The organism is Solibacillus sp. FSL H8-0523, from assembly GCF_038051985.1.
Taxonomy (GTDB): Bacteria; Bacillota; Bacilli; order Bacillales_A; family Planococcaceae; genus Solibacillus.
The window spans coordinates 1,268,775-1,384,117 of the sequence record NZ_CP150291.1; the positions used below are offsets into that span (position 1 = coordinate 1,268,775).

Consider the following 115,343-nt stretch of genomic DNA (forward strand, 5'->3'; position numbering starts at 1 on the left):
ATATGGATATGGTGTTTTTCTTCCGTGATCCATTAACAGCGCAGCCGCACGAGCCAGATGTAATGGCGTTAGTCCGTTTATGTGACTTGTATCATATCCCACTGGCGACAAATATGGGTACAGCAGAAATCATTTTAAAAGGGTTGCAAGAGGGCTTTGTCGACTGGCGCATCTTAGAAGAACGTAGACAATAACGAATAAGTCGATTATGCCTTGGTATAATTGAATTCAGCTTATTTTTGAAAGGATGGAGAGACGAATGAAAAAATTAAAAATTGGGATTACATGTTACCCAACAGTTGGAGGCTCTGGCGTTATCGCAACAGAGCTTGGAAAAATGTTAGCCGAGCGAGGGCATGAAATTCATTTCATTACATCGAGCGTGCCATTTCGACTAAATAAAATTTATCCAAACGTCTTTTTCCACGAAGTAGAAGTGAATAATTATTCGGTATTTCAATATCCGCCTTATGATATTGCACTAGCAAGCAAAATGGCGGACGTTATTAAAGAAGAGCAATTAGATATTTTACATGTGCATTATGCCATTCCACACGCAGTATGTGCCGTTTTAGCACGTGATATGAGTGGACAAGACGTCGGTATTGTTACAACGTTACACGGGACAGATATTTCCGTATTAGGGGAAGATTCGACGCTATCACAGGCCATTAAATACGGGATTGACCGCTCTGATGCAGTAACGGCTGTTTCAGAAGCACTGAAGCAACAAACGTATGACCTAATCGATACAAAGGCTCCGATTGATACACTGTATAACTTCGTCGATGAGAATGTCTTTAAGCCGGTAGATCCAGGTGATTTAAAGCAGCAATTTGGAATAAAGGACGAAGAAAAAGTAATCATCCACATCTCGAACTTCCGTAAAATTAAAAATTTACCGGATATCGTTGAATCGTTTATGAAAATTCGTGAAAAAATGCCGGCTAAACTATTACTAGTCGGAGATGGACCTGAAAAGCATCGTGTAATGGAGCAAGTAAAGGCTTCTCCGTATAAAAAAGATGTGTTGTTTTTAGGTAAGCAGGAAAACATTACAGAGCTATTCGCGATTAGTGATTTAAAGCTACTGTTATCGGAAAAAGAATCATTTGGGCTTGTCTTACTCGAAGCGATGGCTTGTGCGGTGCCGGGTATTGGGACAAATATTGGTGGTATTCCTGAAGTGATTGAACATGGAAAAAACGGATATATCGTCGAGCTTGGTGATACGCAGGCCGTAGCAGATTATGCGGTACAGTTATTACAAGATGAAGAAAAACTAGCTTCGTTTAGTGAAGCTGCATTATATGCGGTATCGGAGCATTTCCATGAACACAAAATTATTAAGCAATATGAAGATATATATGAAAGAGTGGTAGCAAAGAAAAATGATTCCAAAGCATTGGCAGGGCGCGATTGACGTAATAAAAAGCATTGAAAACGCCGGTTTTGAAGCATTTATCGTTGGTGGCGCGGTCCGTGATTACTATTTAAACAAAAAAAATCATGATGTCGACATTGCCACAAGTGCACTCCCAGAAGAAATTCAGGCGATTTTTCCGCAGACGATTGACGTCGGTATTGAACATGGTACCGTACTCGTCATGCACAAAGGTGAGCCGATTGAAGTGACGACATATCGTACGGAATCGACGTATTCAGACCACCGAAGACCAGATGCCGTTCATTTCGTCCGCAATTTAGCAGAAGATTTAAAGCGTCGTGATTTTACAATGAATGCGATGGCGTTAAGTCAAACGGGTGAATATATTGACCTGTATGAAGGACGCAAGCATATTGATGAACAGTTGATTTGCGCGGTTGGCATTGCAGCGGAACGCTTTGGCGAGGATGCGCTCAGAATGCTGCGTGCTGTTCGTTTTGCAGCCCAGCTGAATTTTACAATTGAGGCTGAGACCTTTGCAGCAATCGGGCAGCAAGCCACTTCGATTGAGCTTATTGCAATGGAACGCATTCAAGTAGAGCTTTCAAAAATATTTACAGCAAGCCACGTAGCACAAGGGATTCATTATCTAGAAACCTCGGGGCTTGCTGCGTATTTACCAGGACAGTTTGATGCAACGGCTTGGCATAATTTTAATTCAGATAACCGCCAAGTAGGATGGGCGTATTTTTGTTTAGTAAATGAGGATGCGACCTTATTAACAAACTATCGTTGCTCGAATAAGGATAAGCAGTTTACAAAGCTGGTATTAGAGGCATATGACTGTCTGATCCGTGGTGTGAAGCGAATCGATTTACTGCGCTTTGACCTGGACGTTCTTCAAACAGCGTATCAGTTTATGAAGCTGCGCAAACAAGAAGTAACAATTACTTGGCAAGAGGTACAGCAGCGAAAACAAGCTTTACCGATTCAATCGGCAAAGGAGCTTGCGATTACTGGACAAGATGTCATGATGTGGTCAGCAAAAAAACGCGGTCCATGGATAAAAGAAACGCTTGAAGCCGCGGTATCTGCCGTTGTAAATGGTGAAGTAACAAATGATAAACAACAATTAAAGGACTGGTTTCATGCAACGATCGATGAAGGATGAGATTTTACATCGTTTTTTAAATGCACAGGGTGAACCAATTTCGGGTCAGCAGTTAGCTGATGATTTCCAAGTGTCGCGCACTGCAATTTGGAAGCATTTGCAAAGCTTACAGCAGGAGGGCTATACATTTGAAACGCTTAAAAAGCGTGGCTATAAACTCCTTGCTGTACCAGACCGCGTAGATTTTGGTCAGTTAAAGCAGCTATTAACAACGAAGCGCTATGGCCAGCAGGTGCATTACTTTGAACGTGTGGAATCCACGCAGCTTGTGGCACATGACTTAGTACGTCAAGGTGTACCAGATGGCACGCTTGTCATTGCTGAGCATCAAACCGCAGGGCGTGGCCGTATGCAGCGTGAATGGGAATCGTCTGAGGGCAAAGGGATTTGGATGACGCTTATTATTCGTCCTGAAATTGCGCCACATCAAGCACCACAATTTACACTTGTAACGGCTGTTGCTGTTGTCAATGCAATGAAAGTAAGTTTTCAAAACTTCACACCACAAATTAAGTGGCCGAATGATATTTTAGTAAATGGGAAAAAAACGACGGGCATTTTAACGGAAATGATTGCCGAAGAAAATCGTATTCAAGCTTTACTGATTGGTATTGGCATTAATGTCAATCAAGAGCAAGCCGATTTCCCAGATGCTCTGCAAACGATTGCAACTTCCGTGGCAATTGAAGAAGGCCAGCAAGTCGACCGTGTGCAATTAGTGGCAAAGGTGCTCGATTTTTTAGAGCATTACGGCGACCATTATGTCAAACACGGTTTCCCGCTTATTAAAAAGCTATGGGAAGAATCTTCCTGCACGATTGGCAGTCAAGTACGCGCGACAACGCTACGTGAAGTCGTAGAAGGTGAAGCGATTGCGATTACGGATTCAGGTGTCCTTGAAATTCGCCAGGCTAATGGGGAGATAAAAGGCGTTTATTCAGCGGATATCGAGATTTTATAGCCTTTTGATACTCCCCGCGGAAAGCATCCGCCGTAGCGTAGCAGAACCGTCAACTTATGATGATTAACATTAAAATAATATTCTGTACGTTTTCTTCTAAAATTGTTATAGTAGCTCTAGGACAGTATCTACTTGCTTAGAACTGTACCTAGTAAGAAATGATTACACTACTATAAAAAAATCTGCCTTGATCTAACTAGACAGGGACGGAAGAAAACAAGCGTTAATAAGCAAGGCTAATAGGCGACTAGGAACCTTGATAAAGCACTATTTTGATTTTTCGAAAAGTGTTTTTTGACGCACAAAAACCTAATTGTAATTTTACAATGGGGCTCTTCTGTCTAATTTTAGACAGGAGAGCTCTTTTTTGTTTTCTTCCTCAAATAAGGAGGACAGAATGAAAACGACAGCTCAGTTTTTAACAATGAAAGAGCAGCAAGAAAAAATCGTTATGGTCACGGCGTATGATTACCCTGGCGCGAAATTTAGTGAAGAGGCCGGGGTCGATATGATCTTAGTTGGGGATTCACTTGGCATGGTCGTACTTGGCTATGACTCAACAATGCGCGTGACGGTCGATGATATGATTCACCATAGTAAAGCGGTTCGTCGCGGTGCCCCAGATACGTTCATCGTAGTCGATATGCCGTTTGGGTCGTATCACGGGGATGTCAATGACACATTAAAAACAGCGGTACGCATGATGCAAGAAACGAATGCCAATGCGGTAAAAGTCGAAGGCGCTGGCGATATCGTACCGGTCATTAAAAAGTTAACCGATGCTGGTATTCCTGTTGTAGCGCATCTTGGTTTACTGCCACAATCCGCAGGTGTTTTAGGTGGCTATAAGGTGCAAGGAAAAACGGCGGAGCAAGCAGCAAAATTAATTGAAGATGCACGCGCGGTAGAACAGGCGGGTGCATGTGCGGTTGTACTCGAGTGTATTCCACATCAATTAACAGCGGTTGTTTCAGAAAAGCTAGTGATCCCAACAATCGGTATTGGTGCGGGCGTTGAAGCAGATGGTCAAGTGCTTGTCTTCCATGATTTACTGCAATACGGCAAACATCATATCCCAAAATTTGTGCACGGCTTTGCACAAGTTGGCAATGAAATCGAGCGTGGGTTAAAAGGCTATACAGCTTCAGTAAAAGCAGAAACATTCCCAACACTTGCGCATAGCTTTACGATGAAAGAGGAGCAATTAAACGAGCTGTATGGAGGCATAAAATAATGAATGTACTCACAACAATTGCACAGCTTCGCCAAGTTGTGTTAGATACTAAAAATCAACATCAAACAATCGGCTTAGTGCCAACAATGGGCTATTTACACGAGGGGCATTTAACATTAGCACAACATGCCAAACGTGAAAATGATGTCGCCATCATGAGTATTTTCGTCAATCCAACACAGTTTGGACCAAACGAAGATTTCGAATCGTATCCACGCGACTTAGCACGTGATACGAAGCTAGCGGCATCAGTGGGTGTTGACTATATTTTTGCGCCAGCAGTTGAAGAGATGTATCCACAAGACGGTGGGATTCGCATTCGCGCCGGACGCCAAGCAGAGCTACTATGCGGGGCAAGTCGTCCCGGTCATTTCGACGGAGTACTGCAAGTCGTTGCCAAATTATTTAATTTAGTTCAGCCAGATCGTGCCTACTTTGGACAAAAGGACGCGCAGCAAGTCGCGATTATTCAAACGATGGTACGCGATTACAATTTCCCGATTGAGCTACGCGTAGTTCCAGTCGTGCGTGAAGAGGACGGATTAGCAAAATCAAGCCGCAATGTGTATTTAAATGAAACAGAGCGCACACAAGCACCGGCCATTCAGCAAGCATTACAACTAGCAAAATGCGAGCTTCAAGAAACACAAGATGTAAAAAAAGCGCTCGCACTTGCAACAAAACTAATTGAAGACAATACGGATGGAAATATTGATTATTTGTCGATTTTATCGTATCCAGATCTTAACGAAGTAACAGTAGATACAGAACAAATTGTTTTAGCCGCAGCTGTTTATCTAGGTAAAACAAGATTAATTGATAACGTGATTTTTTCATTAAAAGGAGAAATGGCACATGTTTAGAATGATGATGAATAGTAAAATTCACCGCGCACAAGTCACACAAGCAGACTTAAATTATGTCGGTTCGATTACGATTGACCAAGATATTTTAGATGCGGTGGGTATGCTAGCAAATGAAAAGGTGCATATCGTGAATAATAATAATGGTGCCCGCTTTGAAACATATATTATCGCAGGCGAGCGCGGATCGGGTGTTATTTGTGTGAATGGTGCAGCAGCTCGTTTAGTGCAAAAAGGCGACATTGTCATCATTATCTCCTATGTGTACGTTGATCATAAAGAAGCTGCGAATCATAAGCCAACTGTAGCAATTATGGGCGAACACAATACAATTAAAGAAATGATCAGCTACGAACCAGAAGCAACGGTGATGTAGATTAATAAAAAGGCGTTACGTGGATAAATTTCTGCGTAGCGTCTTTTATGTTACAAAATATTATTAGTTACATAATTTTGTAATCTTTATATTATATCCCTGTAATATACTTGAAATATTGTTTTAGTAAGATGAGTGTAGGTTGCAAATACCGAATATTTTAAGTTGAAGTAGGAGGAACAAGCTAGAATGTTTAAAAACAAACTATTTTTAAGCTTAGTACTAGTGTTAATGGGCTCTATCTTCTATGTAAATGTAACAAATGCAGCTACTCATACAGTTAAGACTGATGAAGAATTAGATGAAATCGCCGATCGCTATGATACAACAGTAGATATACTTTTAAAATTAAATGGTTTAACAGAAATGGAAGAAGCCGTTACCGGTTTTGTTTTACAGTTACCTGACCAAATTCAAAACAAACCTGCTGTTAAAGAGGAAAAGATAGAAATGTTAGAGGATTATGAAGTTGTCAAAACAATGACTGTTGAAGCAAGTGCCTTTACCGCGAATTGCAAAGGGTGCTCGGGTAAAACAGCTTACGGTATTGATTTACGTAAAAATCCGAACATCAAATTAATTGCTGTAGATCCAAAAATAATTCCGCTTGGCACGAAAGTTTGGGTGAAGGGCTACGGAATTGCTATTGCTGGTGATACAGGCGGGTCGATTAAAGGTGGCAAAATTGATTTATTTATGAAAACAAAAAAGCAAGCGTATAGCTGGGGTCGTAAAAAAGTAGAAATAAAAATTTTAAAATAAGTAAAACGCAACAGTCACTGTAAAATGTGATTGTTGTGTTTTTTTGTGAAAAAAAATACAATCCAACAATTTGGCTCATCGGTAGCGGTAGTCAATCAAGAAGTAGGTAATTTAGATGCCATGTCAGATACGTTACAAAAACAAGTAAAACATTTTTATCCGTTTAAGAGTCGTTCTGAAGTATTTTTCAGAACGACTCTTTTCTTGTGCGCCCGGCATGCGCATGAACTATAGGGTGCAAGTCCCGAACCCCGAAGACAGAAGTAGAGGTTAGCCAAAAGCAAGGGTGTCCGTGGCGACGCGGAATCTGAAGGAAGCTGGCGGCAAAACACCGGTCCGAGGAACACGAATCTCATAGAAGGCTAGGTATGATTGGATGAATCTGCAAGACAAGATAAAGTCCCTTCTGTCGAAGGTCATATCAAGTAAATGAGGCGGATAGATGGTGTGAAAGTGCATGCGCTTACCCGGGGAGGTCTGACAGTAATGTGAAGTACCCTTCATAACCTACTTGGTGACAAGTAGCTGAACTGTCAGAAGTCAGCAGAGGTCATAGTACAAGTAAGTCTAGAATTACTTGGAAGGACTGAACAATTAGGAGAGAATAGCCCTTGGCTTTCCAATTAGGATGAACGAACACAGAAAACAGTAGAAACCTCACGCTTAGAAAGTAGTGGTGAATTCCACGAGGGTATTTGCGGAGGGTGTAGTCCAGTTGGGTAAAAGAAGAACAGCTATTCACGGAAAGGAACGAAATGGTGATGTTGAATCAAATTTTGGAGCGACAAAACATGATACAAGCATTAAAGCGAGTAGAAGCGAATAAAGGAAGCCACGGAGTAGACATGATGCCCGTACAAACCGTACGACAGCACATCCTCGAAAATTGGCATACGATTAAATCGCAGATTTTAGATGGTACCTATGAACCGCAGCCAGTCCGTCGTGTCGAAATCCCGAAACCAGATGGCGGTGTGCGCTTATTAGGAATACCAACCGTGACAGACCGTTTGATTCAACAAGCCATCTCGCAGATTTTATCAAAAGAATATGACCCAACATTTTCAGACCACAGTTATGGCTTTCGTCCAAATCGAAGCGCTCATGATGCGGTCAGAAAAGCGAAAGGCTATTTAAAAGAGGGCTATCGATGGGTGATTGATATGGATTTGGAGAAATTCTTTGATAAGGTCAACCATGACCGTCTAATGGCAACATTAGCAAAACGAATTTCAGATAAACCATTATTAATACTGATTCGTAAATACCTCCAAGCGGGTGTCATGATAAATGGAGTAGTTTCAAGTACAGAAGAAGGGACACCTCAAGGTGGTCCTTTAAGTCCTTTACTTTCTAATATCGTCTTAGACGAACTCGATAAAGAATTAGAGAAACGTGGACATAAATTCGTTCGATACGCAGATGACTGTAATATTTATGTGAAAACAGAGCGTGCAGGAATACGGGTAATGGCAAGTGTACAGCGATTTATCGAAGGAAAACTTCGCCTGAAAGTAAATGAAAAGAAATCAGCGGTAGACCGTCCGTGGAACCGTAAATTCCTAGGCTTCAGTTTTACACATCATAAAGAACCGAAAGTTCGCATTGCGAAATCAAGCCTCATACGAATGAAGAAGAAAATACGAGAAATTACCTCAAGAAAGATGCCTTATTCCATCGAATACAGAATCGAAAAGTTGAATCAATATCTGATAGGTTGGTGTGGCTACTTCGCTCTAGCGGATACGTACTCCATATTTAAAGCATTAGATGGCTGGATTAAACGAAGATTACGTATGTGTTTGTGGAAGAATTGGAAGAACCCCCGAACAAGAGTCAGAAATCTCATTCGTCTAAAAGTACCTTACGGGAAAGCATACGAGTGGGGAAATACCCGAAAAGGGTACTGGCGCATTTCAAATAGCCCCATATTACACAGAACCCTCGGCAATTCCTATTGGGAAAGCCAAGGGCTGAAAAGTCTGCAAGTTCGTTACGAAACTTTGCGTTATTCATCTTAATTGAACCGCCGTATACGGATCCGTACGTACGGTGGTGTGAGAGGTCGGGAGTTAATCACTCCCTCCTACTCGATTTTATGGACTCCTCGTAATAGTTTACTAATAGGGGGTGTTGGGGAATTCTAATTCTGTTAGGATCTTTTTGTATAAATTCAGCTTATTTGTAAAGATTGATACGTAAAAAGGTCAAGTTCAGTTGCATTCCAAATTTTGTGATGTTAATGTGAAAAACGAGGTGAAAAAATGGAAAATTTTGATTTAGCAGTAATTGGTGCTGGCCCGGGTGGCTATGTTGCGGCGATTCATGCAGCAAAAAGTGGCTTAAAAGTAGCACTGATAGAACGCGATAAAGTAGGTGGTGCATGCTATAACGTGGGCTGTATCCCATCAAAAATTATGTTAGAGCATAGTAAGCTCGTACAGGAAATTCGCCGCGGGACGGACTGGGGCGTAACGGTACCAACGATCAATATTGATTTCCCCAAATTAATGCAACGCAAAGATAACGTCGTACAAGAGCTAATAACAAATATTGAAACATTTATTGAAAACGCACAAATTACGATGTTCCGTGGTGACGCAACGGTAACGGCTGAGCGAAAAGTGATCATTGAAAATGAGGCTTTTACAGCAACGAATGTTATTTTAGCAACAGGTAGCCGTCCGTTTGTTCCCCCGTTTAAAGGGATTGAATCAGCAAATTATCATACAACGGATACTTTCTTTGGCATTCAAGAGCTTCCAAAACAGCTGACAATTATCGGCGGCGGGGTTATCGCAATTGAAATGGCCTTTGCCTTAGCGCCAATGGGTACGCAGGTAACGGTATTAAACCATAGCAAGGATATTTTGCAAACAGAAGAGCCGGATGCACGTCCAATTATTAAAGATAAGATGAAGGCACTGGGCATTGAATTAATCACAGAATTTACATTCGAAGAAATTCATGCACAGTATATTCAAACGTCAATTGGTAATTTTCCTTATGAAAACTTATTATTCGCCACAGGACGTCGCCCGAATACACAAATTGCCGAAGCGCTTGAAATGGACATGGATGGTCGCTTAATTAAAGTGAACAATCACTACGAAACAAGCATTCCGGGTATTTTTGCGATTGGTGATTTAGTCGGTGGCTTCCAATTAGCTCACTCAGCAAGTGCAGAGGGTGTGCATGCGGTGGATTACATTTTAGGAAAGCATCCAAAGGTCATTAATCAGCAGGAAATTCCACGCTGTGTGTATACGCATCCGGAAATTGCAACGTTCGGTATGCTTGAGCATGAAGCACCGGCCGATTCGATTGTGACGAAAATGTATTTACCGACAAATCCAAAGGCGTTGCTTGAAGGCAATACGCAAGGCTTTATGAAGTTTGTCGCAAGTCCTGAAGGCGATATTTATGGTGCCTGTGTGGTTGGTGACGGCGCAACAGAAATGATTAATTCCATGCTTGCAGCTAAAGTACTAGGCGGCTCGGTAAAAGATTTAGCGCGAATGATTTTCCCGCATCCAACAGTCAGTGAGCATGTTGGCGATGCGGCACGTTCTGTATTTGGTAAAGCCATTCACGCATAAGGGTTAGAAAATGTGTTCAAGTTAATAGAGCACATTTTTTTGTGCAAAAAGTTGAGGGGATTGCATATTTCTTTAAAACCGATTATTTGTTGCTATACTGTAAGTTACAAATAGCTACATGAGGTGACTTATGGAACAAGAAATGTTGGAATTTGTTGAAAAAGAAGTGGAGCAAACACTCTTTACTTGTATCGATTTTAATATAGAAGAAGATTATATTGGGATGGGGCAAGCGTTTGCGAAAATCTTAGCATTGTTGCAAAAGCAAAATTTAATCAGTTCCACATTGAAGGTGAGCGCGGATCCAATCGATTGCTTACCAGAAACACGTATTTTACTTGAAAGCTTACAAGAGGCACAGCGTCGACATAGCTCACGCCGAAAGCTATTAACACATCGTAAAGTTCTAAATGTATGGCTGCGTAAAAATGCGCATTTTCAGCGTGAAGTTTTACCAGGTTTCTTTTAATGAAAGAAAAGAATTTTCAGATAATGAAAGAAAATCATTGCAAGTTACGACTTAGTTCGTTAAAATAAGTATATTCATATACAAACGCAAGGCATGGTGGAGTCAGTCAATTTCTGGCACCGCCATGCCTTTTTGTATGGTTTACAAAAGGGGGGTTTTGCGTGTTTATTTTCCAAATTGTTATTGTATTAATAGCAACAAAACTAGCGGGACATTTGTCTGTTCGACTAGGGCAACCGTCCGTACTTGGGAAAATTTTAATCGGGATTATTATTGGTCCTGCGATGCTTGGTTGGGTTACGGATAGCGACGTCATGCAAGCATTCAGTCAAATCGGTGTAATCTTACTGATGTTTTTAGCGGGGTTAGAAACGGATTTAGAAGAGTTAAATGCGAATATGAAAGGGGCCATCTTTGTTGCCATCGGTGGTGTTATTTTACCGATTGCGATGAGTTATCCACTTGCACTAGCATTCGGTTTATCTCAAGGGCAAGCCATTTTCGTCGGGTTAACGCTTGCTGCGACATCGGTTAGTATTTCGGTGCAAACGTTAAATGAAATTGGATGGTTAAAAAGTAAAGAGGGCTCTGTTTTACTAGGGGCTGCTGTATTAGATGACATTATCGTCGTTGTAATGCTGGCTATTGCGATGAGCTTCCTAATTGGCGATGATGTATCGATTCCGGCATTAATCGGGGGGAAAGTATTCTTCTTCGTCTTACTATTTGTAGTAGCGAAATATGTCATTCCGCCATTCTTAAAAATGTTTAGCCGTTTAAAAGTAACAGAGGCACTGCTTAGTGGTGCGCTAGTGGCATGTTTTGCGATGGCTTATGTCGGTGAACATTATTTCGGGATTGCAACAATTATCGGGGCGTTCTTTATGGGGATTGCGATTGGACGTACAGAGTTTAAAGAAACGGTTGAACATAAAGTTGAGCCACTTGCGAGTAGCTTATTCGTACCGTTCTTCTTTGTAAGTATTGGATTATCAGTTACGTTTGATGGCATTACGGAAAATATTTGGTTCTTAGTCATCTTCTCAATCGTTGCGATTTTCTCTAAACTAATTGGTTCTGGTTTAGGTGCAAAGCTTGCTGGCTTCAACTGGCGATCATCAGCCGGTATCGGTTCAGGGATGGTATCTCGTGGTGAGGTAGCATTAATTTTAGCGGCGATGGGTCTTTCAAGTGGATTACTTCCAGCAGAAGACTACACACCAATGGTTATCGTAATTATTGTTACAACATTAGTGACACCGCCAATGTTAAAAGGTATTTTCGGTGAACGTGATCATTATCACTCTTAAAAAATAGTACTTGAAATTAGGCGGGGAATCAGGTATTCTAATAAATAGGTGCCAAAAACCTCAGTGAAGATTTAGTCTTCACAAACAAAAGACTCCATCCAACAGCACGGATTCGCTGGGAGACTTTTGAATGTGCAGGGAGATGAGCCCCTGCACACCCTTACATAATAATCATTAACCTAGTGCTTGCATTCATGCGGTACTAGGTTTTTTTTCGTTTACATGACCTTTTCTACGTAGTTATGATAAAATGCCGTTATATTACTTGAACTGTGAGTTGAAAAATTATGAATGAAAGTCAAAAATATGCCATTGTCGATATCGAGACGACCGGGCATTCACCGGCAAATGGCGATCGCATGATTCAAATCGCGATTGTCATCATGCAAGATTGGCAAGTCGTGAAAACCTATACGAAATTTATTCATCCAGGAAAAAAGATTCCTTTATTTATTCAAGATTTAACGAATATTACTGATGACGATGTAAAAGACGCCCTGCCATTTGAAGCGTATGCAGATTATATTTATGAGCTGTTGCAAGATACGGTATTTGTCGCGCATAATACCGATTTTGACTTGGCATTTTTACAAGCAGAATTTACACGTGCGGGATTATCGAAATGGCACGGCAAAAAAATGGACACGGTGGAACTCGCGAAAATTTTATTCCCCATGTCATTGAGCTATAAGCTAGGTGATTTAGCGAGTGATTTAAAGATTCCACTTGAAAGTGCGCACCGTGCGGATGATGATGCACTTGCGACGGCCTATTTACTGAAAAGTTGCTGGGAAGAGCTTTTAACATTACCGCTTGTCACACTGGAGCAATTGCATAAACGTTCATTTCGCTTGCGTTCGAATTTAGCCCAACTCTTTTTTGATGCACTTGTGTTGAAGCGCTCAAAAATATCAATTGACATCGACCATGTATTTTTCAATAAATTAGCGATTCGCAAAATGGCGCCAACTCCTAAAAATGGTGATGAGATAGTGCCGTACCCACAAACAACGGACGATAAGCTGTTATTATTACAAAAGGCAATCCCGAATTTTGAGGTACGTCCACAGCAATTTAAGATGATGGACAGCATTTATGAAAAGCTAAATGCCAAAGAGGAACATGTCATTGAAGCGTCAACAGGCATCGGTAAAACGCTTGGTTATTTAGTGCCGGCGATTTTCTATGCGAAACAAACCAATCAAAAAATTGGGATTAGTACGTATACGTCACACTTACTGGACCAGCTGCTACAAAATGAAATTCCGGTTTTAGAGCAAATGCTCGGCCAACGGATTAAAGTTGCGTTACTTAAAGGGATGAATCACTATGTCGATTTGGAAAAGTTTGAAAAACAGCTAAAATCACTCGACGAATCCTATGATGAAACCTTTACAATACTACAAACGCTGATTTGGGTTGCGAAAACGGAAACAGGTGATTTAAACGAGCTTAATGTGTCCGGTGGGGGTCAATTATTACTTGATAAAATTCGTAAAACCGCGCTACCAAAAACGACAATGCCCTTGTATGATTTTTATTCACGTGCTATTCAAAATAGCAGACAGGCGGACATTGTTGTGACAAATCATGCGATGCTACTAAGTGATTTAGTGCGCCATGAGCAAATTTTCAACTCGTTTGGTGGTTTTATCATTGATGAAGCACATCAATTTATTCAAGCGGCTATTAATCAGGACGAAAAAATCTTCTCTTATACGAACTGGAAGTATTTATTTGGCCAAATTGGCAATTATGAAGACGAGGGACTCTACTATAAATTATGTAAAGTGGCTTATAAAAAGCATATAACAAACCAGCAAACGCTGAAGCAAGTAGAAAAGCGATTTAAACAGATGGTGCAAGGTTTTGATGAAGCAATCGCACTCCTTTATAACGATGTGAAAAAGCATCCGAAAAATGCGATGAAGCAGCAGAAAATGTCATTGTTTTTAACGGAATTAGCATTGCCACAAGAGGCTTTTGAAAAAGTCGCGTCACTGGTTCAGCAGTGGCTCGATGCAGCGAAATCACTCCATGCGCAGTTTTTACATGACGTCAATGAACTAGCGCCGGAACATCACTATTTACTAGAGCAATGGCAGTACTGGATGGACGAATTTACAATTAAATTATCAGAGTGGGATGATGTGTTCTTGCGTCATGAGGATCATTATTCGTGCTGGCTAGAGCTAGATAAACGGAGCTTACCAGGCAGTATTCAACTGTTTAAAAAGCCTGTTGATGTGACCGAAATGATTGGGAAATTATTCGCGCCAATTCGTGAAAAAAATGCGGTTATTTGGACATCGGGAACGTTAACGGTTCCAAATAATGAACGCTTTATTACGAACCAATTAGGGATAGACGCGTCTATAGCTATTGAAAAATTACAAGCGGATCCAAGCTATTATGCTGGAGCACAAGTATATATTGTCGAGGATATGCCAGATATTCAAACGGTTTCACAGTCGGATTATATTGAAGAGGTGGCAAATGCGATTACCCATGCCGTTCGTATGACTGAGGGACGCTCTTTTGTGTTGTTTACATCACAAGAAATGCTGCGTCAAACGGTGGATTTAATTAATGAAAGTGAATTGTTAAGCGAGTATATGCTGTTTGCACAAGGTGTGACAGGCGGTAGCCGTATGCGCCTATTAAAGTCCTTCCAGAAGTTTAACCATTCTGTGTTATTTGGGACGAATAGTTTCTGGGAAGGTGTGGATGTACCTGGCGACGGGCTAGCAACGGTTATTGTTGTGCGCTTACCGTTTTCCGCACCAGAAGAGCCATCGTTTAAGGCACGTTCGGAGCATTTACAAAAACAAGGCATGAACGCATTTGCGGAACTTGCCTTACCTGAAGCGGTACTGAGATTTAAACAAGGCTTTGGTCGCTTAATTCGCTCGAGCCAAGATCGGGGAGCATTTATTGTGCTCGATCGCCGGATTGAAACAAAATCGTATGGTGAGCAGTTTATCGAGTCATTACCGCCAATATCAATACAAAAACTGCCACTTCACAGTATGGTACAACAGCTTGGAAATTGGTATAATGAAAGATGATGAGGAAGGAAAGCAGGGCGACAATTATGAAACAAAACCATCTACAATGTACAGAACGTTTTTCTGTACGACAAAATCAATTGAAATGTAAGGTGCAGTCATGAAAAACTGGATTATCTTTTCGGTTGTCTTTATTTTATCTTTGTCACTTGTGATTACCGTGTTAGTAGTGTGGAAAGCAAATGCACCGTTTTCTGACATCGAGCAAAAAGCGGAGGCATTTGCTCTTGATACGAAGGCACTTGCTGTCGTTGAGGATTCTTACGTATATAACGGCAATAAGCCGTATGTAACGGTCTTTGGCGTAGATGAATACGGTAAAGAAAAAGCAATTTTTGTCCCGATGAGTTTAGATGAGAATTCAATGCAGGAAGTATTTTTAGCAGAGGGCATTACAAAAGAAGATGCATTAGAGCGCTTCCGTAATGAAACTGCTGTAAAAGAAATTCTTCATACAAAATTAGGCTTTGAGCAAGCCGGTGCCGTATGGGAAATTACGTACATTTCGACATCGGGTAGCTTGAATTATGTCTACTTAATGCATGAGGACGGACAATGGTGGAAACGCATATTGAATTTGTAGAGGAGAAATGACCATGAAACAATTGTTAGCAAACCGTGTAAAAACATTAACACCATCAACAACTTTAGCGATTACAGCTAAAGCGAAAGAGCTGAAAGAGCAAGGGATTGATGTGATCGGTCTTGGAGCTGGCGAACCAGACTTCAACACACCAGAAAACATTTTAAATGCCGCTAAAAAGTCAATGGATGCAGGTCTTACAAAGTATACGCCAGCAGGTGGTTTACCGGTATTAAAGAAAGCAATCATTGATAAGTTGGCGCGCGACAACAACCTTACATATCAAGCAAATGAAATTTTAGTTGGTGTTGGTGCAAAGCATGTACTGTATACATTGTTCCAAGTGATTTTAGATGAGGGCGATGAAGTAATCATCCCAATTCCATACTGGGTGTCTTACCCAGAGCAAGTGAAGTTAGCGGGCGGTGTACCAGTTCATGTAGAAGGTACAGCAGAGCAAGGCTACAAAATTACAGCTGCTCAGTTACGTGATGCGGTTACAGAGAAAACGAAAGCGGTTATTATTAACTCGCCTTCAAATCCATCTGGTATGATTTACTCAAAAGAAGAGTTAGCTGAATTAGCAGCAGTAGCAGAAGAAAAAGATATTTTAATCGTTTCAGATGAAATTTATGAAAAGCTTGTTTACAATGGAGTAGAACATTATTCAATTGCACAGCTTTCAGAAGAAGTTAAAGCGCGTACAATCGTTGTCAACGGTGTTGCAAAATCGCATTCAATGACAGGCTGGCGTATTGGTTACGCTGCTGGCGACAAAACAATCATCAATGCAATGACGGACTTAGCGTCTCACTCTACATCAAATGCAACAACGACAGCTCAACATGCAACAGTAGAAGCTTATAATGGCTCTCAAGAGGCAGTTGAAATGATGCGTCAAGCGTTTGAATCTCGTTTAGAGGCAATTTTCCCGAAATTAGCAGCGATTCCTGGTTTCAAAGTATTAAAGCCACAAGGGGCATTCTACTTATTACCGGACGTTTCAGAAGCGGCAGCAAAAACAGGTTACGCATCTGTAGATGATTTTGCAAGTGCATTATTAACAGAAGCAAACGTAGCAGTAATCCCAGGCTCAGGCTTTGGTGCACCTACCACAATGCGTTTATCGTATGCAACATCATTAGAATTATTAGAAGAAGCAGTAAATCGTATCGAAAACTTTGTGAAATCAAAGTGGCAAGATTAATTTAGCTGCGGCTTAAGTTTTGGAGGATCTTATGAAAAAAATTATGATTAAAGATATGCCTCAGCATATCGGTGAAACAGTCAAAATCGGTGCTTGGTTAGCAAACAAACGTGCTAGCGGTAAAATGGCATTCTTACAATTACGTGATGGCTCAGGCTTCGCGCAAGGCGTTGTTGTAAAAGAAGAAGTAGGCGAAGAACTATTTGCAGTAGCTAAAGGGATGACGCAAGAAACGTCAATGTACATTATTGGTGAAGTAAAAGTAGATGAGCGTAATTCATTCGGTGCCGAGTTAAACGTAACAGGTATCGAAGTAATTCACGCGGCAACAGACTTCCCAATCACACCAAAAGAACACGGTACAGAGTTCTTAATGGACAACCGTCATCTTTGGTTACGTTCTCGTAAACAACACGCAGTTATGAAAGTGCGTAACGAAATTATTCGTGCAACTTACGAATTCTTTAACGAAAACGGCTTCACAAAAATGGATCCACCAATTTTAACGGGTTCAGCGCCAGAAGGTACTTCAGAGCTATTCGCAACTAAATACTTTGATGAAGATGCTTACCTATCTCAATCAGGTCAGCTATACATGGAAGCTGCTGCAATGGCACAAGGCCGTGTATTCTCATTCGGTCCTACATTCCGTGCAGAAAAATCAAAAACACGTCGTCACTTAATCGAGTTTTGGATGATCGAGCCAGAAATGGCATTCGTAGAGTTTGAAGAAAACTTAGAAGTGCAAGAGCAATACGTGTCGCATTTAGTGCAATCTGTATTGAAAAACTGTAAATTAGATTTAGAGCGTTTAGGACGCGATACGTCTAAATTAGAGCAAATTCAAGCACCATTCCCACGTATTTCTTACGATGATGCGATCAAGTTCTTACACGAACAAGGTTTTGATGATATTCAGTGGGGCGATGACTTCGGTGCACCACACGAAACAGCAATTGCTAATCACTACGACAAGCCTGTATTCATTACATGCTACCCAGTAGGCATCAAGCCATTCTACATGCAACCACACCCAGAGCGTGATGATGTTGTATTATGTGCGGACTTAATCGCACCAGAAGGCTACGGCGAAATTATCGGTGGTTCTGAGCGTATTCATGATTATGATTTATTAAAATCACGTTTAGAAGAACACGGTCTTTCAATGGACGCTTATGCTTGGTACTTAGAATTACGTAAACAAGGTTCAGTACCTCACTCAGGCTTCGGTCTTGGTTTAGAACGTACAGTGGCTTGGATTTCAGGGACGGAACATATCCGTGAAACGATTCCATTCCCACGTTTATTAAACCGTCTGTATCCATAAGACGAACAGCGTATTCGCGCTCGTCAAAACATTGCTAAAATAAATGAAATAATACACGAAGCGTCCGGCCAATCCCCGGGCGCTTTGTCGTTACGATAGACTAGGGGGATTCAGTGTATGAACAATCAATTTAATCGAATCCGCGTTTGGACAGAGCAAAAACAAATTACCGTACCACAGCTATTTTTTAAGCATTACACGGAAATGAATATTCAAGATGATGAAGCATTAATCGTGCTCCATTTAATTGCGTTCGCGCAAGAAGGTGTGGATTTCCCAACGCCGAATGATTTAGTCGCACGGACAAATTTTCAATTGGTGGCAATTAGTCAAAACTTGCAGCGTTTAATGCAAAAAGGCTATGTTGAAATTTCGCAAAGTACAGATGATTCAGGCCGTATTGTTGAGAAATATTCACTTTCTCCGTTGTGGGAACGTCTACTTGATTTGCTGCAATCAAAGGAAATGCAAAGCCAAGTGAAAACGCAAAAAATCGATGAGGCGAGAATTTTCCAATTGTTTGAGCAGGAATTAGGACGCCTCCTTTCGCCAATTGAAATTGAAACGATTGGCATGTGGATGGACATTGATCATCACTCACCGGAAGTGATTAAAGCGGCACTAAAAGAGGCGGTTCTTGCGAGTAAGGTAAGTCTGCGTTATGTGGACCGTATTTTAATTGAGTGGAAAAAGAAAAATATTAAAACATTGGCACAAATTGAGCAGCATAGTGAGCAGTATCGTAAGCACACGATGCAGCCACCTGTGCAACGTCAGCAACACAATCCGCCACAACAAGCACCACAAACAAAAAAAGCGCCATTCTACAACTGGTTAGAAGAACGCGAATAAGAGGGGAGAAGCGCGCATGTTAACAAAAGCGAAATGGCTTGAATTTTTAGATACAATGGACGACATGTATCCAGATGCACACTGTGAGTTAGTACACGACAATCCGTTTGAATTAACGATTGCGACACTTCTTTCAGCACAGTGTACGGATGTACTGGTAAACAAAGTAACGAAGGATTTATTCCAAAAATATAAAACACCGCACGATTATTTAGCTGTGCCACTAGAAGAGCTACAAAATGATATTCGTTCCATTGGGTTATACCGCAACAAGGCGAAGAACATTCAGCTGTTATGTATGCGTGTGTTAACGGAGTATGATGGCCAGATTCCAGCATCACGTGAGGAACTCGTTACATTACCTGGTGTTGGACGAAAGACGGCGAACGTAGTGCTATCGGTCGCATTTGATGTACCTGCGATGGCCGTGGATACACATGTAGAACGCGTAACAAAGCGTTTAGGGCTATGTCGCTGGAAAGATAATGTGCTTGAAGTGGAAGAAACAATCATGAAGAAAACGCCGATTGAGCGCTGGAGTCGTGCGCATCATCAAATTATTTTCTTTGGGCGTTATCATTGTAAAGCGCAAAACCCAGGCTGCGGGAAATGTCCGTTACTTTCTGATTGCCGAGAAGGTCAAAAGCGTTTGAAAAAAGGTTTGGTGAACGTATGATTTTAGTGAAAAAAGAGATGATTTCAAAAGAACGTGTGGATGCGTGGTTTCTTGAGTGGGAACGTTTACGTGAGGAAATCCACGCTGCACACGAGCTTCGCGACGGTTCTGCGTTAGCGGTTATGTTAGAAGGGATTACGCATTTTGAACAACTGTTAATCGACAGCGCGGAAACCGAACAAGCATTTTCTACCGCGGCAGAGTATGAGTTGATGCCAATTAACGGTATGGAGCGTTTAGGGTTTATTAAAATGCGTCCCGCGCAATATGCGTGCTATCGTCAGTTAGATGAGCTATATAAGGAAACGAAGAAGCGTTGTGCGCGACTACGTTTGAAATAACAAAAGGCTAAGCAGGAGAATTGATCTCGCTGCTTAGCCTTTTTTATGTTATTTATTCCCGATCATCATCGATAGAGTCATCCTCTGTCGGTGGTGGAGTAGGTTGTGTAGGTTCTGTTGGTGTTGGATTCGGCTCTGGCTCTGGTTCTGGTTCAACGGTGTTGCCATTACCATTTCCGTTATTCGAACCTCCATTGCCATTGTTCCCGTTGTTCCCGTTGTCACTCGGATTTTCTGGTTGACCTGGAGTTGATGGGTTTTCCGAATTATCATTCGGATCTACCGGCTCAATCGGTTCTACTTCGATTGGATCCCCTTCAACAAATAATGTCGCGGATACAGGATCACTACGTAAATCTCCAGAAATCGCGGTTACTGTAAAGGTATATGTTTTCCCTTTTTCGATGCCCGGAATTTGAAGCACTGTTGAACTTGTAATTGTAACAACGCTTGATGCGCCGCCCTCAACGCCCATTGACACTTCGTATGTGACAGGGTCAGTAGTTTCTCCCTCAGCGTTTGCTAACGAAGGGTGTGACCAAGTTAAGTCTGCAAGTTGCGACACTTCATTGAATGTAGCGGAAAGGCCTGTTGGTGCAGCTAGTGTTTGTGGAACGTGCGCCTCTGAATATTGAGAAGGCTGCGTTCCTCTTACGAATAGCTCGGTGCTACGTAAATTTGATGGCGTGTAGCTGCTTGCTAATTGTAATGGGTTCGATCCGATTACAATCTCTGCTGATACAACCGAATTTGGTTGTTTAAATGATGACGCTGGGTTGTGCTGGTTTAAATCTGTCATAATTGATTTGAATAAATATTGTGGCATCCAACGCTCATCCCATGTTGTAATGGCATCTTGACGCTTCGTGTAACCGCCCCAAATTGCAATCGAGTAGTTCGTTGAATAGCCGGCAAACCAACTATCCGGTACGGAACCGCTCTTAAGGTTATATTTACTAAATTCGTCTGATGAATAGTTGGTTGTTCCCGTTTTCCCTGCGATATCCACACCTGCTACAGCAGCACGTGGGGCAGAGGCGTTACGTTTGTTACTTACGACATCACGTAAAATGTCTGTCACCATATATGCTGTGTAATCGCTCATCGCAAGTGTTGGTTCAGATTTATAAGATTTTGATGTTTTACCATCACGGAACACGATTTTTGTAATCGAGTGTGCATCATGATACGTCCCGTTATTACCAAATGCCGCATAAGATGCCGCCATTTGAACTGGAGACATTGTGACATGACCTCCACCGATTGCATCTGATTCTACTAAATTATCCGTTTCAATGCCTAGGTTAGCGATAAATTTCTTTGCACGATCTACGCCGACTTCTTTAAATGTTTTTACAGCTGGGATGTTACGAGATGCATACAGTGCTTCACGCGCTGTCATTGCCCCTAAGTACTTGCTATCCCAGTTTGTAATCACTTGTTTTGAGCCTGTATAGTTCATTGGCTCATCGACTAATGTTTCACCTGTCGACCAATTTAAATATTCAATGGCTGGACCGTAGTCGATTAACGGTTTGATAGTTGAACCAGGTGAACGTGTTTGTAAATCATACGCATGGTTGTAATTAAATTCACCAGTATAGTTACGTCCGCCACCGATTGCGCGAATTTCACCCGTTTGTGTATCAAGTACTGCAACCCCTGCCTGAATGTTTTCTGTTGGGAAGTTGCTGTCGTTGTTCATCATATTTTCAACGATTGTTTGTGCTTGTGGGTCAAGTGTTGTGTAAACTTTAATACCTTCTGCCAGTAAATCTCCGTCACCGTTTTCTTCAAGCTCTGATAAGGCAACATCTAAAAATGCAGGGTATTTTGTTTCAAGATTCGCAACACGTTGCTCTTCTGGAATTAACCCAGCTACAATGTCTTCGGCTTTTGCTTCTTTTGCTTTTGCCTCGGTAATTTTCCCATGCTGAACCATTAATGAAAGCACGATATTACGACGCTTTTCTGCGCGATCTGGCTTTTTGTATGGGTTAAAGTTATTTGGACTTTGTGGCATCCCTGCTAATTGAGCAGACTCTGCTAAAGTTAATTCGCTTAACTCTTTACCGTAAAATTCTTTTGCCGCTGTTCCGAAGCCGTATACACGACCGGACATTAATACTTTATTAAAGTACATTTCAAAAATTTCTTCTTTAGAATAGTTACGTTCTAATTGAATCGCTAACCATGCTTCTTGTGCTTTACGCTCTAGTTTCTTTTCATTCGTAAAGAACGAGTTTTTCACAACTTGCTGTGTAATTGTACTCGCTCCTTGTGCACCATAACCGTCACGCAGGTTGGCAATGACCGCGCCACCTAAACGCCAAACATCTAGACCAAAGTGCTCGAAGAAACGAACGTCTTCTGTAGCAGTAATCGCATCAATCATTTGCTGTGGAATGTCTTCATATTTCACATATTGGCGGGTTTGCGCTCCGATTGTTGCGAATAACTCCCCGTTCACATCATAAAACTCTGAAGATACTGGATCTTTTAATAGCTCTTCGTCTAATTCGGGCGCATTACTCACGTAGTAGCCAAATAGTGCCGCGCCACTTGCTAAGCCCAATACCCCTAAAAGAACAATGGTTAAGAGGCTACGTTTCACCCATTTACCAGTAGTTGTTTTATTTTTTGTTTTCTTTGCTTTTTGTTGTTGTTGACGTTCACGTTTAATTTCCTCACGTGTTCTTCTTTTTTCTGTCACGTTATTTCTCCTCACTTTCACACACATTGATGTCTGTGATTATTGCATCCACTGCTTTTAAATAATCGAGGCGAGGCAAGTAGCCTTCCTTAAGTTCGATAGCCTCGTTTTCAAAAATAGTGAACGGAATCGATTTTCTACCACCGCTGTCCATCGCGTCATAGAATCGTGCCACAAGGTTATATGATACGACAAAATTCCGGCGAAGCGTACTAAAACGCACAATGAAAAATGCTATTCCACGCTGGTGGAGAACTGATTTCATGTGTTCCATTTGGTGTGGATGGATGTTTTTTAATGGAAAGGATGTTTTTTTATCGGTTTCCTTCGCTTCAAAATCAATGTAATAGCCATTATACACACCATTGTAATCCGTCGTAGAAGGTGTTCGGAAATAGGCCTCACGAATGACCGCTGCACTTCTTGCCGGATAATCTACTTTGACGATTTGAATGGGAACAGGTTTCTTGTGTATATTTGCCAATTTTTGCTGTAAATAAAACATGTTTGTTTCATTTAAATCATCTTCCAAGCTTTTTCCACGGTTACTGTACGAAACATCCGCTTTTTTCGTCCCTTTAGGTGGCGGTGTTTTTGCCTGCATTGGCGCTTCTTTTTTCTCACCAACGTATAGCTTGCCATTTGGATAACGAATGACCATGGAATCACCTTCTTTCTTCTGAAAAAATCATACATACCTAGTTTACCATAAAGAAACTAGTACAAAATAATTTTAATAAAAGGAAACGAAATCACACAACTTATAGCGAATTATCACTAGTTTTGTCGGTTAGAAAGGAATTAGACACGCACTCTCGAATGTTATCGGAAAAAGGAGGGAAGCGATGAAAAAAATTGCAGCAATCATTCAGCAAATTGAATTAGCCCAAAATTTGCTTACACTTCAATGTGAGAAACAGTGTCTACAACTTTCACAACACTATTTGTTAAGCGTCCTGGCTGTTTATCAAAAAGTTAGCGTAGCAGAAATCAGTGGTCAAGTAAAGAATACACGTTCGCATATGAGTAGTACAAATGATTAGAATTTGTTACACTAAACGAAAAATGAGCTTTTACGTTGAGGTGTAGACAATGCAATTAATAGATGAAACGAAACAACTAGTACAAGAATGTGAAAATTGTTTAACACGTTTTCAAAAAATGCGTGATGAGGACCGCGAGCCAGACTTTTTTAATGAAGTAAAACCGCACGCAGATGTCGTTCATGCGCAATTAAAAAGTTGGCAGCAACATGCGAGTAAATGGATTACAACAACAGGACCAAAAAATTTATATGTACAACAAATTGACCATGCAGCTGATGCAATGGAGCAATTTGTTGTGCAGTCTTTTTATAAAGGAACGAGCAAAAAACGTTTCATTCAATCGATTCAGTCTACGATTTATACACTTAGTTTAGTCGTACGAAAAATAGAGGAAGGTGAAGCGGATGCTCAGTAAAAAACGCACAGTGAGCGAGTTGTTAAATGAATGGCGCTTTGATGAAGAGCTACAACAAAACATCGTCAGTACGCATACAGTTGATGCGTTACCGGCTCATTATGCGGATTTTCCGGATGCTCTTCATCCTTCCATCAAAAAAGCGCTTGAAGCACGTGGTATCAAGCAGCTTTATACGCATCAGCGCCAGGCATTTGATTTTGCACAGCAAGGCAAGCATTTTACTGCAATTACGCCAACTGCATCGGGCAAGTCGTATTGCTATCACTTACCGGTGCTGCAGCAAATTTTACAGGACAAATCGAGTCGTGCGATTTATTTGTTTCCGACAAAAGCGCTCGCACAAGATCAAAAGTCTGATTTAAATGAACTAATCGAGTTAATGGACGAGGATATTTTAAGCTATACATATGACGGGGACACTGCACCTGGCATTCGACAAAAGATTCGTAAGGCGGGTCATATCGTCATGACCAACCCTGATATGTTGCATTCAGGCATTTTGCCGCATCATACGAAATGGGTATCACTGTTTGAAAACTTGAAGTATATCGTCATTGATGAGCTTCATACGTATAAAGGTGTATTTGGCTCGCATGTGGCACATGTCATTCGCAGGCTACAACGGATTTGTGCATTTTATGGTAGTAACCCGATTTTTATTTGTACAAGTGCAACGATTAAAAATCCAAAGGAACTGGCGGAAAGCTTAACAAATACGCAGCATGAACTGATCGCGAAATCCGGTGCACCGGTTGGAAAGAAAACATTTGTCTTTTATAATCCGCCAATTGTTCACCCTACATTTGGTGTGCGACGTAGTGCAGTACTAGAAGTGCGTGATATTTCGAAGCGCTTATTTGAAGCCGGCATTCAAACAATTATTTTCGCGAAATCCCGTGTGCGAGTAGAAATGCTTGTGACGTATTTAAAATCGCTCACAACGAAAAAAATTGGCGATGAATCGATTCAAGGATACCGGGGCGGCTATTTACCGAGTGAGCGTCGTGAAATTGAAAAAGGTTTACGTGATGGCGCGATTCAAATGGTCATTAGTACTAATGCTTTGGAGCTTGGAGTCGATATTGGGCAATTACAAGCATGTGTGATGACGGGATATCCGGGGAATATTGCCAGTGCATGGCAGCAAGCAGGGCGTGCGGGGCGTCGTCAAGACGAGGCACTTATTGTCTACGTCGCACAGTCGACAGCACTAGATCAATACGTGGTGCAGCATCCAAGCTTTATGCTCGGGAGCTCACCAGAAGAAGCGCGTATAAATCCAGAAAATATACTTATTTTAATGCAGCATTTAAAATGCGCGGCGTTTGAATTACCATTTTCAATGGAGGAAGCATACGGTGAATATGAGGTACAAGAGCTACTTACCTATTTAGAAGAAGAGGGTGTACTAGTGAAAACCTCGACGAAATGGCACTGGATGAGTGACCGTTTCCCAGCACATGAAATTTCCTTGCGCTCTGCGGCACAGGAAAACGTCGTTATTATTGACCTGACGACACCAGCGAATACAAAGGTCATTGGTGAAATGGATACGTACAGTGCAATGACGTTACTGCATGAAGAAGCGATATACATTCACCAGGGCACACAGTTCCAAGTCGAAAAGCTCGATTGGGAGGAAAAAAAGGCTTACGTACGTGAAGTTGATGTCGATTACTTTACGGATGCTAATTTGGCAGTAGAATTAAAGGTATTAAGTGAGGACAAGTCGGAACAATTTAGCGGCGCAACCGTCAGCTACGGTGATGTCGGTTTGCTTGCGATTCCGACTATTTTCAAAAAAATCCGTTTCAATACGCATGATAATATTGGTTCAGGTCCGATTTCGATTCCGCCGATGGAAATGCATACAAATGCCACATGGATGAGCTTTGACCTGCCGGATAACTGGACAGAAGAACAGCTAACGGATGCGTTAACGGGCGCGGCCTATGCGATTAGTAGCTTTGTGCCACTGTTTATTCATTGTGACCGTTCAGATATATCGGTTGTGCCGCAAGTAAAGGCCATTCACAATGAAAAGCCAACGCTCTTTATTTATGATAGCTACCCGGGTGGGATTGGTTTAAGTGAGCGTGTTTATGATGTGCTACTACCACTGCTTGAGCAAACAAAGCAACATGTCTATCTATGTCCGTGTGAGCACGGCTGCCCATCATGTATCGGTGCACAGGACACATTAGGTGAAAGTAAAAAACAAGTCATCAAAGTATTAACAACATTAATCAATGAAATGATGTGAGCGCATGTCATATGAAAATAAAATTTTACAAATGAAAAAAATGCTTGGTAAAAAAACAGAAACGAAGCAGGAAAAGCCCAAGTTCATCAAACCTGATCCACCAAGCTACACGAAGGCCTGGCAACAGCAAGGCTTGGAATTAATCGAAAATGATTTTGGTGTGCTATTTAAACGTGAAGTACATTATCCGTTCATGTATCAGCATGGCGATTACCGCCTTGGGGAACTGTTTCATGCGTTGAAACGTTGGAAATCACAGGGAGAGGATCATCCGTTTGCGATTTCAGAGGACGAAACGATTGTTTTCTTTGATACTGAAACAACAGGTCTAAAGGGCGCTGGCACGCATATCTTTTTATTAGGCTTTTTAGAGGCGAATGATGAGGGCTTCACACTAACGCAGTATGTTCTAGCAGACCCGTCAAATGAAGCAGCGATGTTATTTGAATCCAACATGTGGAAGCGCAATGTGACAATCGTGTCGTATAATGGCAAAAGCTTTGACTGGCCGCAGCTTCATGTGCGCTGGACACTGAATCAGCAACATCTCCCGAAATTAAAAGAGCAGCGCCAAGTCGATTTATTGCATAGCTCAAAGCGTTTATGGAAGGACGATCTGTCACGGATGAAGCTCACACAGGTCGAGCAGGATAAGTTAGGCTTTTACCGACAAGGCGATATTCCAGGTCATTTAGCGCCGATAATTTATTTTGATGCGGTGAGAAGTGGGAACGCCGAGACGTTGATGAAGGTCCTTGTGCATAATGAGTGGGATTTACTATCACTGATTACGCTCTACATTCATTCGACCAATTTACTGCATGATTCGATTACAACCGAATCTGCGACAACGTACACCAATATTGGAAAATGGTTTGGGGATTTAAAGCAGCGTCAAACGAGTTCGGATATTTTAAAAGCCGTTACATCGCATTTTGATTCGGAGGAAACCGGCTTTGCCCATTTTTATTTAGCTTATGAGTTAAAGCGCGAAGGAGAGTATGAGCTGGCGATTGAAGCGTTTCAATCGGCATTGCCAACAATTCCTGATAAAAAGCAACTCCAGGCCTATGAACAGCTAGCGATGCTATATGAGCACCAACTCAAGGATTATGCCCAGGCGTATGTGTATTCACAAAAAGGAAGTGAGCTAATCGAGCACCTAACCTTTGCAAAGCCACAACAATTAGAAAATCAAATCGGCAACTGGCAAAAGCGATTAACGCGACTAGCAAAAAAACAAAACGATTAACAACTCACCTGCATAAATTTTGCGAAGTCGACATATGTAAATAGGTACGGAATGTCTGACCTATGCTATAATACAACCAAGAAAGTTGCATAACGGAAGGACGATGAACGATGGATATTAAATTAACAGCTGACTATATATTAGAAAAAGAATTTAAAAAAAGTATGAAGGGCTATAACGTGGATGAAGTGGATCAATTTTTAGATATTATTCGTGAAGATTATGATGCATTCGCTACGAAACTTGCTGCGCTTGAAGAAGAGAATGCGCGCTTAAAGCAGGAAATGACAAACACAAGCCGTAAAAGTTCGACACCACCACCGCCAACAGGTGCGAACAATACAAACTTTGATATTTTAAAACGTCTATCAAATTTAGAGAAACATGTATTTGGAAGTAAACTATACGAATAGTTAAACTATTCTTAGTGATATTGTTTTTTTGTAACATGTGCAGTATACTTACGTCATACATCAATTATCGAGTAATCGCTGCGCTCATTCGAGTGTAGAGGAAAGTCCATGCTCACACGGTGCTGAGATGCCCGTAGTGTTCGTGCTTACTGAAAAAATAAGGTAAGGCAAGGTGCAAGCCTTGACGGCGGAAGGAACTCCTAAGTCTTTTTGATATGGACGAAACTTCCTGAAAGTGCCACAGTGACGGAGCTTATTAGGAAACTAATGAGGTGGAACGAGGTAAACCCCATGAGTGAGAAACCCAAATTATGGTAGGGGCACTCTCCTGAAGGAATTGAACAGATGGAGGGACGCAAATTCGTTTGCGTAGATAGATGATTACTACCTAGTCGTACGAGGCGCAAGCTGTTTGAGTACTTAGGAACAAAACATGGCTTATTGATTATTGATGCTTTTTTTAACAGTAAAAAGGCTCTCCATTATTTTTTGTGGAGAGCCTTTCTTAGTAGGTAAAATACTTTATAATGTATATAAATAAGAAATTGAAAAGTTTATGAATAGAATATAAGGGGATATTTACGTGAACGGAATAATGTCAAATTTACCAAACGTACAAGGGCTAACCTTATCGCAATATCCAAACGATTTAATTGAAAAAGTTTTTGCCAATATTGCGGAAGGTATCATGATTACCGATTGCCAAAAAAAAATCGTGACGGTGAATGCAGCATTTGAATTTGTAACGGGCTATACAATAGAGGAAGTACGAGGGCAAAATCCCTCGGTTTTACAATCCGGTGTACATGAACGTGATTTTTACATAAAGATGTGGGATCAAATTGATGCAGAAGGCTTTTGGCAAGGAGAAATCTGGAACCGCCGTAAAACGGGAGAAGTGTATCCAGAATGGCTGACAATCTTAGCGATTAAATGCGCTAAAGGCATCGTGACCAACTATTGTGCGATTTTTACGGATTTATCTGAGCGTAAAGTAGTTGAAGATGAACTAGAAAAGCGTGCCTTGCATGATTCATTAACAGATGTATGTAACCGCTTTGCCTTTATCGAACGCATGAAAACCTTGTTAGACGTTTCCGAAAACAAAACGCAACCGATTCAACATGCCGTCTTTTTCATGGATTTAGATCGTTTTAAGCAACTTAATGATACGTTAGGTCATTCAATTGGAGATTTACTTCTAGTTGAAGTGTCAAAGCGTGTGAAAAGCTTATTAAAAAATAAAGATATTTTAGCTCGTTTTGGTGGCGATGAATTTGTCATTACGTTAACAAATATTCTGCATCCACGTGAAGCAGCTCAATTTGCCGAGAAGGTCATTCATGCATTTGAACAGCCGATTCAAATTAATAACCAGGATATTTATGTGTCCACGAGTATGGGCATCAGTATTTATCCAGAGGATGGTACAACAACAGAAGAACTGTTAAACCGTGCTGACCGCGCGATGTCCTTTTCAAAGGAAAATGGCCGAAATTGCTTCTCGTTTTACTTTGAAGAGTTAAAAACCGATTCAAATCGTGTATTAGCTCTTGATAGTGAGTTGAGAAAAGCAATCGAAAATCGTGAATTTACATTAGCATACCAGCCGAAAATTTGTGTAGAGACAGAAGATATTGTAGGTGTAGAAGCACTAGTTCGCTGGAAGAGTGACAAGCTAGGTTTTGTATCACCGGCTGAATTTATTGACCATGCAGAGGAATCGGGTTTAATTATTCCGCTGAGCGAAATAATTTTTGATTTGGCTTGTGAAGGGTATCATAAGCTTGAGGCTGCGGGTTATCCAAAAGTACCAATTGCCATTAATGTATCGAGCATTCACTTCCAACAACAAAGCTTTTTAGATTCGATCCAAACGATTTTAGAACGCAACAATACATCGGCACAAAACTTTGAAATTGAAGTAACAGAGCGCACGGTCATGAACAGTGCACAAGAAACAATTAGTAAGCTCGTCAAGCTAAAACAGCTGGGCTTTAAATTATCGATTGATGACTTCGGGACAGGCTACTCGTCACTAAGCTATTTAGTACGTTTCCCACTCGATGTCTTAAAAATCGACCGTAGCTTTATTCAACATATTTGCTCGTTAGATGATAAGCAAGCCATTGTCGATGCGATCATTCAAATGGCGCATCGCTTACAAATGAAAGTAGTCGCGGAAGGTGTAGAAACAGGTCCGCAAGCAGCATTACTCAAGTCAATGGGCTGCGATTTTATTCAAGGCTATTACTACAGCAAGCCATTGCCAATGGACGAATTAATCGACTTCATTCAATTTTGGGAAGTCGAGCATCAAGGAAGGGTTTAATTTATGACAAAATTTCAATTAGTTGCGACAGCTGCAATGGGTCTAGAGGCCATCGTAGCAGAAGAAGTACGCGATTTAGGTTACGAAACACGTGTCGATAACGGCAAAGTGTATTTTGAAGGAGACGAGCTTGCAATTGCTCGTGCCAATCTGTGGTTACGTGTAGCAGACCGTGTGAAAATCGTTGTTGCACAATTCCCAGCAAGAACATTCGATCAATTATTTGAGGGTGTAAAAGCACTTGAATGGGAAAAATATTTGCCAGTAGACGCAAACTTCCCAGTATCGGGTAAATCTGTAAAATCAACATTATTCAGTGTGCCTGACTGTCAGGCCATCACAAAAAAAGCCATTGTCGAGCGTTTAAAGTTCGCACATAAACGTTTAGGCTTTTTAGATGAATCAGGTCCGTTATTTAAAATTGAAATTTCAATTTTAAAAGATGTGGCGACATTAACAATCGATACATCTGGCGCAGGGCTACATAAACGTGGCTATCGTACAGTTCAAGGTGAAGCACCACTTAAAGAAACATTAGCGGCAGCGCTTGTAAAGGTTTCAAAATGGTCACCAAACCGTCCATTCGTTGACCCGTTCTGTGGTTCAGGGACAATTGCGCTTGAAGCAGCGATGATCGGTCAAAACATCGCACCAGGCTATAACCGAGAGTTCGTGTCAGAATCATGGCCTTGGATGAAAGAAGCCGTTTGGGAGAAAGCACGTGACGAAGCGGATGAAAAAGCAGATTATGACCAAGAGCTAACAATCATTGGTACAGATATCGACCACCGCATGGTTTCTATTGCACAAGATAACGCAGTAGAAGCGGGCTTTGGTGATTTAATTACATTCAAACAAATGCAATCAATCGATTTCACGACGCAATTAACAGATGGCGTAATCGTAACAAACCCGCCATACGGAGAGCGTATCGGTGAGGTTGAAGAAATTGAAAAAATGCTACGTCAATTTGGCGATGTGATGAAAAAATATCCAACATGGTCAGTGTACATGCTGTCATCAATGGAGGATTTTGAAGTCCATTACGGTAAAAAAGCGACGAAAAAACGCAAATTATTTAACGGTTTCATCCGTACTGACTTATACCAATACTGGGGTCAAAAATCAAGACGTGAGCAATAACCAAAAGTAAACGAAGGCATCAGAAACATCATTTACATGTTTCTGATGCTTTTTTGTGCTTAAAAGAAAAATTATTATTACTAAAGACATGGTTTCTGAGATAAAAATTATAGAAAATAGTCATTTTTGTGTATATTATTTGAATTTTCAGACTGTAAATTTGTGCTCTTTTATGCAAGTTTTCGATAGTGGTAGAGTTAATATTCTTATTGTTTGAAAATGGGGAATTTTCAATTCTGGAAAACTATAGACTTTTAATTTGTGCTCCATTATTCTTACGTTTATGTAACAAATTTGATATAGAGGGGTACAATTGATGAATAAACAGCATAAAAAGTTTAAATCGATTAAGTGGGGATGGATACTGTTTATCTCATTAGGCGTTTTACTGGCAGTCATTACAACTGTCGCAATGAATTATTTTCAAATAAATAAGGTGCTTTCAAACGATAATGAGAAAAATGCAAAAGTAGAAGCCAACCATGCGATTAGTCAAATTGCATTAGGGTTAGAAAAATATGATACCGCCTTATATCAATTTGGTAATACGGTAGCCGTTAATGTAGAAAATGACATTCCAATGCATCATTTAGAAGCATTGATGGACAGCTTACGTAAAGACAATGAAGAATATGTAGCCGTTTATTTTATGGATTTTAAAACGGGTGCACTCAATATGTCACCAAGAGCTGATTTTGAATTTGACGTATTCAGTTCAAATACATACAAAACCATTATGGACAAGAAGGAATTGTCATGGATGGATGTTTATTTAGATCAAAGTACACAAAAATTAATGACATCTGTTATTGCGCCCGTAACGGTAAACAATGAAATTATTGGTGCAGTAGGAATCGACTTAGATTTCTCAACTATTGGAACGATTCGTACGCAAATCGAACAAGGGTCAGATACGGATTTAATGATTTTAGATAAGCAGGGGATGATTGTTTCCTCGTTTATTGACAAGAAAGATGGTCAAAATATGAACCCGGCTATGTCAGGAAAAGTAGATGGGGTAACAGATATTGATTCGTCAATCTTTACGGATTCTTTAGAGTGGGTAACAACAGCTGTTAATGAAACAGAGTATGCCATTGATGCGTTAGGCATTAACGGTAATCACTATTCAGGTCAGTTAATGACGATGGAACTGAATGGCTGGAACGTAATCGCCTTAAAAGATGATTCCATTTTCCAGGCAAAAATGAATTCATTTAATAAATCGATTATACTCGCATTAATTATAGGCATGACCATTGGCGTTATTGTAGCGGTTATTTTAGCTGGTCAAATTATAAAAATTGTTAAAAATATACGTCATGTAATTGATGAAACCGCGCAAGGGAATTTACATGTTCAGTTCGAAAATAGCCGGAATAATGAATTAGGTCAACTTGAACAAAGCTACAACGACATGCTCGGCCAAATGCGTATGCTGCTTACACAAGTGAACGACAATTCTTCAAATTTAAAGCAAGTGTCACGAAATGTCGCACAGATTGCTAATGAAAATAAAGAATCCTTACAAGAAGTTTCAAAGGCCATTGAAGAGATTGCAACAAATGCAAACTATCAATCAGAAAAAATGAACGATGGGGCACAGGTGTTGGCTGAACTGGCACAAGAAATGGAGCACGTACAGCAGCAAACAGCTGAAATGGACGAAGAATCTCATGAAGCAAATGAACAAATCCAAGCAGGCTTTGCCAAAGTAGCAGAACTACAAAACTCTTATAAAAACTTAGAACATTCATTTTCACGCGTAACGGACATGACGGTTGCGTTAAATGAAAAATCTAAAACCATTTCAGAAGTAACAAACGTCATTGCACAAATTACAGACCAAACGAACTTACTAGCGCTAAATGCATCGATTGAGGCAGCGCGAGCAGGTGAGCATGGGAAAGGCTTTGCAGTAGTTGCAGATGAGGTACGTAACCTAGCGGAAAGTTCGAAAAAGGCAACGACAAATATTCAAACGATTTTAGCGAGTGTCCTCCATGATACAAGCTCACTCGTACAGGTTATTGATGAAACCAATGCGATGAGCGATACGCAAAAGCAAGCAGTCGTAAAAGTATATGAAGTCATTGACGAACTGTCACAATCCATCGGCGAAATGTCTACGGTCATTCAACAAACATCTGGTAAAATGCAGGAAATGAATGCAACGAAAACACATGTTGTTGAAATTATGAATGAAGTGGCCAACCTTTCAAGTGATGTGACTGCTTCGACGGAAGAAATGGCGAGTGCCATTTCCGAGCAAGCTGCCTCTACAGTAGAACTTGCAAATTATACCAATAAACTAAATGAGCAATCCGAACATCTACAACATTCGGTTGATCGATTTAACCTATAAAAGATGCGCCATTTGTCTGTAACGAGGCAAATGGCGTTTTTTGTATTTATTTCAATTACTGTGAGTAGGATTTTTTTTCGTTTCATAGTATAATAATCAGTACGAGTTTTTTAAAAAATAGTTGAAATTGATTTTATGCGGAAGGGATGAGTGAGCGTTCCTTCCGCTTCATATTGAGGGGGAACGTTGATTTGAGAAAATCATTACCGTTTGAATTGTCACGAGATAAAACATTCTTTGAATCATTAGGAGATTGGCTTGGAGACGTATTATACGATGAGCTACCGGAGCGCGGATTCGAATGTCGTGACGAGCAAATTTTCATGGCTTACCAGATCGAGCAAGCTTTAAAGGAAAAAAACGTATTATTCGCTGAAGCAGGTGTAGGGACAGGGAAAACGATTGCTTACCTATTACCAGCCATCTCGTATGCACGCTATACAGGAAAACCGGCATTAATCGCTTGTGCAGACGAAACATTAATCGACCAGCTTGTAAAGGATGGCGGCGATATTCATAAATTACGTGATGTGCTTGGCTTAGATATCGACGTACGTTTAGCAAAATCACGCGACCAATACTTATGTTTAAAACGCTTTGAAGAAGCGGAAAAAACAGAAACGGAAGACTGGATTGACGATATCGCCTTTTCGATTCCGGATGGCGTATACGCACAGGGCAGTATGATTGCTGTACAACCTTACGGAGATCGTTCGAATTATCCGTTAGTGAGCGACGAAGATTGGCAAAAAGTGAACTACAATTCGATTATGCAATGTGCCGTGTGTGATTTACGTAACCGTTGTGGCCAAACATTGCACCGTGGACATTACCGTAAATCGACAGACCTTATTATTTGTTCACAGGATTTCTTAATGGAGCATTTAGCGACAAAGGAATCACGTGAACGTGAAGGGCAATTGCCGTTACTTCCTGAAGTATCGATGGTTGTTTTAGATGAAGGGCACTTATTAGAATATGCCGCACAAAAAGCCTTAACATATAAAGTCCAAGCATATACAATTGTTGAGCTACTAGAGCGTTTAATGGTAGATGGTGTGCGTGCGCGTACATTATACGGCATGGAGTACTTACAGGACCATCACGAGCTGTTTTTCGATCAACTACGTGAAGATGTTGTGCAATCTGAAGAGGACCGTAAACGCATCGTAAAGTCACCAAAATTGATTGATCTTGGCAAACGTGTCATTTCTTATGTGGACCAGCTGTTAGAAGAGTTTGTCTTTGAGTCAGAGTTATACATGATTCCAGAATACGAACTGAATATGGCCGAGGAATTTTTAGAGCATTACGCAGCAGCCCTACGTATTTTCGTAGAGCAAGGGGATGCAGTAGATTGGTTAGAGGATACTGATGGTGAAGAAACGCTCGTGATTATGCCGCGTCTAATTACCGATGTGTTAGCTGAAACGTTATTCTCGAAAAAAATGCCAATCGTGTTCTCATCTGCTACATTATCAGTGAAAAAGGACTTCAGCTATATCGCTTCAAGCTTAGGCATTGAGAAGTATCAAAGCTTTGGCGTACCGTCACCGTTTGATTATGAGGAAGTAATGAAAATTTACTTACATGAATTAGAACAGGACGAAAAAGTAGCAAAAGTAGAAGAGTTATTAAAAGAACATAAAAAAACGCTAATTTTATTCAAGTCAAAACAAGCGATGAATAATTTCCAATCAAAGCTTAGCTTAATGACTCGTTTAAATGTTGCGTTTGAAGGGGATCGCGAGCTTTCTGCGATTGTCCGTGATTTCCAAAATGGTGAAATCGAAACGCTGTGTTCGTATCACTTATGGGAAGGCTTAGACTTACCAGAAGAAGCATTAACACGCGTGATCATTTATGATCTACCATTCCCACCACATGATCCGCTATTTGATGCGAAGCGTTCATTTGCGACGAATCCATTTGAAGAAGTAGAATTACCATTCATGCTACTGCGCTTGCAGCAAGGGATGGGTCGTTTAATTCGTACATCGAAGGACCACGGCGATATTCATATTTTATTAAATGAGCAAGAAGCGCAGTCTAAAGATAAATTTATCGATATTTTAGCGGTAGACCCGCAATAACAACAAGCCCGTTCGATTAGTCGAGCGGGTTTTTCTCATGGAGAAAATAGGTTAATCATAGTAACAAGTGGTTGCTTTTTCTAATAAAGTTTCACTTAATTGATTGGTGGGCTACGGCATGACAGCATTATGGCCACGTGGTACGTGTCCATACTACTGTCTTTAATGCCGTTTGCGATGCCCACCAATCCATCATTTCACACTCGTCATAAAGTTAAGAGCGCAAAATTAAGCCGCTTGCGCTTACGCGAGGCGGCAGATAGCGAAAAAGTTATTGTTTCTTTATTGATTATGCTTACAGTAATGCTCTGCTGATTGAAAGCTCATTTATTTAAAGTTCTCGATTATAAGTAGAAAGGTTTCAATTTAAGTGCTTTATGAAGTTTACTTTATACCAAAGGGCGAGAAGAAGCGAAGGGACGTTATCAATATATTTGCTTCAACGAAAAGAGTTGTACGGAGTGGAGGGGCGGACTTCTAGGGGATTAAGCGTGCGCGGAAAATCCACTTTTGATGCCGCCGTAAGAGGCATCAAAAGTTAGTTGGAGCCACGCCCCCAGAAAAGCCTGCCCCGGAACGCAGTACAACGGACGCAAGCTTAAAATTAGCACAATTCAACGCATTATCCCCGTAGAATAGCGGAACGGATTTGAACTTATGCGGATTATCCGAAATTAATATAATGTTAGTAAAAGGAAGAATTGGTTCGTCTATATACATAAGGGGGTGAGAAAGCGATGCCGATTGCGCGGATGTATGAGGAATATAGTGAGGCGATGTATCAATTTATTTACTTTTTAGTCGGGGATGAAGAACTGGCAAAGGGTTTAACGCAGGAAACGTTTGTGGAGGCATGGAAGAACCACGCGAGTTTTCGCCGGGATGCCAGTGAAAAGACGTGGCTCACCAAAATTGCACGTAACCTCGTGTATGACCATTTCAAACGGAAAAAGGTGTTAAAGTTCATTCCGTTTTTACAGGAGCATGAGCAAATTGAAGTGACTTATGTGCCAGAAAAGTGGTTACAGGCAAAAGATGAACACTACAGGTTATATGAAGCGCTTGGTAAGCTGCCTCATCATTACCGAGAAGCGATTGTCCTGAGAAAAATCGAGGGCTTTTCTATTAAAGAAAGTGCCGAGATTTTAGGTTGGAATGAAGCAAAAGTACGCAATTCATTAGAGCGCGGAGTAAAAAAACTGAGTGAGCTGTTAGGAGGGGACGCAGATGCTTGATTCAAAGTTAAAGGAACTCGTACGACCGACGCTTGATGAGGAAACAAAAACACGCCATCTTGCCACGCTGCAATCCCAGCAAACGTATACGCATAAAAAACAAACATGGGGCTATGTGACAACACTTGTTACATTTGCCATACTCACGCTATTTTTTATTCAAACGTTGCAAGTCCCTCCGTCTAGTGAACAGCAGCAAACAGATGTCCTCACGGTAGCGCCATTAAAAAAGGCGACGTATTTATATTCAACGAATGCCGAACGAAATTACCAATTCCCTTCGCTCTTTATTTCAGGCGAAATGACAACAACGGATCCAGAAAAGCTATTAGAACTGCAACAACTACTAAATGGCTTAAAAAAAATTCCGAGTACCGCACAGCTTTCAAGTGATGAGGGCGCCGCACATTATCTGCTTGAGCAAGCAAATGGGGAGAAGCTTTATTTAAAAAAAGTGTACCGCGCGGAAGGTTCGGTGCTCATTGATGTGACAACAAAAGAGCAAATTGAGTTTACAAAAGAGAACGCCGATGCACTTGAACAAATTTGGATGTACGTTCAAATAGATAATCTCGGCGTACCCAAGTGGAAATACGTCGCACTCATTGTTCTTTTTATAATGCTCTTTATCTTCAAACCAAAGCGTCGTTTAGAAAAAGAAAAGTACCATACTGTATTAATTGTAGTGAGTATCTTCACGTTTTTAGTCTTCTTCTATTTCTTTACAAAATTTTGGCATTGGTATGGTGTCGTAAATTTGCCAATTCTGCTATTGTTGTGGTTTTTCTTTTCAACAATTGATTTTGCAATAAGAAACGGATTGAGGAAAACAGAACAGACGTGGAAAGAACATTTTATCGGATTGCTACTGGGGATGTTGTTCTTGATCCTACTATTTATCTAATTAGAAAAACACACTTCGCGCCAAATAGCGAGAAGTGATGTCGCATCTTGGAGTTCCTTTTAATTCCTATATACTAAAAAATCGCCCGCATATGTATGCGAGCGATTTTTTAAGCTTCATCATCATCAATTGTGAAAAGAATTGTAATGTCACCAACACCATCGATTGTAGCGGGGAACTTAAATGCTTGTTGGAAGCCGTATAGCTTGGTATTGCCAACCATAACTGTTGGCGGTGTAATATCTAGTTCTAAATTTTCCTGACCTGCAAACGTACATAAATTTCCTGCAATCATATTCCCAAATTCGCCTGTAAACGATTCAAGCATAGGTCCTTCTAATGGCATACCGAACATGCCAGAGCCAATCGCGCCAAAAATTTCAGGTGAACCATCAATAATGATGCGCCCCTTTAAATCGCCAACTAAACCGATTAATACGCCCATTTCTTTTTGTTCATATGGTTCTGTCGCAATATTAGGCGACTTTACGTCAATATTCATAGGTAAAATAGTTTTAAGTGAATGGATTGTCCCATTTAAAATGGTTTGAATATGCTTTGAAGTGCTCAAAAATAATACACCCTCTCCCGGACTTTTACAACATTTTACCATGATACTTTAGTAGATGTATAGAAAAAAAAGCATAGCTAAATGGGATTGACGAGATTGTTGTAACTGTTTATAATGAAATTGATAATTATTATCAGTAGATAAGGAAGGTGTGACGAATGCTTTATACATTTATTGGAGCTACGATTGTAGCGTATTTAGCGATTGGCAACTATGTGTTAAAAAACGTAGCAAAATAAAGCCGTAACATCCTTTATTTTAAATAGAGAAGAAACGTATATGTGAAGTGTGTTGTCAAAATTAGACAATACACTTTTTTTAGTGTAGCTATTTTTGTTGAAATCCTTCAAAATGAAGAGGACAATATAAATAAGTGAGGTCGTAGAAGATGACGACGATAAGAAAAAGAAATAATATTACGGTTTTAGGGCAAGGGCAGCAAGTATTAGTTTTTGGACATGGCTTTGGCTGTGATCAAACATTATGGTTGCCACTGATTCAACATTTTGAACAAGAGTACAAAATTATTCTTTTTGATTACGTCGGTGCAGGGAAGTCGGATTTATCATGCTATGACGAACTAAAGTACAATACACTTGAAGGCTATGCAAAAGATATACTCGATGTCATTGAGGAAATGCAAGTAGAAAATGTGATCTTTATTGGGCATTCCATCAGTTCAATGATTAGTCTCCATGCGGCAATTAAAAAACCGCATTATTTTTCAAAACTCATTATGATTGGGCCATCTCCGTGCTATGTGAATGACGGTGCCTATAAAGGTGGCTTTGAAAAAGAGGAAATTGATGAGTTATTAACGACGATGGAAATGAACTTTGCGGGTTGGGCGAGCTATATGGCGCCAATGGCAATGGATGAACCAAGTAATTCGCAAAATACAAGGAATTTAGAGCATAACTTTGTCTCGACGAATCCACGCATCGCGCGTCAATTTGCGGAAGTTACATTTTTCAGCGATACACGAGCGTATTTAAACCAGCTACATATCCCGACACTGATCTTACAATGTGCAAATGACAGCATTGTCCCAGTTGAAGTCGGAACTTATTTACATGAGCAGATTAAACCAAGTGAATTGGTCGTTTTAAAAACACGTGGCCATTATCCACATGTTAGTGATACCAAATTAGCCGCTGATATTATTCAGCAATATTTAAAGCAAGTGTAGAGGTGATTTTATGGAACATCGTCTAGCTAACATCCCATGTGGTTATATCGCTCTAAATGACCAGTTTCGGATTGTCGAAGTAAATGAGACGTTTTTGCAATGGACGAGTTATGCGAAACAGGTGTTAATGAATCAGCATATTGAGAAGCTGTTTACCTCGAGTAATAAACTCATTTTTCATTCCTATTTTTATCCGAATATGTTGCTTTATAAGCATGTGGATGAGCTTTTTATTCATGTGCGAGGCGAAGACGGAAAAACGATTCCGTGCCTAGTTAATGCAATCGAACAGGAAATTGAAGGCGAAACGTATATTGATATGGTCTTAATGCCGATGAAAAAACGTATTGATTATGAAAAAGAAGTACGTAAAACAAAGCAATTACTAGAGCAAGCCTATTCGCAAAAAACAGTCGCCTACGAGCATTTACAGTATATTTATGAAAAGATTGAATTAAAGCAAGCGCAGTTAGTCGAAATAAACAAGCAATTAGTGGAAATTTCCAATACCGATAATTTAACGGGGATTGCCAATCGCCGCTACTTCCAAGAGCAATTAACGCAACTCGTATCGAATTTCCATGAGCAGGGGCAAGCTTTTTCGTTGCTTGTGATAGATATTGATTATTTTAAGCAGGTGAATGATACGCACGGACATCCAGTTGGAGACTTAGTGCTTGCGCAATTAGGGCTTATTTTAAAAATGACGGCACGCGAACAAGATACAGTAGCGCGCTTTGGTGGCGAGGAGTTTGTTTTACTTTTAGGGGAAACTGCGGAAGTAGATGCACTAGAAATCGCACAGCAATTAAATAAAGTGGTCGAAGAAACGATTTGGCCAACAATTGGTCGTTTAACAGTAAGTATCGGCTGTACGACGTTTAAGGCGGAAGATACGGAAGGCTCGGTATTTGAGCATGCAGATGAGGCATTGTATGCATCGAAGCGCAATGGCCGTAATTGCACAACGCAGTATGAAGCAATGAGAAAAGTACAATAACCGTTCACCAACGCCATTTCAATGACAGGAATGGTGTTTTTCTATGGCTATCAATTATCCAAAAATAGTATTAAATGAAGGGAAATTGAATGAAATCCAAGGAATAATTAGAAAAAACATGTAAAACAATAATTTTTACAAAACTGTGCCGATTTTCTTATTAAATCATGGTACTATAGGTTTGTGACAAAATGAAGGCAAAACGAGATTAAAGGGGAAACACTCATGACAACGTTCGATGATAAAATTAAAAGCTTGCTGCAACAGTCAGCGTTACAATACATAATTTATAAAGAAAATGAAGATTCAGAGCGTATTGAAAAGCTCAATCTATTTGCGCGCAAATTATTACAAAAAGAGTTCGTAATTGGCTTTGCTGGGCACTTCTCTGCTGGTAAATCAAGTATGATCAACGCCTTATCTGGCGAAAGTATTTTAGCGACAAGTCCGATTCCGACAAGTGCCAACATCGTAAAGGTGCATAAGTCAGACGAAGACTTCGCGATTCTGTATTTACACAACGAAAAGCCGGTTAAATTCGAGGCGGGCTATGATATTAAGCAAGTAAAAGAGCTAAGTAAAAATGGTGAACTTGTTTCACAAATCGAAATCGGCCATAGCACCTCAACACTACCAGAAGGTGTAACGGTAATGGATACACCAGGTGTTGACTCAACCGATGATGCACACGCGATGAGTACAGAATCTGCACTGCATATTGCCGACATGGTGTTCTACACAATGGACTACAACCACGTACAATCAGAGCTGAACTTCCAATTTACAAAGCAGCTAATGAAATACAATCCAAACGTGTATTTAATCGTCAACCAAATTGATAAGCACCGTGATACAGAGCTGTCATTTGAAGACTTTAAAGCATCGGTGCACAATTCATTTGCGGCATGGGGCGTTTACCCGAAGGATATTTTCTTCACGTCTTTACGCGAAAAAGAGTTGCCAAACAATGATTTTGAGAAAGTAAAAAAAATCGTCATGGACTCAATGAATGACTCACAGGAGCAATTAATTTTAACAGCGGAAAACACGCTAACAAAATTACAGCACGAGCATGAAACATATTTAGAAGAAGAAAAGCAAGATCGCTTCACGACCTATGCAGACATTGTATCAGAAGACGACTGGCTGCACCGTGACGATATTTTAGAGCAATTCGATAAATTAACGCGTCAAACGGAGCTCTTCTCGTTTGATGTCTTTGACAAGCAATTTGATGAAAATCGCAAAGAACTCCTTGCAAACGCAGCGATTATGCCAGCGGACGTACGTGAAAAGCTACGTGAATACTTAGAAAGTCAGCAAGAGGATTTTAAAGTAGGTGGCTTATTTACAGCGAAAAAGAAAACGGCTGAAGCAAAAGTACAGCGCAAGGAAGATGCATATGCGGCATTTAACCATGTTGTGCAATCGCAAATTACAGGGCACATGAAGGCGTTAATGAAAAATGCACTTAAAGACGTAGGCGCATTAAATGATACACGTGCAGCAGCAATTGACGCGAAGGAGTTTAATTTCCCGTTCTCAGTTATTGAAGATCAAGTACAAAAAAGCACGGTTATTACAGGCGATGCCGTTCTAAACTTTGCAAACCGTGTATCAGAAGCGGTAAAACGTTACTTTATTCAAATGACGGATGCTTGGAAAGTAGAGCAAAAATCGACACTAGAGCAAGTGGCGGCAGAAGCAGCAGCGCCGGTGAAATTAAAAATCAATGCGATGTCTGAAAAAGTACAAGCATTAAAGCATATTATCCAAATCGAAAACTTCCAAGCGTTTAGTGCAACACTAATGAAACAAGTATCAAACGAAATTCGCGCGGAATCAAAAATTCATTTAGAGAAATGGACACGTGCACATGAGCAAGCGTTAAAGGATATCCGTCCATTTGACGAATCGATGTTACAGCAAAAAGATGTTGCGCAGGTGGAAGAGCAAGCGCAGCAACTTGAAAAAGTCGGCTCAGGCTTAAACATTGATACGGTAACAGCGCGTGCATTAAAGACGGCGCATATTTTATCTGATGTACAAGGCTTTAAAGAGGTCGCAAGCTTCTTAACAAAAAAAGTAGAGCGCTTGCAAAAACGTGACTTCACCATCGCTTTATTCGGTGCGTTCTCTGCCGGTAAATCGAGTTTCTCAAATGCACTGATGGGTGACAAAGTATTACCTGTATCACCAAACCCAACAACGGCTGCAATTAACAAAATTCGTCCGGTTACACCAGAGCATCCACATGAAACAGCGGATGTACATTTAAAAACAGAAGCACAATTATTAGAAGATATTCAAGGTTCGTATGCGGCAATCGGTTTAACAGTAAGCACATTACAAGAAGCATTTGACCGTGCAGCGGAAGGCTTAGCCGTTCAATTGTCAGATGAGCGCTTAAACGTGCATAAATCATTTATTCGCGCGTATTCAGAAGGCTTTGAAACATTTATTCCAAAGCTTGGTACGACTTTACGTGTAGGTCGTCATGATTTCGAGAAGTATGTAGCACAGGAAAACCGTTCATGTTTCGTGGATAATATTGATTTTTACTATGATTCACCGCTAACTCGTATGGGTGTAACGCTAGTAGACACACCAGGGGCGGACTCAATCAATGCGCGTCACACAGGAGTTGCGTTTGATTATATCCGTAATGCTGATGCGATTTTGTTCATTACGTATTACAACCACGCATTCGCGAAAGCCGACCGTGAATTCTTAATTCAATTAGGTCGTGTTAAGGATGCATTCGAGTTAGATAAAATGTTCTTCATCGTGAATGCGATTGATTTAGCTTCTACAATGGATGAAGAGGAAGAAGTAAAGGGCTATGTACGTACGGAGTTACAACGCTTCGGTATTCGTTTCCCACGACTTTACGGCGTCTCAAGTTTACTGGCATTAAAAGAAAAGCAAGAGCAAAAAGAGCATGAATCAGGCATGCCACCGTTTGAAGATGCATTCCATCATTTCTTAAACGATGAATTAATGGGCATCGCGGTACAAGCGCTACAAGAGGAAATCGAGAAAACTGAGGACCGTCTGCATGATTTAATTACACAAACAGAAGACAACTTAAAGCGTAAAGACGAGCGTTTAGGCGAGCTAGCACAACTAGAGCAACACGTGCGCGGTAAATACCAAACAACACAAACATCAATGGTAGAAAGTGAATCGAAGCAAGAGCTAGATGAGCTACTGTACTATGTATTACAACGTGTGTATTACCGTTACCCAGATTTCTTCCGTGAAAGCTACAACCCGTCGACATTTGCCCAAATGCCGGTACAACAAGCGTTAGAAACAGCGTTAAAAGAAGTATTACAAGCGTTAAGCTTTGACTTTACACAGGAGCTACGTGTAACGAACTTCCGTTTAGCGCAGTTCGTGGATAAAAAAATGAAAGAGCGCTACAAAGACGAGGCACGTGATTTAAAAGAATTAAATCCAAGCTTTGCTTTCATGGCGTATGAAACTAGCGAACCAGAAATTTTAGATTTCACGGGTCCATTCAATGATCCAGCACCATATGTTGGTGTGAAATCAAACTTCAAAAACGTGAAAGCGTTCTTTGAGAAAAATGAAAAAGAGCTTCTGCGTGATGCGTTAGAGCAATTAACGAAACCAAATGCACAAACCTATTTAGATACAGAGAAAGCAAAATTAATCGAATGGGCGAATCGTTTCATTTCAATAGAAGCAGAGGGTCTTCGTCAGCATATGCTCGAGCAAGCAGTCGAACAAATTGAAACAGAGCGCTTATTATTACAAGAAGAAAGCCGTTTAGCCGTTTGGAAGGATATTTACGCACAATTAAAAGCGTAGGAGGAGAAATCATGGCAACAACAATTTTTGTAACAGCCGATAAAATAGAACGTAACGGGCGTATGATTGACGCCCGCTACGATATGACCAATCCGGAATTAGGGAAGCAACTATATAAGGAAGGTCATATTGAAGGATCAATTTTTTGGGATTTAAATCAGGATATGTCAGACATGACGCGTGATGAAGGCCGTCATCCGCTGCCAAGTAAAGAACAGCTTCAACAGCTTTTTGAAACACATGGCTTACATATCAACGATGCAATTTATGTCTATGACCAAGGTGCATCGCCATTTGCGACACGTGCATGGTGGCTCTTACATTATGCCGGCTTCAAGCATGCTTATGTAGTGAACGGTGGTTTTGAAGCAATGAAAGAAGCGGGCTTTACGGTAACAGAAAAAGTACCAACATACGCGCCAACACAGCTTACGCTTCAATGGAGTGATGATATTTTAGTGAAACGCTCAGACATTGTACGTTTAGTAGAAGGAAAATCAACGGCAACATTACTAGATGCGCGTGCGAACAACCGTTACCGCGGTGAAGTGGAGCCGCTTGATACTGTAGCAGGTCATATTCCAACTGCGAAAAACTATGATTGGGAGCTGCTTCGTGAAGGGACAAATCTAGTCATTACGTCTTCATTACTAGAAAAAGTGAACAAGGATGAAGAAATCGTTGTGTACTGTGGTTCAGGCGTGACAGCTACACCGATTTACTCAATTTTAAAACAAGCAGGCTACCAAAACGTCAAAGTTTACATGGCTGGCTATAGTGACTGGGTGAAGCATTACCCGGTTGAGCAAGGTGAAAACGTATAAGTCCACGAAAGCACAATCTTCTTAACCGGGGATTGTGCTTTTTTTTTGAAGAATCTAGTTCAACACTATAAATTGAGAATCACAAAGATTAACCAATAGAATGAGTCCTTTTTAATCGAATCCGTTCTGCTACGCTACGGGGGACGCTTTCCTGGGGGCGTGGCTCCAACTAAATGTACTGTGCCTCTTACAGCGGCACAGTACATTGGATTTTCCGCGCACGCTATATCCCCTAGGAGTCGCCCCCTTCGCTTCGCGGCACTCTACTTTGGTATAAAGTAAACTTCTTTAATAAAGTGATGAAGCGAATAAATTGAAAAGTTATCTTTTAAAATTCATCTTATTTTTAATGAAAAGGAATCTATAAAAAAATCCTTCAATAAGGGAATTTCCTATCGATAGCAGAGGGTTGATTTAAACAGATTTAATTAGTAAGGAAAACTTTTGCTACCAACCGCCGCCTCCGATAGCGCAAGCGGCTTGATTTTGCACTCTTTTCCTTTATAACGAGGAGAAAAAATGATTGTTGGGCCTCGCAAACGGCAATAAAGGCAGTGATAAAGACATGTATCACATGGCTTTAGCGCTGTCTTGCCGTAGCCCAACAATCAATCAAGTGAAATTTTATTAGAAAAGCAACCGAATGTCACCGAGCAGAACTTTTTATTTGTAAAAATTACAAAAAATAATGAACATCCATTCATAAATTGTGATAAAGTATGTTGAAATAGAATTGATGCATGAGGGAGTGAAATGGTATGTTTTTTAAGAAAAAATCAGAAAAAACAACGCGGTCGGGGGTCGAGATGGTCAACGGCTTCGTATCTTTTCAAGGAGTGCGGCTAAATGTCCATTGCTTTGAAGTAGACGGGGTATTAATTGATACCGGCTCTGCTTCACTCCTGGAGCAGTTTAAACCATTTTTCAACCAGCTCGACATTGATCAAATCGTGCTGACTCATTCTCATGAAGATCATTCAGGAGGAGCGCACTATTTACAATCAACTTATAACGTACCGATTTATATGAGTGATGTACGACGTTTAGAATGTATGGAAAAAGCGGATTATCCATTGTACCGCAAGCTATTCTGGGGCAGCCGTGCGCCATTTGAAGCGCTAAAAATAGGCGAGCGTTTCACATCACGCCATGCAAACTGGGCGGTGATTGAAACACCTGGGCATACAAATGATCACCTAGCATTTTTAAATGAACAAACGGGGCAGCTATTTAGCGGAGACTTATTTGTCACACCGAAAACCAAGGTGGTACTTCGTGAAGAAAGTATTCCACAAATTATTTCGTCAATTGAACACGTACTCACAATGGATTTTGGCGAAATGTTTTGTAATCATGCGGGTTATGTAGAAGACGGTAAAAAGGCGCTACGTATGAAGCTTGATTATTTACAACAGTTGCGCGGGGAAATTGATAGGATGCACGATGAGGGGCTGTCAGTAAATGAAATCACCAAGCAACTTTTCAATAAAAAGTATCCGATTACAAAGCTATCATTTGGCGAATGGGATTCGGCGCATATTGTGTCGTCCGTACTTCGTAAAAGTTAATTACTGGGGAGAATTTCTTTTTATATAAAAGAAGTTCTCTTTTTTATATTACACACTTTGTAATATTACCTTTACAATTCCTTAACAATTAAAAGTTAGATAGAAAGGGTATTATAGTATTTTTAAATAGTATAAAACACGTTCTTGTCGAAAAGGTCGAAATTCGTCATATAGTTATTGTTTTTTGTTTATGTTTTGAATTTTCTAATACTTGTATAAGCTGTCAAGAGAGGATATATGGAATTTTATAGATGATGCTTTGTAAATGTTTTGTTAAGAACAATAAGAAGTATTGAAGATATTGAAAAATAGGTGTTATGATAACGGAGGTTTTGATTTACAAACTTAATTTTAGGAGGATTCACATCCATGTTTAATTCCAAAAAACCCGATCCATTTTTCGAAGGATTATTAAATATTGCTAAAAACGTACAACAAGGTGCAAACTTCGCCAAAGAGTGCACAATTACTAATGTTGCTGATTTAAAACAAATTCAAATTAAAATGAAATCATATGAAACGGCTGGCGATAAATTAATTCACGAATTAATCGTAAAATTAAACGATTCATTCATGACGCCAATCGAGCGTGAAGATATTTTAGCGCTAGCAATTAAATTAGATGATATTTTAGATGGGATCGAAAACACGATTGCCCACTTTGAAATGTATGCATTTACAGAAGTGAATCAACATATGCGTGACTTCGTGGACTACATTGCAAAATCTTCAGATGAAGCTGTAAAGGCAATGGAGTTATTAAATAAAAAAGATTTACTAGGTATGCGTCAACATGCCATCTTAATCAAGGATTATGAGCGTGAGTGTGACGAAATCTTCCGTACATCGATTACAGAACTATTCCAAACGGAAAAAGATCCAATTCGTTTAATCATCTTTAAAGATTTATATGAGCAGTTAGAAGATATAGCAGACTACTGTCAAAATGTAGCAAATACAATCGAATCTATCATTATGCGTAACGCGTAAAATAAAGGAGTAAACTATGGATACGTTATTAATTATTACCGTTCTTGTTGTCATCTTTGCGTTAGCATTCGATTTTATTAACGGCTTCCATGATACAGCGAATGCGATTGCGACATCCGTGTCGACACGTGCGTTAAAGCCGCGTGTTGCCGTTTTGATGGCAGCGGTTATGAACTTCGTCGGTGCGATTACATTCGTCGGAGTTGCAAAGGCGGTAGCATCAGGCATCGTAGACCCGTTCTCATTAAACGCGTTCGAAGGTGATGTTACAGGTTCGGTTGTTATTTTAGCAGCCCTTAGCTCGGCAATTACGTGGAACTTATTAACATGGTACTTCGGTATTCCGTCAAGTTCGTCTCATACGTTAATCGGCTCGATTGCTGGTGCAGCAGTAGCATCGGCTGGATTCGGCATTTTAAATTACGAAGGATTCACAAAGATTTTACAAGCATTAATTCTTTCACCAATTCTTGCATTAGTTGCTGGTTATATTGTGATGAAAATTTTCAAATTTATTTTCAAACGTTCACCACTGTATTCAACAACAAAAGCGTTCCGTTTAACACAAATCGGTACGGCTGCATTGCAATCGTTCACACATGGTACGAACGATGCGCAAAAGGCGATGGGTATTATTACGATGGCATTAATCGCAGCGAACTGGCAATCAACTGATGAAGTACAAGGCTGGGTACGTTTCGCCTGTGCATTAGCAATGGGTCTTGGTACATCGATCGGTGGTTACAAAATCATTAAAACAGTTGGCGGTAAGATTATGAAAATCCGTCCAATTAACGGGGTAGCTGCAGACATGACATCTGCATCGATTATTTTTGGTGCAACAGTTATCGCGTTACCAGTATCAACAACACACGTAATTTCTTCGGCGATTATGGGTGTAGGTGCTGCACAGCGCGTGAAGGGTGTAAACTGGAGTATGGCCCGTAAGATTGTCATTACGTGGTTCATCACATTACCGATTTCAGCAGTAATGGCTGGCTTATTCTACTTCTTATTTAGTTTAATCTTCTAAAACAAACTAGCACTCATTTCAACGAATGAGGTGCTAGTTTTTTGTTTTGGACTTCTAATAAGAAATATCCTAAAATGCGCGAAAGTGGTAAAATAATGGAGAATATGTTTTCTGGTGATTACTGTAGTATTGAAATAATATTTCTATATTAAGGTACTAATCAAAGTATGAAATGGATTAAATAAGTAATTGTTCATGATACATGGGCAAACACTCATTAAAATAGTTATCTATGCTTAGATAACTTTAGTTCATGGAATGAGATTGCAAAAGTTGTTCCTAAATAACATCGAGTGGATTTGATGCAATTTATACAGAAGCGTGGCGCGCATTAAAAGCAGATGCACAACAGCAAGTAAAACCTACTTCAAATTCGATTTGATACATTTATTTAAGTTAAACAATCCCATTCAAAAAAACGTTCCTAAATACGATTTTGGGGACGGTAATACACTATAATTAAAGTTACCAAACGACGGATTGAGAAGGTTATACTCTAACTAACGGTGTATTAGTGAACGAAGGAATTTTTCTAATTATACGAGGGGGAGAAAATGAGGGAGAATTTATTTGTCTTAACAGTAATTTTGTTACTTTTATTAGTTGGTTGTTCACAACAAGAAATATTAACAAAGGCAGAAGATAACAATAGCAATCATATAGGGGAAAATGCTTTAGATTTAGTTATACCTTCTAAGGAAAGTATTTTAAAAGAAGGTTATCCAACAAATAAAAATGGGCAAACCTATGGTCCTGATATGGGAGATTTAAATCTTGGTAAACTTGGAGAACCTGATTTAATGTTGGCAAAAGGTGAGAACGGAACAATTGGGTATGCGAAAAAAGAGGATTTAAATGGTCCACAGCCTAAAACTCCTGAAGAAGCAGTAAAACTTACAAAAGAAGCTAAACCAAGAGGAGTTCCTTTGTATGATGTTGATGGAGAGACTATTATTGGTAAGTTTATTGTAGGTAGATAGAAGCTGTTCTGTTATTGATCAACTTATGTAAAGAAAAGTTACGGGTGCTTAGTGTAAACAAACATTTTAAAAATAGTTCCCAACACCGCTTTGAACTGCACCCCATTTGTTAGACACAATACTAACGAATGAGGTGTTTTTTCATGGCTAAAATGAGTGCCGGACAAAAATTAGCGGCGGTTGAACGCTATCTAAATAGTAAGGAAAGCTCCAGAACAGTCGCTGCGGATTTTGGTATTTCACATCGTTATTTACTCACGTTGGCGAACCAATATCAAAAAAATGGCGTAGAAGTGTTCGTCAGACGATATACAAATTACACAAAAGCATTTAAACTAGACGTACTTAACTATATGACTGAACACGGTACGTCCTTAAACGAAACGGCAGCGATTTTCAATATTGCGGCTAGTACGTCGATACGGAATTGGCAAAAACAATTCGAAACACTAGGAGAAGATGCCCTTCAGCCAAAGAAAAAGGGGCGTCAATCTATGAAAAAAGAATCGACTAAACAACCTAAAAACGCACTAGTAGAAGGTTCACCTGAAGCACTACAGGCTGAAATTAATCGTTTACGTATGGAAAATGAGTATTTAAAAAAGTTGAATGCCTTAGTTCAAGCCAAGGAAGCATCACCAAAGAAGACAAAGTAAAAGTCATCTATGAATTAAGGCATAAATACTCGGTGAAGGCGCTTGTCGCATTCGCCAAAATCAAACGCAGCACGTACTACGATATCGTGAAGAAGATGGATCGACCAGACCGAGACGCTGATTTAAAAGCGGACATTCAAGCAATTTACGATGAACACGAGGGTCGTTATGGCTACCGTCGTATTCGTGATGAGCTGGCGAATCGTGGGCAAAAAGTGAACCATAAAAAGGTGCAGCGCCTCATGAAAGCGCTTGGTTTAAAGTGTTTAGTGCGCATGAAAAAATATAAATCATATAAAGGCGGAGTTGGTGAAATTGCGGATAATATTTTGAATCGTAATTTCAAGGCGGAAGCACCAAATGAGAAATGGACAACGGATATTTCAGAGTTTAAATTATTTGGCGAAAAGCTGTATTTATCGCCTGTTTTAGACATGTTTAACGGGGAAATCATCACCTACACAATCGGCTCTAGACCGACTTTCTCTCTTGTTTCAGACATGTTAGAAAAGGCCTTAGAACGCTTACCAGAAGACCATAAACTCCTCATGCATTCCGATCAAGGCTGGCATTATCAAATGAAGCAATATCGCCATGCGCTCCAATCGAGAGGCATTGTGCAAAGTATGTCACGAAAGGGTAACTGTTACGATAACTCGGTGATGGAGAATTTCTTTGGCATCATGAAATCTGAATTCCTTTACTTAAAAGAATTTGAAAGTATTGAGCACTTTAAAGAAGAGCTCGAAAAATATATTCATTATTACAACACGAAACGGATTAAGGCTAAGTTAAAAGGCATGAGCCCGATACAATATCGATTACATGCCCAACTAGCTGCCTAAACGAAACGTAACTATCTTTTCGAAATTACTTCTACTTTCATCAATGACCAGTATTAGGGTCTATATTATGGAATGCATAGTTTTCATTGTATGCAAAAACAAAAAAACAAATATGTTAAAATAAGGATAAAAAGTAGGAGTGATAGAATTGCGCTCAATTAAAATAATGTTATTAGGTATCGCATTGATGCTTATAGCGATATACATACCACACGAAATTGCTTTTAGAACAGGTGGTTCTGAAATTTTCCTTTTAGCTTTAGGATTTATTCTTGTAGTGATTGGATTATTAGTAAAGGATAAGCGATAATCTTCCTATAACTGTCTAAAATAACCGTGTCTAACTTTTAGGGGTCACTTCAAGTTTTGGGAATAAATGAAAAATGCATAAACGCTGTTAAATCAACGTTTATGCATTTTCTACTGGTACATTGTTTATGCGGTGTTTTATGCAAAAGGTTTAAACGGTTGGTGCAGCAACATTTTTGTTTGCTGCTTATGTTCTTTATTTTGCATAAAATTCTGTATAGTTCTTATTGTTAAAAATAATTTTGGCTTATGGGGTTTTAGGTGTAATGATAAAGAACATGGAATATTTTTGAGTTACGCAGGATGTTTTTAAAATGCAAAAAGCGCTTCAAGTATTTAGATTTGAATGCGCTTTTTTTTGTGCTTTTCAATTTGTTACGGTAGGAAACTTTGCCAAGTTCGTGGATTTTTACAAAGCCTTTCCGTTTTATTCAGCTGCTTTATTAATTACGGTTTCAAACTGCTCATAAATATTTTCAACAGGAATAAACAAACCAACCTTGCCCTGCGGCTCGCGCGTACCTGTCGCGAACACAACACCAATGACTTCGCCTGCTTCATTAATAACCGGGCTACCACTATTACCACGGTAAACAGGGGCATTCATCATAATAATATCAGGAGTAATACCTGTTGCCTGTGTATAGCCTAAAATTTTGCCCTCATTGGCAATGCCGCTAAATGCTAAAGGATTCCCGATAAAATAAACATGTTCATTTTGCTTAAAGGTGCTAGAATCTGCTAAATCTAGGTGTGGTACATTGTCTGCTTCGATTTTCAATAATGCTAAATCGTAGTTTTCATAGCTTTCGACAACCTGTGCTTTGTATAATTCGTCGTCCGGGAATACGACAGTAATTGTCAGTGCATCGTCAATGACGTGTTCATTTGTTATAATATAGCCATCGTCAGACACCGCAAAGCCTGTGCCTTTACCAGAATCGGTATTAATCGTGACAACGGACTTTTTATACAGCTTTACGTCCTCCTGGCTAGAAAGTTTGGCTGATACCTTTAAAAATTCAATCGCAGGAATGGAATAGACATTAAAAATAACGGCAAATGTATTAAAAACTAATGTTAATGCCATTAACCATACGATTAACCGTACGATGGGCTTTTGACGTTTCTTTTTTGGTGTTGAATGTAATCGGCGTTCGCGTTCTTGTGCGAGCGCTTTTTGTTGTTCTTCTAGCACAAGCTCCAAAAACTCTTCTTCAGTTAGTTCTTCGGTTTTTTTGAATTCTGTCATAGGCGACCCTCCGATATGTACTAGTGTAACAAAAATGTGAGAAAGTTGTGACGGCATCTTTATGAATCTTTTTTTTAGAATTTTGAAGTATGTGAATTTCTTCATATTACACGAACGAAAATACTTCGTGCAAACAATCACACACTTTAGCCCTTTAAAGCGCTAGTTTGAAAATGACAGCCCTTACATTTATTTTGTTAATATAATTGATTGTGTAAAGATGAGCAAACTTAAAAAAGTTTAAAAAGTGGGTTGAAGCCTTGGTAGTATTGGTTTTTAATCTTATTTTTTTGTTTTGTTTAAATTGAGTTATATTATTGTTGACAAATGATTTTAAAAGTCATAATATACATAAATATAAAGAAAATTCAAATAATTCAAAAAAGGATGATGAAAATGGATTTAATGAAAAAGTCGTTAGAGATGCACGAAAACTTCGGGGGCAAGATGGAAATTCGTGCGAAGGTGCCTGTACAAGATAAATATGATCTAAGCTTAGCTTACTCACCAGGAGTTGCGGCACCATGCTTAGAAATCGAAAAAAATCCATCAAAAGTGTATGACTACACAATGAAGGGCAATTTAGTGGCGATTGTAACAGATGGGACAGCCGTACTTGGCTTAGGAGACATTGGTCCAGAAGCTGCGCTGCCAGTAATGGAAGGAAAGGCCTTATTATTAAAACGTTTTGCGAATGTGGATGCGGTGCCAGTATGCTTAGGGACTAAGGATGTTGATGAAATTGTACGCGTTGTAAAAGCCATTTCACCGACATATGGTGGCATTAATTTAGAGGACATTTCAGCGCCGCGCTGCTTTGAAATTGAAGACCGCTTGCGCGCAGAGTGTAATATCCCGGTTTTCCATGACGATCAACACGGCACGGCGATTGTTGTCGGTGCGGCATTAATTAATGCACTAAAAATTGTGCCAAAGCAGCCAAAAGAAATGAAGGTTGTCATTAATGGTGCCGGTGCAGCAGGCATTGCAATTTTACGTATTTTAGTGCAGATGGGTTATTTGAACGTGTTAATGTGTGACACGAAGGGCATTATTTACGAAGGGCGTCCTGAAGGGATGAACCCAATTAAAGAACAAGTTGCGAATTTAACGAATCCGTATCAGTTACGTGGTTCTTTAGATGAAGCATTAGTCGGCGCAGATGTATTTATCGGCGTATCGGCAGCGGATATTTTAAAGGAGCACCATATTAAGTCAATGGCGGCTGACCCAATTATTTTTGCCTTAGCGAATCCAAACCCTGAAGTTACACCAGAAAACGCGAAGAAATGGGGGGCACGCATAATCGGCACAGGGCGTTCAGATCATGCCAATCAAATTAACAACATGCTGGCATTCCCAGGAATTTTCCGTGGCGCACTGGATGTTCGTGCAACGGATATTAACGAGGCGATGAAGCTAGCGGCAGTTGAAGCAATTGCCTCACTTGTAACCGATGAGGAATTACATGAAGATTTCATCGTACCAAGCTCAATGGATGAGCGTGTGGCGGGCATTGTAGCAAAAGCAGTTGGTTCAGCGGCAATTGAAACAGGCGTATCGGTATTATTCCAGCAACCAGCAGTCGTGAAAGAAACGATCGCTATTTAAAAAACGACGTGGCTCCCATGTATTTAGGGAAACCACGTCGTTTTGATTATGCTTTTTGTCCTTCGATTTCAGCTGTTAATTCTTCAAGTTGCGTAATTAACTCACCAATAAAGGCGATTGTGTCACGTAAAGGCTCTTCAGTTGTAATATCAACGCCTGCCATTTTTGCTAATTCTACAGGTGTTTTCGTACCACCTGCTTTTAAGACGTCAACCCAATCGGCAACGGCTGAGTCATCCCCAGCTGAAATGCGGCGGTATACTTGTGTAGAGATTGTTAAGCCTGCTGAGTACGTATATGGATATAAGCCCATGTAGTAATGCGGTTGGCGCATCCATGTTAGTTCTGCGCCTTCGTTTATTTCTACTGTGTCGCCCCAGAATTCTTCTAATACGTCACGTTTTAGTTCGTTTAGCTTCGGTGCGTTTACAGTACCACCCGCGTCAATGATTTCGTACACTTTACGCTGGTAGGCCGCTTCAAGTAAATGTGTAACGAAGTTGTGGTAGTACGTACGGCTAATGATTGTTGAAATGACCCAACGTTTAAAGCGCGCATCATTTGAGTTTTTCAGTAAATGATTCGCCATTAGCATTTCATTCATTGTAGATGGTGCTTCAATGAAGTATAAAGAAGGGCGTGCATTGAAAATGTTTTGATGGTCATTTGCTAAATAGAAGTGACCCGCGTGTCCTAGCTCATGTGCAAGCACGAATACTTCATTCATGCGGCTTGTCCATGAGATTAAGATGTATGGATGCACACCGTACGGGCTTGAGCAGAACGCGCCTGTTGATTTTCCGGCATTTTGTGCGAAGTCAATCCAACGCTCGTCGAATGAGCGGTCTAGCATATTGGCGTAATCCTCACCCATAATTGCTAAGCCGTCTTTCATATACTTGCGTGATTCTTCGATAGTAATTGTTGGCTCATATGTTGGGTCTAACGAAACTTTTAGGTCCGCAAAGGTCATATTATCTAACCCCTGTGCCTTTTGAACAAGTTTTGCATAGCGGCGCATATGTGGAGCAAGCTCTGAAGTAATTAGATCAATTTGACGGTCATACATCGAGCGGTCTACGCGCTGTGATTGTAATAATGAATCAAAAATTGACTCGTAGCCACGTAGGTCCGCATCTGTTTTTTCAATTTGAATATGTGTATTATACGTTTTCGCTGTTGTATGTTGGTAGTCGCGTAATTTGCTTGAGAACGCATCAAAAGCAGCGCGACGTTTTTTCGTATCGGTTTCGAGCTCCCAGTCACCTTCGAATAGGTTATAGCTCATTGGATATGACTGTCCATCAACTTCAAAATTAGGGAACTGCATATCGACAAGTTTTGTTGTGTTGTATAAGCCATAAGGTGCGTTAAATGTCGCGCCGAATGCTGCTAATGCTTTTTCTGCTTGTGGGTGTAATTGATGCGGTTTTTGCACAAGTAGCTGATCAATATAGTTCGCGTATTCTGGTTTTAAGCTTTGTGCTTCTTTTAATACCGCTTCATCTAATGCTAGTAAATCACTTGTGACAAATGATAGCTTCGTAGCAATCGATGCTGCAAGTGCCCCGAAATTTGCTGAGCGCATTTGGTTTTCTGTGCTTGTTTGCTCTACGCTCACAGCAAGGTTTGCATATGTTCCGATGGGTACCATTTTTTGTTGAATTTGCTCTGTTGTTTCAATTGCTTTTACAGCGCCTGCTGCATCCGTGATTGTACCTTGCAAGTTTGCTACTACTCCATCTACGAATACTTTTAATGCATCGATGGCTGCTGAATAAGCCTCTTCTGTTTGAAATAAATCTTGTAGGTTCCATGTTTCTTGAACGGGTACTTCGTTACGTTTTAATGTTGACATTGTATGTGCCTCCTATTGTTACGAGTTTCGAAATAAATAATAACATATTTCAGAATATTTAGGAAGTGAATCTAAATAATAAATCCTTTGTCCAAAATTTGAGAAAACCTTATAATATAGTTAAGTATTTCATATGAATGAAAGAGTGTGATGTCGGTGAATGAAGTAAAAGACTGTAGTTTAATTTTAGAAGGGGGTACATTCCGTACCGTATATACAGCGGGGGTACTCGATGCGTTAATGGGAGAGGAAATTGTGATGCCTTATATCGCGGCTATTTCAGCGGGTGCGATTAATGCGGTGTCGTATATGTCAAACCAGCCTGAGCGTACGTTGCGTGTACTAACGACGTATCGTAATGACCCACGCTATATGGGGGCGCGCAATATTTTAAAAGAAAAAAGTATTTTTGGCCTCGATTTCGCTTACAATATCATTCCGAATGAACGCGATCTATTTGATTGGGACACGTACTACAACTATCCGGGAGAGGTCGAATTTGGTGTAACGAATGCCTATACTGGGAAAGTGGAGTACAAGCAGGCGCATACAATGACGAGAACGTGTGATATCTTGCAAGCAACGTGCGCGATTCCCGTGCTGTTCCCAGAAATTAAAATTGGCAATGCGCCGTATTATGATGGGGGCTTAGCGGATTCAATTCCTGTAAAGCGTGCCATTGAAAAAGGCTTTGACAAGCACTTGCTTATTTTGACACGTGAGCCGGGCTATTTAAAGGCTGGTTCGAAATCATCTTCTTGGGTGACGATGCTGTTTAAAAAGCGTTATCCACGTTTAGCAGCCGCTATGAATGGACGTCCAGAAATGTATAATGAGACGATGCAATTTATCGGTGAACTTGAGCAAGAGGGGAAGGCGTTTATTTTCAAACCACAGCATGCCTTAAAAAGTTTTGAAAATAAAGTCGATCAAATGAAAGCCAACTACAATATGGGCTATGAGCAAGCCACGAAGCAAATGTCGGAGTTAAAACAGTTTTTAGGCATATAAATTGAAAAAGCATGTGAAATCGCAAATGATTTTACATGCTTTTTTTATCAGTGTTACAAGAGATTGCTGTTTTGATTGGCGTGTGCTACGGCAAGACCGCGCTAAAGCCACGTGATACGTGTTTTTATCACTGAAATAAGGGGTACTTTTCAATCATTTGTACCCAATTCGAGTGCCGCGAAGCGAAGGGGGCGACTTCTAGAGGATTAGCGTGCGCGGAAAATCCATTCGGATGTGCCGCCGTAAGAGGCACATCCGAATTAGTTGAAGCCACGCCCTCAGAAAAGCGTCCCCCGTAGCGTAGCAGAACGGACCCTCTTACAAGGTCTCCATTTCTTAGTTAGTAGCTTTTCAACCCTGACTTTTAGTTATTAGTTTGATTTTTACCATATTTCGCATAGAGATAAGTCTACATAAAAAAGTAAGCAACGATTTGATGTCCGTTGCTTACCTTTTCAAAATTTTACTGGGCTTGTTTTGTAATCGTAATATTCAACCAGCCAAACAAAATCGTCATGACCGGGCTTAGTAAACAAAAGAAGGCGAACGGTAAATATTCAAGTACTGATACATTCAACGTACTGGCGATAAATAAACCACATACGCTCCACGGAACAAGCGGATTAATAACAGTTCCTGCATCTTCAATCGTACGCGCTAAATTTTTCGGGTGCAATTTGTGCTGTTTAAATTTTCCCTTAAACGCTTCACCAGTTAACAGAATCGATAAATACTGCTCACCAATTGTGAGGTTAATACCAATGGCGGTAAATGCAGCACCAGTAATGACGGAGCCAACTGATTTCAATTGTCTTTGCAATGCTTCAAGTAAAGTTTGGATAATCCCGAGTGCAAATAACAAACCGCCCATTGATAAAGACAGCACGATTAAAATAATCGTAAACAGCATACTATTCATGCCGCCACGTGATAAAAGTGAATCTATCGCGGCAACACCCGTTTCCATCGAATAGCCGTTATATAAAATCGCAAAGAGCTCGTTTAGTGGAATCGTACTATGAAAATAAGAAAGCACAATGCCGCTGATCGCACTAATCGCGAGTGTCGCAAGACTTGGTACTTTTAAGGCTGTACAAAAAATGAGCACCACTAGTGGGAGAACCGAGTACCAATGAATTAAGTTCGTTGCTCGTAATGTTTCTTGGTAGGTTGCAATAAGCGCGGTATCAATCGTGTCTACGCTAGGCGAAAGAAGGGCATAACCAATGAGCGCAATCATAAATGCAGGAATCGTTGTATACATCATATTTCTGATATGTGTAAAGAGGTCAATCCCTACAACGCTAGCTGCAAGATTCGTTGTATCGGATAATGGTGACATTTTATCCCCGAAAAATGCACCCGACACAATCGCGCCAGCCGTAATAACGAGTGACGCATCAATCGAGCTTGCCACGCCAAGCATCGCTACACCCACTGTTGCAACCGTTGTTAGCGAACTGCCGATTGCGGTACCAATAATGCTTGTAATGATAAACGCAATCGCATAAAAGAAGCTGGCTGATACAAACGATAACCCAATGTATAACAACGTCGGAATCGTCCCGCCGATTAACCAGCTACTAATTAACACGCCAATTAATAGAAAGATATAAATCGCGCCAATACTCGAAGTAACTGCACGAGTCATACTTTGTTCCATTTTTTTGTACGGTATTTTTTTAATGACACCATAAAAAATTAATAACGTAATGGCTAGTAAAATCGGAATATGAGGCACACTTTCAAGCTGAATGATTGAATAAGAAATAATGGCAATAATGCTGAGCATGAGTAGTAGTGCTTCAAATAGATGAGGTTTTACATACTGTTGTTGATTCATGAAGACAAAACCTTTCAAGAAATATTTTCGCGCTTCAACGCGTCGAAGTACGAAAGTAAGTGTAGCATTTTCTGCGGAAAAAGGGAAGGGGCTAAAAGGGCGCTTTAGTTTTCTCAAAAAAACAAGCACAAACCGAAAATTCGATTTGTGCTTGTGTCAGGTGAAAGGATTATTTCGCTAACATAATTTTTTCTAATTCTAATGGTTCAATGTAAGTGCCGTCTTTGTATGCACGCATGTTACCGCCAGAAATTTCATCGATTAAAATAATTTCGTTTGTTTTCGCATCGCGGCCAAATTCTAATTTAATATCGTATAGTGTTAAGCCTTTTTTCGCTAGCTCTGCACCTACGAATTTAGAAATTTCAATTGTACGTTCTTTTAAAATCGCATATTCTTCGTGTGTTAACAGGTTTAACATCGCTAATGCGTCTTCAGAAATTGGAGGATCTAAACGGTCGTCGTCTTTAATTGTCACTTCTACGAAAGCGTCTAAATCTTGTCCTTCTTGTACGTAAGCACCGTAACGACGTAAGAATGAACCAACAGCTTTGAAACGGCAAATCACTTCTAACCCTTTACCGAATACCGTTGCAGGCTTTACTGTCATTGTTTGCTCATCGAAGTTCGCATCTACGTAGTGTGTAGGTACATCAAGACCGTTTAATTTCGAGTAGAAGAATGATGTTAATTTTAAGCCAGCTAAACCAGCACCATCGATTGTTAAGCCAACTGTGTTAGCACCTGGATCGAACACGCCGTTTTCACCAGTTACATCATCCTTGAATTTTAATAAGAACAGCTCGTTTTCTAATTTGAATACATCTTTTGTTTTACCAGTATAAATTAATTCCACGCGAAAAAACCTCCAAATTTAAATTCAAACTCATTATAACACGAATAATATTATATTGAACACATAAAAACGTTCGCCTTTAAAAGAAAGACGTCTAACAACTACTGCCATAAAAGGAAATCAACGTGCAAAAACCTACTCATGTTTGCTATACTAAACTAAGAAAAGGAGTGGTCATCATGGTAGAAACGTATCACAATGTCGTCGTAGCAATCGACTTTTCAGAAAAAGCAAAAATTGCATTTGAACGCGGTGTGCGCATTGCAAAATTAACAGGTGCAACACTTCACTTAGTATGTGTCATTGACACGCACTCGTTCGGCTCTGTTGAAGCATATGATTTAAAATATGCCAAACAGTTAAAAGAAAAAGCAGCCGTACATTTAGAAGAGTACAAGGCGAAAGCAGTGGAAGCAGGTGTCGACAACATCCATCTGATCGTTGAAGAAGGTTCACCAAAGGTCATCTTAACGAGTTTAACTGAATCAGATTTAATCATTGTTGGAGCAACAGGTCTAAACCGTGCTGAACGATTCTTACTTGGCTCGGTATCAGAAAATGTTGTACGTAACGCGAAATGTGATGTATTAGTCGTACGCTAATTGAAAACCGCAACTCCGTAATGGAGATTGCGGTTTTATTTTTTACTTCAGATTTAGTAAATGCCCTCTACAAGCATACCGTTCGCTACTCTAACGAAACCAGCGATGTTAGAGCCTACTACTAAGTTACCCTCGTAGCCATATTTTTTTGCAGCTTCGGTACTTTGTGAGAAAATTGATTTCATAATTTCATGTAATTTTGTATCTACTTCTTGGAATGTCCAGTAGTTACGGCCAGAGTTTTGTGCCATTTCTAATGCAGAAACCGCTACACCACCAGCGTTTGCAGCTTTTGCAGGACCGAATAAGACACCTGCATCTAAGAATGTGTTAATTGCTTCTAAGTCAGATGGCATATTGGCACCTTCTGCTACAACTTTTACGCCGTTTGCGATTAATGTACGTGCAAGCTCACCGTTAATTTCGTTTTGTGTAGCACATGGTAGGGCAATGTCACATGGAATTGTCCAAATACCACTACAACCTTCCGTAAATACTGCGTTTGGACGGTATGTTACGTATTCGCTAATACGTTTGCCTTCTACTTCTTTTAGCTGTTTTACTACTTTTAAGTCGATACCCTCTGCGTCGTAAATGTAGCCTGAAGAATCTGAACAAGCGACTACTTTTGCGCCGAAGTGTTGTGCTTTTTCAATCGCGTAAACTGCTACGTTACCAGAACCAGAGACAACAACTGTTTTGTCTAGGAATGTGTCATTTGCCTCGCGTAGCATTTCGCTTACGAAGTATACTAAACCATAGCCAGTTGCTTCTGTACGCGCTAATGAACCACCATAACCAGGTTTTTTACCTGTTAATACGCCCGCTTCATAAGCACCGCGGATGCGCTTGTATTGTCCCCAAAGGTATCCTACTTCACGAGCACCTACACCAATATCGCCTGCAGGAACGTCGACATCTGGACCAACATAACGGTATAATTCTGTCATGAATGCTTGGCAGAAGCGCATAATTTCAGCATCTGATTTGCCTTTTGGATTGAAATCAGAACCGCCTTTACCGCCACCGATTGGTTGACCTGTTAATGCGTTTTTGAAAATTTGTTCAAATGCTAAAAATTTCATAATTGATTCGTTTACTGTTGGGTGGAAGCGTAAGCCACCTTTGTATGGCCCGATTACGTTATTGTACTGTACGCGGTAGCCACGGTTTACTTGCACGTTGTTGTGATCATCTTGCCAAGCAACGCGGAATGAAATGATACGATCTGGTTCTATGATACGTTCTAAAATATTATGTTTAATGTATTCTGGATGTTGCTCGAATACGGGAACTAATGATAGGAAGATTTCTTCCGCTGCTTGTAAGAACTCTGGCTGATGCGCGTTCTTTGCTTGTAATTTTGCGAAGACACCATCAACATATTGTTTAGCTTTGCTAGATACTACTGCTGTTGTCATTTGTGAAACCCCCAAATTTGTTAATAGCTATACATTAGTACGAATTATCGAACAATTCAATCGATTTTTATGTGACATGAGCTTGTTAAATTGGTGTAAGGAATGGAAAATGTTTTTAATTCGTTATATTAGAATAATTATTTTAGGTTGATTTTGGAAAGGGTGTATTGTTATTTTAAAACTATTAATTGATGCAGATGCTTGCCCAGTTGTTGATTTAGCGCTATTTGTTTCATCTCAATTCGAGATAGAACCATTCTTGTTCTGCGATACATCACATCGTATTGAGAGAGAAAATGCTAAAACAATTATTGTCGACAAGGGACCAGATTCGGTCGACTTTAAGCTAGTAAGTGAACTTAAACGAGGAGATATTGTCATTACGGGTGATTATGGTCTAGCTGCCATGTGTTTGGCAAAAGGTGGAATTGTCATCACACACAATGGTAAAGAACTGACGTCTGACAACATTGATCAGCTGTTGGCATTTCGTTATGAAAGTGCGAAAATAAGACGTGCAGGGGGTCGTACAAAGGGACCTAAAAAACGCACGGAAGAAAACAATTTAGCGTTTGAAATGGAATTTCGACAAATTTGTGAACGTGCGATTTTGCAAAAGGAGGAGAGACAACATGGCTGAACAGAAAATGGATGTAAATGCATTAGTAGCGCGATTTCCACTAATTAAAAAGTTACAATCAGGGGAATATGTATTTTGGGTAAATGACCAGTTATCAACGAAAAAGCAAACAATACCTGCTGTTTCTATGGAAATGATTCGGGAAGCGGAACAAAAATTACAACGCTTTTCTTCATATATAAAGGTCGCGTTTCCTATCACAAAGTTCTCAGATGGATTAATTGAATCCGACCTGAAAGAAATTCCGCATATGAAAAAGTTAATTGAAGGTCGTCGCGGCTTTGCGATTCCAGGCACATTGATGCTGAAATGTGACCATGCACTACCAATCGCAGGTTCAATTAAAGCACGCGGGGGAATTTACGAAGTATTAAGCTACGCAGAAAACTTAGCGCTTGCTGCAGGACGTATCTCAAAAACAGAAGATTATGCGAAATTTGCATCCGATGACATGCGTGCATTTTTTAGTGACTATAAAATCGCAGTCGGCTCTACGGGCAATTTAGGCTTAAGCATCGGTATGATTGGTGCAAAATTAGGCTTTCAAGTAACGGTGCATATGAGTGTGGAAGCAAAGAAATGGAAAAAGGATTTATTGCGAGCAAATGGCGTAACCGTCGTTGAACATAAAACAGATTACACGGAAGCCGTTCGCCAAGGCCGTCTTGCCGCGCAAAAGGACGACACATGTCATTTTATTGATGATGAAAATTCAATTGATTTATTTTTAGGCTATGGGGTTGCAGGCTTGCGTTTAGAGCAGCAATTAAAGCAAGCGAAAGTAAAAGTCGATGCGGAGCACCCGTTATTTGTGTACTTACCATGCGGTGTTGGCGGCGGTCCTGGGGGTGTAGCGTATAGCCTAAAGCAAATTTACGGCGAACATGTACACATCTTCTTCGGGGAGCCAATGCAATCACCTTGCATGCTACTTGGTATGATGACAGGCTTACATGATGAAATTAGTGTTTCGGATATTGGGTTAACGAACAAAACAGAAGCAGACGGATTAGCGGTAGGGCGACCATCACGCTTTGTCGGAACATTAATGGAATCTGTACTGAGCGGATGTTATACTGTGGACGATAGCTTTTTATTTAGAAGCTTAAAGGGTATGTATGAGACGGAAAATATCTTTATGGAGCCGTCTGCGCATGCAGGGGTTTACGGGCCAATTGAATTGATGATGCAGGGTGTGACTTACTTACAAGAGCACAACTTACAAGATAAGCTGGAAAACGCAACGCACATCATTTGGTCAACAGGTGGCGATTTGGTTCCACAAGAATTACGCCAGCAGTATTTACAGACAGAGATTTAGAGGAGATAAGCTGTGTTAATTATTATTGTTATTATCGCTTTTATAGGAGCGGGTATGCTCGATTTAAAGCTACGCCAAAAATTCAATATCGAAAAAAATCAAAAATTCATGGATCAATACGTAGGTATTTGGCATTTGTTTTTAGAAGTATTTTTATGCTTCTCGTTCCTATCGTTTGTAACCGTCAATTTATTTGATCAGACTACGATTTATGCATTATTATTCGCGTTTATCATGTTATTATTTATGATTCGTGGGTTGTTTGAGTTTTTATTCAGACGTGATAAACGTCGTCATATTATTTCGTTTACATATGTAGCGCTGTGTGCAGTGTGTAGCGTGGCAATTGCGTTGTTTATGTAATGGAAAAGGGCGAATGCCTAGACTGCTAATAAAAAAGGTGTGCTGTTTACGTGAAATTCGTAAGCAGTACACCTTTTTAGGTTCATTACTGTAATGTGGGGTTGCTATTTCTAATGAAGTTTTGCTGTATTGATTGGCGGGCTGCGGCATGAAAGCGTTAGAGCCACGTCGTACGTGTCTCTACCACTTTCTCTAATGCCGCATGCGAGGCCCGCCAATCCCAAACTTATGCCCTAGTAATAAAGTAAAGTGAAAAACACAAAACCAAGCCGCTTGCGCTTACGCGAGGCGGCAGTTAGTGAAAATAGTTACTCTTTCTTTATTAAAGAAACTTAAATCAATGCTGCGCTGATTGAAAACTCATTTATTGAAAAGGTTCTTTTTTATTACCGTTGATTAGAAGTAGCGCTATTTTAAGAGAAATGCTTTGTTTCATCATTTTTTACAGAAACTTACTTAATGCCAAAGTAGAGTGCTGCGGAGCGAAGGGTGAGCCACAAAAACATTAGCTTCAACGAATAGAGTTGTACGTAGTGTAGGGGCGGACTCCTTGGCGATTAAGCGTGCGCGGAAAATCTGCTTTTGATGCCACCGTCAGAGGCATCAAAAGTTAGTTGGAGCCACGCCGCCCGGAAAGCCTGCCCCGGAACGCAGTACAACGGACATGAGCTTAAAACGACCTCACCTCAACACGTCTCACCTCGGAGCGCAGTAGCAAACTCTTCTTTAATCTTCTTGAATTTCCTCAACCGTTGCTTCTACTTCGGCGCGGGACATTTTCTCGCGGCCATCGCGCATCGCTTGGAGCGTTTTATGCGCTAAAGCAAGTGGTAACTTACAAAATAGCTTAATCGAACGCTTATCTAAGTCCTTCATATAAAGGTCCGCTTTTGCTAAGTTTTCCTCCGCATAAGCAAAGAGCTCAGCACGTGTCCAGTCGTCTGGTACAAAGCTTACACCACGCTCATCTAAATCCTCTTGTTCGTTACGTAAAATGTTCACGGCTTGCAGACCACGACCATAACCAATTGCCAGCTCACGGTCGGTTTTCGTACCCGCACTCCACTCCCAAAGCTCTGAAAGCATAACACCTACTAAACCGGCTACATAATATGTATAGTCGTCTAAATCTTCTTTTGTATGCACTTGCCAGTTTGCTAACGCCCATTTCGCCATACCTTCCGCCATTTCGCTCGTAGCTGAAGTAACAATAGAATATGCACCTTGTGGACAGACAGCTAGCCAATCCGCTAATCGTGTTGTTACCTCAGGCATTTTGTCAGCAACAGGTGCTAATGCCTCCATGTAGGCGATGTTATCGAAGGCAGGTGCTTTTAATAATTCGGCAACTTTTAATAAGGTAGCATGTTTCACTTCGTTTGACACATCTTCATGGTCTTCGATTTCATCAATTGCACGCATCGCTAAGTACGCTACGGCTACTGTAAGTTTTAATTCTTTATCTAAAAAAGTAATTGGGATAAAAAATGTGCGGCTCGTCTCTTTTAATACGCGCATCGCATCTTTTTGTAATTGTTTCGTCATACGGAAGACATCCTCCATTCATAATTGCATCCATCTATTATCGTAACGCAAATTGACAAAAAGTGAAAATAAAAGTTCTGTTAACGTTTTGGATACAAGTGACATGAAAGAAATTCCGTATGATTTCGCACGTATTTTTGAATTTTATGGAATTTAATTAAAATTTTTTGAAAATTATTATAAGATAGAGAAGAAGAGGTGAAGAGAGTGAAATTTTTAGGTTACATTATTTTCGGTATTGTTTTAGGGGTGCTAGTAGGAATACTGGAACTGCCATCTTATGTGATTGGTGTCGCAGTTGTGATAGCGCTTGTCATCAGTCTAGGAAATCTATTATATACAACAATGTATACGCAAAATTTAAAAAAGCTTGAGAAATTCATCAAAAGTAACAATAAAAACCCCGTGTATTATAGTTTGCAAATGTTAGCAGAAGGCACGGACGAACAATTCCGAGAAGGTTTAGAGGCCATCGTGAAAAAGTATAAAAATACGAAATACGAGGCGACATATGGGTCGCTTCTGGCCATGGTGAATGGTGATTATGAATTAGCGCATCGCTACAATGAACCACAGTTACATAAAGAAGTTGGACAATATACGAATTACATTATTGATATTATGGCAGGGAAGGAAATTGGGGATGTGCCAGCATTTAAAAAGAGCTGGATGAACAGTAGTATTGAAGCACACCAGGCCGCTATGCATATGGACTTACAAACGTTTGAAATCATGTCAAGACAAGCGACAAATCAAGCAAAGGGCATTCAATATTACGGCAACTTTTATACGTTTAAGCGAATGAGGAAAAGACTGTCGGAATTATAAAAATTTAATAGAAAAAATCGCGCATTCGTTTTCAAAGGGAATTTATGTGAAATGTAGTTTGTGTGTATGTTGAGGAGGTTTATATGTACATTCCAAAGTATTTTCAAATGAAAGATGAGCAAGAAATGTATCTTTTTATGGAACAACATAGCTTTGCGACGATTGTTTCACATTCAAGTAACGGATTGGTTGCGAGTCATTTGCCTTTAAAGTTAAATCGTGAAAAGCGCGTGTTGTATGGACATTTTGCAAAGGCAAATTCACAATGGAAAGAGCTTAATGGGCAGCAGGTGCTTGTTGTTTTTCATGGCCCACATAGTTATATTTCATCGTCTTGGTATGAAACAAAGGATGCGGTGCCAACTTGGAACTACACAGCCGTGCACGTCAATGGAACGCTTCAATTACTGCAGGATGAAGCGCTAATTGATGAATGTTTACGTGATTTAATCAAAAAATATGAAGCACCAGATAGCACATATAGATATGAAGAAGTGGATGAAAAATATATTGCAAGCTTAAAAAAGGGAATTGTCGCATTCAAAATTGATATAGAAAAAATGGAGGGCAAGGCAAAACTAAGTCAAAATCATTCCGGTGATCGCCAGCAACTTGTTATTGAACAGCTGAAAAACAATGATGATGCTGAAAGTCTAGCAATCGCAAAATTAATGAAGCAAAACAAAGACTAATTGGAGGCATTGTTGTGAAGAAAATAGCGTATTTTTTCATGTTGGTAGTTATTTTAGCAACAACTGAGTTTGTATATAGTTTAATGAAATATGAGCAATTTAAATGGTCGTCGTTTTTGGTCATGCTCTGTCTGTTTTCTCTAGCATTTAGTTTGAGAAGAAGAGAACTTCAAGGAGAAAGTGAAACTTCAAAGCTCCCTACTGACCATTAATCAGGATAAATAGATAATTCCTTGCAAGTGTATGAAAGCTCCTCATTTTAGAGAAGACTTCATATACTTTTTAATTTAGGGTATCGCTTCACATGCTTGCAATGAACTTGGCCAACAGATAAAAACCACCATTAATCAAGCTGGTGAGTAATGCGGTACAGGCGAAAACTAAGCTATTTTTACATTCATAGATAAAGGTGAACCCACCAACAATGAGGAGGCCAATCCAGCAACTATTCCATAGGATAAGCGAAAATTCATCTGAAAAAATGGTGAAAAAACCAGTTAAAAAACTAATCCAAACGATAACAGTAAAAATTATGAACGAGAAATAGAGTTTTGATGGCTTTAGCGTATCGGGTTTTAACGCAAAAAGTGTCACAATCAAACAAACCGACATAAAGATAGCGAGTAGAAAAATAAAGGTCATATAGGGGCCTCCTAGTGGATAGCGCTAACGTTTGCCAAAAAACAAATGTTATTTTGAAGTTTGACGTTCATTAATGAAATGGGTTGCTTTTCGGATATTAATTTTCTTAAAATTCGCAATAAAATTACTTTTAGCTTTTCGCGTAAATGTGCGGAAAACTACAGAAAATAAGAAACCTTTTTACGTTACAATCGTTTCATAATAGTTGCATACAACTTAGATTTTTTGATATAGTAATTAATGTTTTTCTAATAGATATAGAAAAGCTTTTGAAAGAAGAAAGAGTGAGTAAAGTGAAAGATTTAGTAGGGAAAAAAAGGGTTCAATTGAACGGTTTTTTAGGGATCTATCTTTTAGCTGTGTTCATGATCTGGATGAAAACCTATCTAACACAATTGACACAATTTGAATTAGGCGTTGAAGGAACATTACAGCAAATATTGTTATTAATAAATCCATTAGGTTCGGCGCTGTTACTTTTATCAGTGGCATTTTTATTTAGAGGCAAACGCAAAATGAGTATGCTACTTCTCGTGTATACACTCATGTCGTTTTTATTATTTGCAAACGTCGTGTATTACCGATTCTTTAGCGACTTTATTACGTTGCCAACGATTTATCAAACGCAAAACTTTGGCGATTTAGGCGGCAGTGTATTAGCGTTATTCCGTGGAACGGATATTTTCTATTTCGTTGATATCGCATTCCTGTTCTATGTACGTATTGCAAAAAAACAACAATTAAAATTAGTAAAAACAGGCTTTGTGATGCCGGTTGTCGCAGTAGCGTTTGCACTGATGATTTCTTCAACAAACTTATATTTAGCTGAAGAGGATCGTCCAGATTTACTTGTACGCGGTTTTGACCGTAGTTATATTGTGAAGTACTTAGGGATGTATAACTACGCGATTTATGACTCTGTTAAAACGGCAGAGGCATCATCTGAACGTGCGTTAGCTGATAGCAGTGACGTTACCGAAATTATCAACTACACGAAATCGAATCACGCAGATCCAAATCCAGCGTATTTTGGTTTAGCAAAAGATATGAACGTCATCTATTTACATTTAGAATCGATGCAAACATTTTTAATTGACCATCAGTTAAATGGCCAAGAAGTTACACCATTCTTAAACTCGTTAGCGAAAAACGAAAACACGTTATATTTCGATAGCTTCTACCATCAAACGGCACAAGGAAAAACGTCGGATGCTGAATTTATGTTAGAAAATGCATTGTTCGGCTTACCACAAGGTTCGGCCTTTATTACAAAAGGGCAAAACACGTACCAAGCAGCGCCGACAATCTTAAAGGACTACGGCTATACATCAGCGGTATTCCACGGAAATAACGGCAGCTTCTGGAACCGTAATGTCATTTATAATAACTTTGGCTATGATGAGTTCTTTGATGCGAATGCATATGATACAAGTGATCCAAAAAATATGGCAGAATACGGCTTATTAGATAAGCCATTTTTCGAGCAATCACAAGCGTTACTTGAAACATTACCACAGCCATTTTATACAAAATTCATTACCGTTGCGCACCATTTCCCGTATAAAATGGATCAAGAGTTAACAACGATTGAGAAAGCAACAACGGGTGATTCAAGCGTAGATAATTACTTCCAAACAGCTCGTTATGCAGATGAGGCGATCGAAGAATTCTTTACGTATTTAAAAGAATCTGGCCTTTATGACAATACGATGATTGTTATGTACGGTGACCATTACGGGATTTCTGATAACCATAACCGTGCAATGGAACAGATTCTTGGTGAGGAAGTAACACCAATTGTTAATGCGGATTTACAACGTGTGCCATTACTGATTTATGTACCAGGTATGGAAGGTGGCATTAACCACACATACGGCGGACAAATGGACCTATTACCAACGGTGCTACATTTATTAGGTGTGGAAACACAAAACAATATTCACTTTGGTACAGATTTATTGTCAGAAGACCATAGCCAAGTTGTTCCGTTTAGAAACGGGAACTTTGTTAGCCCAACGATTTATTCGTTAGATGGCAAGTACTATGACCGTCAAACAGGGCTAATACTTGATTCATCTCAATACGAGCATGCTGAAAAATTAAGTGCCATGGTCGAAGAAAAACTAAACTATTCAGATAAAGTTGTCAACGGAGACTTATTACGTTTTTATTCAAAAGACGGGAAAGTCATTGAGGAATAACTAAATTTAAGACATCGCGTACATTAAATTGCGCGGTGTCTTTTTTAGTTTTGATGCTACAATAGGAAGATGGAAATTGTAAAAGCGTAGGTGATTAAAATCGCGAAAAAAATAGATATCCGTGTGTTGAAGACAAGGCAAAAATTATTTGATACCTATTTATCCGTGCTTGCACAGCAAACACCAGGACAAGTGACGATTCAACGTTTAACGACGAAAGCCAATCTAAACCGCGTGACATTTTATAAGCATTTTCACAATTTAGCAGAATTCCACGCACAGTTTATCGAGCACTATATTTTAGAGCTCTATGAGTTAATGAAGTCGCTCAATTATAAAACGTATACGAAAGGATTTGAATTTGAAGCACTATTGCAGCTGCTAAAACATATTGAAGCAAATCGTAAAACGTACAAAATTTTACTGACCTCCCCAAATATTGCGGATTTTAATAAGGCACTGCTTGCCTATTTTCAACAGCGGATTTCGAAGCATACAACGGAACTTGCGAAGTTTGATTTTCCGGGAACCGGCGTTGATCAAACGATTGTCGCTTGGTACGGGGTGTCGGCTTTGTTCGGCACGATTATTATGTGGGCACAGTCAGATTTTAACTATAGTCCTGAACAATTAGCGAATGCGATTGTTCGATTGGCGCCACAAGAGGAATAGTTTGGCTACATTTTATTAGAATATGTATATTTTTTCTCTGTTTTTTTCCATTATACTGAAAACAAATAAACGAGGAGGTACATCAAATGACAAACTATCAAGCTGGGATTTATAAAGGTGCAAACTTAGTAGCAGTAGAGGAGCGTCCAGTGCCGGAAGTTGGACCGAATGATGTATTATTACGTAATTTACGTGGTGGTATTTGTGGGACAGACATTAATATTGTAAAATACGGTTCTGAAATGGGTATTCGTTTTGAGCAAGAATTTGGTCATGAATTAGCGGGTATTATTGAAGCAAAAGGTGACAATGTAACGGACCTAGAAGTGGGGATGTTTGTAGCGGTCAATCCGATTACGGCTAAGCGAGCAGGGCGTCGTTTCTGTTTAGAGGTAGGCGGATTTTCGCAGTATGTGTTAATTGAGGATGCGAAGAAAAATCACAATTTATATCCGTTAAATGATGATGTAACACCTGAAGAGGGTGCATTAGTAGAGCCAATGAGTGTTGGTTGCCACGGTGCGTTTTCTGTGAAGCCACAAGTTGGTGAAAACATTGTTATTTTAGGTGCAGGTCCAATCGGTTTATCAGCAGCGGCGATGTTAATTGGTGAAGGGATTACAAACGTTGCGGTCGTTGACATGGTGGACTGGCGTTTAGAAAAAGCGAAAGAAATCGGTGCGAAAACGGTAGATACATCTAAGGTGTCATTAACAGAAGGCTTAGCTGAAGCTTTTGGTACAGTAAATGTATACGGTAAGGATGTGCCAAATGTCGATGCGTACGTGGATGCAGCAGGTGCGGCACCGTTATTCCAACAAGTAATGCAAATCGTTAAACCAAATGCTCGTATCGCGATAATCGCAGTCTATAAAGACGAAGTACCAGTAAGCTTCATGGAAGTGATGAGTAAAGAGGTTCAAATCGTTGGGGCATCTGGTTATACGAGCGAGGACATTTTAAAAGTAATTAACCATTTAAATAACAAGAAAACAAAAATCGCAACAATGGTTACACAAGTCTATCCATTAAGCGAAATCCAAACAGCGTTCGACACGGCAATCGCTGCAAAGGATTCTATTAAAGTCATTGTCGATGTAACGAAATAATAAATAAACACATTCCATATCAAAAGCCTGCCTCCAATTTACTTGAGGGGCAGGCTTGTTTTATTCCACGGCATTTTCCAAAATCGAGAACGTCACATTGTCACAATCAATTTCAGCAAGTGCCCCGTATGGCAGTATAAACTTCGGCTCTGTATGGCCAAAGTTCATGTTATAAAGTACGGGTAGCTGTTCAAGATTGTACTCCTTTAATACTTTTAAAATTTCTGTTTTATATTCTTCATAATACTTCTCGTCTTGAGGCTTACCGAAAATTATGCCTTTTACTTGGTGGAGGATGCCTTGTAGCGCATAGTTTCTTAGCCAGTAGCGGACATTGTTTGGTGTTGGCTTTTCCTCGGACGTTTCGAAAAAGAGAATGCAATCTTGCCACATTTCTATATCTGGCCAAAGCTCGGTGCCATTGACGAAAGCGAGTACTTCAATACAACCGCCGATTAAACGGCCCTGAACTTTGCCTGTGCCTTGTAATAGCTCATAGCCTTTATTATTTTTCATCGTACGGCGCGTATACTTATTCGATTGACTCCAATCAAGAAATTCACTCGTCCATTTAGGCGCGGGTAAAATTTCACCAATTGTCTCGTTCGAGAAAAGTGTGCGTTCAATAGATTCAATGGTATACGGGGACATTTCAACGTTTTCTGCAAAATCGACTAATATTGCCGGCCCATAAAAGGATGAAACACCAGCCTTTAAGCAAAATAAATGGGCGATCGTCGTATCGGAATAGCCCATAAAAATTTTCGGATTGTAGCGAATGATATCAAAATCAATATAAGGCAACAGCCGTACACTGTCCTCGCCACCAATATTGGTGATGATTGCTTTAATCGTAGGATCTTTAAAGGCATCCATTAAATCTTGAGCGCGTGCCTCAGGATGCTCGTACACATACTGTGCGCCCTTCAAGCTGTTTGGCATGGCAACAACATTCAAGCCAAATACTTCCTCAAGTCGTTTAACCCCTTGTTCATAGCGCCAACGTAGTTCTTGTTCACCTGCACCACCCCATGATGGACTGACTGTAGCGACGGTATCACCGCGCTTTAATTTTGCTGGTTTCTTTAGCATCCTCATCACCTCGAAAGTAAATTTAGTAAAAAATAACGTACCACGAACTTTTGTGGAAGTAAATGGGTATGGGGATTTTACTTTGTAGGGAATATGAAATTTTAACAATGCTATGAATGGGTCATGCTATGCTAGCAAATATAAATACTCAATTTTGCAACTTTTTAAAGCGGTTATTCGAGGATAGGGTGAAAGGTGGGAAGTAATGGAGCTAGAACAACTTTATACACGTTATGTAAATGATATATATCGCTATTTATTTTCACTTTGTCGACATACTGAGACAGCAGAAGACTTGTTGCAGGATACGTTTTATAAAGCACATGTGACATTACTTGCCCAGCCGATTTATGAACTAAAACCATGGCTTTTTAAAGTAGCCTATTATACATACATTGACTACTGTCGCAAAGAAAAGCGAAGTACAACGTATGCGCAAATAGAGCAGGTTGACTATACAACGCCGGAAATGATTATTTTACAGCAGGATAGTTTTACAAAACTGTTAAATTTACTAGATCAACTAAATCCACTAGAAAAGCAGGCCATTTTATTATGTGATGTTCAGGATTGTACAAACGAACAGGCAGCGCAAATTTTGGATTTGAAGTTAAACACATTAAAAAGCCATTTGCTAAGAGGTCGTAAAAAAATGAGAACTTTAATTGAAAAAGGAGGTTGGTAATATGGATGAGTACGAAAAATTAATCACTGCGAGTAAGGAACAGCAGCTTGAACAAAAACAGCAGCAGAAGCTTACAAAACAAATGAAACGTACTGTGTCACTGTCAAGGGTCAAACTCGTATTAGGGACGCTAACGGTACTACTATTGATTTTACCAGTAAGCTTTATGTTCACGTTTATTTTCTATGCATTTGGGACAAAATCGACTACTTTAATGGACGTGACAAGTCAAACGTTATATGTGACAGAGCCGAATACGTCACTCGAAGAAATGGAGTTCGATATGGAATTCACCCCATTTTCCATGCAGCTGAAGTTTGATCAATACAAACGTATCGGCAAAGAGGATTTTAAAGCGAATACCTATGATATGCGCTATACACTCGGTCATTTAACGAAAAAAGAGGTAAGCTCGATGTTAGAACGTTTTCCCCATAAATATCCAACACAAACAAGTCCTTGGCTAACACATCCTGAGAATCGTTATGACGTAAATTCGTATACAGAATGGACGATTTTAAGCGGTCTTCCGGAAGAGACGGTAGTCGAAGCGTATATTTCACTACATGAACTAGCTACAGTTGATGAAATTCGTAGCAGTTTTCAAAATGTTGATGTTTTATGGGCAGCAATTGATACGGGTGTGGAGCAAACGAATTTAAGTAAAGACGGCAATGTCGTTTCGCCAATCGGTTATCCCGTACAAGTAGATAATACGTATTGGTCACCGTTTAGAGATGCGCACAGTAACGAGCAAGCATTTAAGGATATATTAAATTTTATCGTTCAACATGAAGAGCTGGCAACGCAAGTGTCGAGTGCGAAAAACTTGAAACTCAACGAACGCATTGCTTATATAAATGAGCACGGCATTAAAACCTATGCGGTCGTTGTGACAGGACCAAAAAATGAAATCGAAAAATTACGTGATTCAAATTTAATTCGCACAATGAAAATCGGTGAGGTGAAATTATGGAACTGGGCAACGTAAAGCAAGCAAAGTTTCCGGCAATCGCAGGATGGATTTCGATACTTAGTGGCTTATTCATCTTGCTGTTATTTAACATTAGTATACTGACGAATTATTCGATGGTATTACTCGATTATTTTATTGTCTTCATTGGCACGGGCTTTATTTTTGCATGGCCCGCTATTTTCTCTAAAAACGTACGCTTTTTAGGTCTGTGGGGGTTAGGGATTTCGGTATTTTTATTGTTATTTATCTTTGTTATAACTTTTTTGGGTTGGATAATTAATCCGTTTCCGTGAGGTGATTTACATTAATAAAAATAAGCCTGCTTCCCTGTGATGCTTCAAGAGCGAACGAGTGTATGTATGAATTCAGTATTGCACGGAAGCTAGTATGTACACGATTATTGGTTTACAAAAGTTCCTTAACGATTTTAATAATTCTTTTTACATCTTCATTACGAAGTGAAGGATAGATTGGTAAAGAAACCGTATTGTGAATCCAATTAGACGCATTTGGATAGTTTTCTGTTGATCCAATTAATTCCGACTGTTGTATAGGAATGACCGCTGCAATATTATTTTTTGCCAGCTCGGAGATAATTTCAGTTTGTCTTGGTGTTTGTAAAATAGCTCGGAATCGAACGGGCTGTATATTGCTTTCTGCATTTAGTAAGGGGAAATTTGCGTCTGTATATTGAAGGTAAATTTCTTCTCTTCTCTTCATAAATTTCGTGAATTGTTGTAATTGTGCACGTCCAATCGCTGCCTGTATATCCGTCATTTGAAAGTTAAAACGATTTTTTTGAGCGTCTTTTTGATTACATGTTCGATAGTCTTTTAGTTCTTTAATAAAAGCAGGATCTCTAGATACAATCATACCGCCTTGACCACCAGATGTGATTAATTTTGTCGCATAAAATGAAAATATACCAACATCCCCCTGCAATCCAACTCGAACTCCATCTATATGGGCACCTAATGACTGTGCGCAATCTTCAATAAAATAGGTATTTGACGTACCTTTTGATATTTTTTGGGGTATTCCAAAAAGATGCGGAATGATCGCAATATCGATAGAAGGATCAATGGCATCAATATTTATATTTGGAGAATCTATTCTACTGTCTACTAATAATGGGATTCCTCCAGCTAATGTCGTAGCATTTCTTAATGACGAACAACAGTAATATGGAATGGCGATATTTTTTTCTTTTGCATCGTAAATGGCAAGTGTCATATAAAGTGCAGCAGTACCGCTTGAAACGGCAACTGCTGAACCTGAGGGTAAACCTAAATAATGACATATTTCATTTTCAAAATTTTCTACAGCAGTTCCCTGTGCAATCCAGCCTGAACGAATCACTTCTATAGCCATCTTTTCTTCTTGCCTACCTAAAGTTGGGCGATTATGTGGAACAAAGGTTTTTTTAGGGGTTTTGTTAGGCAAAGTATAGCCACCTCCTGTTCAATATTTTATGAGCAGGTAGTTAAAGAATATGTGAACGTAATATATAATACTTTTCTGCATATGGAATTCCGACTTCAAATCCTCTCATTTCCGCCCATTTCAAGACACTTTCCGGAGATAGTAGGTTGCTTGGAGGACGTCGTTGTGACGCGTGCTTTAAAAAAGAATCGATTTTTTTTTGAACTGTTTGAGAGATGTCTAAATATAATTCTCCAGTATTCCAAAATTTTTGATATTGCCATGAAATAAGTGGATATTCATACATGGCAATTAATTTGATTTTTTGGTTTGTCTTTGGTCTTAGGGCAGCAAAACAAGTTTCAAATAAAACGATATGATCTTGATGATAGCTAGGGAGGGGAATAAATACCATAGTAGGGTCATAGCTATTGATAATTTTATCTAATTTAGTAATCAGTTCATTTTTAGGGATAGTGTCAAGTAAAGAGTCCTTATCGTTATATAAAACTTCGAAATCGTAACAACCGAGAACTTCCAAAGCATCTTGTAGTTCTCTAATACGGGTTGAAGCCAATACAAGTTGATTGTTATGTGTATGAACAATATCTCCAACAGCTATAACAATTACTTTGACTTGATTATTAAGTCTACAGGCTTTTTCAATTAATCCTCCACAGCCAAGTACTTCATCATCTGCATGTGGAGCAATAATCAATATTCTTTCGGCTCCTAATGTAATCATAAATTCACCTCCTGTTAATATCTTTTTTAAAGGATAAGAAAGTATAAAATTTTAGCTTTATAACAGTGTCTAGGCATTCGCACCAGCCCCTCGGACATTTCGGTCCCGCCGTCGAAAGTGATAAAGCGTTTACTTTCTAGTCGGGCCCTCCAATGTCTGTCGGGTCTTAAAGGGTGTGAATGCCCTTTTCTTATAGTCGATTTTTACGTATGATATGAATTGTTTCCGGTCCGCAATTAAAGAGCATATCGATAATGGAGAGATTGGGTTGGAAATCACCCCAACGTTGAGGGTAGACAGGGTGTTTGAAATTTTGATAAACAAGTTGGATTTGTTGAGCTTCAAATTCACTTCGATTGTTATATACTTGTGCACCAGTACCTGATAAATAAACATTACCGTCTAAATAGGATGTTATGTTTACATTTCTCGCATTTTTATTACCAAAATCTATTTGGAAATCGGACTCTAGGAATAGTTCAGTTGTTATATTTAAGAGGAGTTTTATATGCTCGATTAGTGCAATATTTAACGTTGCGATTTTCTCCCATTTATTTCTGTAGATTTGTTCAAATCCATCTCCATAATCGCTCCAGTAAGGACATTTTTTATAATTTGCTTCGATTGTTTTCCATTGACTTATTTGCCAATTACTATTGTTCGCAATTTGTATTTCGTTAATAGGTATATTCTTGTTTTTTAGTGGTACAGTTAACATGAATTCGCCTTGTGGAGTTTTGATTTTATTTCGATTGAGGAACCCACTTGTGGAATGGTATGCAGTATCTAATAATACAAATTTATCCACTTGATCTAATTTGTCGAAAAAGCCAATCCACGGGATATAGTTTGGTTGGTGGATCGCAATTTTCACATTATCACTTCCTCGGAATAAGATATTAATCATATATAATTACATAAAGGTATTTAATCTAAATCCAATTTTATGTTATTTCCGGTCCGTTTTAACTTATCCCAGCCTACATAATTTCCACGTAAAGCCGCTATTAAAGCTTTCCATGTGACATAGCCTAACAAATAACGATAGCCAATTCTCTGAAAAAAAATCCATAGAAGGGGCTTCATTTTTTCATTTGCAATCTTAAATGCCAAAAATGAATTCAAGGTGTCAGTTAGATAAAAAAGTAACGCAAACAAATATATGCTTGTTGTCCCTGTTAAAAGGGCCACAATGAAAAGGAAATCTATAATTGGAGAGGTTAAAAAAAGTAAATAGGAAAATAACAAGCTTGGAGCTGCAAAAAATTTGAGTGCTTTGTTAGAAGAAGAAAAGATGGATTTTTTATGTTTCCATGTGGTTTGTAATACACCATAAGACCATCGAAATCGCTGCTTTACGAATTCCTTTATCGTTTCAGGACTTTCCTCGTAAGAAATGGCCCGTTCATCATAAACAATTTTGTGACCAGCATTTAGAATTCTTATCGTAAGTTCCGTGTCTTCTGCAAGGGTATCATTATGATAAAACCCGAGTTGTTCGACTACACTTTTACGCCAAGCACTATTTGAACCGGATACAACTGTTATACAACCCAGTTCCTCAAAGGCTCTTTTGTCTAAATTTTGTGCAGTAACATACTCGATATGTTGCCACATGAGTAGTTGGTTATGAATATTCCCGATTTTACAATTCCCTGTAACAGCAGCGACACGAGAATCTGAAAAGTTTTTGACTAAATCCGAAATTGTAGTTGATTTAAAAATCGTATCTGCATCAATGGTAATAATAATGTCTCCTAACGCATTTTGAAAACCAAGGTTGAGTGCGGAAGCCTTCCCACCATTTTCTTTTTGCAGTAATTTGACTTTGGGGTTACGAGAGAAATATTTCTTAATGATTGAAGCTGTTTCATCCGTCGAACCATCATCAATGATAAGAATTTCTGATAATGGATAGTCACTTTTTAATAAAGCTTTAATGGTTCGTCTAATGATCACTTCTTCGTTGTATACAGGAACAATCACACTGACTCGCGGTCTATACTGTTTTAGATAAGGCTTATTTACGGAGATGTACTCGTGTATAATTTTCTTTCTTCTCTGCTGCCTCAAACAATAAAAGATGACGATTAGCATTCGTAGGAAACCTAATACGATTGTGATCAATAAATAGGATATAAAAATTTTTTTCATAACAGTAACAAAATTTGTAGTAATCACATTGAATAATGGTAAATGAAGAATTTTGTAATGATTTAATCCATATAGCGACAGTGCAATAAGGAAGGTTAATAGGAAAATTGCTAATGTAATTTTTATTTTAAACCAACGCTGACCGGTACTATCTTCAAATATCATGTGATTTTCACCAACCTTTTGTTGTATTTATATGTCATGTTTATAAATTGACTTGCACATATGTTTACCTTTCTGTAGAAAAATCTATGGCAAATAGTACAAAAAAATCTGCTTGAAATCGGCACTATCATAACGATTTCAGGCAGATTTTTTATTCTTGTGAAAATATAGGTTCATCACCATGGGGTTAATTTTTCTAATAAAATCTTGCTTTTTTGATTGGTGGGCTACGGCATGACCGCAGTATGGCCACGTAGTACGTGTCCATACTACTGTCTTTAATGCCGTTTGCGATGCCCACCAATCATTTGTTTTGCCCTTGTTATAAAGTTTAAGAGAGCAAAATTAAGCCCCTTGCGCTATCGCGAGGCGGCGGATAGTGGCAAAGTGTTACTTTCTTAATTGAATAAATTTAAATCAATGCTGTGCTGATTTAAATTTATTTATTGAAAGGTTCTTTTTTTTCCTTTGATTATAAATAGCACTATTTCAAAAGGAACATGCTTTGCTTCAACATTTTTTATAGAAGCTCACTATATGCCAAAATAGAGTGGCGCGGAGCGAAGGGTGAGTTCTAGATATACTTGCTTCAACGAAAAGAGTTGTACGGAGTGGAGGGGCGGACTCCTTGGCGATTAAGCGTGCGCGGAAAATCCAATGTTCCATGCCGCCGCAAGAGGCATGGAACATTTAGTTGGAGCCACGCCGCCCGGAAAGCCTGCCCCGGAACGCAGTACAACGGACGCGAGCTTAATATTATCTCAATTCAATGCGTTTTCCCCGTAGCGCAGCAGAACGGATTCAATTAAAAAAGCTTATTTTTTCTTGTTAACCCCAACTTATAGCAATAAACCAAAATATGGATAAACAAAGGTGCAATGCGAGGGGCTAAAAATTTTATTAGAAAAGAAGGTTGTTCTATGCATAAAGTTAAATATAGCGGTCAAACAATTTTATTTTTACTATTTGCGCATTTCATTTTGATTTATTTTCATTGCCAATTTAATTTTCAAGATGTATGGGAAAATACGATGAATTATTGGCATAATTACCTGTTTAATATTTTCGTATTATATGTGTTTTATGTCTGTTGTCTTGTTCTATTTAATCGCCAAAAGTATGCTTGGTTTTGGTTTTTTACTAGTATAGTTTTATTCGCAATGGCAAACTATTTAAAGCTAAGCTATAGAAACGTACCTCTTTTACCAAGTGATTTTACGCAGATTTTTGAGCTAACTCATATTATACAAATGCTGAACGAAATCCATGTGATGATTCTACTAGTTTTCCTTGGATTGCTAGTAGTTGTTTTTCTACTCGTTACAAAAATTAAATCGAAGTTGATTTTTACGACGAAACAGAGAATAGGGAGTGCATTATTTTTATGGTTAATTATTTTGAGTATGTATTATAGTAATCATCACTATAGTCCGTATCGAGTAATGGCCACAGCTTTTGGTATTACAGATGTTTATTGGGATTTAACGGAAGACTACAGTTCAAATGGTCCGTTAGTTGGGTTTATAAAAAATTTAGATATTCAGGTGATGGAAGAGAAACCTGAAAACTATTCTTATGAAACGGTGAGGGAGATTGTTAATAAGTATAAAGAAAAGGCAACAGAAACTAATAACGGAAAGGATACTTTAGAAAATCACACAGTCATTTTTATATTAAGTGAAAGTTTTGTTGACCCATTGAGAATTCCTACACTAAAACTTTCTGATGATCCGATTCCGTATATTAGGTCGCTAAAAAATGAAACAACTTCAGGGGTAATGTTAGGTGCCAGTTTTGGCGGGGGCACAGCCGATGTTGAGTACGAAATATTAACTGGGTTTAGCACGAATTATTTACATCCATCACTAACGATTCCTTATACACTACTCGTACCTAACTTAAATGAAGCACCAAATATTACAAATGTATTTAATCATAAAACGGCCGTGCACACATATAATGCCAGCCTTTATAGAAGGAAAGAAGTTTTTGAAAAGTTTGGATTTGAACGCTTTTTTTACGATGGTGGAAATCCTGAGCTATCCTATAAAGAAACAATAGAAAATAGTAAGTATATAAGCGATAAATCAGCTTATCAAGAAGTGTTAGATATACTTAATAATCATGATGATGATAATTTATTTCTGTTGTTAACAACGATGCAAAATCATATTCCTTATAAAAAGGGGCAGTATTCAAATCAATTTCAAGTTTTGAATGAGTTGGATGAACAGGAAAAATCTGGAATAGAGACGTATGTTCAAGGTATTCATTATACAGATGTGGCGACTAAAAATTTTATAGAAGAAATTAATCAAATTGATAAGCCTATTACAGTGTTCTTCTTCGGGGATCATTTGCCATCAGATATATTTGATCGTTATGAGGAAAAAAATAACGAAGATTTAGCCTTTTACAAAACCGATTATTTTATTTATAGCAATTTTGAAACGCCAGCATTAGATTATTCAGTAGTTAGTCCGAATGTCATGAGTTCGATCGTTTTGGAACAGTTGAATGTAAAGTTAACACCATATTATGTCTTGCTGGATGAGGTCAAAAAAACACTTCCTGTTATTAGATGGGGAGAGTATTTAGTACAATCAGACGGATCATTTGTTACTGAAGATGATTTACCAGAAAATGCACAGGAGCTGGTAAATGTTTATCGAATGATTCAATATGATATTAATGAAGGAGCACAATATTCGATTGAGCTGGGGATGTTTGAATTTGTGCGTTGACCCGGGGAAGGGAAAGTTTTAGGTGATGAAGAATAATAAGAAAACTAGAAAATGAGTTCTATGGAAGAGGGGAGTTTGGTTGAAATTTACTGATCGAAGTAAACGAATTTTAAAAAATGCTGAAGATGTGGCGCGACAAACAACAGGACTTGTATATCCGGTGCATATTTTACTTGCAATGTTAGAGGAGAAGACTGGCGTATGCGCGGAGTTAAACATGAGTTATCCGCGGTTGAATGAAGTGTTACATGCACGTATCGAAGTGATATACCGAGTGGATTCAGTGGAAGGAACCATTATTCCCCTATTTACAATGAATGCTTCAGAGGCAACAAAGCAAATGCTTGAAATCGCCGAACAGCGCATGCATCGTTATGGGCAGCTTGTCATCAATGAAGGTCATTTGGCGGATGGGATTTTTAGAAGTACTGACCCGAAAACGCGAGAAATCTTAAAAGGTCTTGATGTTGAGGGGATGCACCATATTGTTTGTACGGCGCGTGATATGGTTGTACATTTACGAAATTATACGTTGCCAAGTGAACTCAATACGCAAACGACATTTCGCCGAGCACAGCTTTTAGACCATGCTGCTTTAATTGATTTTGTGAAAACACATTTTGGAGCAGGTTGGCTGGAATCAATTGATAATGGCTTTACGTATGAAGAAATCCCAATTTTTCTAGCATTTGAAGGAGAGAACATCATCGGCTTTGCAAGCTTTGATGTGACACGTAACAGAAAAGGCATATTTGGACCAATGGGAACGCAAAAGACAATCCGTTCGCACAAGGTAGGCTATACGCTTTTACATTTGGCGTTAAATGAAATGAATGATATCGGTTATGAATATGCGGTGTTAGGTGAGGCAGGGCCACTTGAGTTTTATGAAAAGGCTTGTGGCGCGGTGGTAATTCCGAGGAAGTGAACTATATAAAATGAACCGAGAACAAAAGTAGAGAAATATTTTTGTTCTCGGTTTTTTGTTGTATGTTCCTTATCTATTTAAATGAGTTTGCATCAATAATCAAGTCGTTTAATTCTTATTAAGCTTACATGCCTATTTGTAAAATGCTTTTCAACGATATACATATCTTCTTCACCTGCGAAACCTTGAGCTGTTAATTTTTCAAATAACTCCCATAACAGCTCCTTAAAGCTATTTCACTTCGATCTCAATATGCTGGAACGCTTCTACATCAAAAAGCCCCGTATCTGTTAATTTAAGTGATGGAATAACCGGTAATGCTAAGAATGACAACGTTAAAAATAGATGGAACGATAATGTAGGGTGCAGCACGTGTAAGGCTTCATGTACCGTATGTAGCTGCTCTGTTGCAAGGCTTGCGTCAACATTGGTCATAATCCCACCAATCGGCAGTGCCATCTGAGCTAATACCTCACCATCTTTGACAACAACAAGCCCACCTTGCATGGCTTGTAGCGCATTAAGTGCAGTTGCCATATCAGCATCATTTGTCCCAACAACAATTGCGTTATGCGAGTCATGTGAAATCGTCGTCGCAACAGCGCCTGCTTGTAAGCCAAGACCGTGTACGATAGCGATCGCTTTTGTCCCGCGGTTTAAATGGCGTTCAAACACTGCAATTTTTAAGAAGTCCTTGTCAATATTAGGTACAAATTCGCCGTCAACGACATCCACATGCGCGGTTAACTTTTTCGTAAGGATTTGGTGTGGAATGACTTCAATAATATTCACCAGTGATTGCGATAAGGGCAATGTAAAATCAGCCGCCGTAATTTCAGGTAAATGCACCGATTGTAAAATGCTTGCAGGCACTTCTGTCAGCATCGCAGCGGGTGTTAGCATGTGCCCATTTTCTGCGACCTTTTCTCCTCGTTTCCACACAGCCGCAATTTGCATCATTTCTAAATCATCGAGTAACACAAAATCCGCTTGGAAGCCGGCTGCTAGTGCGCCTAAATTGTGCAAGCGGTAGCATTCTGCCGCGTTTAGTGAGGCAATTTGAATCGCTTGTAGTGGTTCCAGGCCTTCTTCGATCACCATTTTAATCGAGGCGTTAATTGTGCCTTCGTCGATAATTTCATCTAAATGCTTATCATCGGTACAAAACGCAAAGCGGCGGGCATTTTGTGGGGTAACAGCTGGTAAAATCGCCCGTACATTTTTTGCGGCTGAGCCCTCACGCATTAACACATACATGCCTTGTGTGACACGCTCAATCGCTTCTTCAGCGCTCACACATTCATGGTCCGTATGGATATTTGCCGCACGGTAGCCGGTAATTTGCTTGGCGTTCAAGCCTGCAGCATGACCATCGATAATCATATGATGGTCTAAGCCGAGCTGGATTTTCGCAAGCATATCGTCATCCCCATTTAACACCGCCGCAAAATCCATGACCTCTGCTAAGCCAAGTACTTGCTTGTCCTTTGTGAACGGTGCTAAATCCGCTGCTCTTAATGTAGCCCCCGCATGTTCAAAGCTTGTCGCAGGCACACTTGACGGCAGCATATAATAAATATCCATCAGTGCATGACGGGCTTCATCGATCATATAAGAAAGGCCAGTTGTACCAGAAACATTAGCAATTTCATGTGGGTCGCTAATGACTGTTGTAACCCCATGTGGTAGTAGGATTCGGCTAAATTGTTCTGGTGTCAACATCGACGATTCGATATGAATATGGGCATCGATTAATCCCGGAATACAGTAGCGCCCGTTCGCATCTTCTTCATGTCTTGCTTTGTACTTTCCTTCGGTATCCACCGCAATAATGCGTCCGTTTGCGACAACTAAGTCTGCTTTTTTCCATTGTAATAAAAATACATCCGCAATCAGTGCATTGCGTAAAATAAAGTCCGCTTCGATTTCGTGTTGAGAAATGGCAATTAATTTTTTCATGTCGTATCCTCCAGTAGTTTTTGAAATTCTAACGTATTCTGATTGTTTGCGCAAACAATGTTGCATAGATAATAGAGAAAGTTTGAAATTTAATATGAATATAGTCGTTTCTGAATAATGCGTTAATTTTACTGTGGATTGAAACTTTCTGGAAATTCGGACGTATAGAAAGAAGGAGGGGTGCGTATGGTGCTCATGATACTTTTGTTTTTACCGATGTATGGAGTCCTGATTTGGACGTATAAAAATCCGAGAGAAAGCTTACTTTGGGGCAAACGAGGTATGTTCAAAGAGGAGCCTGAGCCAACAGAGGCGGCAATTCTTGGTATGAAATCAAGAGCGATAATTGGGCTCGTTTTTCTAACGTATATGTTGCTTCTTGGGATTTTGCTAATCTACTTAGAGGATAAGGTTGTATTTTTATAGAGAAATAAGCAGATTTTTAGGAGGGATTTTAGTGGAGCAAAGTAAAATCGTCTACACGCCACCGAAACATATTGTTTCAGCGGCAACGATTGTATTAAATGAGCAAAACGAAATACTATTAATTAAAGGGCCGATGCGTGGTTGGGAGATGCCAGGCGGTCAAGTAGAAGAAGGGGAATCTTTAAAAGAAGCGGCGATTCGAGAAACAAAAGAAGAAACGGGTATCGATGTGGAAATCATCAAATTTTGTGGGATTTTTCAAAATGTAAATCGTTCCATCTGTAATACGCTCTTTTTAGCACGACCGATTGGCGGACAATGTACGACTTCACCTGAGAGCTTAGAAGTAGGCTTTTTTCCAATTGATGAAGCGTTGAAAATGGTGACAATCAAAAACTTCCGACAAAGAATTGAGTACTGTTTAGATGAAAGTATGCAGCCGTTTTATATCGATTTTTAAAGGTTTTTCTAGAAATGGAGGATTAAATTCATGACTAATCTGGTAGTAGTTGTACTATTAATTTTACTCGTATTTCTGGTTACGAAAAAATTAAAATTCAGTAAGCCAATTCCTTTTGCATTATTAATGGGCTTAGTTTTTATCTTCATTTTGTGGGGAATCAATTAAAGAGAACGAAATGCTTTTATCGATTTTTATAATTTCAAATACGTATACATAATATTGCTTCCAAAATAAACGTTTTGGGGCTATATTCACAAGGAGTTTTTAAATGAATTTAGGTGCAAAGGTTACACAAAAACAATTAATGAACGTTTTACTAAATGTCGCAGTTATACGTCCTGTTTTTATTTGGGGCGCTCCAGGAATCGGGAAATCAGCCTTAGTGGAAGAGTTTTCACGTCAAGTGGGGCTTCCATGTGTGTCGTTACTAGGGAGTCAGCTTGCGCCTGAGGATATTATTGGTGTTCCTCAAATTATAAACGGCAAAACCGAATTTTGTCCGCCAACGATGATTGCTAAGGATGAACCGTATTGTTTATTTTTAGACGAATTAAATGCTTGCTCACAGGAAGTTCAAAAATCCTTTTACAGTTTAATTCACGACCGTCGTATTGGAAATTATACATTGCCTGAGGGTTCGATCGTCATCGGTGCGGGTAACCGTGCCCAAGATAGTGCTATTGTGAAAACAATGAGCTCTGCGCTTATAAACCGTATGTTCCATGCGCAGCTACATGTCTCGCAAAAGGAATGGCTAGAGTGGGCAATGACTTCTGGTATTCATCCGTTCGTCATTGAATATTTACAAGTGCGTCCAGATCATTTATGGAAGCAGCCGCCAAAGCATGAGGAGCCTTTCTCGACACCGAGAAGCTGGCATATGTTGAGTGATGCATTGTACGAATATGGTGACGAAAATTTAACGCCAGAAATTATTGGTATTTTAGCGGAAGGCTGTATTTCTCCTCAGCACGCTGTACAATTTAAAGCGTTTTATAAGCAAAGTGATACAAAATATTATTTAAATAAAATTCTAGCAGGTGAAATGAAGTTTCCAAATGCACCAGAGGACCGTGATATTCTATACTTCCTTGTGCAAAGCTTCCGTGCTCAAATTATTAAGGGGCTACCACAAACAAGCGAAAAAATTACCGGTACACAGCGTAATTTCGCCCATCAAGCAAAGTCGCTTATTAAAGATTTAGCTGCGATTAGCCACGAAATGGCCCAGCTAGTCGTCATTAATCAAGAGGATGAGGAAAACTTACCGAAGTGGTTGATGACGGAAATTATTCGAGATCTTCCTCGTCTTGTCGATCGAAAGGATAAATAATATGGCGAATAAAAAACAGCAGCAAACTACCGGGGACAAAAACTTTTCAGCGGCATGTCTATTTTTAGATGAGCACCCGATGTTTTCTAAGCTTTTCTATAGTGCGCATATTAGTAGAAATAAAAGCTATGCAGGCTCTCCCCAAGGCTACGCCTATGTCGAAGCGGATGGCTATATTCATTGCAATCCGAATAAAACCCTTTCGACAGAGGAATGGGTGTATGTCATTTGCCATTGCCTGCTCCATTTAGGCTTTGAACACTTTAAAGACAAGGAACATCCTGTCTTTTGGAATATCGCCTGTGATGTCAGTATCGCGCGCTTTTTATATGAGATGAAAATTGGCCGTCATCCAGAAGGTCTTACGCCACCTACTGAAAATCGGGCAAAGGATGAACATACGCTCTATCAGCATTTTGTTGAGCGTGGGGCGGCCCAGCAGCAGTTTATTAGCTGGGGTACTATGGGGCATAATGAACCGGATCTGTTTATTAAGGAGTATAACGCATACTTCCGAAAGGACTGGGGCTATTTGTTAGCAGAGGGCATTGCGGATGCTGTAGGTCGTGCTGTTGAAGTGGCGAGTGGAGTTGCACCTTCCTTTAGCGGAAAGCGAATAGCAATATCAGTAGCGGAACAAGCAAAAAACTGGTTTGTGAGTAGTTACCCTCTCCTTGGTTCATTAGCATCAAGCTTTGACATCATCACAGATTTGCGCCTTTGCCAAGACCTCGATATATCGATTGCGGCGATTGATGTGATGAGTCAGGAAATTTATATTAATCCTTCTGCACAGCTTTCATTGAACGAGTTGAAATTTGTTATTGCGCATGAGCTTTTACATGCGGGACTTTGCCATCATGAACGTAGGCAAGGAAGAGATGCCTATTACTGGAATGTCGCGTGTGACTATGTCATTAATGATTGGCTAGTAGAAATGGGTATTGGCGAGATGCCCGAAGTTGGGATTTTGTATGATTCAGATTTAAAAGGATTAAGTGCGGAAGATATTTACGATCGGATTGTGACAGATTTACGCACATACCGTAAGCTGTATACATTACGAGGAAGAGAAGGGCGAGATATGATTGATGATGGTACACCCTCAAGTTGCGCAATGCGTGAAGGGATGTCACTCGAAGATTTTTATAAATCCTGTCTTTCTCAGGGGCTTGAATATCATCAAGGACGCGGGCGAGGCTTATTACCTGCGGGGTTAATCGAAGAAATCCAAGCACTTAATATGCCCGTTATTCGGTGGGATGTAGAGCTTTCCAAATGGTTTGACCACCACTTCCAACCAATTGAAAAAAAACGTACCTTTTCAAGATTGTCTCGCAGACAGTCCAGTACGCCAAATATTCCGCGACCAAGCCATGCCGTAAACGATGAGGAAATCCGAGGCCGCACGTTTGGTGTTGTGCTGGATACATCAGGCTCTATGGATAGTAAACTTCTCGCAAAGGCTTTAGGCACAATCGCAAGCTATAGTATTGCGCGTGATGTGGAAGCAGTTCGTGTGATTTTTTGTGATGCAGCCGCTTATGATGCGGGCTATATGCGCGCAGAGGATATCGCAAACTCCGTTAAAGTTAAGGGGCGCGGTGGTACGGTTTTACAGCCAGCCATAGAGCTATTACAAAAAGCCGAGGACTTCCCGAAAAACGGACCTATTCTAATCATCACAGATGGTTTTACAGACCGTTTACGAATTGCCAATCCACATGCCTTCGTTTTACCAAAAGGCAATCGGTTGCCTTTTATCGCTAAAGGTGACGTGTTTTATATTGAATAATGGAGCTCATAATTCTAAAGGGGGGAGAAAAATGTTTTTTTTAAATCCTAAATTAATCAAAAATAATAAGAAATTTTACGCGGAGTTATTATTTAAAGATGTGTCATCAGAAACATGGGATAAAGCGAATTTGACGAAAGAGAATCTAGATTTTTCAATCGATAGTGTTCGGTTAGTTAATGAGTATGCGGATAGGTTACTCCATACAGAATTTGGCCAGCAGTTATTAAAAGAGCATCCTGATAATTTCACAACACGCATCGGTGCCTATTTAGGTGAGGTCATTAAAAATCACAAGGACGGGCAATATCGTTGGTTTGATTTTAATTCTATAAAAGAAAATACGGTGCATTTAACTAACGATGTCATCAGTGTAAAAGACGAGGCTGTTCTTTATTCTAAAAAAATGGATCAAGTATTGTGCCCAATCTATGAAGTGAAGCAATATCTTGATGGGCAATCTCACTATAAAAATTTTTTAACATACGTAGAAGAAGCGATTAAGAATTAGGGCATTCGATTAGAATGGGGACTTTTTAATCTTCTCCGTTCTGCTACGCTCGGGGGAAACGCGTTGATGAAAGATGATTTTATGCTCGCGACCGTTGTACTGCGTTCCGGGGCAGGCTTTCAGGGCGGCGTGGCTACAACTAACTTTTTTTGCCTCTTACGGCGGCATAAAAAGTGGATTTTCCGCGCACGCTTAATCGCCTTTTAGTTGCCATCCCTTTAATTTTGATAGCCAAACTATTTGAATGGCTTTTTTAAACGCCACAAAACAACGATAAAAGCCGGGGGGAATCAAATGAGAGTAATCTTAGAATTACTGCGCATTGTCTTCATTTTTTTAGTTCTCATGGGGATTTTGGGGGCTGTTTTTGAAAATATCTACATAAGCATCGGGAATGGTGCTGAAAATTATAGTTGGATAAGTTTGATTGCTATTTTTATTATTATTTTTGTATTGTACCGAAATAAATATCAATTTAGTGGATGGTATAAGGGGGAGGGGCAAGAAAAATTATCAAAAAGAGTTTCTCTAGCACTCATCACAATTTCGGTTATCTTGCTACTATTCCCACCAATTATTGCCTTCTTCTTCAATTAACTTAAAAAGTTTGGAAACATACATAAAAGCCAAAACGTTGCTAAATTAGCGTTTTGGCTTATTTCTTTGTGTATTTTGGCTACTTGAGCTGCTTCGTAAAACAAATGATGCGGTTTGCCTCTGTGAACCCAAGTTTGAGATGCATCGCGTAGCTATCCATATTGTCTAGCTCACAATCACTCGCAAATTCTGTACAGCCCTTACTTACAGCCCAGCGCTCACATGCGTCAACAAGCGCTTTGGCAAACCCCCTATGACGGTGGTTTTCTAACACATAGAGCCCCTCCAAATAGCCAACGGGACTAGAATCCGTCCCTTCCACATAATCTGTTCGCAGCTGGCATTGGGCAAAACCAACTGCCTCCAAATCTTCCACTGCTAAAAAAATTACGCTGCTGTTGTGTGCGATAAATCCTTTCATTTCTTCAACGAAATCTTCTAATGAATTATCTGGCCATAAGCGTAATGCCAGCTCTGCCGCTGCTTTTGCGTCTGAAATCTGTGCTAATTTAATCATGTGAACCTCCGTTAAATATCTTTACTTAAAAACACGATACGCTCTATTTCTTCAAAGTTATTTTTCTTATAAAACGCTTCGGCGGGAATGCCGCGGTCTGTGAGTAATGTGATGTTTTGAATCGCAAAAGGTTGTAATGCCTGAATGAGTTCGTTCAATAATGCGGAGCCGATGCCGCTATGCTGATGATTCGGTGTTACGCACATTTCGTGAATAAAAAATTCATCCCCACTCCACCACGCGCGGCGAACGCCAAAAATAAAGCCGATGAGATCTTCTTGTTCACAAGCTACTAGTCCAAAAAATCCGGGTGTATTCGTAAAATCCATTAAATAGCGCGTTGCATTTTCAACTGTCCATTCATCATTCCACGGTTCGGCGTTGAACACGTCGATAAAGGTTGTCGTACATTTTTCTAAATCTTGTGCTATGTATTGTTTGAATTCCATTTTAAAAACTCCTTTATATGTGCATTGACTCAAGTATAAGTTAAAGCTTAATAGATGTATAAAGAATTTTCTGACGATAATACATTTACATTAATATCCTTTTGTTTTACTATTATGTCATACGATATATCGCGAGGCATAATAGTGAGGTGAGGGCAATGTCTTATAATGGTGGGCCGATGACAGAGGCGATGTATTATGTGCTGCTGGCACTGATGAGACCGAATCACGGCTATCAATTGATACAGGCGATTGAAGCAGTATCGCGCGGACGAGTTCATATGGGACCTGGGACATTGTACGGCGTGCTAGCGCGCATGCAAAAAGAGGGTCTGATTGCGTTAACAAATAATGATGGACGTAGAAAAACCTATGAGATAACCGGGGCTGGCAAAGAGGCGCTATTAACTGAATATCGCCGTTTACAGGCAGTTTTATACGATAGTCAGCTACTAGAGGAGGCGACGAAGGATGAGTAACGTGGTACGACGGTTTAGACTGAACGATTATTGGGACATGGCCGAGCATGAAAGCTGGTATACACATATGGCACAGCAAGGGCTTTTCCTGAAGAAGAAGGGTACGTTCTTTACCTATTTTGAGCAACGCCCAAGCCAAAAGATGAAATACCGCATTGAAGTTTCGAAAAAGGCATTAGAGGATGCTCAAATTGATTTTTACGAGTCTGCAGGATGGGTATATGTCACCCATTATAACTATTTTCATGTGTTTCGCTCGCCTGCTGAAATAAATGCACCTGAAATTCATACCGATCCAGTCGAGCAGGCAAATACGTTAAAAGATCTGAATCGAATGCTCATGGCTAACTGGATTGTTACGATAATTGCAGGAATGATTTATTTCGGTATGGCATGGGCGATTTTCTTTTTGGATGGGACACCTATACGTCAACTCGTTCAAGGAGCAACGACTAGTCAATTGTTTTTACCAATATTTATGTTATTGATTATGTTACAGACTGCACAAGCGGCCTTGTCCATTCGTCGGCTGAAAAAGAATTTACAAAGTGGTATACCGCTTCAGCATGATATTCCGTGGCAGAAAAAATCAGGGCGTAATGCGTGGCATATCTTTTATTTAAGTATAGCGATCATGGGCTGTGTCTTATCGTTTAGTCAGCTCTATGTGATGGACTATGGGTCGTTAGATGAAGATGATGTACGTTTTCCAAGTGTCAATTTAGTTGCTGTTGAACAAGATGACCAGCTTACTGTCGGGGAAGATTGGTTCAGGGGGAAAAATTATCATAATATGTATAGCACCGGCTGGAATCCATTCACGAAAACGCAGTATACGGTCGATCAGACAGGCGTCGTGCCAAATAGGCAATGGGCAGATGAAAGTGGTGTCTATGAGCCATCCATCCAAACCGAATTTTATGAGCTACGTTTTCGATTTTTAGCCGAGCCGTTAGCAAGTGATTTAATGAAATGGTATGGACGTTTTGACTTGCGCATTCCTTCCAATGTAGCCGATGGACGTTTTGACAAACTATACACACGTGAAGATTACCCAAAAATCGAAGTAGCTGCAGTAAAAGGTAAAAAGGTTGTCTATGTTCGTTATTTTGGTGATGCAAAGATGAGTGATGTTGTGGAACAAGTTTTAGAGTTTTTAAATAAATAATTTAATAAATATTGACAATTTAAATGTATTAAGGGCATAATACACAGTAACAAGTGTATGAAGGTCTTAATACATTTTTTTGTGCATAGTGTACTAATGGGTTGATACACTTTAAGGAAAAGTATTTTTTTAATCAAGGTGTATGAAGTGCTTAATACACTTAAAAAGGCGGTGAAATCATTGGAAGTGAAATTTAATAATCGGGATCCGTTGTATGTGCAGGTCATTCGCCATTTTAAAGAGCAAATTGCGAAGGGATTCTATGCACCAGGACAGGAAATCCCATCACGTCGCGAGCTGGCCAATCAGCTCAAAATTAATCCCAATACGGTGCAGCGTGCCTATAAAGAAATGGAGGAGCAAAAATTGATTTATACAGAAGGAAATTTGCCAAGTTGTATTACGAAAGATGAAGAGGTACTGAAAGGTGTACGTCAAGAGTTAATTAGTGAAGCGGTGCATATTTTTATCAATTCGATTAAATCAATTAATGCGCCATTACCGGAAGTGTTAGCGCTCGTACAGCAAACGTATAAGGAGGGGGATTCGCGTGATTGAAGTAAAACAGGTCAATAAAAAATATAAGCGTAAGCAGGTATTGAAAAATATGAGCTTCACCGCTGAAAAAGGGCAAATTACGTGCTTGATTGGCATTAACGGTGCGGGGAAAACAACGATCATGAAATCGATTATGGCATTAACGCCGATTGATAGCGGTGAAATTTTAATTGACGGTAAAAAAATCACCAAAGATGCATACGAAAAAATTACGTATATTCCAGACCGCCTTGTGATGCTGCCAAGCTATACGATTGCCGAAGCGTTTGAGTTTATGGACAGCTTTTATAAATCGTGGAATGAACAGCGCGCACAAGAGCTACTGCAGTTTTTTAGGCTGGCGCCAACGGAAAAAATTTCAAGTCTCTCAAAAGGGAATGCAGCCAAGGTGAATCTACTGCTAGGTTTAGCGCTCGACGTTGATTACATCTTGATGGATGAGCCGTTTTCAGGCATTGATATTTTCTCGCGTGAACAAATTGCGGAAGTATTTACAAGTCACTTAATTGAAAATCGTGGCGTTATTATTACGACACATGAAATAAATGACATCGAGCATTTGATTGATAAGGCGATTTTAATTGGGGACGGAACCGTGTTAAAAGAAATCAATGTCGAACAGACCCGTGAAATGGAAGGCAAGTCTGTTGTCGATGTCATGCGGGAGGTGTATGTCGGATGAATTATATTAAACTAGTGAACTTTGAGGTGCAGCGTTTTTTAAAGCTGTTTGTCGCGCTTGTCGTCTTTGTCAGCGTGGCACAAATCATCGCAGCGGTCAGCTCGTCGTGGAGCTATAACAACCGTGCTGAAACCATTATGTTTCAAGAAAAGCTACTCATGAACGATTATGTTTCAAAGCATGGAAATTACTCCATGGTAAACTTTTTAAATGAAGGTTTATTTCAGCTGTCGATTGCATTTGCAGCGGCCGTATTAATTATTTATGTATTTTTCATTTGGTATCGTGATTGGTTTGGCAAGTCTTCATTTATTTACCGTTTGCTCATGCTACCAACAGAGCGACGTCATATTTATTTTGCCAAGCTAACAACGATTTTATTGTTTGTCTTTGTGCTATTAGGGGTGCAGGTGCTATTAATCGAAGTCGCAGAACTCATCGTAAAATCGATTCTTCCAGCGGAGCTTTATGCCGAACAGGGTGTAATCTTTACGTATTCGTATGATGTCTTAGCGATTTTATTTCCACAATCTATGTTGGGCTTTTTATTAAGCTATGGCATTGGAACAGCGCTTGTTGCGACATTATTTACGGCTATTTTACTTGAACGAAGCTTCCACTTGAAAGGTATAATTCTTGCAGGGATTTATATAACACTTTCACAAGCGTTTCTTTTTACGCCGATTCTACTTCAAATGAATACCAATTATTTTTATATGAGTGAAATATTAAGCATGTTTGTTGTAACAGCTCTTATTATTTTTGTTGTCGCGGTTTTCTTAGCGAATTATTTATTGAAACGAAAAATCAATGTGTAGGGAGGGAAAACGATGAAAAAATATGGGGCATTACTGATCGTGCTTGTTGTCATTGCAGCAACGCTTGGCACGCATTATATTCAACTGGCAAGTGCTTCGAGTAAAAATGCGGTGACATTTGAAACGTTATCAGGGGATGAACGCTATATTAATGAGCTAATAATAGAAGGATCTGTTGATAGTGAAGCCTATTACAGCTCGGTGCGCATTCAAAATGGGGAAACGAAGCACCTAAAGAGCTCGATTTTTGACCGAAGATTGAATCTTACGAACGAACGATTAATCGATGCGCATAAAGGCTTTATACGTGGCAAGCTCTTAGATGCCAGTCATTATTACGAGGACGAAGAGCGGTTAATTTACGTGAAGGAGCCTGACGATATTTGGCAATTAGCCCCTGGGGATGATTTACCGTATGCTATTGAAATTCTTAATAAATCGGATAATAGTGTCACAGCGTTTACGGTAAATAACAAGCTTATCCAACCAGTTAAATGGATTACACTTGAGCACGTGCAACTGGTTGGCAATGAACTAAAGCTCGTATCGAATTATGTAAAGGCAATAGGCAATGAGGAAGCGCATCTCCTAATTATTGATTTAAAAAGCAAACAATTAAAGAATGATATCGTCATTGAAACGATTCAAAGCAACGATAAGATTAATAAGTACTTAGGTTTTTACTTTGAATATTATCATTTAGGACCTGAAAAATACTTCGTTTATCATGTGAGTGAGTACGAAGCGAGATCGGAGCAAGTAACACCACTTTCTCAGCAGTTTAAAGCGTTAGATATTGCAACAAATGAAGTGACGGAAATTGAGATCCCTGAGCAAATTTTTGGTGATGAATATCGAATCGTTGTATTGGGACATCAATTAATTGCGGCGACAATTATCGACGGGGAAGTAGTAGTGAACCGTTATAACATCGGGCAGCAGCAATGGCTAGCACCGATTACACTAGAATCACCATCAAAAGTGCTGGAGCGTGCGACCTTTAAGTTACAAACACTAAACGATAAGCTGTACGTACTCGCGCAGCTTGCAGAAGGACAGCTGTTAACGATTGTTGATGCCGAGTCGGGTGAATCGTTGTATACGGGATTAATTAAGCCTACGACTGACCAACCGGACTTTACGTTGTCTGTGTCGCGCTTTTATGAAAATGAAGAATAGAGTAAAGGGCATCGAGAGAATTTTTCTCGGTGCTTTTTTCTTTTAGGGACATCTACAATAAATTAATGTGAAAATCTTTTCTGGAATAATGTAACATTTAATGAAAAGAAACGTGTATCGAGTAGAAGTAGAAAATGATTGCAATCCCACCTTAAATGCGCGAAAATTTTATTAGAATAGTGAAAAAACTTTGGGGCGGTGTTTGTATGTGGGAGCAGCAACTAATTGAAACAGAAAATGGTGTGTTTGAAGTATTTACAGCGGGTGAAGGAGAACCGCTATGTGTGACGCATTTATATAGCGAGTTTAATGCAAATGGCAATCGTTTTGCGGCAATGTTCGTGCCACATTACAAAGTGTATTTAGTCAACTTACGTGGCTGCGGGAATTCAACTGCTGATACGAGCATATTGAATTACAGTATGCATGATAGTGTGGAAGATTTAGAGGCAATTCGCCGGGCGTTGGAAATTGACTCATGGGGCTTTGCCGGACATTCTACAGGTGGGATGCTTGCGCTGAAATATGTAATCCTACATCCGAAAAGTTTACAATTTATCGTTGCAGGTGGCCTGTGTGCATCTTCGGATTATATGCGTCATGTTGGTAGTATGTACTGTAAGGAAAACCCGAATAACAAGCGCATTTTAGAAATTTTAGCGATGCTGAAAGACCCTGCTTCAACACTAGAGGAGCGTCGAGCGGGCTCAAAGGAATGGGCATTGATGTCGCTTTACAAAGCGGAAAGCTATGACAACATGGTGAGTCGCCCTAACAGCGGAAACACCGTTGCCAAACGTTTGGATTATTTTTCATATGAGGAATTACCAACATTTGATTTGCGTCCACAGCTCCCTGATGTACAAGTCAAAGCGTATATTTACGGTGGCTTCTATGATGCACAATGCCCCTATGACTATGCCGAGGAAGCCGCGCAACTTCTAGGTAATGCGACACTTACAACTTTTAGTGAAAGCAATCACCATCCATGTATTGAGGAAGAACAGAAATTTGCGGAGTTTGTCGCTGCGATTGCGGATGAACAACGGAAAGAAGAGACAAATCATGCTTAACGTACAAACCTATATTTACGATTGTTCTACTGAAGAAGGAACATTTATACCACTTAAAGACTATCAATTCACCCATTATGAGGGGAACTTTTATGTGTATTTTGCCGTAAAACAAAACGATGAAGTAATCTTTGAAACGTCATCGGAACTTGCAGATATGCTGTGGTTTATCTTACTACAAATTATGGAGCAAGCTGTTGTTGATGGACAAGGGGAGTGGGAGTTTCCTTCGCTGCTACGCATGGAATATTTGGAGGATGGTCAGTTTAAATTAATGCACAATTCTGCGGAAATCATTTACCCAGCCGATGTGTTATTCCCAGCGCTGTTAGATGGGTTTGAACAATTTATGGAGCTAATGGATCGCTATTTTTATAATAGTGAACCAACAATTTATGAGCAGCGTGTAAACGGTTATCGTGAACAAACAGTTCGATTAAGAGCGTATGCGAACTCAAAGGGGATCAGTATATGGAAACTATTAACTTAGAAAATGAAATTGTCCAATTAAGACCAGTTCAGCTGGCAGACATTGATGCCATTACAGTCGCAGCAAACGACCCGCGTATTTGGCCGCATTTATCGGTCACATTACTCGACCGCACATCGGTAGAAAACTATGTAAAAAAAGCAATTGCAGAACGTGAACAAGGCATCTCCTATATGTTTGCGGTCATTGATAAAAAAACAGGTGAACTAGTAGGCTGTACGTCATTTTTAGATATTGCCCTTACACACAAGCGTCTAGAAATCGGTTCCACTTGGTATACACCAAGCGTTTGGCGCACAGCAATTAATACGAATTGCAAGTTTTTATTACTGCAATACTGCTTTGAAGAGTTACAGCTTCACCGCGTGCAAATTAAAACAGGTCATGAAAATACACGTTCTCAACAAGCAATTGAACGTATTGGTGCGCAAAAAGAAGGGGTACTGCGCAATCATATGATTAAAAAAGAGGGCACGATTCGTCATACGGTGATGTATAGCATCATCTTGGGAGATTGGCCACAAGTAAAGCAACGATTTATCGATCAATTATTATAGCGTAATAATGCTACACCCGTACCCAACAAGCGTATCGGGTGTTTGTTTTAGCTAAAACTTCTGTAATTCTTATATCACAAATCATAGAAACCCATCATATACAATAAGTAAAACCACACTATTTCACTTCTTTTGTCACGAAATGTGAGGCATATGCGAACATTGTCGTGTTATTAGAACTGATTTCATATACAATAAAAAGAGATATTTTAACCTCCTTCAGCTGAAGGACGCAATTATGCTGAGGGCATAATTGATTTAGATAGAGTTTCTTTCTATTAACTACAAACTCTGTCGGGAAAATTATAGTAGGTGAAAAATTTGGAACGAAAAAAAACATATATTAGTGTTGACATTGAAGCCGCGTTGATTCGTGGGAAGCAGTATATTATCGAAATCGGTGCGGTGAAATGGCTACCAGACGGCACAACAGAAACGTTTACACAGCTTATTCAGCCGTATAAATTTAAACGCTTAAATGCACATATTCAGCAACTTACGGGTATTAAAACAGAGCACCTATTAGATGCACCTTCATTTAAAGAGGCATTTTTGAAGTTTAAGCGCTGGTGTAAGCAAGATTACGTGTTTTTAACATTTGGAGAGTTTGACCGTAAAGTGTTAGAAGAAGAGTTGACACGTAATTACATAAATAAAGACTGTCTTTATCCGATGATTGATTTTCAGCAAAAGTATATGATTGCACAGGGTGTGAAAGAGCAGCCGTCTTTAGGTGGATTGATGGAGCATCTTGGTCTTGAAACCGATACGCAGCACCGTGCATTAGCAGATGCTGCAAGTTTACTGTCGATTTTTAAAGCGGTAAACGGGGAAGAACTGATTCGCCAGCAGCAAACGACGGAGTTTGTATTATTATTAACAAATTTCCGTATGCTCGAAGAAACATATGATCTTGTCATTTCAACGACAAATTGTTCGGTGGAAAACGGACAAATTCAAGTACATTCCATGGTAACGCTACGTGAAGAATTACCATTTACCGTGCAAACGGTTGAACGTGTACAAGAAGACGGCGAAGTGCAAGTAAGTGAAAAGATAAATATTAAGCCAAGTGCTGCGGCGAAGAATTTTTTACAGCAGGTTGCAGACGAAACACCAGGAAAAATTTTAATGTCGCGCTCGGCATTACGCTCGGTCTCAAAGATTTTAAAGCTACATCAAGTAACTTTACCAAAAACAGAGGTCATGACATTAACGCATATCCTTCAAAAAGAGGAAATTGTTGCGAAATTTAATTTAGAAGACGAAACAACGCATTCTTATGAAGCGAAAATCCTGCGTTTACTAAATAAATTTGAGCATGCCTTTGTCGATGAATTTTACAAACGTGCCTTGATCGAGAAGCAATCGTTAGAAGTGTAAGACTATGTTTTTGCTTTATTGCGTAGAACGGTTACGCTATGATAGACAAGTAGGGAATTACTCGTGGGAAGTAAAAGGAGAAAAATTATGTCAACATGGATTGGAATCGACACAGGGGGTACGTTGACAAAGCTTGCGTATTTAAACGAACAACAAGAGCTAACATTAACCGTCTTTCCATCAAATGAAATGGATTTAGTAAAAGACTGGTTAGAACAGCATCCCCAGGTTGAAGAAATCGGTTTAACGGGCGGGCGTACAGAACAATTACGCGACGTGTTAAAGACGATGAAGTCGATTGAATATATTGTAGAATTTGAAGCAACATTAAAAGGTGTGCGCTATTTACTGGAGAAGGAAGGCCATGCCATTGAGCAAAGTATCATTACAAACATCGGAACAGGTACCTCGATTCACTACATGGACGGCAATGAACATGCTCGTGTAGGTGGGACAGGTGTTGGTGGAGGTACATTAATTGGCCTTTCAACCATTATGACTGGAATCTCGGATTTTGATACGATTAAATCACATGCTGCGCAAGGTAAGCGTGACCGTATAGACTTACTCGTGAAAGATATTTATCAAGGAATGGATACACCGATTTCTGGGACGCTAACAGCGAGTAACTTCGGTAAAGTAGGGATTACCGAATCGCGTGATTTTGTACAACAAGATGTGTTAGCAACAACACAAGGGCTTGTTGGGGAAGTGATTACGACGTTAAGTATTCAGCTAGCTGAGCAATATAAAGCAGAACATATTGTTTACATTGGCTCCACACTGACAGACAACGAGCAATTAAAGCGTGTCATTGAGCATTATACAATGTTGAAAAAGCATACACCGGTATTTCTTGCAGATTGCGGTTATTCTGGTGCGATTGGTGCGTTACTAAATATACGTGAGCACAATATACTTTGAACCCAAAAGCATTTGAACTAATTATTTAGTTCAGGTGCTTTTTTTGTTGTTCTTTACAAGTTACTTCAAAAGGCGTAATATAAAACAAGTAATTATTTAACTAGGTAAATAAAATAGGAGGGATGAAATGAATCCTTTATTTCCCGTGTTTTTCCAAAAAAACCGCCAAATCGTCAATCACTTAAATGAAGCGTTAAAGGAGCATGGACTATTTCATGCCCAGTGGACGATTCTTTATTTACTTCAAAAAAACGGTCCGATGTCGTTAACGGAAATCTGGAAGTACTTAGACGTAGAAGCACCGACTGTAACGCGTACGGTTTCCCGTTTACAAACTCTCGGTTGGATAGAGCGTGTTGAAGCAACGGATAAACGAGAGAAAATTGTGGCGTTAACACAACATGCAATCTCGCAGTTTCCAAAAATTGAAGCATCGATTGAAGCATTTGAACGAAATGTGACACAACAACTGTCACAACAAGAGCAACAGCAATTGATGACGTTATTAAAGAAGTTAGAAGGGTAGAATAATGGAACAACAACCGATTTTTACAAAACGATTTATGAGCCTATTTTTCACGAATATGGCGGTGTTTTTCGTTTTTTATGGCCTCGTAACAACGTTGCCACTTTATGCGATAGGCGTACTTGGAAAGTCAGATGATGCATCGGGCTTACTTGTAACGGTCTTCTTATTATCAGCGATTTTAATGCGTCCGTTTAGTGGGAAATTACTCGATCTATTCGGCAAGAAAAAATTATTAGCCATCAGCATTCTCTTTTATTTACTATGTACGGTACTGTATTTATTCTTTAAGCCATTTGCACTTTTATTAGCACTACGCTTTTTCCAAGGGATTTGGTTTAGTATCGCAACAACAGCCTCGGGTTCTTTGGCGGCAGATATTATTCCGGCAAACAAAAAAGGTACAGGACTTGGTTATTTTGCGATGTCGACAAACCTTGCTGTCGTATTAGGCCCATTTTTAAGTTTACTTATTGTGCAATATACAAGCTTTGATGTGTTATTTATTGTCTTGTCAGTCATTGTGACAATCGGAGCATTGCTCGCATTGACAGTGAAGACGAGTGATTTACCAAAGCCTATGCATGTAGAGCGTAACTTTAAATTTGGCTTGCATGATTTATTTGAGAAAAAGGCGTTACCTCTTGCAGGACTTGCCGCGTTAATTGCGTTTGCGTATGCAGGCGTACTTTCGTTTTTATCCCTTTATGCAGAGCAGCAAAACTTATTAGCCGCAGCAAGTTATTTCTACGCGGTATATGCGGTAGCGATGATGTCCGTTCGTCCGATGACAGGGAAAATTTATGATACGCTAGGTGCGAAATTTGTGATTATCCCATCGTTCGTGTTATTTGCGATTGGACTTGCTATTTTAGCGAATGCCGATAGTACATGGATATTTTTAGTGTCGGCCGTATTTATTGGTGCTGGCTTTGGCACACTTAATACGAGCTTCCAGTCTTTATGTATTCAAGCGACTACACCTCAACGTACAGGCTACGCGACGGCCACGTACTTTACGTTATTTGATGTTGGGATTGCGCTCGGCTCGTTTGTTTTCGGTATAGTCGCTGTCAATTTTAGCTATGCGATGATTTATTATTTATCGGCCGTATTAGTAGTCGTAGTTTTTGCGATTTACATGCTGCTTTTTGTTCGAAACAAAAAAATGGCATAATAAAAACGATGCGTACCTGAGAGGGTGAGCATCGTTTTGCTTTTAGCTTTTATTTTTAAGTAAAGCCTCACGTGCAAGTGCATCCGCGGCTTTATTTTCCTTGTCGGGAATCCACTTAATGAAAAAGAGTTCGAGCTCGTCAATCATTTCTAGGGCACGCTCTAAATACGGCTTGAATTCCTCGTTTTTGACGTAGCGTTTATCAACCGAGCTGACAACAATTTTAGAATCCGAATGAAGCCAAACGATATTTGATTCAAGTTTTTGTGCTTCCTCTAAGCCACGAACGAGCGCGGTAAATTCAGCGATATGATTATTGGTCATGCCGATTGCTTCACTTTTTTTAATGAGATGGCCTTCGCCTTTTATAAAAATACCAATGCCACTTAGACCAGGATTGCCTGCGCTGGCACCGTCAATATATACCTCTAACATAAGAAAACGCCCCTTTTCCTGTACTCGTTTTAGTATAGCAAATGTGCTTCAGTTGGAGAAATCAAAAAAATAAAGTACAATAATGAAACAGCTTGAAGGAGGTACTGGGCGTGAATAAAATTGATGTGATGAAAGATATTGATGAATTAACTGATACGTATTGTGTGGATTGCCTGGTCATTCGTGATCTGCGTAAACAACGTGGCAAGCAAGGCGCACACCGATTTTGCATTGAAAGTTGTACAGTAGGAGAGCAACTGCAATTTTTAGGGCAAGAGATGATGAAAATTTATGAAAAATATTAATTTTACAACTTTTAAATTATTGTTGAATAATGATAATTTTTTGATATACTAATAAAGTATTCTTATTTATCCTTCATCAGTCTCTAGTAGAGATTTATGTAAAAAGGGTAAATTTTTTCAACGGAGTTGTTACTGTTGAAAAATTTCTTCATAGTTAAATACCTTTTATCCTAAAAGGGCAACACCCCACCAATCGCTGCGCATAACAGCATTTGGTGGGGTGTTTTTGTTTTCAATTACCTTTCGAATAAGATGTTACTTATTTTATTGGCGGGCACCGGCATGAAAGCGTTAGAGTCACGTCGTACGTGTCTCTACCACTTTCTCTAATGCCGCATGCTAGGCCCGCCAATACATAAATCTTGCTCTCGTTATTTAGTTAAAAGCGCAAAATTAAGCCGCTTGCGCTACCGCGAGGCGGCGGAGTAGTGAAAAAGTTAACTTCTATTAATTAAGTGTAATTTTGAACACTATATTGCAATTGAAATTGAATTAATCAAACACCTGCTTCGAAGTACAACGGACGCGAGCTTAAAATCATCTCAATTCAACGCTTTCACCCCTGTAGCGTAGCAGAACGGACTTAATTGGATAATAAAAGCCCACGTACAAAGATTTGTACGTGGGCTACAGGAACTACTGCTTGTCTTGATAGAAAGCCGTTAGTTCTTGGTGGTATTTGTTTAAAGAGGATGCCGAAATGCCGAAGCTTTCTGCGATATCTTTTACCGTGAATTTTTGACCTAATAAGTCGTGGTCTTGACCGAAACGTACAGCACCTGCAGCAATTGCGCCTGCTTTACGAGCAGAAGGTTCTTTTTCTACTAAGTAGTCTTCAACGATTGCAACAAAGCTTTCGTTGTCGATGCCTTTATCCGCCATGAATGCTTTTAATAGCTCCACAACTTCTTGCTCAAATGGCGTGAACTCTTGGCCCTCGTAACCATTCTCCACTAAACCTTCCCATAATAATAGGTGGTTTTCTTTTGCGAACTCAGCAACGCTTAAGCCACTCTTCTTGTAAGCAGCAGTAAATTCTTCAAATGAAATCGCATGCTCCTTATGGAAGAAGATTAACGTAGAGGCCGCTAATACGTGGTTCTCTTGTTTTGAACCATCTGGTAAAAGGAATGCGAATACGCGCATACCTAGAGGAATCGGTTTTGGGCTTTCCTTTTGGATGTGGTACACCGTTCCGTCCATTGCAGAAACTGCTGTGAAGTAATCATCTGCTACCGTTTCAACTGTACCGATAAAGAACATTGGGTTTTCCCAAGTTTCTAAAAGCTCGATCATTGAAGGGCGGACCATTTTCTTCGACATTTTTGCTAAGTAATTTGTCCAAATTTCAGGGCGCTTATGGAAGAAAAATTCATCTAAAGCAACCGCTTCTACTAATTCTTTTTGTAACTTTGACTCTAGTTTTGGAGCCCAAGCTTGTACTAGCTCAATAAACTCACGAATATCTTTTCTTTCAGGATAATTCGTATAGAAAGTTTGTAGTACATTTTCAATCTCTTCATGGAAAACTGTTGCAGAAGTTGCTTGATTTTTACCCTCACAACACTTCTTGTATTTTTTTCCGCTACCACATGGGCATTGGTCATTACGTCCAACCATTGTAACACTTCCTTTAATACAACTTGTTAAATACTTGTCTCACAAGTATTGCTACTCTTAATAATAACGTCAGATTGTTATTATGGAAACTGATTATCTATTCAGAACTATCAGAAAAACAGTCACTTTTTCTATTATATTAAAAAATGAGTGAAAATAGAACAAAAAAATTAAAAAGAGGACATAGCAATAGATTCGCTATGTCCAAACGATATAAACTGCGCTTAGCTTAAATTTTTTCACGATGTTAAATACTAGATTGAGATTCGATAGGCGCCACTTTTTTCGCTGTGGCGAACTGTTCCATCTGTGCGACGAAGTTTCCGACTAAAATAAAGGCACCACCGATTAATAGCTGTGTCGTTAAACCTTCACCTAAGAACACTAATGCGAAGATTGCTGCAAAAATCGGTTCTAATGAGAAGATTAATCCAGTATGTGTTGGAGATGTATACTGTTGTACAACAGCCTGTGCTATGAAGCAAAATGCTGTACAAATAATCGCTAAGCCTAAAACCGCTGCCCAACCAACTGATGTCGCTGGTAACTGAGGTGTTTCGTAAACGAGTGTAAAAATTGCACCAAGCACACCGGCTACCCCTAGTTGATAGACACCGTATGAAATCGACTCTACATCTTTTGTGAATGTACTATTTAAGATTAAGTAGACAGAATAACAAACCGCTGCAATCGCAACTAGAATATCACCTGTTTGGAACGATAAAGATTCTTTAAATGTTAACACCGTAATCCCAATCATCGTTGCCACGATTGCAAAGCTGACCGCACGTGATGGCAAACGTTTTTCTAAAAAACTTGTGAAAATCGGTACTAATACAACGGTTAAGCTTAAAATAAATCCTGCATTACCAGCAGAAGTTGTTTTTAAGCCAAATAAAGATAGGGCAAATACGATAAATAGGATAGCCCCTTGAATCGATGCGTAGAAAATTGTTTTTTTGTTCACGCGCAACATCTTCGGTAAAAAGATTAGCCCGGCAATAATAAATGCGATTAAGCACCGCAATGCAACAACGTTATATGCTTCTAAAACTTCTAGTCCCATTACCATGAATGTATAGGACAGCCCCCAAAACATTGTCACGATCACCATTAAAATATTTGCTTTACCTTGTAAACTCAAAGATGTCACCACATTTCGTCAAAATAGTTCATTTTAGCAAAAATAAACTTGCTGTTATAAAACACTATAAACTGGAGATTGTGATTAGTAAAACGAATGTTTATAATGGTTAGTATGAAAAAAATTCATGTCTAAATTTTTTATGGCGTGCAAGAAAGCCTGGTGGAAAAAAGTGAAAGCCTCGGGTGGATATCGCGGATTCGGAAATGGAGTTCTTTGCGCTAGAGCAATGCCGAATCCGGACGCAATGGAATTGGGCAAGGGTGAAATTGATCTTTAAAAAGGAGTGAATAGTAATGAGTTTAGTGAAATACGAAATTTTGAATAAGGTAGCAGAAGTGCATAGTTTTACAAAAGCAGCAGAAATGCTAGGTCTGACGCAGTCTGCGGTTAGTCATGCTGTTTCTAGTTTGGAAAAAGAGTTCGGCTTTAATTTAATTCACCGAAATCGAAATGGCGTTATCTTAACGGAAGACGGACAAGAAATGTTATTTGAAATGCGCAAAGTTTTACTAGCTGAAGAACACCTCCAACAAGCGGCTTCGAATATTTTAGGAGTCAGCAAAGGGACAGTACGTATCGGGCTCATTTCGACGATTTCTACGCATTGGATGCCAAATATTATTCCAATCATGGATGAACTTTATCCTGGTATAAGAATTGAACTGCGAGAAGGGGATTATTATGAAATCGAGCAATGGCTTGTCAATGGTGAGGTCGACTGTGGATTCTTAAATCGAACGAGCTCAAAGCAGTTTGAGTTTATGCCGCTAAAGCGTGATCCGTTATTATGTATTGTGTCAAACGAAAGTCCGCTATATGATAATACTGAAATCGATTTATTAGAAATTGAAGACGCACCGTTTATTATGCCTTCCTATAAAGGGACCAATGATATTTTAACGAATTTTGAAAAATATGGTGTTCGTCCGAATATTCGCTTTGAATTATTTGATGAAAAGGCGATTGTTGCGATGGTGGAACATAATTTAGGGATTAGTATTTTGCCGCAAATGGCGATTGGTGTATTACCAGGAAATGTGAAAGCGTTACCATTATTGCAGGAAAGTTTTCGTACAGTAGGATTGTCAACAAAACAAAAACTATCACCGGCGTCACAAAAGTTTGTTGAAGTGTTAAAAGAGTGGCTGGCGTCCGTTGAATAATAGCGAGGTTATCATATGTTAACAGGAAAAAAAGTTTTAATTACTAGTGGGGGCACATTTGAAAAGTGGGACAATGTGCGCGGCCATACGAATTTGTCTAAAGGGACGATGGGCTGCTATTTAGCAGAAGCAGCCTATGCGAAACAAGCAGAGGTCATTTATATGCACGGCGTATTCACGCAGTTACCGGAACACAAAGCACATATGCATCTTGTGCCATTTGAAGGTATTGAGGATTTAGGAAAGACATTACAGCAAATTGTTACGCGTGAGCATATTGATTATATTATTATGGCGGTTGCTGGTTCTGACTGGTTAATTGATAAAGTATTCGATCAAGCAGGTAATGAGCTAACGGAAAAAGGGAAAATGCCATCCGATGAGCCACCTGTCATTCACTTTAAAAAAGCACCAAAAATTTTAGGCCAAGTTAAAACGTGGGCTCCAAATTCAATATTAGTTGGTTTTAAATTAGAGGCAACAGAAGATCCGCAGTATTTAATCGACCGTGCGACACTTCGTATGGAGGCGGCACATGCGGATTATATGGTCGCTAACAGCTCGAAATCATTGTACGGTGCGATGGAGCCACATTTTATTGTGGCGAAGTCAGGAGACATCGTAAAAATCGATGGCAAACAAGCGGCGGCCAATGCGCTCATTGATTTATTTCAATAATGATGCCTCGTTCGATACTTTATCGTGATATAATTGAAATATTCAATTTATTTAGGTGGGTGTCGAACATGTCTATACAAGAAGTGAAGGCCTATTTTGAAAACCAAGGTCGTTTAGTAGATGTACTTGAGTTTAATGAAAGTAGTGCCACAGTAGAGCAAGCAGCCCAAGTGTTACAGGTGATTCCCGCGCGCATTGCGAAAACCTTATCCTTCCATGACGCGGAAAATGGCGCGATACTTCTCGTAGCAGCGGGTGATGCGAAAATTGATAATAGTCGATTCAAGCAGCAGTTTGGCTTCAAGGCAAAGATGCTTGATTTGGAAAGTGTTGTAACGTTAACGGGACATCCTGTTGGTGGGGTTTGTCCTTTTGCGCTAGCAAGCGACTTACCAGTATTTTTAGATGTATCTTTAAAACGCTTTACAACCGTTTTCCCAGCATGTGGTAGCGCGAATTCAGCGATTGAGTTAACTTGTGACGAACTCGAACAATACGCGGCGACAACGACTTGGGTCAATGTTTGTAAAGCATGGAACGAATCGGAGGGGTAATAGATGTATGTATTTGATCATGTTGTCCATGTTGTAAAAAAGCCAGAGCTAGCGGTGGAATGCTTACAAAACGAGGGAATTCACGCGGTAATCGGTGGGAAGCATGAAATGTGGGGTACGTATAACGCATTAAGCTATTTTGATTTAAGCTATATCGAATGTATCGGGATTTTTGATGACGCACAATTCGAACAAGCCGCACGTGAAAAGCATTCATTACATGCAAGTATCGCGCAGGACAAGTCAGGGTTAACGCGCTTTGCGGTGCGTACAACGACGATTGAAGAAGATGCGAAAAAATTTCGTGAGGCAGGTCTTGAAGTGTCTGGACCAACCTCTTTTTCTAGAACGCGCGAAGATGGTTCAGTTGTCAGCTGGCAGTTACTTTACGTAGGTATGCCGACAGCGAAAGTCGCCTGCCCGTTTTTCATTCAATGGGATGAGGCAGCTGGTGTTCGTCGTGAACTGTTAGAAACGCAAGGGGTCATAGCCAAGCATGCGGCAGGTAATTTGCAATTGGCAGAGCTACATTTTATTGTGCCGGATTTTGTAGCAATTGAAAAATTAGCAGCACTTTGTGGCGTAACTATTGAAAAAGTTTCCAATATCGACGACAATGTAGACATCATGAACGTGCTTTTACCAAACATAACGCTTGTATTCCAATGTCCAACAGGGGACGGCTATGCGTGGGATTATATGCTGGATTACGGTTACGGCATTCAAAAGCTTGTACTTACAGGTGCCAATACTGACCAAGTAATCGAGTACGACGGCGCGATTTATGAAATGACTACACGTTAATACATACTTAAAGGAGTTTATACATGACGAATTTAACAAAGCAAGAAGCATTAACCGCGTTAAACAATAACCAATTCGTAGGGTTTACAACGACATCAGGGAATGTGATTGTTAAAAAATCAAATCGTACAGATTACGATATTTTCGTATATGAAGAGGGCAATGAAGAGCCATCACACTATATTGGCAAAATTACAAATGTCCTTGCCACATTCAGTGATAAAAACAGCAATAAAGATTTTACGATTGTGGAAAAATAAAAAAGAAGCTGTAAACGACGTATGTTGGCGTTTACAGCTTTGTTTATTTTTTCATCACATTCGCAGCTTGTGCTCCGCGGATGCCATCAACTAAATCAAATTCTACGGCCTGTCCCTCATCTAAAGATCGGAAGCCTTCATCTTTTATCCCTGTGAAGTGTACGAATACATCTTCTCCGTTGTTACATTCTATAAATCCATACCCTTTTTCGTTGTCGAACCATTTTACAGTGCCTTGGTGCATCCGCCATCTCCTCCGATACTGTCAAATTTAGTACAAAATATAAAATTACAGAATATTACGAATAAACTATATACTATTTGTGCGATTGATGTCAATAATTTGTCGATTTAGAAAAGAAAATTTTGTTTATCAATTCAGAGAAAACAGACTATAATAAGAAGCGAATAAGAACGAAAGTAGGGCAAATGATGACAACTAAGACTAAACCATTAACAGATATTGAAATTGCAAACGCAGCAACGATGCAACCAATTGTTGATATTGCAGAGCGCGCTGGTATTCCAGTAGATGCCGTGGAGCAGTATGGCCGCTATAAAGCAAAAATCGACACAAGCAAGGTAACCGGAGAAGCGGATGCCAAAGTTGTACTTGTAACGGCAATTAGTCCAACGCCAGCTGGTGAAGGAAAATCAACAGTAACAGTTGGTTTAGCAGATGCGCTACATCAATTAGATAAAAGCGTAATGGTAGCCTTACGTGAGCCTTCATTAGGACCGGTAATGGGTGTTAAAGGTGGCGCTACAGGCGGTGGGTACGCACAAGTGTTACCAATGGAACAAATTAATTTACACTTCAACGGTGATTTTCATGCGATCACCACAGCGAACAACGCATTATCAGCATTAATCGACAATCATATTCACCAAGGTAATGCATTGAAAATCGACCCACGCCGTATTATTTGGAAGCGTGTACTGGATTTAAATGACCGTGCATTACGTCATGTAACAGTAGGTTTAGGTGGTCCAATGCAAGGAGTACCGCGTGAGGATGGCTTTGACATTACAGTTGCGTCAGAAATTATGGCGATTTTCTGTTTAGCAACAAGCATTCAGGACTTAAAGATGCGTTTAAAACGTATTTTAATCGGTTACACATATGACCGTGAGCCGGTAACAGTTGGTGACCTGCAAGTCGAAGGTGCGTTAACATTAATTTTAAAAGAAGCATTAAATCCAAACTTAGTACAAACAATTGAAGGAACGCCGGCTTTAATCCACGGTGGTCCCTTCGCAAACATCGCGCACGGCTGTAACTCAATTATCGCAACACAAACAGCGCGTCAGCTAGCAGACATCGTTGTAACAGAAGCGGGCTTTGGTTCAGATTTAGGCGCAGAAAAATTCTTAAACATTAAAGCGCGTGAAGCAAACTTTAAGCCGAGCGCAGTCGTAATCGTTGCAACAATTCGCGCACTGAAAATGCATGGTGGTATAGCGAAAACGGATTTAGTTGCTGAAAATGTAGAGGCGTTAAAAGAGGGAATCTCGAATTTAGCACAGCACGTTGCCAATATTCGTAACTTCGGCTTAGAGCCAGTGATCGCATTAAATCGCTTCATTACAGATACAGAAGCTGAGCTTGCTTTCGTATTAGCGTGGGCGAAAGAAAATGAAGTACGTATTGCGCGTACAAATGTGTGGGAAGAAGGCGGAAAAGGCGGCATCGAGCTTGCAAAACAAGTAATAGAAGTACTAGATACGCCAAACAACTTCCACCAATTATATGAGCTTCAAGAAACGGTCGAGCAAAAGCTAACGAAAATCGTGCAGCAAGTATACGGTGGAGCTGGCGTTCAATTAACAGACGCTGCAAAAAAACAGTTAGCGACAATCGAGAAAAATGGATGGGATAACTTACCGATTTGTATGGCTAAAACGCAATACTCATTATCAGATCAACCGAGCTTACTTGGTCGCCCATCAGATTTCATCGTTACGATTCGCGAAATCATTCCAAAGCTTGGAGCAGGCTTCTTAGTATGCTTAACAGGCGACATTATGACAATGCCCGGCTTACCAAAGCAACCAGCAGCACTTCGTATGGACGTAGCTGAAGATGGTAGCGCAGTAGGGTTATTCTAAAATAAATGAAAAGAAACGTATTCGTGTAATTTTCGCGAATACGTTTCTTTATGTTTTCCATCTATTCAATTGAGTCAAATCCTTTTTTAAAACATTAATCGTACGAAGTGATCAAGTACCCAATAACTGATGCTAGCACCGTAAACTGTTGCACCGATTAAAATAGGGCTAATTAATAATAATCCTTTGCGCTCTTTCTCACTCAGTCTCTTAGGTTGTTCTAAGGTAATTGCTCTCATATATAAACACTCCCTTTTTTCTGTTTTACGTTATATTATTGCTATTATATGACGTTATTCTATAAAAATCAATAAAAATGTTCACATTTTAGACAAAAAAATAGCGTAAGGCACAAAAAATCTCGCTGAACGAGCATTTAAGGAGAGTTATATAATAATGGGTTTAATGTGACATACTAATTGGTTCGATTAATGTGCAATAAACATCAAAAATATGTTGACTAGTGATAAAAATATGCATTATATTATGTGTAATCGGTTACACAATGAAACATATTTGATGCACTTATTTTTTTGTGAAAATATGTAATCGGTTACACATGTTAGGGAAGGAAGATGAACATGGCAACAATTAAAGATGTAGCGAAACGAGCCAATGTATCGGTAGCAACGGTTTCAAGATACTTAAACAATAGTGGCTACGTTGGTGAACAGGCAAAGCAAGCAATTGAACAAGCCGTTCAGGCGCTTGACTACAGGCCAAATCAAATTGCACGTTCCTTATCAAAGAAGCAATTGCAAACAATTGGCTTGATTGTCCCAGATATCATGAACCCATTCTTCCCAGAACTTGCACGTGCAATCGAGGATGTCGCCTTAAAAGAAGGCTTTACCGTCATTTTATGTAACTCAGACGAACAGCGTGAAAAAGAGCTGCGCTATATCGAAAGCTTGCAGCAAAAATACATCGCAGGTTTTATTATTGCGACAAACCAATTATCAAAAGAACAATACCGTTCATTAAATGTCCCAGTGGTGCTGCTCGACCGTGTGCTCGATGCTGATTTACCATCTGTAACCTCACAAAATAAAGTAGGCGCTATGATGGCGGTTGATTATTTAAGAGAAAAACAAGCGAAAGAAATTTTATTTATTAGTGGGCCGAATGATTTAGAGCCAGTGCAACAACGTTTAGCCGGTTTTAAAAAGGCGACTGCGGGTATGAAAACACATATTTACGAAAGTCCATTTGATTTTATAGCGGCTGAAAAGATTGCTTATGATGCCTTGCAAAAACATACATCAGTGGATGCGGTATTCGCGAGCAGTGATATGATCGCCTTTGGGGTTTTGAAGGCTGCAAATAGACTGAAAATTGATGTACCGAATGACTTGCAAGTGATTGGCTATGACGGCATTGCGCTCGGTGAAATTATGACTCCAGGCTTAACAACGATTGCACAAGACATCTACGCACTCGGTGAAACAGCTGCTAATATGCTCGTGGCGTTAATTAAAGGCGAGATACTACAACAAGAACATCAGATGATTGCAACGAAATTAGTCATCCGAGAAACGACAAAGGAGTAATGACGCATGATTACAGTAGTAGGAAGCATTAATATGGATATCGTTTGCCAAACATCTGTCTTTCCAAAGCAAGGGGAAACGATTTTAGGTGAACGCTTTGAAACGATCCCGGGTGGTAAAGGGGCAAATCAAGCTGTTGCGGCGGCACGCTTAGGCAGTGAAGTCACAATGGTTGGTGCGGTTGGACAAGACAGCTTTGGTCCAACACTTTTAACAACATTACAGCAAGAAAATATACATACGGACGCAGTTGCCGTGGTTGAAACGAATACAGGAATCGCCAACATCATTTTATTTGAGAATGATAACCGCATTATCGTTGTACCAGGTGCGAATTTTGATGTAACACCAGAAATGATAGATGCTAAGCAAGAGCTAATTAAAAACTCAAAGCTTGTTGTGATGCAGCTTGAAATTCCAGTTGAAACAGTTGAGTATACATTAGCACTTTGTGAAAAATACAAGGTGCCTGTACTGTTAAATCCAGCACCAGCACGTAACTTCAAGCCAGAGTGGATGGACAAAATTGCGTATATGACACCAAACGAAACAGAATGTGCGCTTATTTTTAATGAGGATGTTGAGCAGTCACTTGCGAAATATCCAAACAAATTAATCGTGACATTAGGCGAAAACGGTGCAATGTATCATAACGGCCAGCAAATCGTAAAAGTTGAAGGCTATAAGACGACGGCGGTTGATACAACAGGCGCGGGCGATACATTTAATGGTGCATTTGCACACAAAATAATCGAAGGTGCTTCTATTGAAGAGGCAGTGCACGTTGCAAATGTCGCAGGTTCACTTTCAGTAGAGCAATTTGGTGCACAGGGCGGTATGCCAACATTACAACAAGTAGAGAAGCGCATGAAGGAGATAGAGCAAGGATGAAAAAGCACGGAATTTTAAATCGTGAATTAGCGGGCATTTTCGCCAAGCTTGGTCATACCGATCAAATCGTCATCGCGGATTGTGGATTACCAATTCCTAATGGCGTACCATGTATCGACTTAGCGTATAAGCTAGGCGAGCCAACGTTCTTAACGATTTTAGACGTGGTGCTTGACGATTTAGTGGTCGAGCACGCGATTTTAGCACAAGAAATCAAAGATAAAAATACAGCCGTTCATGAGGCAGTCACGTCGAAGTTACAACCAAGTTACGTAAGCCATGAACAGTTTAAAGCATATACGAAAGATGCGAAGGTCATTATTCGTACAGGTGAAACAACACCATACGCCAACGTCATTTTACAAAGCGGCGTAATCTTCTAAAGAAAAAGGTAGGTGGACAACATGATCGAAATGTCAGGGATTTCAAAAGCATTTAGTGGCAACGTAGTATTAAACGATGTGTCATTTGAATTAATGCCAGGTGAAATTCACGCACTGATGGGTGAAAACGGTGCAGGTAAATCAACGATGATGAAAATTTTAACGGGTATTCATCAGCGTGATGCAGGTGTTATTAAAGTAAATGGACAAGAGGTAGACTGTAAATCACCGCAAGACGCAGAGGATTTAGGGATTGCGGTAATCCATCAAGAATTGAACATCTTGCCAGATTTATCCGTAACAGAAAACCTGTTTTTAGGTAAGGAAAAAACATACCCATTGTTTGGGATTTTAAAGAAAAAAGAAATGCATGAAGAAGCCAAAGCGTTACTTGCTAAGCTTGGACTAGACTTAGACCCGCGCACACGTGCAGGGGATTTGTCAGTTGGAAAGCAGCAAATTATCGAAATCGCAAAAGCCATCGCGTCAGATGCAAAGTACATTATCATGGATGAGCCAACTGCCGCACTTACAGATCGTGAAATCGAAACACTTTTCGTAACCGTTAACGAGCTAAAAGCAAAGGGCATTTCATTTGTATACATTTCACACCGCATGGAAGAAATTTTTGCAATTTGTGATCGTATTACGATTTTACGTGACGGTACATATGTTGGTGTTCGCGTGATAAAAGAAACCTCGTTTGATGAAATCGTATCAATGATGGTAGGGCGTGAGCTTGGAGAACGTTTCCCAGAGCGTAACGCTAGTATTGGTGAAGTGAAGCTAGAAGTGAAAAATATAAGCGCGAAAAAAGCATTTGATAATGTAAGCTTT

At 39.7% G+C, this 115,343-nt stretch carries 112 protein-coding genes and 1 other RNA gene (2 of these 113 cut by a window edge); 90 read left to right on the forward strand and 23 right to left on the reverse strand.

Annotation, left to right across the window (positions count from 1 at the left end; translation table 11 throughout):
* From mgsA to NSQ62_RS06140, 19 genes are all read left to right on the forward strand, one after another.
* A protein-coding gene (gene mgsA / locus NSQ62_RS06050; protein WP_341323032.1) for a methylglyoxal synthase crosses the window boundary here: on the forward strand, positions 1–194 show its end. 211 nt of this gene lie to the left of the window's left edge; the window shows 194 of its 405 coding nt (coding positions 212–405); its start codon lies off the left edge, out of view; it ends in the stop codon at positions 192–194.
* Positions 195–259: 65 nt separating this feature from the next.
* Positions 260–1,423 (forward strand): N-acetyl-alpha-D-glucosaminyl L-malate synthase BshA, encoded by a 1,164-nt coding sequence (gene bshA / locus NSQ62_RS06055; protein ID WP_341323033.1) that lies wholly within the window; start codon positions 260–262, stop codon positions 1,421–1,423.
* On the forward strand, positions 1,392–2,558 hold the full coding sequence (locus NSQ62_RS06060) for a CCA tRNA nucleotidyltransferase (RefSeq protein WP_341323034.1): 1,167 nt from the start codon (positions 1,392–1,394) through the stop codon (positions 2,556–2,558). The genes bshA and NSQ62_RS06060 overlap by 32 nt, the downstream gene beginning before the upstream one ends.
* Positions 2,536–3,519, forward strand: a complete 984-nt coding sequence (locus NSQ62_RS06065) for a biotin--[acetyl-CoA-carboxylase] ligase (protein WP_341323035.1) — start codon at positions 2,536–2,538, stop codon at positions 3,517–3,519. Before NSQ62_RS06060 ends, NSQ62_RS06065 begins: the two co-directional genes overlap by 23 nt.
* Before the next feature lie 397 nt (positions 3,520–3,916).
* Positions 3,917–4,753: a 3-methyl-2-oxobutanoate hydroxymethyltransferase gene (gene panB, locus NSQ62_RS06070; RefSeq protein WP_341323036.1), complete on the forward strand. Its 837-nt coding sequence runs from the start codon at positions 3,917–3,919 to the stop codon at positions 4,751–4,753.
* Positions 4,753–5,616 (forward strand): pantoate--beta-alanine ligase, encoded by an 864-nt coding sequence (panC, locus tag NSQ62_RS06075; protein ID WP_341323037.1) that lies wholly within the window; start codon positions 4,753–4,755, stop codon positions 5,614–5,616. Before panB ends, panC begins: the two co-directional genes overlap by 1 nt.
* On the forward strand, positions 5,609–5,992 hold the full coding sequence (gene panD, locus NSQ62_RS06080) for an aspartate 1-decarboxylase (RefSeq protein WP_341323038.1): 384 nt from the start codon (positions 5,609–5,611) through the stop codon (positions 5,990–5,992). Before panC ends, panD begins: the two co-directional genes overlap by 8 nt.
* Before the next feature lie 189 nt (positions 5,993–6,181).
* Complete coding sequence (locus tag NSQ62_RS06085) at positions 6,182–6,754, forward strand: 3D domain-containing protein (RefSeq protein ID WP_341323039.1); 573 nt, start codon at positions 6,182–6,184, stop codon at positions 6,752–6,754.
* A 758-nt stretch (positions 6,755–7,512) separates the two neighbouring features.
* Complete coding sequence (gene ltrA, locus NSQ62_RS06090) at positions 7,513–8,775, forward strand: group II intron reverse transcriptase/maturase (protein ID WP_341323894.1); 1,263 nt, start codon at positions 7,513–7,515, stop codon at positions 8,773–8,775.
* A gap of 243 nt (positions 8,776–9,018) precedes the next feature.
* Positions 9,019–10,353, forward strand: coding sequence for a dihydrolipoyl dehydrogenase (lpdA, locus tag NSQ62_RS06095; protein ID WP_341323040.1), 1,335 nt, complete (start codon positions 9,019–9,021; stop codon positions 10,351–10,353).
* A gap of 130 nt (positions 10,354–10,483) precedes the next feature.
* Positions 10,484–10,822 (forward strand): transketolase, encoded by a 339-nt coding sequence (locus NSQ62_RS06100; RefSeq protein WP_341323041.1) that lies wholly within the window; start codon positions 10,484–10,486, stop codon positions 10,820–10,822.
* Between the two features lie 161 nt (positions 10,823–10,983).
* The gene (locus NSQ62_RS06105) at positions 10,984–12,132 is read left to right on the forward strand and encodes a cation:proton antiporter (protein WP_341323042.1); all 1,149 of its coding nucleotides are present in this window, start codon (positions 10,984–10,986) and stop codon (positions 12,130–12,132) included.
* Between the two features lie 287 nt (positions 12,133–12,419).
* A complete protein-coding gene (gene dinG, locus NSQ62_RS06110; protein WP_341323043.1) occupies positions 12,420–15,200 on the forward strand; it encodes an ATP-dependent DNA helicase DinG in 2,781 nt (926 codons plus the stop codon).
* Positions 15,201–15,300: 100 nt separating this feature from the next.
* Positions 15,301–15,783, forward strand: a complete 483-nt coding sequence (locus tag NSQ62_RS06115; protein WP_341323044.1) for a DUF5590 domain-containing protein — start codon at positions 15,301–15,303, stop codon at positions 15,781–15,783.
* A 13-nt stretch (positions 15,784–15,796) separates the two neighbouring features.
* A complete protein-coding gene (locus tag NSQ62_RS06120) occupies positions 15,797–16,990 on the forward strand; it encodes a pyridoxal phosphate-dependent aminotransferase (protein ID WP_341323045.1) in 1,194 nt (397 codons plus the stop codon).
* Positions 16,991–17,021: 31 nt separating this feature from the next.
* Positions 17,022–18,317 carry an asparagine--tRNA ligase gene (gene asnS / locus NSQ62_RS06125; RefSeq protein ID WP_341323046.1) on the forward strand — a complete coding sequence of 432 codons (1,296 nt, stop codon included), beginning with the start codon at positions 17,022–17,024 and terminating at the stop codon, positions 18,315–18,317.
* 117 nt (positions 18,318–18,434) lie between these two features.
* Positions 18,435–19,169: a DnaD domain-containing protein gene (locus tag NSQ62_RS06130; RefSeq protein ID WP_341323047.1), complete on the forward strand. Its 735-nt coding sequence runs from the start codon at positions 18,435–18,437 to the stop codon at positions 19,167–19,169.
* Positions 19,170–19,185: 16 nt separating this feature from the next.
* Positions 19,186–19,845, forward strand: a complete 660-nt coding sequence (gene nth / locus NSQ62_RS06135; protein ID WP_341323048.1) for an endonuclease III — start codon at positions 19,186–19,188, stop codon at positions 19,843–19,845.
* Complete coding sequence (locus NSQ62_RS06140; protein ID WP_341323049.1) at positions 19,842–20,186, forward strand: YpoC family protein; 345 nt, start codon at positions 19,842–19,844, stop codon at positions 20,184–20,186. Before nth ends, NSQ62_RS06140 begins: the two co-directional genes overlap by 4 nt.
* 52 nt (positions 20,187–20,238) lie before the next feature.
* Here the strand turns inward: NSQ62_RS06140 and NSQ62_RS06145 are convergent, their stop codons facing one another.
* Complete coding sequence (locus NSQ62_RS06145; RefSeq protein WP_341323050.1) at positions 20,239–22,899, reverse strand: PBP1A family penicillin-binding protein; 2,661 nt, start codon at positions 22,897–22,899, stop codon at positions 20,239–20,241.
* A gap of 1 nt (position 22,900) precedes the next feature.
* The gene (recU, locus tag NSQ62_RS06150) at positions 22,901–23,560 is read right to left on the reverse strand and encodes a Holliday junction resolvase RecU (protein ID WP_341323051.1); all 660 of its coding nucleotides are present in this window, start codon (positions 23,558–23,560) and stop codon (positions 22,901–22,903) included.
* A gap of 184 nt (positions 23,561–23,744) precedes the next feature.
* Here recU and NSQ62_RS06155 point away from each other — a divergent pair, with 184 nt between their 5' ends.
* The 12 genes from NSQ62_RS06155 to NSQ62_RS06210 all read left to right on the forward strand — a co-directional run bounded on the left by NSQ62_RS06155 (position 23,745) and on the right by NSQ62_RS06210 (position 38,363).
* Complete coding sequence (locus NSQ62_RS06155) at positions 23,745–23,942, forward strand: molecular chaperone (protein ID WP_341323052.1); 198 nt, start codon at positions 23,745–23,747, stop codon at positions 23,940–23,942.
* Between the two features lie 49 nt (positions 23,943–23,991).
* A complete protein-coding gene (locus NSQ62_RS06160; RefSeq protein ID WP_341323053.1) occupies positions 23,992–24,360 on the forward strand; it encodes a YppE family protein in 369 nt (122 codons plus the stop codon).
* The gene (locus NSQ62_RS06165; RefSeq protein WP_341323054.1) at positions 24,350–26,626 is read left to right on the forward strand and encodes a DEAD/DEAH box helicase; all 2,277 of its coding nucleotides are present in this window, start codon (positions 24,350–24,352) and stop codon (positions 26,624–26,626) included. Before NSQ62_RS06160 ends, NSQ62_RS06165 begins: the two co-directional genes overlap by 11 nt.
* A gap of 4 nt (positions 26,627–26,630) precedes the next feature.
* Positions 26,631–27,878: a ribonuclease H-like domain-containing protein gene (locus tag NSQ62_RS06170; RefSeq protein WP_341323055.1), complete on the forward strand. Its 1,248-nt coding sequence runs from the start codon at positions 26,631–26,633 to the stop codon at positions 27,876–27,878.
* A 110-nt stretch (positions 27,879–27,988) separates the two neighbouring features.
* Positions 27,989–28,291, forward strand: coding sequence for a cell division regulator GpsB (gpsB, locus tag NSQ62_RS06175; protein WP_341323056.1), 303 nt, complete (start codon positions 27,989–27,991; stop codon positions 28,289–28,291).
* Between the two features lie 63 nt (positions 28,292–28,354).
* An RNA gene (gene rnpB, locus NSQ62_RS06180) (RNase P RNA component class B) lies at positions 28,355–28,737 on the forward strand.
* Positions 28,738–28,886: 149 nt separating this feature from the next.
* Positions 28,887–30,623: an EAL domain-containing protein gene (locus tag NSQ62_RS06185; RefSeq protein WP_341323895.1), complete on the forward strand. Its 1,737-nt coding sequence runs from the start codon at positions 28,887–28,889 to the stop codon at positions 30,621–30,623.
* Between the two features lie 3 nt (positions 30,624–30,626).
* Positions 30,627–31,766, forward strand: a complete 1,140-nt coding sequence (locus NSQ62_RS06190; protein ID WP_341323057.1) for a class I SAM-dependent RNA methyltransferase — start codon at positions 30,627–30,629, stop codon at positions 31,764–31,766.
* A 316-nt stretch (positions 31,767–32,082) separates the two neighbouring features.
* Positions 32,083–34,131 (forward strand): methyl-accepting chemotaxis protein, encoded by a 2,049-nt coding sequence (locus tag NSQ62_RS06195; RefSeq protein ID WP_341323058.1) that lies wholly within the window; start codon positions 32,083–32,085, stop codon positions 34,129–34,131.
* A 191-nt stretch (positions 34,132–34,322) separates the two neighbouring features.
* Entirely contained in the window at positions 34,323–36,224 is a 1,902-nt protein-coding gene (locus NSQ62_RS06200) for an ATP-dependent DNA helicase (RefSeq protein ID WP_341323059.1), read from the forward strand.
* A 737-nt stretch (positions 36,225–36,961) separates the two neighbouring features.
* Entirely contained in the window at positions 36,962–37,459 is a 498-nt protein-coding gene (locus NSQ62_RS06205; protein ID WP_341323060.1) for an RNA polymerase sigma factor, read from the forward strand.
* Complete coding sequence (locus NSQ62_RS06210; RefSeq protein WP_341323061.1) at positions 37,452–38,363, forward strand: hypothetical protein; 912 nt, start codon at positions 37,452–37,454, stop codon at positions 38,361–38,363. Before NSQ62_RS06205 ends, NSQ62_RS06210 begins: the two co-directional genes overlap by 8 nt.
* Positions 38,364–38,472: 109 nt before the next feature.
* Here NSQ62_RS06210 and NSQ62_RS06215 read toward each other — a convergent pair whose 3' ends face one another.
* The gene (locus NSQ62_RS06215) at positions 38,473–38,934 is read right to left on the reverse strand and encodes a chemotaxis protein CheX (RefSeq protein ID WP_341323062.1); all 462 of its coding nucleotides are present in this window, start codon (positions 38,932–38,934) and stop codon (positions 38,473–38,475) included.
* Between the two features lie 388 nt (positions 38,935–39,322).
* Between NSQ62_RS06215 and NSQ62_RS06220 the strand changes: the two genes are divergently transcribed.
* The 10 genes from NSQ62_RS06220 (at position 39,323) to NSQ62_RS06265 (ending at position 52,166) form a co-directional block, all read left to right on the forward strand.
* Entirely contained in the window at positions 39,323–40,123 is an 801-nt protein-coding gene (locus NSQ62_RS06220) for an alpha/beta hydrolase (RefSeq protein WP_341323063.1), read from the forward strand.
* 10 nt (positions 40,124–40,133) lie between these two features.
* A complete protein-coding gene (locus tag NSQ62_RS06225) occupies positions 40,134–41,123 on the forward strand; it encodes a sensor domain-containing diguanylate cyclase (protein ID WP_341323064.1) in 990 nt (329 codons plus the stop codon).
* A 225-nt stretch (positions 41,124–41,348) separates the two neighbouring features.
* Positions 41,349–44,960, forward strand: a complete 3,612-nt coding sequence (locus tag NSQ62_RS06230; RefSeq protein ID WP_341323065.1) for a dynamin family protein — start codon at positions 41,349–41,351, stop codon at positions 44,958–44,960.
* Between the two features lie 11 nt (positions 44,961–44,971).
* Complete coding sequence (locus NSQ62_RS06235) at positions 44,972–45,784, forward strand: sulfurtransferase (protein ID WP_341323066.1); 813 nt, start codon at positions 44,972–44,974, stop codon at positions 45,782–45,784.
* Positions 45,785–46,542: 758 nt separating this feature from the next.
* Positions 46,543–47,352 (forward strand): MBL fold metallo-hydrolase, encoded by an 810-nt coding sequence (locus NSQ62_RS06240; protein WP_341323067.1) that lies wholly within the window; start codon positions 46,543–46,545, stop codon positions 47,350–47,352.
* Between the two features lie 369 nt (positions 47,353–47,721).
* Complete coding sequence (locus NSQ62_RS06245; protein ID WP_341323068.1) at positions 47,722–48,342, forward strand: DUF47 family protein; 621 nt, start codon at positions 47,722–47,724, stop codon at positions 48,340–48,342.
* A 16-nt stretch (positions 48,343–48,358) separates the two neighbouring features.
* Complete coding sequence (locus tag NSQ62_RS06250; protein ID WP_341323069.1) at positions 48,359–49,375, forward strand: inorganic phosphate transporter; 1,017 nt, start codon at positions 48,359–48,361, stop codon at positions 49,373–49,375.
* Between the two features lie 554 nt (positions 49,376–49,929).
* On the forward strand, positions 49,930–50,355 hold the full coding sequence (locus NSQ62_RS06255; protein ID WP_341323070.1) for a metal ABC transporter substrate-binding protein: 426 nt from the start codon (positions 49,930–49,932) through the stop codon (positions 50,353–50,355).
* Positions 50,356–50,498: 143 nt separating this feature from the next.
* Positions 50,499–51,856 (forward strand): IS3 family transposase gene (locus NSQ62_RS06260; protein ID WP_341320985.1). Its coding sequence is split into 2 segments (ribosomal slippage): positions 50,499–50,952 and positions 50,952–51,856, totalling 1,359 coding nucleotides; the frame shifts between segments, so codons are not numbered across the junction.
* Positions 51,857–52,004: 148 nt separating this feature from the next.
* Positions 52,005–52,166, forward strand: coding sequence for a hypothetical protein (locus NSQ62_RS06265; protein WP_341320986.1), 162 nt, complete (start codon positions 52,005–52,007; stop codon positions 52,164–52,166).
* Between the two features lie 426 nt (positions 52,167–52,592).
* Here NSQ62_RS06265 and NSQ62_RS06270 read toward each other — a convergent pair whose 3' ends face one another.
* The gene (locus tag NSQ62_RS06270; RefSeq protein ID WP_341323071.1) at positions 52,593–53,417 is read right to left on the reverse strand and encodes a serine protease; all 825 of its coding nucleotides are present in this window, start codon (positions 53,415–53,417) and stop codon (positions 52,593–52,595) included.
* 396 nt (positions 53,418–53,813) lie between these two features.
* Between NSQ62_RS06270 and NSQ62_RS06275 the strand changes: the two genes are divergently transcribed.
* Positions 53,814–55,028: a malic enzyme-like NAD(P)-binding protein gene (locus tag NSQ62_RS06275; protein ID WP_341323072.1), complete on the forward strand. Its 1,215-nt coding sequence runs from the start codon at positions 53,814–53,816 to the stop codon at positions 55,026–55,028.
* Between the two features lie 46 nt (positions 55,029–55,074).
* On the opposite strand, the gene pepF is transcribed toward NSQ62_RS06275, so the two are convergent.
* Complete coding sequence (pepF, locus tag NSQ62_RS06280) at positions 55,075–56,886, reverse strand: oligoendopeptidase F (RefSeq protein ID WP_341323073.1); 1,812 nt, start codon at positions 56,884–56,886, stop codon at positions 55,075–55,077.
* A 150-nt stretch (positions 56,887–57,036) separates the two neighbouring features.
* Here pepF and NSQ62_RS06285 point away from each other — a divergent pair, with 150 nt between their 5' ends.
* Positions 57,037–57,897: a patatin family protein gene (locus NSQ62_RS06285; RefSeq protein ID WP_341323074.1), complete on the forward strand. Its 861-nt coding sequence runs from the start codon at positions 57,037–57,039 to the stop codon at positions 57,895–57,897.
* A 463-nt stretch (positions 57,898–58,360) separates the two neighbouring features.
* Here NSQ62_RS06285 and nhaC read toward each other — a convergent pair whose 3' ends face one another.
* Both nhaC and NSQ62_RS06295 read right to left on the reverse strand, forming a co-directional pair.
* On the reverse strand, positions 58,361–59,740 hold the full coding sequence (gene nhaC / locus NSQ62_RS06290) for a Na+/H+ antiporter NhaC (protein ID WP_341323075.1): 1,380 nt from the start codon (positions 59,738–59,740) through the stop codon (positions 58,361–58,363).
* Positions 59,741–59,909: 169 nt separating this feature from the next.
* Positions 59,910–60,596 carry a phosphoribosylaminoimidazolesuccinocarboxamide synthase gene (locus NSQ62_RS06295; protein WP_341323076.1) on the reverse strand — a complete coding sequence of 229 codons (687 nt, stop codon included), beginning with the start codon at positions 60,594–60,596 and terminating at the stop codon, positions 59,910–59,912.
* Between the two features lie 179 nt (positions 60,597–60,775).
* On the opposite strand from NSQ62_RS06295, the gene NSQ62_RS06300 reads away from it, so the two are divergent.
* On the forward strand, positions 60,776–61,198 hold the full coding sequence (locus tag NSQ62_RS06300) for a universal stress protein (RefSeq protein WP_341323077.1): 423 nt from the start codon (positions 60,776–60,778) through the stop codon (positions 61,196–61,198).
* A gap of 53 nt (positions 61,199–61,251) precedes the next feature.
* On the opposite strand, the gene gdhA is transcribed toward NSQ62_RS06300, so the two are convergent.
* Entirely contained in the window at positions 61,252–62,619 is a 1,368-nt protein-coding gene (gene gdhA / locus NSQ62_RS06305) for an NADP-specific glutamate dehydrogenase (RefSeq protein WP_341323078.1), read from the reverse strand.
* Between the two features lie 172 nt (positions 62,620–62,791).
* On the opposite strand from gdhA, the gene NSQ62_RS06310 reads away from it, so the two are divergent.
* The 3 genes from NSQ62_RS06310 to NSQ62_RS06320 are packed head-to-tail and all read left to right on the forward strand — an operon-like array spanning position 62,792 to position 64,943.
* Entirely contained in the window at positions 62,792–63,259 is a 468-nt protein-coding gene (locus NSQ62_RS06310; RefSeq protein ID WP_341323896.1) for a YaiI/YqxD family protein, read from the forward strand.
* Entirely contained in the window at positions 63,252–64,580 is a 1,329-nt protein-coding gene (locus NSQ62_RS06315; RefSeq protein ID WP_341323079.1) for a D-serine ammonia-lyase, read from the forward strand. The genes NSQ62_RS06310 and NSQ62_RS06315 overlap by 8 nt, the downstream gene beginning before the upstream one ends.
* 12 nt (positions 64,581–64,592) lie before the next feature.
* Positions 64,593–64,943, forward strand: coding sequence for a DUF4181 domain-containing protein (locus tag NSQ62_RS06320; RefSeq protein WP_341323080.1), 351 nt, complete (start codon positions 64,593–64,595; stop codon positions 64,941–64,943).
* Between the two features lie 726 nt (positions 64,944–65,669).
* Here NSQ62_RS06320 and NSQ62_RS06325 read toward each other — a convergent pair.
* Positions 65,670–66,488, reverse strand: coding sequence for a squalene/phytoene synthase family protein (locus NSQ62_RS06325; protein ID WP_341323081.1), 819 nt, complete (start codon positions 66,486–66,488; stop codon positions 65,670–65,672).
* Between the two features lie 207 nt (positions 66,489–66,695).
* Between NSQ62_RS06325 and NSQ62_RS06330 the strand changes: the two genes are divergently transcribed.
* The 3 genes from NSQ62_RS06330 to NSQ62_RS06340 all read left to right on the forward strand — a co-directional run bounded on the left by NSQ62_RS06330 (position 66,696) and on the right by NSQ62_RS06340 (position 68,220).
* Complete coding sequence (locus NSQ62_RS06330; RefSeq protein WP_341323082.1) at positions 66,696–67,316, forward strand: hypothetical protein; 621 nt, start codon at positions 66,696–66,698, stop codon at positions 67,314–67,316.
* 83 nt (positions 67,317–67,399) lie between these two features.
* Positions 67,400–68,008 carry an FMN-binding negative transcriptional regulator gene (locus NSQ62_RS06335; RefSeq protein ID WP_341323083.1) on the forward strand — a complete coding sequence of 203 codons (609 nt, stop codon included), beginning with the start codon at positions 67,400–67,402 and terminating at the stop codon, positions 68,006–68,008.
* Positions 68,009–68,022: 14 nt separating this feature from the next.
* Positions 68,023–68,220, forward strand: a complete 198-nt coding sequence (locus tag NSQ62_RS06340) for a hypothetical protein (protein WP_341323084.1) — start codon at positions 68,023–68,025, stop codon at positions 68,218–68,220.
* Positions 68,221–68,308: 88 nt separating this feature from the next.
* Here the strand turns inward: NSQ62_RS06340 and NSQ62_RS06345 are convergent, their stop codons facing one another.
* Positions 68,309–68,650 carry a hypothetical protein gene (locus NSQ62_RS06345; RefSeq protein WP_341323085.1) on the reverse strand — a complete coding sequence of 114 codons (342 nt, stop codon included), beginning with the start codon at positions 68,648–68,650 and terminating at the stop codon, positions 68,309–68,311.
* 293 nt (positions 68,651–68,943) lie between these two features.
* Between NSQ62_RS06345 and NSQ62_RS06350 the strand changes: the two genes are divergently transcribed.
* The 3 genes from NSQ62_RS06350 (at position 68,944) to NSQ62_RS06360 (ending at position 72,632) form a co-directional block, all read left to right on the forward strand.
* Positions 68,944–70,851: an LTA synthase family protein gene (locus tag NSQ62_RS06350; protein WP_341323086.1), complete on the forward strand. Its 1,908-nt coding sequence runs from the start codon at positions 68,944–68,946 to the stop codon at positions 70,849–70,851.
* A gap of 90 nt (positions 70,852–70,941) precedes the next feature.
* On the forward strand, positions 70,942–71,523 hold the full coding sequence (locus tag NSQ62_RS06355) for a TetR/AcrR family transcriptional regulator C-terminal domain-containing protein (RefSeq protein WP_341323087.1): 582 nt from the start codon (positions 70,942–70,944) through the stop codon (positions 71,521–71,523).
* A gap of 86 nt (positions 71,524–71,609) precedes the next feature.
* On the forward strand, positions 71,610–72,632 hold the full coding sequence (locus NSQ62_RS06360) for a zinc-binding dehydrogenase (protein ID WP_341323088.1): 1,023 nt from the start codon (positions 71,610–71,612) through the stop codon (positions 72,630–72,632).
* 60 nt (positions 72,633–72,692) lie between these two features.
* On the opposite strand, the gene NSQ62_RS06365 is transcribed toward NSQ62_RS06360, so the two are convergent.
* Entirely contained in the window at positions 72,693–73,724 is a 1,032-nt protein-coding gene (locus tag NSQ62_RS06365) for a S66 peptidase family protein (protein WP_341323089.1), read from the reverse strand.
* Between the two features lie 205 nt (positions 73,725–73,929).
* On the opposite strand from NSQ62_RS06365, the gene NSQ62_RS06370 reads away from it, so the two are divergent.
* The 3 genes from NSQ62_RS06370 to NSQ62_RS06380 are packed head-to-tail and all read left to right on the forward strand — an operon-like array spanning position 73,930 to position 75,678.
* Complete coding sequence (locus tag NSQ62_RS06370; protein ID WP_341323090.1) at positions 73,930–74,409, forward strand: sigma-70 family RNA polymerase sigma factor; 480 nt, start codon at positions 73,930–73,932, stop codon at positions 74,407–74,409.
* Position 74,410: 1 nt separating this feature from the next.
* Positions 74,411–75,400: an anti sigma factor C-terminal domain-containing protein gene (locus NSQ62_RS06375; protein ID WP_341323091.1), complete on the forward strand. Its 990-nt coding sequence runs from the start codon at positions 74,411–74,413 to the stop codon at positions 75,398–75,400.
* Positions 75,382–75,678: a hypothetical protein gene (locus NSQ62_RS06380; protein ID WP_341323092.1), complete on the forward strand. Its 297-nt coding sequence runs from the start codon at positions 75,382–75,384 to the stop codon at positions 75,676–75,678. The genes NSQ62_RS06375 and NSQ62_RS06380 overlap by 19 nt, the downstream gene beginning before the upstream one ends.
* Positions 75,679–75,790: 112 nt before the next feature.
* Here the strand turns inward: NSQ62_RS06380 and NSQ62_RS06385 are convergent, their stop codons facing one another.
* The 4 genes from NSQ62_RS06385 to NSQ62_RS06400 form a co-directional block, all read right to left on the reverse strand.
* Positions 75,791–76,828: a DegT/DnrJ/EryC1/StrS family aminotransferase gene (locus tag NSQ62_RS06385; RefSeq protein ID WP_341323093.1), complete on the reverse strand. Its 1,038-nt coding sequence runs from the start codon at positions 76,826–76,828 to the stop codon at positions 75,791–75,793.
* A 40-nt stretch (positions 76,829–76,868) separates the two neighbouring features.
* Entirely contained in the window at positions 76,869–77,552 is a 684-nt protein-coding gene (locus NSQ62_RS06390) for a PIG-L family deacetylase (RefSeq protein ID WP_341323094.1), read from the reverse strand.
* A 190-nt stretch (positions 77,553–77,742) separates the two neighbouring features.
* Complete coding sequence (locus NSQ62_RS06395) at positions 77,743–78,426, reverse strand: WbqC family protein (protein WP_341323095.1); 684 nt, start codon at positions 78,424–78,426, stop codon at positions 77,743–77,745.
* A 53-nt stretch (positions 78,427–78,479) separates the two neighbouring features.
* Positions 78,480–79,871, reverse strand: a complete 1,392-nt coding sequence (locus tag NSQ62_RS06400; RefSeq protein WP_341323096.1) for a glycosyltransferase — start codon at positions 79,869–79,871, stop codon at positions 78,480–78,482.
* A gap of 920 nt (positions 79,872–80,791) precedes the next feature.
* On the opposite strand from NSQ62_RS06400, the gene NSQ62_RS06405 reads away from it, so the two are divergent.
* Positions 80,792–82,615 (forward strand): LTA synthase family protein, encoded by a 1,824-nt coding sequence (locus NSQ62_RS06405; protein ID WP_341323097.1) that lies wholly within the window; start codon positions 80,792–80,794, stop codon positions 82,613–82,615.
* A 79-nt stretch (positions 82,616–82,694) separates the two neighbouring features.
* Positions 82,695–83,543, forward strand: coding sequence for a GNAT family N-acetyltransferase (locus tag NSQ62_RS06410; RefSeq protein ID WP_341323098.1), 849 nt, complete (start codon positions 82,695–82,697; stop codon positions 83,541–83,543).
* A gap of 231 nt (positions 83,544–83,774) precedes the next feature.
* Here the strand turns inward: NSQ62_RS06410 and ade are convergent, their stop codons facing one another.
* Complete coding sequence (ade, locus tag NSQ62_RS06415; protein ID WP_341323099.1) at positions 83,775–85,502, reverse strand: adenine deaminase; 1,728 nt, start codon at positions 85,500–85,502, stop codon at positions 83,775–83,777.
* A gap of 186 nt (positions 85,503–85,688) precedes the next feature.
* Between ade and NSQ62_RS06420 the strand changes: the two genes are divergently transcribed.
* The 8 genes from NSQ62_RS06420 (at position 85,689) to NSQ62_RS06455 (ending at position 90,627) form a co-directional block, all read left to right on the forward strand.
* Entirely contained in the window at positions 85,689–85,928 is a 240-nt protein-coding gene (locus NSQ62_RS06420) for a hypothetical protein (protein WP_341323100.1), read from the forward strand.
* Positions 85,929–85,959: 31 nt separating this feature from the next.
* Positions 85,960–86,388, forward strand: a complete 429-nt coding sequence (locus NSQ62_RS06425) for an NUDIX hydrolase (protein ID WP_341323101.1) — start codon at positions 85,960–85,962, stop codon at positions 86,386–86,388.
* A gap of 30 nt (positions 86,389–86,418) precedes the next feature.
* The gene (locus NSQ62_RS06430; protein ID WP_341323102.1) at positions 86,419–86,556 is read left to right on the forward strand and encodes a hypothetical protein; all 138 of its coding nucleotides are present in this window, start codon (positions 86,419–86,421) and stop codon (positions 86,554–86,556) included.
* A gap of 103 nt (positions 86,557–86,659) precedes the next feature.
* Complete coding sequence (locus NSQ62_RS06435) at positions 86,660–87,724, forward strand: AAA family ATPase (protein ID WP_341323103.1); 1,065 nt, start codon at positions 86,660–86,662, stop codon at positions 87,722–87,724.
* A 1-nt stretch (position 87,725) separates the two neighbouring features.
* Entirely contained in the window at positions 87,726–89,519 is a 1,794-nt protein-coding gene (locus tag NSQ62_RS06440) for a VWA-like domain-containing protein (protein WP_341323104.1), read from the forward strand.
* A gap of 31 nt (positions 89,520–89,550) precedes the next feature.
* Positions 89,551–90,030 (forward strand): hypothetical protein, encoded by a 480-nt coding sequence (locus NSQ62_RS06445; RefSeq protein WP_341323105.1) that lies wholly within the window; start codon positions 89,551–89,553, stop codon positions 90,028–90,030.
* A gap of 63 nt (positions 90,031–90,093) precedes the next feature.
* A complete protein-coding gene (locus NSQ62_RS06450; protein WP_341323106.1) occupies positions 90,094–90,237 on the forward strand; it encodes a hypothetical protein in 144 nt (47 codons plus the stop codon).
* A gap of 87 nt (positions 90,238–90,324) precedes the next feature.
* Positions 90,325–90,627: a hypothetical protein gene (locus NSQ62_RS06455; protein ID WP_341323107.1), complete on the forward strand. Its 303-nt coding sequence runs from the start codon at positions 90,325–90,327 to the stop codon at positions 90,625–90,627.
* Between the two features lie 79 nt (positions 90,628–90,706).
* On the opposite strand, the gene aac(6') is transcribed toward NSQ62_RS06455, so the two are convergent.
* Both aac(6') and NSQ62_RS06465 read right to left on the reverse strand, forming a co-directional pair.
* Entirely contained in the window at positions 90,707–91,144 is a 438-nt protein-coding gene (aac(6'), locus tag NSQ62_RS06460) for an aminoglycoside 6'-N-acetyltransferase (protein ID WP_341323108.1), read from the reverse strand.
* Between the two features lie 11 nt (positions 91,145–91,155).
* Positions 91,156–91,593 carry a GNAT family N-acetyltransferase gene (locus NSQ62_RS06465; protein WP_341323109.1) on the reverse strand — a complete coding sequence of 146 codons (438 nt, stop codon included), beginning with the start codon at positions 91,591–91,593 and terminating at the stop codon, positions 91,156–91,158.
* Positions 91,594–91,751: 158 nt separating this feature from the next.
* On the opposite strand from NSQ62_RS06465, the gene NSQ62_RS06470 reads away from it, so the two are divergent.
* From NSQ62_RS06470 to NSQ62_RS06530, 13 genes are all read left to right on the forward strand, one after another.
* Positions 91,752–92,072 (forward strand): PadR family transcriptional regulator, encoded by a 321-nt coding sequence (locus tag NSQ62_RS06470; RefSeq protein WP_341323110.1) that lies wholly within the window; start codon positions 91,752–91,754, stop codon positions 92,070–92,072.
* Complete coding sequence (locus NSQ62_RS06475) at positions 92,065–93,240, forward strand: DUF2812 domain-containing protein (protein ID WP_341323111.1); 1,176 nt, start codon at positions 92,065–92,067, stop codon at positions 93,238–93,240. The genes NSQ62_RS06470 and NSQ62_RS06475 overlap by 8 nt, the downstream gene beginning before the upstream one ends.
* A gap of 180 nt (positions 93,241–93,420) precedes the next feature.
* Positions 93,421–93,798, forward strand: a complete 378-nt coding sequence (locus NSQ62_RS06480) for a GntR family transcriptional regulator (protein ID WP_341323112.1) — start codon at positions 93,421–93,423, stop codon at positions 93,796–93,798.
* Positions 93,791–94,480, forward strand: coding sequence for an ABC transporter ATP-binding protein (locus NSQ62_RS06485; RefSeq protein ID WP_341323113.1), 690 nt, complete (start codon positions 93,791–93,793; stop codon positions 94,478–94,480). The genes NSQ62_RS06480 and NSQ62_RS06485 overlap by 8 nt, the downstream gene beginning before the upstream one ends.
* Positions 94,477–95,298, forward strand: a complete 822-nt coding sequence (locus NSQ62_RS06490; RefSeq protein ID WP_341323114.1) for a hypothetical protein — start codon at positions 94,477–94,479, stop codon at positions 95,296–95,298. Before NSQ62_RS06485 ends, NSQ62_RS06490 begins: the two co-directional genes overlap by 4 nt.
* A gap of 12 nt (positions 95,299–95,310) precedes the next feature.
* Positions 95,311–96,477: a hypothetical protein gene (locus tag NSQ62_RS06495; protein WP_341323115.1), complete on the forward strand. Its 1,167-nt coding sequence runs from the start codon at positions 95,311–95,313 to the stop codon at positions 96,475–96,477.
* A gap of 206 nt (positions 96,478–96,683) precedes the next feature.
* On the forward strand, positions 96,684–97,550 hold the full coding sequence (locus NSQ62_RS06500) for an alpha/beta hydrolase (protein WP_341323116.1): 867 nt from the start codon (positions 96,684–96,686) through the stop codon (positions 97,548–97,550).
* Positions 97,543–98,040, forward strand: a complete 498-nt coding sequence (locus tag NSQ62_RS06505) for a hypothetical protein (protein ID WP_341323117.1) — start codon at positions 97,543–97,545, stop codon at positions 98,038–98,040. Before NSQ62_RS06500 ends, NSQ62_RS06505 begins: the two co-directional genes overlap by 8 nt.
* Positions 98,022–98,597: a GNAT family protein gene (locus tag NSQ62_RS06510; RefSeq protein ID WP_341323118.1), complete on the forward strand. Its 576-nt coding sequence runs from the start codon at positions 98,022–98,024 to the stop codon at positions 98,595–98,597. The genes NSQ62_RS06505 and NSQ62_RS06510 overlap by 19 nt, the downstream gene beginning before the upstream one ends.
* A gap of 312 nt (positions 98,598–98,909) precedes the next feature.
* A complete protein-coding gene (locus NSQ62_RS06515; RefSeq protein WP_341323119.1) occupies positions 98,910–99,980 on the forward strand; it encodes a 3'-5' exonuclease in 1,071 nt (356 codons plus the stop codon).
* Positions 99,981–100,067: 87 nt separating this feature from the next.
* A complete protein-coding gene (gene coaW, locus NSQ62_RS06520) occupies positions 100,068–100,904 on the forward strand; it encodes a type II pantothenate kinase (RefSeq protein ID WP_341323120.1) in 837 nt (278 codons plus the stop codon).
* A gap of 127 nt (positions 100,905–101,031) precedes the next feature.
* Positions 101,032–101,430, forward strand: a complete 399-nt coding sequence (locus tag NSQ62_RS06525; RefSeq protein WP_341323121.1) for a MarR family transcriptional regulator — start codon at positions 101,032–101,034, stop codon at positions 101,428–101,430.
* 4 nt (positions 101,431–101,434) lie between these two features.
* The gene (locus NSQ62_RS06530; protein ID WP_341323122.1) at positions 101,435–102,607 is read left to right on the forward strand and encodes an MFS transporter; all 1,173 of its coding nucleotides are present in this window, start codon (positions 101,435–101,437) and stop codon (positions 102,605–102,607) included.
* 42 nt (positions 102,608–102,649) lie between these two features.
* Here the strand turns inward: NSQ62_RS06530 and NSQ62_RS06535 are convergent, their stop codons facing one another.
* On the reverse strand, positions 102,650–103,042 hold the full coding sequence (locus NSQ62_RS06535; RefSeq protein ID WP_341323123.1) for a ribonuclease HI family protein: 393 nt from the start codon (positions 103,040–103,042) through the stop codon (positions 102,650–102,652).
* 110 nt (positions 103,043–103,152) lie between these two features.
* Between NSQ62_RS06535 and NSQ62_RS06540 the strand changes: the two genes are divergently transcribed.
* The gene (locus NSQ62_RS06540) at positions 103,153–103,347 is read left to right on the forward strand and encodes a zinc-finger domain-containing protein (RefSeq protein WP_341323124.1); all 195 of its coding nucleotides are present in this window, start codon (positions 103,153–103,155) and stop codon (positions 103,345–103,347) included.
* Positions 103,348–103,983: 636 nt separating this feature from the next.
* Here the strand turns inward: NSQ62_RS06540 and NSQ62_RS06545 are convergent.
* Together NSQ62_RS06545 and NSQ62_RS06550 are read right to left on the reverse strand one after the other, a co-directional pair.
* Positions 103,984–104,967 carry an SEC-C metal-binding domain-containing protein gene (locus tag NSQ62_RS06545; RefSeq protein WP_341323125.1) on the reverse strand — a complete coding sequence of 328 codons (984 nt, stop codon included), beginning with the start codon at positions 104,965–104,967 and terminating at the stop codon, positions 103,984–103,986.
* Positions 104,968–105,214: 247 nt separating this feature from the next.
* Complete coding sequence (locus NSQ62_RS06550) at positions 105,215–106,111, reverse strand: DMT family transporter (RefSeq protein WP_341323126.1); 897 nt, start codon at positions 106,109–106,111, stop codon at positions 105,215–105,217.
* A 296-nt stretch (positions 106,112–106,407) separates the two neighbouring features.
* Between NSQ62_RS06550 and NSQ62_RS06555 the strand changes: the two genes are divergently transcribed.
* The 5 genes from NSQ62_RS06555 to NSQ62_RS06575 all read left to right on the forward strand — a co-directional run bounded on the left by NSQ62_RS06555 (position 106,408) and on the right by NSQ62_RS06575 (position 109,573).
* Positions 106,408–107,277: a LysR family transcriptional regulator gene (locus NSQ62_RS06555; protein ID WP_341323127.1), complete on the forward strand. Its 870-nt coding sequence runs from the start codon at positions 106,408–106,410 to the stop codon at positions 107,275–107,277.
* A gap of 15 nt (positions 107,278–107,292) precedes the next feature.
* Entirely contained in the window at positions 107,293–107,955 is a 663-nt protein-coding gene (locus NSQ62_RS06560; RefSeq protein WP_341323128.1) for a phosphopantothenoylcysteine decarboxylase, read from the forward strand.
* 68 nt (positions 107,956–108,023) lie between these two features.
* On the forward strand, positions 108,024–108,509 hold the full coding sequence (locus NSQ62_RS06565) for a YbaK/EbsC family protein (protein WP_341323129.1): 486 nt from the start codon (positions 108,024–108,026) through the stop codon (positions 108,507–108,509).
* A gap of 3 nt (positions 108,510–108,512) precedes the next feature.
* The gene (locus tag NSQ62_RS06570) at positions 108,513–109,313 is read left to right on the forward strand and encodes a VOC family protein (RefSeq protein ID WP_341323130.1); all 801 of its coding nucleotides are present in this window, start codon (positions 108,513–108,515) and stop codon (positions 109,311–109,313) included.
* 23 nt (positions 109,314–109,336) lie between these two features.
* Entirely contained in the window at positions 109,337–109,573 is a 237-nt protein-coding gene (locus NSQ62_RS06575) for a hypothetical protein (RefSeq protein WP_341323131.1), read from the forward strand.
* A gap of 43 nt (positions 109,574–109,616) precedes the next feature.
* Here NSQ62_RS06575 and NSQ62_RS06580 read toward each other — a convergent pair whose 3' ends face one another.
* Positions 109,617–109,817, reverse strand: a complete 201-nt coding sequence (locus NSQ62_RS06580) for a cold shock domain-containing protein (protein WP_341323132.1) — start codon at positions 109,815–109,817, stop codon at positions 109,617–109,619.
* A 188-nt stretch (positions 109,818–110,005) separates the two neighbouring features.
* Here NSQ62_RS06580 and NSQ62_RS06585 point away from each other — a divergent pair, with 188 nt between their 5' ends.
* A complete protein-coding gene (locus NSQ62_RS06585) occupies positions 110,006–111,682 on the forward strand; it encodes a formate--tetrahydrofolate ligase (protein WP_341323897.1) in 1,677 nt (558 codons plus the stop codon).
* Between the two features lie 86 nt (positions 111,683–111,768).
* On the opposite strand, the gene NSQ62_RS06590 is transcribed toward NSQ62_RS06585, so the two are convergent.
* The gene (locus NSQ62_RS06590; RefSeq protein ID WP_341323133.1) at positions 111,769–111,921 is read right to left on the reverse strand and encodes a hypothetical protein; all 153 of its coding nucleotides are present in this window, start codon (positions 111,919–111,921) and stop codon (positions 111,769–111,771) included.
* Between the two features lie 342 nt (positions 111,922–112,263).
* On the opposite strand from NSQ62_RS06590, the gene NSQ62_RS06595 reads away from it, so the two are divergent.
* The 4 genes in view from NSQ62_RS06595 to NSQ62_RS06610 are tightly spaced (at most 21 nt apart) and all read left to right on the forward strand, a layout consistent with a single transcriptional unit that may run on beyond the window.
* Positions 112,264–113,232, forward strand: coding sequence for a LacI family DNA-binding transcriptional regulator (locus tag NSQ62_RS06595; protein ID WP_341323134.1), 969 nt, complete (start codon positions 112,264–112,266; stop codon positions 113,230–113,232).
* 6 nt (positions 113,233–113,238) lie between these two features.
* Entirely contained in the window at positions 113,239–114,123 is an 885-nt protein-coding gene (gene rbsK, locus NSQ62_RS06600) for a ribokinase (protein ID WP_341323135.1), read from the forward strand.
* On the forward strand, positions 114,120–114,506 hold the full coding sequence (rbsD, locus tag NSQ62_RS06605; protein ID WP_341323136.1) for a D-ribose pyranase: 387 nt from the start codon (positions 114,120–114,122) through the stop codon (positions 114,504–114,506). The genes rbsK and rbsD overlap by 4 nt, the downstream gene beginning before the upstream one ends.
* Positions 114,507–114,527: 21 nt before the next feature.
* On the forward strand, positions 114,528–115,343 hold the 5' portion of the coding sequence (locus NSQ62_RS06610) for a sugar ABC transporter ATP-binding protein (protein WP_341323137.1). Its footprint extends 669 nt past the window's final position; only the first 816 of its 1,485 coding nucleotides appear in the window; the start codon lies at positions 114,528–114,530; the stop codon falls past the right edge of the window.

Coding starts and splice junctions, on each gene's coding strand:
- bshA (WP_341323033.1), top strand. CDS start 260: ATGAAAAAATTAAAAATTGGGATTACATGTTACCCAACAGTTGGAGGC.
- NSQ62_RS06060 (WP_341323034.1), top strand. CDS start 1,392: ATGATTCCAAAGCATTGGCAGGGCGCGATTGACGTAATAAAAAGCATT.
- NSQ62_RS06065 (WP_341323035.1), top strand. CDS start 2,536: ATGCAACGATCGATGAAGGATGAGATTTTACATCGTTTTTTAAATGCA.
- panB (WP_341323036.1), top strand. CDS start 3,917: ATGAAAACGACAGCTCAGTTTTTAACAATGAAAGAGCAGCAAGAAAAA.
- panC (WP_341323037.1), top strand. CDS start 4,753: ATGAATGTACTCACAACAATTGCACAGCTTCGCCAAGTTGTGTTAGAT.
- panD (WP_341323038.1), top strand. CDS start 5,609: ATGTTTAGAATGATGATGAATAGTAAAATTCACCGCGCACAAGTCACA.
- NSQ62_RS06085 (WP_341323039.1), top strand. CDS start 6,182: ATGTTTAAAAACAAACTATTTTTAAGCTTAGTACTAGTGTTAATGGGC.
- lpdA (WP_341323040.1), top strand. CDS start 9,019: ATGGAAAATTTTGATTTAGCAGTAATTGGTGCTGGCCCGGGTGGCTAT.
- NSQ62_RS06100 (WP_341323041.1), top strand. CDS start 10,484: ATGGAACAAGAAATGTTGGAATTTGTTGAAAAAGAAGTGGAGCAAACA.
- dinG (WP_341323043.1), top strand. CDS start 12,420: ATGAATGAAAGTCAAAAATATGCCATTGTCGATATCGAGACGACCGGG.
- NSQ62_RS06115 (WP_341323044.1), top strand. CDS start 15,301: ATGAAAAACTGGATTATCTTTTCGGTTGTCTTTATTTTATCTTTGTCA.
- NSQ62_RS06120 (WP_341323045.1), top strand. CDS start 15,797: ATGAAACAATTGTTAGCAAACCGTGTAAAAACATTAACACCATCAACA.
- asnS (WP_341323046.1), top strand. CDS start 17,022: ATGAAAAAAATTATGATTAAAGATATGCCTCAGCATATCGGTGAAACA.
- NSQ62_RS06130 (WP_341323047.1), top strand. CDS start 18,435: ATGAACAATCAATTTAATCGAATCCGCGTTTGGACAGAGCAAAAACAA.
- nth (WP_341323048.1), top strand. CDS start 19,186: ATGTTAACAAAAGCGAAATGGCTTGAATTTTTAGATACAATGGACGAC.
- NSQ62_RS06140 (WP_341323049.1), top strand. CDS start 19,842: ATGATTTTAGTGAAAAAAGAGATGATTTCAAAAGAACGTGTGGATGCG.
- recU (WP_341323051.1), bottom strand. CDS start 23,560: ATGGTCATTCGTTATCCAAATGGCAAGCTATACGTTGGTGAGAAAAAA.
- NSQ62_RS06155 (WP_341323052.1), top strand. CDS start 23,745: ATGAAAAAAATTGCAGCAATCATTCAGCAAATTGAATTAGCCCAAAAT.
- NSQ62_RS06160 (WP_341323053.1), top strand. CDS start 23,992: ATGCAATTAATAGATGAAACGAAACAACTAGTACAAGAATGTGAAAAT.
- NSQ62_RS06165 (WP_341323054.1), top strand. CDS start 24,350: ATGCTCAGTAAAAAACGCACAGTGAGCGAGTTGTTAAATGAATGGCGC.
- NSQ62_RS06170 (WP_341323055.1), top strand. CDS start 26,631: ATGTCATATGAAAATAAAATTTTACAAATGAAAAAAATGCTTGGTAAA.
- gpsB (WP_341323056.1), top strand. CDS start 27,989: ATGGATATTAAATTAACAGCTGACTATATATTAGAAAAAGAATTTAAA.
- NSQ62_RS06185 (WP_341323895.1), top strand. CDS start 28,887: ATGTCAAATTTACCAAACGTACAAGGGCTAACCTTATCGCAATATCCA.
- NSQ62_RS06190 (WP_341323057.1), top strand. CDS start 30,627: ATGACAAAATTTCAATTAGTTGCGACAGCTGCAATGGGTCTAGAGGCC.
- NSQ62_RS06195 (WP_341323058.1), top strand. CDS start 32,083: ATGAATAAACAGCATAAAAAGTTTAAATCGATTAAGTGGGGATGGATA.
- NSQ62_RS06205 (WP_341323060.1), top strand. CDS start 36,962: ATGCCGATTGCGCGGATGTATGAGGAATATAGTGAGGCGATGTATCAA.
- NSQ62_RS06210 (WP_341323061.1), top strand. CDS start 37,452: ATGCTTGATTCAAAGTTAAAGGAACTCGTACGACCGACGCTTGATGAG.
- NSQ62_RS06220 (WP_341323063.1), top strand. CDS start 39,323: ATGACGACGATAAGAAAAAGAAATAATATTACGGTTTTAGGGCAAGGG.
- NSQ62_RS06225 (WP_341323064.1), top strand. CDS start 40,134: ATGGAACATCGTCTAGCTAACATCCCATGTGGTTATATCGCTCTAAAT.
- NSQ62_RS06230 (WP_341323065.1), top strand. CDS start 41,349: ATGACAACGTTCGATGATAAAATTAAAAGCTTGCTGCAACAGTCAGCG.
- NSQ62_RS06235 (WP_341323066.1), top strand. CDS start 44,972: ATGGCAACAACAATTTTTGTAACAGCCGATAAAATAGAACGTAACGGG.
- NSQ62_RS06240 (WP_341323067.1), top strand. CDS start 46,543: ATGTTTTTTAAGAAAAAATCAGAAAAAACAACGCGGTCGGGGGTCGAG.
- NSQ62_RS06245 (WP_341323068.1), top strand. CDS start 47,722: ATGTTTAATTCCAAAAAACCCGATCCATTTTTCGAAGGATTATTAAAT.
- NSQ62_RS06250 (WP_341323069.1), top strand. CDS start 48,359: ATGGATACGTTATTAATTATTACCGTTCTTGTTGTCATCTTTGCGTTA.
- NSQ62_RS06255 (WP_341323070.1), top strand. CDS start 49,930: ATGAGGGAGAATTTATTTGTCTTAACAGTAATTTTGTTACTTTTATTA.
- NSQ62_RS06270 (WP_341323071.1), bottom strand. CDS start 53,417: ATGACAGAATTCAAAAAAACCGAAGAACTAACTGAAGAAGAGTTTTTG.
- NSQ62_RS06275 (WP_341323072.1), top strand. CDS start 53,814: ATGGATTTAATGAAAAAGTCGTTAGAGATGCACGAAAACTTCGGGGGC.
- pepF (WP_341323073.1), bottom strand. CDS start 56,886: ATGTCAACATTAAAACGTAACGAAGTACCCGTTCAAGAAACATGGAAC.
- NSQ62_RS06285 (WP_341323074.1), top strand. CDS start 57,037: ATGTCGGTGAATGAAGTAAAAGACTGTAGTTTAATTTTAGAAGGGGGT.
- nhaC (WP_341323075.1), bottom strand. CDS start 59,740: ATGAATCAACAACAGTATGTAAAACCTCATCTATTTGAAGCACTACTA.
- NSQ62_RS06300 (WP_341323077.1), top strand. CDS start 60,776: ATGGTAGAAACGTATCACAATGTCGTCGTAGCAATCGACTTTTCAGAA.
- gdhA (WP_341323078.1), bottom strand. CDS start 62,619: ATGACAACAGCAGTAGTATCTAGCAAAGCTAAACAATATGTTGATGGT.
- NSQ62_RS06315 (WP_341323079.1), top strand. CDS start 63,252: ATGGCTGAACAGAAAATGGATGTAAATGCATTAGTAGCGCGATTTCCA.
- NSQ62_RS06325 (WP_341323081.1), bottom strand. CDS start 66,488: ATGACGAAACAATTACAAAAAGATGCGATGCGCGTATTAAAAGAGACG.
- NSQ62_RS06335 (WP_341323083.1), top strand. CDS start 67,400: ATGTACATTCCAAAGTATTTTCAAATGAAAGATGAGCAAGAAATGTAT.
- NSQ62_RS06345 (WP_341323085.1), bottom strand. CDS start 68,650: ATGACCTTTATTTTTCTACTCGCTATCTTTATGTCGGTTTGTTTGATT.
- NSQ62_RS06360 (WP_341323088.1), top strand. CDS start 71,610: ATGACAAACTATCAAGCTGGGATTTATAAAGGTGCAAACTTAGTAGCA.
- NSQ62_RS06365 (WP_341323089.1), bottom strand. CDS start 73,724: ATGCTAAAGAAACCAGCAAAATTAAAGCGCGGTGATACCGTCGCTACA.
- NSQ62_RS06370 (WP_341323090.1), top strand. CDS start 73,930: ATGGAGCTAGAACAACTTTATACACGTTATGTAAATGATATATATCGC.
- NSQ62_RS06375 (WP_341323091.1), top strand. CDS start 74,411: ATGGATGAGTACGAAAAATTAATCACTGCGAGTAAGGAACAGCAGCTT.
- NSQ62_RS06380 (WP_341323092.1), top strand. CDS start 75,382: ATGGAACTGGGCAACGTAAAGCAAGCAAAGTTTCCGGCAATCGCAGGA.
- NSQ62_RS06390 (WP_341323094.1), bottom strand. CDS start 77,552: ATGATTACATTAGGAGCCGAAAGAATATTGATTATTGCTCCACATGCA.
- NSQ62_RS06400 (WP_341323096.1), bottom strand. CDS start 79,871: ATGATATTTGAAGATAGTACCGGTCAGCGTTGGTTTAAAATAAAAATT.
- NSQ62_RS06405 (WP_341323097.1), top strand. CDS start 80,792: ATGCATAAAGTTAAATATAGCGGTCAAACAATTTTATTTTTACTATTT.
- ade (WP_341323099.1), bottom strand. CDS start 85,502: ATGAAAAAATTAATTGCCATTTCTCAACACGAAATCGAAGCGGACTTT.
- NSQ62_RS06420 (WP_341323100.1), top strand. CDS start 85,689: ATGGTGCTCATGATACTTTTGTTTTTACCGATGTATGGAGTCCTGATT.
- NSQ62_RS06430 (WP_341323102.1), top strand. CDS start 86,419: ATGACTAATCTGGTAGTAGTTGTACTATTAATTTTACTCGTATTTCTG.
- NSQ62_RS06435 (WP_341323103.1), top strand. CDS start 86,660: ATGAATTTAGGTGCAAAGGTTACACAAAAACAATTAATGAACGTTTTA.
- NSQ62_RS06440 (WP_341323104.1), top strand. CDS start 87,726: ATGGCGAATAAAAAACAGCAGCAAACTACCGGGGACAAAAACTTTTCA.
- NSQ62_RS06445 (WP_341323105.1), top strand. CDS start 89,551: ATGTTTTTTTTAAATCCTAAATTAATCAAAAATAATAAGAAATTTTAC.
- NSQ62_RS06455 (WP_341323107.1), top strand. CDS start 90,325: ATGAGAGTAATCTTAGAATTACTGCGCATTGTCTTCATTTTTTTAGTT.
- NSQ62_RS06465 (WP_341323109.1), bottom strand. CDS start 91,593: ATGGAATTCAAACAATACATAGCACAAGATTTAGAAAAATGTACGACA.
- NSQ62_RS06470 (WP_341323110.1), top strand. CDS start 91,752: ATGTCTTATAATGGTGGGCCGATGACAGAGGCGATGTATTATGTGCTG.
- NSQ62_RS06475 (WP_341323111.1), top strand. CDS start 92,065: ATGAGTAACGTGGTACGACGGTTTAGACTGAACGATTATTGGGACATG.
- NSQ62_RS06490 (WP_341323114.1), top strand. CDS start 94,477: ATGAATTATATTAAACTAGTGAACTTTGAGGTGCAGCGTTTTTTAAAG.
- NSQ62_RS06495 (WP_341323115.1), top strand. CDS start 95,311: ATGAAAAAATATGGGGCATTACTGATCGTGCTTGTTGTCATTGCAGCA.
- NSQ62_RS06500 (WP_341323116.1), top strand. CDS start 96,684: ATGTGGGAGCAGCAACTAATTGAAACAGAAAATGGTGTGTTTGAAGTA.
- NSQ62_RS06505 (WP_341323117.1), top strand. CDS start 97,543: ATGCTTAACGTACAAACCTATATTTACGATTGTTCTACTGAAGAAGGA.
- NSQ62_RS06510 (WP_341323118.1), top strand. CDS start 98,022: ATGGAAACTATTAACTTAGAAAATGAAATTGTCCAATTAAGACCAGTT.
- coaW (WP_341323120.1), top strand. CDS start 100,068: ATGTCAACATGGATTGGAATCGACACAGGGGGTACGTTGACAAAGCTT.
- NSQ62_RS06525 (WP_341323121.1), top strand. CDS start 101,032: ATGAATCCTTTATTTCCCGTGTTTTTCCAAAAAAACCGCCAAATCGTC.
- NSQ62_RS06530 (WP_341323122.1), top strand. CDS start 101,435: ATGGAACAACAACCGATTTTTACAAAACGATTTATGAGCCTATTTTTC.
- NSQ62_RS06535 (WP_341323123.1), bottom strand. CDS start 103,042: ATGTTAGAGGTATATATTGACGGTGCCAGCGCAGGCAATCCTGGTCTA.
- NSQ62_RS06545 (WP_341323125.1), bottom strand. CDS start 104,967: ATGGTTGGACGTAATGACCAATGCCCATGTGGTAGCGGAAAAAAATAC.
- NSQ62_RS06555 (WP_341323127.1), top strand. CDS start 106,408: ATGAGTTTAGTGAAATACGAAATTTTGAATAAGGTAGCAGAAGTGCAT.
- NSQ62_RS06560 (WP_341323128.1), top strand. CDS start 107,293: ATGTTAACAGGAAAAAAAGTTTTAATTACTAGTGGGGGCACATTTGAA.
- NSQ62_RS06565 (WP_341323129.1), top strand. CDS start 108,024: ATGTCTATACAAGAAGTGAAGGCCTATTTTGAAAACCAAGGTCGTTTA.
- NSQ62_RS06570 (WP_341323130.1), top strand. CDS start 108,513: ATGTATGTATTTGATCATGTTGTCCATGTTGTAAAAAAGCCAGAGCTA.
- NSQ62_RS06575 (WP_341323131.1), top strand. CDS start 109,337: ATGACGAATTTAACAAAGCAAGAAGCATTAACCGCGTTAAACAATAAC.
- NSQ62_RS06580 (WP_341323132.1), bottom strand. CDS start 109,817: ATGCACCAAGGCACTGTAAAATGGTTCGACAACGAAAAAGGGTATGGA.
- NSQ62_RS06585 (WP_341323897.1), top strand. CDS start 110,006: ATGACAACTAAGACTAAACCATTAACAGATATTGAAATTGCAAACGCA.
- NSQ62_RS06590 (WP_341323133.1), bottom strand. CDS start 111,921: ATGAGAGCAATTACCTTAGAACAACCTAAGAGACTGAGTGAGAAAGAG.
- NSQ62_RS06595 (WP_341323134.1), top strand. CDS start 112,264: ATGGCAACAATTAAAGATGTAGCGAAACGAGCCAATGTATCGGTAGCA.
- rbsK (WP_341323135.1), top strand. CDS start 113,239: ATGATTACAGTAGTAGGAAGCATTAATATGGATATCGTTTGCCAAACA.
- rbsD (WP_341323136.1), top strand. CDS start 114,120: ATGAAAAAGCACGGAATTTTAAATCGTGAATTAGCGGGCATTTTCGCC.